Here is an 81,035-nt window from a genome sequence, read left to right on the forward strand (position 1 = left end):
GGCGGGTACTTCATCGGTGCAGCCATGGCAGAGGCTCCCTTCTCATGGCCCATCAGGCCATCTCCGGCAACCTTCCGCACGTCGGGGGAACCTCACTTCGTCTCGGCAGAGGCGTGAGCTGGCCTGGCGGTACCTGTCCGAAGCCACGCCTTGCGGCCTGAGGGCCGACCTTTGAATCCCACCTACGAGTTCCCCGGTGTGGCGAAAACCACAAAAGAATTCAGATGGGATCTAGTTCGACAGCGATTGATTGATCCGTCCTGGAATGACGATCATTCAGTTGATCAAGGAACGTTCGGCTTATGGTGACTGGTCGTCAAGTGCTCGAATCGATGGATGGTCTGGACCTTAGAGGGGGAGCGCTACAGATCGGTAACGTGACTCTGAGTTGTCGATGCGCGTAGCGTGGGCCGAAGTCTCAGGCCACCGTGACCCTGGACCGTCAAATTTGCACCTTCCGCGGGCTGGCAAGGTGAGGGGGTCGAGCAGCGGAAGGGCTGTGCGGCGGCACATAGCACGAAGGAGTTACCCCATGTCCTGCTCGGCCTGGAGCCGCGTATTCGACTCGGTTGTTGCTTTCGCCGGGAGCGAGGCCGCCGAATATCACCCAGTGAGTTTCGATTCCGGTGCCGTTGTGTTGCGTTGAATCGCCATTCGGATCCGTCCTGTGGCTTGCGATCGACAACCCGGCTCGATATGTGCTCCATGAAGCGTCCAGAAGTCAGGCAGGCCCCTGCCCCCCCTTGCCCTCACGAGGTCTCGGTGTCTACTCAAGAATTCCCGGTGCTTCAGCTGCCGGGTGTCGCAGCATCGCGCCTGCCTGGTGCGGGCGCCGGCCGCAACGATGGCGGCCGTCCTGCCGCACGGCGGACGCCATGCTGAGGATGCGCCGCTTGCGCCGGGCGTGCGAGCGGAAGCTGGTCGACCTGCCGATTCCGGATCCCTTCACGATCGACGGCCTGGTGGCCGCGATGGAGGAGGCGAGCGGCCGCACCATCCAGATGGTCCCGCTCGACGACCGCGGGGGTGACCTGCGAACAGCCTGCGGCCTGCGCGTGCGAACGGACGACTTGTCGCTGATCCTCTACCGGCCCCGACCGACGCAGCACCAGACCGACCACGTGAAGCTACACGAGCTGGTGCACGAGTGGTTCGACCACGGCACCAACCTCGGGGCGGACCAGCTGGGCCTGCTGCTGCCCGAGTACCTGAGCCAGAGCCTCGTGGAGCGGATGAGCGGTGGTGCGGTCGTGCAGGCCCGCGCGCGCTACGACACCCGCGAGGAGCAGGAGGCGGAGCTGAGTGCGTCGCTGATCAAGCGACTCGTCCAGCGCCAGATGCCCGTCGGAGGCGACATGGTCAGCCTCCTGGAATCCACCCTGTCCCACCCCGTCGCCGCTCCCCGGCGCGGCAAGAAGTAAGAAGGAAGACTCGTGCTCGCTCTCGCTGCGTACACCGCCGCGACCACGATGACCGCGGTGGCGGTCTGGCGGCTGCCGGCGGTCCTCTACGGGGACGCGCACCGGCGCGCCCTCTGGGGCTGCTACCTGGGGTTCGCACTGGCCCTGTGGCTCAAGAGCCCCGGCGTGATCAGCCTGATGAACAACCAGCCGATCATCGACCTCTCGGTCCTACTGAAGCATTACGTGTCGACGCTGGCCATCCTGGCGATCCTGACGTACGTGGTCGCCTCGTACGGCAAGACCGACGAGGCGGTGATCCCGCGCCACGTGGCCGTCGCCCGCTGGATCGAGCGAGTCGCCTGGAAAGCCGCGACCGGCATGCTGGCGCTGATGACCGTGCTCTTCTTCACCGTGGTCGACCGCAGCCGGCCGAGCACCGACTTCGTCCCCGACCACGCCGGCCAGTGGGGCGCCGTCCTCTACGAGACGATCTTCTACGTCTACCTGGGCACCGCCTCCGCGGTCACCTGCTACCAGTGGTCCAGCGCGCGCCGCCGCGCCGAGACCCGCCTCCTGCGCACCGGCCTGGGGCTGATGGCCATCGCCATGGCGATCGGAGTCGCGTACGTCGCGATCCGGACCAGCTTCATGTGGGTCACCCTGGCCACGGACCTCGACGCCGACTTCAACCACTCCCTGGGCGTCTACACCGAGTTCATGCAGATCGCACTCTTCATGATCTTCGCCGCCGGGGTGAGCGTCCCGACCACCACCGCCGCCGCCTCCCGGTGGCGGACCTGGCGCGCCCTGTGGAACCTCTACCCGCTGTGGCATGACCTGGTCACCGCCTTCCCGGCCGTCCCGTTCCAGAAGCCGGCCACCCGCTGGCGCGAGGTCCTCAGGACCGACCCGCCGATGGACGTCCGGCTGGACCGGTGGACCCAGGACATCGCGGACGTGGTCGAGCAACTGCGCCACCACGCCTCACCGGTGCTGCTGCCGGTGATCGAGGAGGCCGTGGACGGGGCCGGCGACCCGCAGGCGGCCAGCGAGGCGTTGTGGATCAGGGCCGCGCTGGCGAACGCCAAGGCGGGCCGCCGAAGCGATGTCCCGGCCCCGGCGCTGCCCAGCAAGCCGATCGCGTCCACGCACGCGGAGGTGACCTGGCTCCTGCGGGTCGAGGAGGCGTACAGCGCCGCGACCGACGTCCAGGTCCAGGAGCTGCTGGTGACCGCCGAGGCGGAGGAAATCGCCCTGGAGATGGAGGAGATGGCGCTGTGAGCACGACCGTCGCCCGTACCGTGACCGACGTCCTGCAGCCGCGCAACGTGATGCTGGCCGGGCTGACCGGCGTGGGCGCCGCGGCGGCCGGCAGCTGGAGGGGAATCGGCTGGGGACTCCTGGCCGCGCTGTGCGCCGGCATCATCCCGTGGGCCTACATCGAGTGGGAGCGCAGGAAGGGGACCTGGGGCGACCGGCACGTCGTCGACCGCACCAAGCGCGCGCCGATCTTCCTCGTGATCCTCGGCTCGATCGGCGCCGGCTCCCTGGTGATGGTGCTCGGCCATGCCCCACGCGACATCCTGGTCGCCATGATCGCCCTGTGGGTGATGACCGTGGGCCTGCTCAGCATCAACACGGCCTGGAAGGTTTCCGTGGACAGCGCGGTCGCCAGCTCGGTGGTCACCCTGCTCGCGGTGGTCCACGCACCCTGGTGGATCGCCGCGTATCCCCTCGTCGTCGCCGTGTGCTGGTCGAGGGTGGCGTTGAAGTACCACACCGTCGCGCAGACCGTGGCGGGCGCCGCACTCGGTGCCGCCACCGCTACCGCCTGGCTACTCTGACGGCCACACCGAAGCGGGCCCCCGCGTCAGCGGGGGTCCGCTTTCTGCTGCTGCGCCTCCGCCACGATCGCGCTGATCTTGGCGAGCATCGCCGGATCGAGTCCGCCCTGGCCGCCGCGGGCCGCCAGGGCGAAGTCCTCGCCGCTGCCGCGCAGGGTCAGGAGGCCGATGGCGTCGACGACCTGGCGCTCCAGTTCCTCGTCGCTCTGGAAGTAGAGCGGGGTGACTCCGAAGAAGTCGGCCAAGCCCTCCAGGACCACGCCGGCGGCGAGTCCGGCGAGCACCTCCGCAGGCGGAGGCGTACCCGTGCGCAGGGCCTCCACGGCGGAGGCGGAGACCACCTCGACGCCGGCGTACTTGTTGACGGCCTCCGCGATCTGGGCGTCCGTCGGTCGGCCGGCAGGGAAAGTCCTCTCCAGCAGGTAGGTGAGCTTCTGCGCGAGCGTCCGTGGGGCCGGCGAAGCGGCGGGTGCGACGCCGAAGCTCCGGTCCTGCGCTGCCAGGAGCTGTTCCTCGGTCACCCCGTAGGCCTCGGCGAGGCGCGGGACGAAGGCGGTGGCGAGCCGCCGCAAGCCGCGCTCGGCGTTGCTGACGGGGGTTGCTGATTTGGTTCCGATCAACGCCGCGGTCTGCCGCTGCGCGTAGCCGGCGTCACACCTCAGGTCGGCCAGGTCCGGAAGGCCCTCCCGCGGGAAGAGGGAGTCGAGCGGCTGCCCGAGCGCCCGCGCGATGGCGGGCAGCCGTTCGGGCGACGGGAACCCGCCCTTCTCCCAGCCCACGACCGCGGACTGGTCGACGTCTACGCCCTCCGAGCGCGCCAGCGCCTCCTGGGAGAGATCGAGAGCTCTACGGGCGGCGCGGAGCACCTGTCCGTCGAACCGGCGAGCGGGCATCCGAAGCAACTCCTGGGGGCGCTGGGTAGACATGAACTCACAGGGAACAGCCTAACGGACGTTCGATGCCAAAACTCATGTTGTATGATCAGCGACATCGAGACGCTGAGATCCCACAGGGCTGCGCCTCCCCTTCCGACAACCTCCGCCGGGCCCTCAGTCCCGGCTCCCATCCCGCCTGACCTGCAACAACCAGGTCAGGTGCTGCCTTTGGAGGCACAGGTGAGTGCGACACCGCTGGTCACCGACAGGCCGATTCGTTATGAGTACCGACACCGGAGTATTTCACAGGAGTCGATGACGCCACGCATATCGCCGGTGCAGACCGGCGCTGCGGCCCGCCCGGCCGCGGTGACGAGCCACGGCCGGGTCTTCGCCCTCCAGGAGGCCTTCACACGGCTCGGCGGCGGAGACCAGGGCATCGTCGACCTCGCGGCCGCCACCGGCATGCCGGACTCCACCGTGCACCGCATCCTCCAGTCGGGCGTGCCCGGCGGAGCCGTCGACCAGGTCCGCCGCGGCCGGTACAGGCCGGGGCCGACCATCATCAAGGCGGCCGTTCACGCCATGGCGCACGTACCCGGCGCCGCGACGACCCAGGGAATCCTGGCCGACCTCCACGAGCGTACCGGCGCAGCCGCCCTGCTCTTCGCGCTTGCCCCGTTCGGCGGTCTGCGGCGACTGTGCACCGACTACGCATGGGGCCGGATGGACCCGGGCGAACTCGGAGTTTTCGCCCGCCCCCTGGTCACGCACTCGCGATCCCTGCGCACCGGGGCGAGCGGGAGGGTCATCCTCGCCCACCTTCCCGCACCGCTGCAGCAGCTCGTCTTCGACGAGGAGCTGCCCGACGACGCCGCGCCCGGAGCGCTGCGGAGCGACCGGGCCCTCGCGGCCTCGCTCGCGGAGGTCCGGCGCACCGGGTACGCGATCGGGCGGGAGGAGGTGGTGCCCGGCTGGGAGGCCATTGCGGCACCGGTCATGTGGGGGGACGTGGCAGTCGGCTCCGTGGCGCTCGCCAGGCCGGCGGGCGGGCCAGCCGACCTGGGGCGGCTGGTCGAGCACACCTGCCGCACGGCTCGGACGCTGAGCGAGTACACCTCGCGCCCCGCCCCCGCGGCCTGAGGAGTGCCCGTGCGGCGGTGAACGTTGACGGGCCCGGGGCGAGTGGAGCCCCGGGCCCGCGGCCCGTCGAGTGCGAGCCGCGCAGGGGTTCGCCGGACCGGGGAACCGGTTCTATTCGCCGTCTCGTCAGAAGCCTGGGGATCGACATATGGGGGACTGAGGCAGAGAAAAGGTCGTCGGTTCGGGCAAATCGGTCAAGCATTTATTTCAGGCAAGGAGTCCAATCTCCTTGCCATTTGCATTTCAGGGCCCCTCCACTCCGGCCCCCTTGGGGAGGAGGCGAGGTCGGGAGGCGCTGATGACCTACTCGGCGGCCGGTCGGGCCGCGAAGAGGCGGCTCAGGAGAGCCCGTTCTCGATCATGCTCGCGCCATGTCTGGTCTGCGCATTTCCCGCCTGGAGGGAAATTGGCCCAATAGAGCCCATGGCCGTTTCCCGTGTGGCGGGAAAGCGGAGTTTCTATCCGCGTAGATAGATCGAATTCGTTGACGAATTCCCAGCAGTAAACATAGAGTCACTCCTGCGCCACGGAAATGTGTGCGGCCGAAAGCTGCCGCAGTGGCGATGGTGAAAACGCGACGTGGCGCCCGGGAGCGGGAACTCCTGGGCGCCACGATGTCAAAACCAGTGCACCGGCTTGCTGTAGGAGGCTCGGCCGGCGCCACTTGCGCAGGAGGAAGTGTTACATGTTCGCGACCCCACGTACAGCCCCACGCACAGAGGGGGCCGAGACGGGACTCGCAGCCGCCGCCCCGAGCCGGTCCACCCGGATCTCCGAGGGCACTGCCCAAGCGATCGAGAGAAGCGTCCGCGCCGTCGCGCCGGACGCGAAGGTCGTGCGCGTCAGCGTGTCCGAGCCCGACCACCTCTGGCTGGCCCGGGCCTACGACGCCCACGGCGCCGGCGTCCCGCTGCCGCAGCAGCACGAGGAAGCCGTGGCGCGGTGGGTCGCCGTCGACCAGCCTCAGTGCGACTGGCGGCTCCAGCACGATCTCGACCTCGCCACCGGCCACCTCACCGTTGCCGGCGCACTTGCCAAGGCCGGGTGCTGAACGGTGGCCACGCACGACGGGCGCATCCGCACCCACAAGCCCGAGATGAGCCGAGACCCGAAGCTCGCCGAGGTCTCCCTGTCCGCCGAGCGGACCTTCATCTACCTGCTCAACTACGTGGACGACAAGGGCCGCCACCTCGACGACGCGGGGATCGTCCGCGGCCTGATCTGGAAGCGCAAGAAGTCCTGGGACGGAGGCGTCCACACCTCCGACCGTGTCGAGGACGACCTGCGGCAGCTCGCCGAAGCCGACCTGGTGTGCCGGTACCTCAACCCGGCCGACCAAGGCGAGGAACTGCTGCACGTCATCAACTTCAACAAGCACCAGCGAATCGACAGGCCCAGCGCGAGCCGCCTGGCGCCGTGCCCGCTGCACCAGACCCAGGAAGCCGACATCGACGCTCCGGCCCCGGCCAAGCGGAGCCGGAAGAAGCCTCAGGAGCAGCCCGAACCGCGTCCCACGGACACCGCCGAGACCGCCGGATGGAGCAGCTCCGAGACCGGAGAGCTGGGCCACCAGGACCCCGGTGTTGCGGACTCCACGACACCCTCCATGAACGGATCCAGGATCACGGATCCTGGATCTACCCCTCCGGGGGGCGGCTGCGCCGCGCCCGCCCAGTCCGACACGGTGCAGGAGCCTTCGGTCGAGCAGGTCGCCGCGATGCACCCGCACGCCACCGGAGCCAACGCCCTGCTGGCCGAGTACGTCCGCTCCTGCCCGCAGCAGCCCAGCGAGCGGTTCCGCGGTCACCTCGGCCGGGAGATCAAGCAGCTGCTCGGTGTCTATGGGCCGGAACAGGTGCGTGCCGGCCTGCGGCTGTTCGCGGCGAACCCCAAGGGCCCCAGCGCCCTGGAGTCCTTCGTGCAGGAGGCGCTGACCTCCCGCGGTACCCGTCTGGGAAGCACGTACCGGGCGTGGACCAACCCGGCCGCCGGGGCCGCCGCCTACGCCGGGGACCTGTGATGGCCGGCCGCGACCGAGACCCGCGCCGTGCGGGCACCGGGCTGCAGGGCCTCGTCGAGCGCTTCAGCCGACTGGGCGTGGACCCCGCGGTGATCGGCCAGCCCGAGCAGCACCCAGTGCCGCAACCGAACCGGGACGCGCTGGAACTGGCGGCCAGCCGCATCCCGCCGCTGTACCAGGACGCGGTGGCCGACGACCCCCAGGTCCTCGCCTGGGTCGAGCACGTCAAGCAGGCCGCCCGCCGAGGCCCGGAGGGCCAACTCGGCATCGCCCGCGCCCGCTCCCTGCTCCTGCTCGGCGAGACCGGCACGGGCAAGACCCACCAGGCCTACGGAGCCATCCGGGCGCTGCTGGGCGCCGGCGTCCGGCTGCGCTGGCAGGCGGTCACCGCGGTGAGCCTGGCCGCCATGATGCGACCGCGTCCCGGAGCCGACCCGGAGCGCGAGATGCGCGCACTGGAGCGCACGCCCCTGCTGCTGGTGGACGACCTCGGCGCCGGCCGCGCGAGCGAGTTCACCGAGGAGACCACCTACCGGTTGATCAACCACCGGTATGAGCAGCAGCTCCCGACCCTCCTCACCAGCAACATCACCCCCGGCGAACTCTCCGGCCTCCTCGGCGACCGCACCGCCAGCCGCCTGCGCCAGATGTGTCACAAGGCCGTCCTCGCCGGCCCCGACCGACGCCGCGCCCCCTCCTTCTGACCTTTCCCGCGATCCCGCGCGGGGCCGGCCGAGCCGCCCCCGGGAGACGCCCTGCCCACGCGCCCGCCACCACGGCGCGACGGAGACACCCCCGAATGACCACCATCACCGAACTCGAAGCCGCCCACACCCAGTTGGACCGCGGCTGCCCCCGCTGGCGCCTCCAGGCCGCCTGCGCCGGGATCGAGGACCCCGACATCTTCTTCGCCGACCGCCGCACCACCGCCCACCGCGAAGCCCTCACGCTTTGCCTGCGGTGCCCGGTGCGCCGCGAGTGCCTGACCGACGCCATCGAATGCGGGGTTCAGGACGGCATCCGTGGCGGCCGGACCGAAGAACAGCTCCGCCAGATCGTCGCCTTCAGGGAAGGCCGGCAGGTCGACCTCGACCGGGTGCGCGCCACCCTGTTCGGCACCCACCGGCCTCGGCTGACCGAGGCCGAGAAGAAAGCCGTGGTCCGCGTCGCCACCGACGCCGGGATTCCACGCGACACCTGGGCCGCCCTGCTGGGAATCGGCTACAAGGCGGCCACCGCGCGGCGACGCCAGGCCCGTACGCAGCTCGACGTCATCCCGGCGTCCATGCGACGCGAGGAGATCGCCCTCGCCGAAGAACTGCGGGACACCACGGTGCTCACCCTGGCGGTGGCCGCGTGACCCAAGGCCGCCCGAAGGTCTCCCGATGGGACATGGCCGCCATCGCGGCACTCGGCGCGACCGGCTTCGGCCTCTCCTACGACGCACTCCAGCAGATGGCCCAGGCCATCCACGTCCGAGGAAACCTCAGCTACGCGTGGCCGGTGGTCGTCGACGGATTCATCGCCTACGGAGTGCGCGCTCTCGTCCTGCTGCGCGAAGCGCCCTGGACCGCCCGGGCCTACGCCTGGTCCCTCTTCGCCGGCGCCACCGGAACCAGCGTCTGGGCCAACGCCCTGCACGCGATCCGCCTCAACGAGCAGACGGCCGGCGCCCTCGGAGAACTGCACCTCGGAGACCTCGCCGTCGGGTCCTTGAGCACGATCGCCCCGATCGCGCTCGCCGGGGCGGTCCACCTCGGCATCATCGTCACCCGCCACGAGACAGCCCAGGACAACCTGGGCGACGGCCTCCAAACCGCCGACCAGGCCCCGGGCACCGTCCTACTGAGCCGAGACGAGGTGCCCGACCGCGGGCCCTCGCTCGGCAAACGGACGGTGGCCGACCGAGAAGCCCGCGCGTTCACCACGTCTCGTACGAGCAGAGCGGAACTCACGGTCGCCAACCGGGCGGAAGATCGGAGGAGCGTTGACGAGAAGTTGGCCACCTACCGTCGGGGCTCGCGCTGGCGAGCCAGATTTGCTGCACGGATTCTGCGCCGGAGCCAGGACAGCTCGGGTGGTCCGGACGGTGGTCGGTCGGTCCGTCCGGGTGGTCCGGACGGTGGTCCGGGTGGTGCTGGTCCGGACGCGGGTCCGGACGGTGGTCGGTCGGTCCGTCCGGGTGGTCCGGACGGTGGTCCGGGTGGCGGTCCGGGTGGTGCTGGTCCGGACGCTGGTCCGGACGGTGGTCGGTCGGTCCGTCCCGGTGGTCCGGGCAGCGACCTGGACCCGGCACTTCTGAAGGCTGGCCGCCGGGCTGCTGCAGAGGCCGGGCGGATCACCCGCAAGGTTGTTGGCGATGGAATCCGCAGCCAGGGGCTCAGCGTGTCGAACGACCGGATCCCGGAGATCCTGGCCGCTCTGCGGACCGACAAGCCACCGCCACCGCACCGGTGACCGCGCACTCTCTTCTTCGTCTCTCAACTCACCCAACGGAGCTTCTACATGAGCACCACCGTGCTGGCGGACCGCGATCTGGTTGCCGACTTCATGGCCGTTCTGGTCCGACACCACCACATCCACCGCGCTCGGTTGCTGGGCGACGGCCGGTGGGAGGTCCGACGGTCCGCCGGCGGACCGGTCGAGACCCTCAGCGGCGAGCAGGCGGAGAAGCTTCTGACCGCCCGTACTCCCGACCCGCGGCGTCGACCGAGCCTTGCCTCCGTCCGCCGCCAACCGCCCTGGAGCCCAGGCGCGTTGCCACCTACGGCGGAGCGAGCTATCTCCCTGGACCGTCCTATCGGACGGTCCAGGGGCTCCTTCCCCGGCCAGGGGTCGGGGAAGGCCGTGTTCGTCGAGCGGGGGCGCTCGCAGCGACGGGCAGGACAACCGACAGGAACAGATGATCACCGCCGAGTCCGCCGACGAACCGACCGTTGCGCGACGTCCTCGCCGCCGCTACCACGAGCCGCAGCAGCGTCAGCGCAAGCTGACGATCCGCGTCAGCTCCGACGAAGAAGCGCAGATCCAGCACGCCGCCGACGCGCGTTCCCTGACCGTCGCGCGCTTCATCGCCACCGCCGCGCTCAGCGCCGCAGCACGACATGACGCTGCGCTCGACGCCGACGACCGACTCGACCGTGCGCTCGACGAACTCGCCGCAGCGCGCCGGCAGACCGCCCGCGTCGGCAACAACATCAACCAGATCGCTCGGGAGCTGAACTCCGGCGGTCTCCCGCACCCGGCGGACCTGGCCGAGGCGCTGAGCGCGGTCCGCCATGCCATCGCCACCGTCGACTCCACGGCGGCCGGTCTCCTCAAGCAGCGGAAGAAGCACTGAACCCGAACATCTCCCGTGGGGACCGGACGTACGGTCTGCTGGCGTACCTCTACGGCCCCGGGCGCAGGGACGAGCACACCGACCCGCACCTCGTTGCCTCCTGGGACGGCTTCGCCCCGGACCCGGGGCGTGACCCGGGCGCCACGATCAAGCAGCTCCAGACGGCCCTCGACCTGCGGGTGGACCAGCGCGGTCCCCGGCGCCGGTTGAAGAAGCCCGTATGGCACTGCTCGGTCCGTACGGCTCCCGAAGACCGGCTGCTCAGCGACGAGGAGTGGGCGGTGGTGGCGCGCCGGGTGGTCGCGGCCACCGGCATCGCGGAGGAGGGCGACCCGGACGGCTGCCGGTGGGTCGCCGTGCGACACGCCGAGGACCACATCCACATCGCCGCCACCATCGTGCGAGGCGACCTGCGGAAGGCGGACATCGAGTACGACTTCCGCCGGGCCCAGGCCGAATGCCGAAAGATCGAACGGGAGTGGGGGCTGCGCGAGCTCAACGCTGGTGACGGCACGGCCGCGAAGGAGCCCACCAACCGGGAGAAGCACAAGGCCCAGCGTCTCGGCGAGGCGGACACGAGCCGGCAGCAGCTGCGCGACGCGGTCCGCCAGGCCCTCGCCGGTGCCGGCAGCGAGGCCGAGTTCTTCGCCCGGCTGGAGACCGCCGGTGTGCTGGTCAACCGCAAGGTGGGCCCGTCCGGCGACACCCTCGGCTACAGCGTTGCCGTCGTCGGCGAGCGGGACGCCAGCGGCGAGCCGGTGTGGTTCGGCGGGTACAAACTCGCCCCCGACCTGACCCTGCCCAAGATCCGCCACCGCCTCGGCGCTCCGGTCCCGGAACGCAGGGAGAAGCCCGGTGGGACGACACGGGACGGTGGCGGCCGAAGGCCGACTGGCCGCCGCTCTCCGGCAGCCACCGCGCGGCTGCGGGCCGCGGACACGGCCCTGGAGGCCATCGGCCTCCTGGACGGCGGGCCCGAGGCCGCAGCCGGGGTGGTCGAGGCGACCGGGGAGGTGCTCGACGCCCTGGCGGCCACGGCCCTGCCCGCACACAAGGCCGAGCTGCTGGCCGCGGCCCGCGCCTACGAGCGGGCCTCGCGCTCGCACGTGCGGGCCGCGAACGCCGACTCCCGCTCCGTACGGGCCGCTGCCCGCGAGGTGCTGTCCGGTGGCTATACCACCAACCGGGGCCCGGACGCCGCCGCCGCCGCGGGCGCGCTGGCGGCGCTGATCCTGCTCGTCATCGCGGCCGGTCGCTGGCACGCCAAGCAGGGCCACCTGCAGCAGGCCGCCGCCGCCCGCACGGCGGCCGACAACCTGCGGGCGGCCTACCGGCAGGCTGCCCGCCAGCCGCTGGCCGCCCTGCGCGAGCGCGGCCGGCAGCTCCCCGCCGCGGTGCGCGAACGCCACGAGCAGGCCGTGCGGCGGGCAGTACCGGGCGAGGGCGGTCGGCGGATGCTCGCCGAGCCGGAGTTCGACGCCCTGGCCGCCGCCCTCGCCGAGGCGGAAGCCGCCGGGCACGACCCCGACACCCTGCTGGAGCGCGCCCGCTCGTGGCGGGAGCTGGACACCGCCGGGTCGGTCACCGCGGTGCTGACGTGGCGTGTGCGGCACCTCGCGAAGCTGTCCCACCCGGCCGCCGGCAGACCGTACCGGAGCGCCGACACGGTGACCCCGCCCACTCCCGCCGTACCCGCTGCCCCCTCGCGGCAGCGCCGCTGACCCGGCCGCCGACGGACGCCACCAGGGCTCCGTCGGCGGCCGAACCAACCCCACTTCGCAGCCCCCACGCAGGAGACCGCCCTTGCCCCGCCCGCCCACCGGCCACCAGCGGCACCGACCCCGTCGCCGGCCACCCGCTGGCCCACCTCGCCACCGGCCTGGGCACCCTGAGTCGAACTCCCGCGCTGGCCGGGCGTCACCCGGACCTGCACCACCGCTGTCGGCACCGTGTGGACCATCGCCGCCGCCTTCTCACTGGCCGTCGCCGCCGCCCGCCGAGCCATCGACCGCTTCGGCCTGTCCACCGTCGGCATCGCCGCGGCCGCCGTCGTGTGCGTTGCCACCCTCGCCAGCGTCCTGGCGCCCAACCTCCCCCTCTACGCCGCCGCCGTCGGACTGCTGACGGCCGGCGAGGGCGCGGTGACCGTCGTCCTGCGCACCGCCCGCGCCCGCCTCATCCCCGCCAGAGCCTTCGGCGCCACCCTCGCCACCACCGTGCTGCTCGTCCTCGACCCGCTCCCGCTCGCCGGGCTCCTGGTCGCCCTGTGCCCACCGGCCACCTGGACCTGCTGGTCGCAGCGGCCGGAGTCCTCGTCTCGGCCGGCACCTTCGCCTGCTTTCGCGGACTACGAACCCACCGCACCTCCTGGGAACACCCCCACGGCACCGACCAGCCCCTGATGGCCGCCTGATCCGGAGAACACCGTGCCCCACGACCCGACCGCCTACATCGACCACGCCGACCTGACTCCCGAGGACTTCGCGACCTTCGAGGACCCGCGCGCCCATCACCCCGATACCCACCGGCGCTGGGAACTGGTCTACGGCATCAGATCCGGTACCCCCGAAGGCCGGTGGGCGAGTACCGAAGCCCATTTCGAGCTGACCGGCTCGCACCCCGAGGCCGGACGGCTCGTGCGTGTGTACTTCGACGAGCACGGCAACGCCCTCCCGGACCGACCGGCAGACCCCGTCACCTCGCCGCTCGCCGAGAGCCTGGCCAACCAGCTGCCCGGCTGGTCGGTCCGGCACCTGCCCCTCCACCCCGGCCGGGACCTCGCCGACCTGAACGACCGGGCCTGGTCCTGGTCCTGGCCCGGCTTCACCAGCACCACCCCTCCGCACACCGCCCTCGCCCTCACCGGCCCCGCCGGTGAGCACCTGCTCGCGATCCGGCCGGGCGCGGACACCCCGCTCCTCGTCGGCGCGGCCCGCCCCGACGACGCCCACCACCTCATGGGCGAACCGAAGACCACGCCGGTCAGCTTCGCGAAGGAGACGGACACGGCCACCATGGCGACCGAGATCATCGGCACCATCGCCCCGCCCTACCGGCAGGCGCTCTGGAAAGCCCGCTCGCAGGCCGCGACCGAAGCCGTGCTCGGCCTCCAGGACCTGAGCGACGCCCTGGTCGGGGACCACCCATGGTCCGACGATCGCGACCGAAGCGTTCAGGACTTCGAATCCGAGCACGACCGCAACCGCAGGGCCTGGTGGCACATCGAGGTGCTCCTCGACACCGGGCCGTACGTCGCTGGTGGCATCCGATCCGCCACCCGCATCGAAGACCACCTCGACCCGCTCGTCGGGCCCGACCTGCGACGCCTCCACACCGTCGAGGAAGCGCTCGCCTACCTCCAGGAGATCCAGGACGGCTCGCTCGCCGCGCAAGCCGTCCTCACCGGACCTCCCGAAGAACTCGGGCCCGCACTGCGCCGCGCCGAGAACCTGCGCAACCAGGAGGCCTGGCCCTTCGCCCAGTGGCTCGCGCACGGCCCGCTTCCCGCACTGATCAAGCACTTCACGCGCAGGATCGGCACCCCCGCCTCCGACCGGGACCAGCAGATGAAGGCCGCCCTCGCCCGCGCGAGCAACCTCCCCGCCCAGCCGCCACCCGCAGCTCCGGCCACGACCGCAGCACCGCCACCCGTCCGGCACCGGCCCACCCGCTGACCGCCCACCCGGCCTGTTGCCCACCGCGCCCTCACCGGGCCGGGCCGCCCACCGACCGACCCACGGAGAGACCCTGACCAGCACCACCCCGACCATCCTGCTCGTCTCTTCGGGCACCGAGCAGCACCGCCGCCACGCGCTGGAGTAGATCGCCGAGCACCACCGCGTCATCCTCTTCGCCCAGGACGAGCCGGCCTGGCAACTGCCCTACATCGCCGACCACGAGGTCACCGACACCCGCGACCCGGACCAGGCCCTGGCCGCCGCCGAGCACCTCGCCACCCGCCACCGCATCACCAGAGCGCTCACCTGGGACGACGACGCCCAGCACAGCACCGCCCGCCTCGCCGCCGCCTTCAGCACCTTTGGCAACTCCGAGGCCACCGCTGCCACATGCAGGAACAGCGCCGCCAGGAGCACGGCCTTCGCCGCCGCCGGCGTCCCCTCCGCAGCCGGCACCCGCGTCGACTCCCTCGACCAGGCCCTCGCCGCCGCCAAGCGCATCGGGTACCCCGTCGTCGTCAAGCCGGCCGCCGGGGCGGGCGGCATCGGGATGCGCCGGGTCGGCGACTCCACCGACCTCGCCGACGCCTACACCCGGGCCGCCCACGCCGACGACGGCTTCCGTGTCCTCGTCGAGGAGTACCTGGACGGGCCGGAGATCTCGGTCGAGTGCGTCACCGACCTCGGCGTGACCACGCCCGTCGCCGTGCCCGCAAGCACCTCGGGCCCGCGCCGTACTTCGAGGAGACCGGCCACAGCGTCGAAGCCGGAGACCCGCTCCTCGCCCTGGTCGGTTCCGTCGCGGTGCAGGCCCTGGACGCCGAGCGCTGCCTCCAGCACCTCGCCGACGCCACCCACCACCTCGACATCGCCGTCGACTGACCCAACCCGAAGGCCGGGTCCGGCGCGCACCGGACCCGGCCTTCGTCGTAGCGGGGGTGAGCCCTCAGGGCAGCGCAAGTCGACTGCGCTGGTACCGGCCAGCTCCACGTCGGCGCGCGCCGGAACGTGACCGAGCCAACATGTGCAAATCGGACAAAGTGGAACAAAGTTCTCAATGTTGGATGTTCTATCCCATACATCACGAGAGCGAGGGGGGCTCCATGAGCCTGTTCGACCGCGGCGACGACAACCGGCCCAACTTCACCAACTTCCGCTACGGCCAAGAGCCGCAGCCGGCTGACCCCGTCCCGAGCACGCTCGCCGTCCCGCACCCCAACCCCCTGAGCCCGCGCGGCATGCTCATCTCCTGCGCCCAGTGCCAGGCGACCCGCGACTGGCTCCTGATCCACGTGCACCCGAACCTGGTCTTCGTGCGCTGCCGGTGCGCCCACGAATGGCGCGAGACCGACCTGGAGGCGAGCGACGTCGTCGAGGCCCGCGACGACTTCGAGGAGCGCACGTGGGACTCCTTCGAGGAGATGTACCAAGGCCTGGGCTTCGACGGCCTGTTCCGCGGCACGTACCTGTCCTAGGTCGCGCGGCGACCGACCCGGATCGGCGGATGTCCTTGTAGGGCGTACGCAGGCCGACAGCACGCTGCCCCCTTCCCCGGCGCGGGGAAGGGGGCAGTGGCGTTCTCGGACGGGGCGGACAGGTGCTCAGCGGGCGCGGTAGTGGACCGTTGTGCCCGCAGCGTCGATGGCGACGATCCGCCCCTCCCGCTCCAGCCGGGCCAGGCTGAGCTGCACGGGGCCGGGCCGGCGGCCCAGGTCACGGGCCACGGACTCCGGGCTGCACGGCAGCGGGGCGGCGCGCAGCACGGTCAGGACGTCGGCGTCGGTGAGGTCGTCCAAGGACCGGGCGACTCCGAGCGTGAAGATGGTGAAGGAGCCGCAGAGGATGAGGGAACCACTGTCGACGGCGTGGTGGGCGAGGGCGTTGTAGGCGCTGAGCGCGCCGAATCCGCCGGCGCTGACGATGCCGGTGGCCAGCAGGCCGCGGACGACCAGGCGTAGACGGTGGTCGCCCTGGGCTGGCGCGGGGGTCTTCATGGGCTGCCTCCTGGTGAAGGGTGGAGCGGGTGCGGTGATCAGCTGGACTTGTCGCGCTGGCGGGGAATGCGGCCGGTGGCGAAGGCCGTGACCGTGGCGCGGTGGAGGCGCTGAAGCTTCATCTGGAGAGCGATCTGCTGGAGGCAGGTCAGGAGCATCGCGAGGGCGACCAGTGGTTCGTGGAGACCCGCGCAGATCACGGCGGAGACGGCGGTGGAGACGGTTCCGGCGATGGCGAGGTACTGCGCGGACGTGAGGTGCCGGGTGATGTCGGATTCGCTGGTGTTGGTGCCGGTGGTGATGGCTAAGCCTTCCGGTTCAGCGGGTGGTGCGGGTGTACATTGCGGTCAGCAGGTCGAGGACCAGCTCGACCGGCGCATGGCGATCGAAGACGGCCTTCCAGCCGGGATCGCGGGTGGTGCCGGTGACCGCGATCGTCCAGGTGTCCACCGTCGGATCGTCGGGGGCATAGCCGAGGTAGACGCGCGTGTCGGGCGACGCGGCATGGATGCTGCCGCGCGGGTCGACGACCCAACTCCACTGATGGAGGGCCAGGAAGTCGCTGATCAGGTAGGCGCTGCCCTCGCCAGTCAGCCACTTCCGATGCTCGAAGGGACCGCCCTGCACGAGCCCGGGGACGGTGGGGGCGGTGACCGCGACGGTCATGAGGAACACCTTCCTGTCGAAGGCGTTCATGGTCGCTTGCCGATGGTCTGTTTGCGTAGTTTGCGGCCTCTGCCGGAGGCGAACAAGAGCGCTGGGCACGACAAGTGCCCCCAGGCCGGGCCGGAGCCGCCCTGTCTATGAACCCGGCGGAGGCTCGGGGAAGATTATGAACGGGAAAGTCGGAACCGCAGGTCGAGGCCCCTTCATCTGCTGCACAGTCATCCCATGACGACGCGTTACATCGAGGTGGCCTCCGCGGAGGGCGCTTGGACGCAACCGGTGCACCTGCCAACCGCAGTGTCGATCCAGTGGGTCCGGCACGTGCTCACCGACCTGGCTCGCACGTGGCCGGTCGCGGCCTTCCTGCCTGGGACCGCCGACGAGCCGGTGGACGAGGTGGTGTTGTACCGGGACCCGAGCCGTACGTACGGCACGCCGGACACGTCGGTGTGCGATGCCGCTGTGCACCGGCTGGTCGCGGCCACCGGATGGACCCGGGGTACCGGTCAAGGGAACGGCGAGGTAGTCGTCGGGCTCGGGTTGCGCGAGGGGTACGACACGGGTGCGCCGGAGCACTCACCCGGGGAGGTGGCCGATCACCTCCTCGCCACCAGCGCCACGGGATGGCAGTGCCGTGCGGCTCGGCTCGTTTCTGCCCGCCTCGCCGATCGCGACGTCCGCTGGTACGCGGAGGACGGCGTCGTCATCTATGCGGAGCGCCGACTGCTGCCCGCCGTCGAGGCCGCCGCCCGCAGCTGCGGCCAGCACCGATACGTCGTGACCGATCTGATCCGGCAGCGGACGTACGCGCTACAGCACAGCCCGGATGGTAGTTCTCCGATTTGACCTGGCCCTTCGCCATCTCCATCAAGACCGGACAGCTCGGGCTAGGGGCGCAACATGATGACGTGGGTGTGCGGGTGGGGAGCTATCGGGAGAACGTCCGGCGTTCCGTGCCGGGGGAGGCCGTCGGCACCGGAGAGGCGGTGTTGGCGGGTTGGGCGGAGCGGATGAGGGCGCTTGCCGCGTGTGCGGCCAGGGCACGGGAGTTGCCGCGGACCGGGGCTACCGGCTTGACGGTGGCCTGTCCGGGCAGGGTGCGCAGGTCGGCGCCGTAACGGCGGACGGGGGCCGGGTTGACGACGGCGGCGTACAGGGAGGACACCAGGCGGGTCGGTGTTCCTGAGGACGCGGTGATCCACCAGCGTTCGGCGTCGGTGCCTCCGTTGATCACCCAGCGGGCCTTGGTGCCGGCGAGTTCGTCCTTCGGGTCCAGGTCCCCTGGGAGGTGGTGGACCTCGGCGTAGCCGTCGGGCGACTGCCACAGCAGGTGGGTGAGGCGTTCGTCCTCGACGGTGCGCCAGCCCGCCGCGGCGAGGGTCTCGTCGAGGTCGGTCGGGTAGGTGTCGGCCAGGTAGTGCTTGGGGCCCTCGGCGTGGGCGGTGACGAGGTCGGTGGCGAAGTCGGCGATGATCTCGGCGGGGGTGTTGTCGTCCATGGTGACGATCCAGGCCGGTGCGCCGTGGAAGGGGTCGGGGGAGGCCGTGGCCTTCCACAGCGGGCCAGGAGTCTCGGGGAGGAAGCCGACCCGGATCCGAAGGTCCGGCGAGGCGAGGTACACGTTGGCCACGGGGTCGTCGCCCATGAGCCAGCGGGCGTTGGCGAGGCGGCCGATGGCGGTGTCGGGCATGCCAGCACCGGGGGTGAGGTAGCGAGGAGAGACGAAGTACTCGCGCCAGGTGTCCGGGTCGTTGGGCGCGTCGGTGCCGGGGAAGGACGAAGTCAGGGTGTTCTCCTAGGTGTTCGCGGGGTCCGGATGGCCTCGGGCCGGGCGGCTGGGGCTTGGGCCGGCGCGGGCAGGACGGTGGTGGTGCGCGTGGCGGCGGCGATCCTGCGGGCCGGTGCGGGGGCGGCGAGCGGGACGATCGTGGCGTGGGGCCAGTGGAACGGCGGGACCTCGACCGGGCGGCGCACCACGGGTGCGGGGTCGGCGACGGCGCGGTACATCGCGGCCACTACCGCGGGCGGGGAACCGGGTGAGAACTCGGCGCTCCAGTGGTGGGGGCTGTCCTCGGGGCCGCCGAAGAAGCTGTAGCCGGGCTCCTGTTGGCGCGGGAAGCTGCTCTCGCCCGGGCCGGGCCGGCGCAGGACGAAGCTGGCCAGGGTGTCGGGCGGGTCGTGCACCTGGTAGTCCTCGCCGGAGAAGGTGACCGTCCACCCCGGGGCGGGGGACCAGCGTTCGAAGTCGACTTCGGCGTCGCCGTTCGGCGGGCTGTGGGGTGCCTGGGGGGCCGCTTGGAGCGTGGTGGCGAGGACGGCGACAGCGGGCAGGACGAACTCGACCGGGGTGTGGCTGCTGATGGTCGCGTACCAGAGGAGGCTGCTGTCCGGAGCCTCCTCGCTCAGGATCAGCGCCGGCCCGTTGGTGGACCAGCGGGCCTCGTGGATCTTCACCCGGCCGCACGGGCTGAGGGCCCGCACGCCGTGGCCGTGGGTGGTGACGAACCAGCCGTGGTCGCGGCGCAGGAGGTGCAGCACCTCCTGGTAGTCGGCCGGGCCGCCAGCGAGGTAGGGCGGCGCGATGCCGACCAGCCGGGAGCGGGGGTCGGAGGTCACCGCAGGGCTCTCCGGTTCCCCGGGGCGATGCCGGTGCTCGTGACGCCGGGCTCCGGAGCGTGGCCGACGGGCGCGTGGTCCTGAGTGGGGCGTGCGGCCACCGCGCGGGCCGACAGGGCCTGGCCGGACCCGCCGACTGCTTCCTCCAGGCTGCGGGTGGCGAAGTCCATGCGGGCCACGGACAGGGTGTCGGCCTGGGTGATGGGCTCCAGCCGCACGACGTGGGCCATGTAGGAGGGGATCCGTTCGTCCAACGGGCCTGCGCCGATCGGCAGTTCGTTGCCGCGGGCGACGGCGTGGGCCACCTGGACGAGGTCGGAAAGCCGGCAGGCCTCGGCGCTGACGCCGTGCAGGGCTTCGGGAAGCGACATGGTGCCGGGCTTCCACCGGTCGTCACTCACCTCGGTTCCGGTGTACCGCATCTCCGCGAGTCGCAGGCCGGTGTGGACGGCGTAGACGAGTTGCTCGCGCAGGGCGTCGTCGGCCGGCCAGGAGAGGGCCGGGCCGGTCAGCGGGGCCGGCGAGCGCCCATTGGCGTGCGGCAGGGCGGGGACGTGGTCGGCCGCCCGCTTGGCCTTGGCGAAGACGCTGTCGCGCACCTGCGCGGGAGCGTGGTCCAGGTTCGCGAGGATGCGAGGGACACGCCATTCGAGCGCGTGCTCGATGCTGGGGTCCACGGCGTGCGCGAGCAGGTACGCCGCGTCCGAGAGGGCGGCGGCGGCCAGGTGCGGGGCGTGCTCGGTGCGGTGGGCGGCCGAGGCTGCGAGCTGGTCGAGGATGGGCACGCGCCCGGCCAGCACATGGGCGTCGTGAAGGGCCTCACGGGCCACGGCGCGCCCGTACGAGTAGATGTCGAGGCCGACACCGGTGCCGGGAGCCGGAGAAGAGGGGATGGTGGTCTCCCAGGGACGGGTCGAAGAGGCAGGAGCTCAGCGCGTCGGCGCGGCGCCGCGCAACACGATTGGTGGCGGGGGCGATGGCGCCAGCCGGACCGGGCCGGCCAGCGGAGGAGCGGCGGAGCGGACACGGGCAGCTGACGACCGTGGGGTGGCTGGCGGTTCGGCGAGGCGTACGGCGGTCTGCCGCAGCAGGCGGTGCTGTTCGGACAGGGGGCGGGCGGACAGGTTCCGAAGGTGCAGCGGAGTGTCGGGGTCGAGGAGGGAGGCTCTGCCAAGTCCCGCAGTGGAGAGCAGTGCCTGCACTGTCACGGCGTGGACCAGCGGTGCCCTGGCATAGCCGGAGACGTACTCGCTGGCCCCGGGGAGGACCTCTGCCAGACCGGCCGTGTCGTCCACGCTGAACTCGGCAACGGCGAGCACGTTGAGGACGGAGGCGCGCAGCACGGCCGGATCGCGGTCCGAGAGGGACAACGGGCCACCCCAGGGCTGCAGTTCGTTAGGCGAAGAGAAGTCCGGCAGGGCGCTGCGGAGCGCCCGGTCGTAGCGGGGAAGAAGCCGGCTGGTCACCGCCGCTGCGGCGCGGGCCGGATCGGGGGAGACGGTGATGCCGTGCGGGGAGAGGCGCTCGACGTCGTCCGTCGTGCGGCCGAACACTGTCGGCAGGAGCGGGGCGACGATGTACTGCCCGGTGCGGGGGAAGGGACGGGGCAGCACCAGTAGTTCGCGGCCCGCCGGACCGCGTAGGACCCCGGCGCTGGTGTACCTGATCTCGCCCAGCGCCCAGTCGGCGTGGGCGAGGTCCCAGAGCCGGCCGTGGAGCGCGGTGCGGGCGGCGGTGGTCGACAGATCCATGATATCGGCGGCCCACTCGCCGGGCAGGCGAGGCGCGAGGCCTTGGGCGAAGGCGACCAACGCTGGCTCGCGGTCTGCTTGTTGTGCTCCGGCTGCTCCGCTGGAGGTGGTGTCGTTCATCGGCGGCTCCTGGACGGGCTGGTGGTGCCCGGGACTGGGCCGGTCGTGGCGGCGGCCTGGCGCAGCCGTACGGGGTGGGCGAAACGCGGGCCGGCCGCCGAGCGCCGGTCTTCAGGAAGCTCGGCAGCCGTCGGTGTCGTCTGCTGCATCCAGCCGTGGTGGGGCATGGGCGTGGTGACGGAGGTGGCCAGGTAGACGGGCTGGACGTGGATGCGCGATGTCGCGGTCAAGGTGGCCCTGGGTGACGTGGTCGGGGAGGGAATCAACGGGAGCGGGGACGCCCGGGACCGGGCGGCGGCTGAGCTGACGTCGGGTTGAGGCGTGGCCTGCCGGTGGCCGGGACGGTGCTCTGGCGGGCGGCGGCGGCGCGGGCGCTCGGCGAGGTGACGGGCGGAAGCGGGGCGCTGGTGTCCCGGGTCCACGCGTACGCGGCATCGAGGTCGGCGAAGCCGCCCTCGCGCAGGGTGTACGTGTCGTCGCCGACCTGCCGCCGGTTGTGCCAGACCCGCACCGGAGCCTCAAGGGGGGAGGGGGCGGTGTCCTGCGCGATGACCCAGATCTCGTACGGCTCGCCCTCGTCCGTGTAGCTGCTGCGTACGGTGAACCGGTCACCGGAGGAACGCAGGAACTCCTCGATCTGCCGGGTGAGTGGGTCGGCGGGGCGGATGGGCATCGCGGTCTGGGCGAGTTGCTCGGGGTCTGCGCCCCGGGAGATGAGCCAGCGCTCAGCGAGCGGCACCAGCGCCTCGGTCTCCATGGCAGCCCGGATGGTGCCGGCGGTGTCGTCACGCTCCAGGTGGACGGCGACGATGTCGGGCTCACCGGGGACGCCGTAGATGGCGGACCTGTCGAAGGCGATCACATAGCTGGTGCGCAGCCCGGTGGACGGGTCGGCCCGGTGCTGCGCGGCGAGGACCATGAACGCACTCTGGCGGCTGACGAGGAGCGAAAGGACTTCCTCGCTCTCCTCGTCGGTGGGCTCCAGATCGTACGTGAAGCCGAGGGCGGATCTTGCGGTGAGGGCGATGGAGTCTCCTGGGTCAGTGGTGCCGAACTGCGGATCGGCCTGCGGGCGCGAAGGCGGCGGAGTCGGCGGCCGGGCCGGGGCCGGTTGGGGTGGTGCGGGTGCTGCGCGCGGTGGCGGCGGCGCGGCGGGCCGCAGTCGGTGTCGCGGAGGCGTTCGCCCGTGCCGCCTGGGCGGCCAGCCACGTGCGGGCGTCGGCACTGTCGCCGGTGTGGTGCAGGCGGACGGTGTAGGTGCCGGCGCGCTGGTTGCGGGTGATGACGGCGGCGATGTGGCGGCCGTCGACCGCGCCCAAGACAGCGCTGGTGCGCAGGCCCTGGGCGTGCTCCACCGCGTAGTTGGCACCGCTGTGGTGCAGGATGCGGGCGCCGACGGCGTCGTCGGCGGTGGCGGGGTCGAGGCCGGCGAGGCCGAAGTCGGCGTCGGTGGTGTCGGTCATCGGTGCGGCGTCCGGCGGACGGTGGGCTCCTGGGCCGCGGCGGAGGCGTGGCGGCGCAGTTCCTGGTCGGCGTCGTCGACCCGCTCCGCCTGCCGGGCCAGCAGCAGGGCGGGGCTTCGCAGCTCGCCCGCCTCGGTGTGCCGGTCGGCCAGGCCGTAGGTGTCCATGCCCAGGCGCTCCAGGACGAGCAGGTGCCCGGCGTTCGCCGGAGCACCGTCGACCAGCTTGGCGGGGGCTGGGCCCGTGGCCGACCTGACGGTGGTCATCGTGCCGCCTTCACCGTGCGGGGCAGGTGGATGCTGTCCGCCGGTGCCGGTGCCGGGGTCGGGTCCGGCGTCGCGGCGGTGGGGGATGCCGCCTCGGTGCCGGGGCTCCCGGCGAGGGAGGCGTGCACCCGGGCACCTGCGGGCGTCAGCCGAAGCTTTCGTCCCACAAACAGGGACCGGCTCATGTCGTGCCCGACCAGCTTGCGGTCGATCAGCCAGTTGACCGACACGGTGCTGACGCGCATACCCGGGCTGATGATCTGCTCGCCGTGCCGCATGCCGCTCGACCGTACGGTGACTTCGCCGTGGGCGACGGCGTCGAGGGCCAGGCGCTGGGAGGGACTCAGCTTCACCGGCCGGGGCGGCTCGGTCGCGCGTTGCCGCTGCGGCGCCCGCTCCGGCGTGGCGGGCCCGGCCGGCGTCTGGGCGGCCAGCAGCTTGTGCAGCCCGATGAGGCGATCGAGGCGCTGGTGGATTTCGGCGCGGCGGGCGCACAGGAGGTCGAGCGTGTGGGCGCTGGTGCCGAGCACGCCGGTGGTCAGCGGCATGTCGGTGTCGAGGCCGTCGATGACGCGCTGTACGTCGCCGCGGATGCTGCGGGCGCTGGCGACCATGTTCTGCTGGACGTGGTCGAGGCGGCGCGCTGCCCGGAGGACCTCGGAGGCCGAGCTGCCGAGCAGGTTTCCCTCGTCGTCGCGCCCACCGGGTATGTCCCTGGGGTGAGCGATGTCGAACTCCCGGAGCACCATCGCGGTGCCGATCGTCGTCGGATCGGTCGGTGCGGGCGTGTCGGAGGGCCGGTTCACAGCGTGGCCGACGCGCGGGCCGCGACGGCGGCGAGGCCGACCTCGACGGCTTCGGCCAGGGTGTCCACCAGGGGGGCGCCGTCGGTGGCCAGGCGCTGGGGGCAGTGCAGGCCGCCGGTGTGCAGCACGGGGATCGCGCCGACCGCGCGGGCGGCGACCGCGTCGTCGGCGCTGTCGCCGATCACGATGACGCTGGCCGGGTCGATGCCGGGGCCGAGGGCGGCGAGGTGGGAGGCGAGCGCCGGTGCCTTGGTGGAGACCGAGGGGCCGACGCGGCCGTCGATGCGGTCCATCAGCCCGGCGATGCCGACCTGCTCCACTTCGTGGAGCAGCCGCTCGTGCGGGGCGAGGGAGAGCAGGGACTGGCGGATGCCGCGGGCGCGCAGGCTCAGCATGACCTGCCTGACGCCCGCACGCAGCTGGACCGGGCGCTGGTGGAGCACGGCGAGGAAGGCGGCGTCGTTGCTGATCCACTCGGCGTCGGAGATCGGCCGGCCGAGGAGGTGGTCGTAGAAGCTGCGGATCGGCACCCGGTGCTGGGAGCGGTAGGTGTCGACGTCGATCGGACGGCCGCCGAGGGCGGGCAGCGTGGCGTTGAGCGCGGCGACGTGATCGCCGAGGTCGTCGCGGACGGTGCCGTTCCAGTCCCAGACGATGCGGATACGGGCGGCGGCGGTGGTGCTGGTGGTCACGTGCTGGTCTCCTGAGAGGTGGTGGGGCGGGGGTTGAGCAGGTCGGTGCGGGGAAGGAGGACGGCCGCGGCCAGGACGGCGGCGAACGCCGTCAGGGTGGCGACGGGGGTGGTGCCGTGTTCGGCGAGGCGGCCGGCGACGGCGGTGCCGAGGGCCTGGCCGACGCCGACGACCGCGACCAGCCAGGCCGCGGCCTCGGTGGCGGTGCCCCTGGGCGCCAGCCGGTCGCAGAGTGCGAAGGCGGTGGCGAGCAGCGGGGAGAGGTAGAGGCCGGGTGCGACGGCGAAGGCGAGGGCGGCGAGCGGAGCGGTGGCGAACAGCATCGGCGTGAACGACAGCGCGTACCCGCCGGCCGCGGCGAGCAGTTGGCGCTGAGGGGAGAGCGGCCAGGGGGAACAGGTGTAGGCGATCCCGCCCAGCAGGCTGCCGACGGACAGCGCGGCGGGCAGCAGCCCGGTCAGCCACCCGGTCCCGGTGCGGTCGGCGAGCGCGATGGCCAGGACGTTGAAGGCGCCGAGGTTGACGCCGAGGCAGAGCATCGCGGCGAGCAGGACCAGCAGGCCGCGCGAGCGCAGAGGTCCGCTCCAGTGGACCTCGCGCCGCTCGGCCGGCGGCCAGCCGGCGGGCGGGCGGGTGGCGACCACGGCGGCGCCGATGCCGCCGATGACTCCGCACGCCCACAACGCGGCGACAGGGGAGAGGAGTTCGCACAGGGCCGTGGCGGCCAGGGGCCCGGCGACGAACACCGCCTCCTGGCTGACGCTGTCCAGGGTGAAGGCCACCCGCTGCTCGGCCGGATCGGGCACGAGCCGCGGCCACAGCGCGCGAAGTCCGGCCTCCAGCGGCGGTGTTGCAGCACCGGCGAGGACGGCGAGGACTGCGGCGACGAGCGGCCGCGCGGCCGGGTCGGTCGCGGCGAGCAGGCTGAACGCCACGAACGCCACGCTCGCCCCAAGGGCCGAGACGATTCCCAGGCGCGAGCGGTCGACGAGCCTGCCGAGCAGGGGCTGCCCGATGGCGCCGGCCAGTGCGTAGAGGGCGGCGAGCACGCCCCCGAGCACGACCGGACCGCCGGCAGCCCGTACGGCGAGCAGCAGCGCGAGGGGCGCCATCGCGGTGGGCAGGCGGCCGACGAGGGTTCCGGCGAGCAGCGCGCGCACGTGCGGGCGGGCGAGGACGTCGCGCGTGGCGGGGCGGGGCCGGGAGGTGGAAGCGGGGTGCATGCGGGCGGCGGAGTCTCCTGGTGGTGCGGGTGGCGGGATCAGCCGGGCGGTGCGGCGCGCAGCGCGGCGGCGGCGGCCCCGAGGTGGGCGCTCGCGCTGGTGAGCAGCGCGCCGGCGCGCAGGCGTCCGGCCTGGGCGAGCCCGGCGGCGTCGGTGACGGTGCGGTCGGGGGAGGCCAGCTGGTCGAGGACGGTGGCCATCGAGCCGCCGGCGGACAGCAGGGCCTGCTGCGCCTGTTCGATCCGCGCGAGCGAGCGAAGGTGGGCGCCGGTGGGCGGGTCGGCGGCGTCCACGACGGCGGCGGCCGAGGCGCTGACGGTGGCGAGGTGGACCAGGATGCTCAGCAGGTTGCGGCTGAGCAGCCGCACCGGGTCCAGGGCGTGGTGGGGCAGGTTGAGGGCGCGGGCGAGCGCCTGGACCTGTTCCGACTCCTCCTTGAGGTCGGCGGTCAGCAGCGCGGTCGCCTCGTGGCGGTCGGTGGTCAACGGCTCCTCCGGGGGGCTGCGGTGGCGCTCTGGACAGGGGTGACGACGGTCGCGGCGGGACCTGCGGCCCGGGCGGACGGCGAGGTCTGGCGGGCCGCGTCGGAGCGGTACGGGTCCGGCCCGATATCCAGGTAGCGGTGCAGCGCGTTCGGCAGATCGGCGCTGCGGCGGCGGGCCGGGGACTCGGCGGCGAGGCAGCCGATGACGCTCTCGACGAGCGCCTCCGGGCAGTCGCCCACCAGCTCGGCCTCCCAGCCCTCGCCGTCCAAACCGACGGTGACCAGCCAGGCCTCCTGGTCGGGAGGACACAGGACCTCCGCGAGATGGTCGGGCGAGGTGACCCGCGTGACCCCGCGGCCGAGGGCGTCCGCGTCGTCCCACCCGGCATCGGACAGGCAGCGGAGCGCATCGTCGAGGTCGGAGCGGTCCGGTGCCCCTTCCTCGCTGACCATGGCGGCTTCGGCCAGCGCCTCGGCGGCCGAGGCCAGGACCTCGTCGGGGGTCTGCGAGCTGAACGACGCGTGCCAGCCGGGGCCTTGGGCGGTGAGCGCCTCGCGCTGGTACCGCTTGTCGGCGGGGTCGTGCAGCACCACTTCGACGCCGCCGCGGGAGAACATGTGGCCCTGGTCCCGCGCGGCGTCGGCCCAGGACGCTTCCTGGAGGACCCTGCGGGCGCGGGCGACGGAGGTGAGCGAGCCGAGAGCGAGGTAGGCGGGCCGGACGCCGACGGTCCGGCTGCTGCGGGAGGGGTCGGGAAGGTCGGGCCTGACCCGCGGCTTCGGCTTCGGGCCGGAGGCGGCCGTGCGGCGTGCCCGAGGGGCGGACGGGGTGGTGGTGGAATCCATGGGGGGCCTCAGCGCCGCTTGGCGGCAGTGGAGTTGGAGACGAGGGGGGCGGGCTGCGGCGGAGCCCCGTGGCTGAAGACGAGCGAGGCGGTCGCCGACCGGACGGAGGCGGCCTTGGCGCGCGTGGCGGCCAGTTGCGACGGCGACGGCGTCACGGCCGGGGCTGCGGCCTTGGCAGGGGGCACGGGCGAGGGCTTCGCGGGGGCCTGACGGGCGGGCGCGGCGGGAGCGGTGGTGCGCGCGCCGGCGCGGCGGACGGTCGTCTCGGAGCGGGGAGGCGCCGGGAGGTGGCGCTGGGCCCAGCGGCCGATGGCCTCCAGCGGATCGGCGAGGGCCTTTCCGGCGGTGGTCAGCCCGTACATGTAAGTGCGGCGTTCGCCGGTGCGCTCGACGATCCCGTCCGCCTCCAGCTGCTGCAGCCGCTGGTAGAGGCTGCTGGGGTCTATGCCGGCCGGCAGGGCGTCGTCGAGGATCTCGCTCGGGTAGGCGGGCTCCCCGTAGGCGGCCAGGGCCATCACGGTGGAGACTGTGTGTGCCCGATTGAGCGTGGCCAGGGCCTGCTCGGTGTAGGCGCCCGGGCCGGTCCCGAACTCCGGGACGCCCTGGTGGGCGGAGGCCCAGCGGGTGATGGGGATCTGGAGGTAGGAAACGGCCTCGCGCCCCGCCCGGGTGGAGGAGACGACGGTTGTGCCGGCCTCCTGTCGGCGGGTGATCAGCCCGTTCTCCTCCATCGTGTCGAGCCGCCGCTCCAGCTGGGCTTCGGTCATCCCGTGGGACTTCTCCGCCAGTTCGGACATCGGTCGGGTGCCGTCGGCGAGCTTGAGCAGGCGCAGGATCGAGATGGTGTCCTGCGGGCCGAGGACGGACACGGCGGCCTGGATGCGCTGGGCCTGGGCAAGGGAGGAGGAGGGCATGATGGTGGTCCTTCGCGTGGAGGAAGACGGGCGGCGGCGGCCGGGTCAGGCCGCAGAGGCGTCGGTGAGCAGCTGCAGGCGGCGGGCGGCCGTGTTGTAGACCTGGTGGCCGCTGCGGCGTCCGGCGGCGAGCAGGTAGATCTCGCCGCAGCCGGAGGCGGCCCGGGGCGGGCGCTCCTGGCAGACCAGGCGCCAGCAGTGGTCGTGGTCGAGGTAGATCCGGCGGCAGCCGGTCAGGTCCCATAGGCCGCGCCGGCCGAGGAGGGGCCCGCGCTGCTGGCAGCGGACCAGGCGGCGCAGGTGGTCGACGGCGGCGTCCTGCAGGTCCTGCGGGAGCTGGTCGAGGTCGGTGAGCGCCGCCGGGTGGGCATCGAAGTCGAGCAGGGCGGCGGTCACGGGCGGTCCTCGGCTAGACGGAGATGCGGGGCACCCCGGGCTGGGGCAGGGAGTCCGGGTCGGTGTGCGGCGGGTGCGGCAGAAGTCGGTGGTGCGGGTGGTCGGGGTTGGTGGTGCACGCGCCGAACGGCCCGTCCGGGGCACGGAGCTTGAGCAGCAGTGGCTCCAGGTGGTCGCGCTGCCACACGCTCGGTCCGGTGGCGCCGGAGCGGGAGTCGGTCAGTTCCTGCCAGGCCAGCCAGCAGTGGTAGATCCGGGCCAGCGCCTCGTCGTGCTCGGGCCACCGGGCGCACCAGGGCCTGCCGCTGGTGATCTCCTGCCCGTAGACGCTGAGCAGGATGTGGTCGACCCACGGCGCCATCGTGGCGACCTCGGCGGCCAGCGCGTCGTCGTCGAAGGCGAGGATGGTCAGCGACACCGCGTCGGACTCCTCCGGTGTGCCGTCCGCCTCCGCGGCCAGGGCGTCTTCGACCAGGACCTCGGACGCGGGATCGGCTTCGTCCTGCTCCTCGGCGAGGCGCTCGGCCACGATGGCGATCGAGTCGCGTTCGGCCTGGAGGCGGGCCAGGGTGGCACGCCACTCGGCCACGGTCTCCGGTGAGAACGCCGGACGGCCGGGCGGATCGGCGGGCGTAGGGGTGGACAAGGGCGGCTCCTGGGAAATCGGTCGTGCGTCGGTGGAAACGACTCTGCCCGTCGGCCAATCCCTTGCTCAGGAGCTATGCCATGGGGTATGGCCACCTGGAATTCACGGGAGAGGCGCCGGGTGGTTTCCGCAGAGAGGAATATCGGGTGTCAGCAACTCGGTTGCCAGTGCGGCCTGTTGGGGGACGACTCCGTTTCCCAGGGCGGTCAGCTGGGCGGATCGGGAAAGTGGCGTGACCTGCGTCACATGGCCTTTTTTGAGGCCCATTGCCCATTCGACGAATTCCGGGGAAAGACGCCCGCGGGAATCCACGGGATCGGGCGCCGGGCGGGTTATTCGCTCCCAACGGGTGATAGCGGCGGCGTACTCGCCCCAGCGGGCCGCGGCGGCGGCCACATCGGCAGCTCCGGCTGCGGCGGGGGCGAGGCGAGGCCCTTGCGGCCGGTCCTGGAAGGGCCCCCGGAGGCGCTCGCCTTCGAGGTCCGGTGCAGCCTCGCCGCCGCGCTCGGCAGGGTCAGATCGCCCCGACTCCCGCGCTGGTTGGGGCCTCCCTTGGTGCCGTCGCTCGCCCGCGGGGTCGGCAGCAGGTGCTCCACCAGATCGCTCAGGTTCGGGCCGTGGCCGCCGGCCCGCCGCAGCTCCGGGTGCTGGGAGCCGCCGATCGAGCCCAGATTCGAGGTCGGGGTGAGCAGCAGCGTGACCACGTGGCCGAGGTCCTCCCGCCCGGCGTCCGGGCCCCGGGAGTCCCTCGCCCTCGGGGTCGGCAGGCCAGGCGGCGATGAAGACCCGCTCGCGCCGATGGGGTGCTCCGACGTCGGATGCGCGTAGCACCTGCCAGCGCGCGTCGTACCCTGCGAAGGCCAGGTCTGCGAGTACGGCACCGAGTGCCCGCAGATGACGCTCATCTCCGGTGTCTCCCAGACACCACGGGCACGGTTCCACGTCGCCATCGGTATGCGAGCGAGCGGGGGTCGAGAGCAGGCCTCGGACATTCTCCAGAATCACCAGACAGGGCTTGAGAGTTGATATGGCGCGGGCGATGGTGTGCCACAGCCCGGAACGGGTGCCCTCGGCGAGCCCGGCCCGGCCCCCGGCGACGGAGACGTCGGTGCACGGGAACCCGGCGACGAGGACACAGACCGGCTCGACATCGGTGAAGTCGACCTCGGTGATGTCGCCCAGGTTCGGGACGTCGGGCCAGTGGTGGGCGAGGATGGCGGCGGCGCCGGGCGCCGGGTCGGCGTGCCAGGCCACGGTGCCGCCGAGGACGGACTGGACACCGAGGTCGAGGCCGCCGTAGCCCGAGCACAGCGAGCCGATGCGAAGACCGGTCATCGCGACGCCTTGACCCGGGCGCCCGTCGGCAGGGCCCTGGTGTGCGGTGCGGCGGCGACCGAAACGCCTGCGGGAGCCGCCCGCCGGGCGAAGGCGGAACGCACCCGCGCGGCGCCGGCCCGCAGGCCGCTTCGGGCGGGGGTGGCGGCGCGCTCGGCGGTCAACTGCAGGCCGGTGGCGGCGCGGTCCAGGACCAGCTCGGACCGCCGCAGCGCCAGGTGGTATCCACTCGGATCGGCGGTCCAGGTGGAGCCGGTGGCATGGTCGCGCCAGATGTTGCGGCTGGCGGCGGCGAGGTGCTGGTCCACCTCGGCGAGCCCCAGGGCGGCGTCCCGCAGGGCCAGTCCGGCGCGATGGGGCGCCGTGCCGGGAGAGCGGGACGCGGTGAGGTCCGCCGCGAGCGCGACGACGGACAGGTGGATCCGGCGCAGCGCCTCGATGTGGGTGGGCACCAGGTGCAGGGCGTCCGCTCGGCGCAGGGAGTCGAGGCCGGTCCGGGCGACGCGTATGCGTTCGGCGGCACCGGACAGGGAAGCGGGCAGGTGGGTTTCGGGGGAAGGCAGGGACGGACTCCAGGAATGGGGGATCAGAGCCGCTTGGTCATGGAGGGGCCGGCCGCGGGCTGGTGGCCGGGGCGCGCGGCGTCGGGACCGGTGCGGAACGTGCGGGCGAAGGCGGAGCGCAGGCGGGCGGCCGCTCCGCGGGAGGGGCGGTCGGCCTCGGACACGGGGCGGGTGGACTTGGCGGCCGATCGGGGCGCCGGGCCGTTGTCGCGCAGGTGGCGGGCGGCCAGAGCGAGCGTCTGGGCGGCGTCCCGGTACAGCCACTGGGCGTGCTGGCAGGCGAGGCGCGTCGGTGTGAGCTGGTGTGTGTCGGCGAGTTCGAGGACTTCGCTGATCCGCTGCAGCGCCACCGCCGACATCGAGACCGCCCGGGTGGTGGCCCGCCGTTCGCGGCGGGCGGCGGCGGCCTTCTCGGGCGCGGCGAACGCGTCGCCCGGCGCCAGGGCGGCGTCGGCCAGTCGGCCGTGGAGCAGACGCAGGTGGACCAGCTGCACGCCGACGGTGTCCGGGGCGGGCAGCGGGCCGTGCGCGGGTACGGCGGGCCAGGAGGCGGCGACCTCGTCGAGCATCGCCGCGAGTTCCCACGCGGTGGGGTGCGCGGTGGACAGAGCAGGGCTCCTGAGGGTCAGTGGCCCCGGCGCAGCGGGATGACCGGTGCCGTGGGGCCGGCGGGTGCGGGGTGGGCGCTGCTCGCGGGCTGGGCGCTGACGATCCGGGACCGGGCGGCGGCGGCCGAGGCCTGAGCTGTGCGGCGCCGGTGCAGTTCGTCGGCGTGCAGCGGGACCACCGGTGCCGGGGCCGAGTCGGTGAGCAGATCGGCCACGGCGCTCAGTTCGAGGGTGGCCGTGGCGGCCAGGGCATCGGCGTCGGCGAGCGCCTGCTGGACTCCGCGCGCGCCGCCCGGGTCGAGGAGCCGGGTCGCGGCACCGGCCACGGCGGCCAGGGCCTCACCGGTGCGCGAAGCGGCGGCGGCGAACGCGGCGAGGGCAAGGCGGTCGGCCTTGGGGTCGGCGACCCGGAAGAGGTACTCGTCCGACGCCTCGGCGGCGATTGCCACCAGGTGGGTCATCGGCCACGCGGCCTGGGAGGGGTGGTCGGTGATCCCGGGAAGCGTGCGGCGTACGGCCTCCAGCCGGTCGGCCAGCGACCGCATCACGGCCGTGGGGTCGGTGTCGTTCAGGGCACTCCGATCGTCAGGGGGGACACGGCGTCAGTTACCGGCGAGGAGCGGTCGAGGTTGGTGGTGCGGCGGGCCGGGAGGCCCGGGACTGCCGGGCCGCCGTACCGGCCGCCTCCTGGTCGGGGCCCGGGGTGAGCGCGTCAAGGGGCGCCAGGCCCCTGGCCTTTGCCCGGGCGGCGCCTGCCCGGGGCGTGGGCCCGGTGGGGTCCGCCACAGCCTGCTGTTGCTGCTCCAGCTCACGCGCGCGGACCTTGCCGAGCCCGGTGCGGAAGCGGCGGATCGTGGCGATCACCTGGGTGAGATCCGCGTCGGCCGAGGCAAACTGGGCCGAGACGCGCAAGTCCAGACCGGCGGATTGGAAGCGCGAACGGTACTGGCTGCGAGGCCTGCTCTGGTCGGCCAGGTCGCAGGCGTCGTCCAGCAGTTCGGTGAGCTTGTGCAGGACGGGGCTGGTGCGGGTGGCGGCGAACGCGGGCCCCCAGTCCTCGCCGTAGTTCGCCGGCGCCGGCCCCGCGCGGTGCGCCAGCTCGGCGCGCAGCCGGGACGCGAAGACGACGTAGTCCGCCAGGGCGCCGATGTCCCGGGCCAGGAGGTCCGGCCGTTCGGCCCGCGGCCGTCTCGCGGTCTGGCGAAGGCCGCGACGGATGACGGCGAGGCGGTCGGCGAGGTCGGCCAGACGCTGGACGTCCTCCTCGCGGATCTCGGTCATCGGCGGCGGCCCGCGGCTGCGCCCGGCTGGCCGACGGCGGCCGCAGGCGCCGTGGCGGAGGCGGTAGGGGTGTGCTGGGGGCGGGCGGTCGCAGGCGCGGCAGTGGCCGACAGCCGTCCGCTCAGCGCCACCAGCTCGCTCCCCGCGGCACCAGCGGTGCTCCACCCCTCGTTGACGGCGCACAGCATCTGGTACTTGAGGCGCTGCTCCCGCTCCCGACCCTCGGCGTCGTCTTCTCGGGCCGAAGGTGTGTCGTCGACGAGGATGGCCAGGGCCTGGGCGAGGTGGAGGTGGACGGTGGCGGCTCGCGCCCGCCCGGTGCGGAAGGCCGACGCCGCCGCTGCCAGGCGCACCGGGTCCTCGGTCGCTGGGAGGGCTCCGAGGAGGTCGTGCATCCGGGCCGAGCAGTGCCGCATCACGGTCCTGGCGTTGTCGCACTCCTCGGAGATGGCCTTGATCATGTGGGAGCGGCCGGCTACGCGGGTCGCCTGGCCGAGGTTCTCCGTGATGAGCGTGAAAACGGCGGCCAACTGCGCCAACTCTGCTTCACAATCGATGGGTTGGTGCTTCGTTCGGGAAATGGGTGGCTCCTGGGGTGAGGCTAGCGGTGGTGTGCCGCGGCCGGGGCGGGGGCCGCGGCGGAGCCGGCCGACGGGGTGGTGGGCGAGGTGGGGGCAGGCGCCCCGGCCGTGCGGGCGAGGGCGGCCCGGTTGCGTACCGGGGGCAGGGCGGCGGAGCCGCGGCCCGAGCGGGCCTGCCGGCGCAGGGTGTCGCCGGCGTCGCTGAGCGCGAGCCGGGTATGGGACAGGGCGAGGTTCAGTTCGCGTCCGGCGCGCTCGCGGACGGCTTCGGCGTTCGGGCTGTTCAGGCCCGCGACCTCGTGGAGACGGGCGGACAAGGCGACGGCACGGCTGAGGGTGGACATCGCCCGCCCGACCTCGGCGCCGGCGTCGGCCAGGGCGCGGGCCGTGGCCCGCCGGGTGCTGTCGGCACCCGGTGACGACGCCAGCACGGCGGCGGTGGCGACCAGGTGGGTATGCCGGTCGCCGATGTTGCCGACGTGCTGGGCCAACTCGCGGACACCCGGAGGGCCTTCCTCCCGGTAGGCGCCGGGCAGAGCGTCGGCGACGGCATCGATGGCGTCCGCGGCGGCCCGCAGGCGGGTGGCTTCGGGGCTCGGAGGTCGGGGAGAACTCGTGGAGGGCAGGGCTGGACTCCTTCGGAGGGGCTAGCGGGAGCGGGTTGGGGTGGGCCGGGTGGGAGGATCGGCCAGCCGGGCCGGGCGCGGGAGGGCACCGGCGGTGGAGCGGCTGATGATCCCGCGAGCGGTGGCGGCCGCCGCGCGGTCGGAGGCGGTCGGGCCGGCACTGGCACGGCGTACGGTGAGCAGCTGTTGCGTTTCGGCGTCGGGTTGGGCTGCCTCGACGACCAGGTCGCCCGGGCGAAGGTCCGCGGCGCTGACCCGGATGACTGCGGCGCTGCGGCCGTGCCAGTCGGGCAGCCAGCCGAGGGACTGGAGGGCGTCCTCCAGGGTCATGGCGTGGTGGTCCGTCAGGTTGCGTAGCGCCTGTTCGGGAATCTGGCTGAGCCGGGCCCAGTCCGGTAGGCCCATCCGGCGGCCGAACGCCGCCCATGGGGCGCCGCTACCGAGGCCGTTGCGGTGGACGGGCTCCTCGGTGATCGCCTGGCGGGCGGACCAGCCGGCGTCGATGCGCCTGTGGATCGTGGTCGCGGTCGCGTTGGCACGCGGGTCGACCGCCCACATGTGGACCGGCTTGGTCTCGCCGAACGCGGTCAGCGGCTGGTCGTCCCTGGCGGATCCGGGGCCGAGGGCGAGGGCGTCCTCGATGCTCAAGTCCTGCATGGCGACCCGGCGGTAGAGCGTGTGGTAGGTGGTGCCGATCTGCTCCGCCCAGCCGCGCAGGGTCATCGTCCGGCCGTTGTACGTGTACTCGGGAAGCGTCTGGTCGTGCTTGTCGGTGCCGATGGCGCGCTCCGGATCCCAGCCGAGGGCCAGCCGGGTGCGCAGCGCCTCCTTCTTGACCATGCAGCGGGGGTCGGCGGCCCAGGCGCGCAGGCTCTTGGTCTCGCCGAAGGCCTCGATCTGGCCGCGGGCGAGTTCCCAGTTGTAGCGGCCGCGGCGGGTGTCGGGCGGGATCACGGGTCGTGTGGGCTGTTCGGGGTCGGTCAGCGGGTGCTCCTGACAGGGGATCCGGGCGGTGCCGCGGCTTCGGCCGGCGAAGCGGGCGCGGTGCCGCGAGGGACGATGGCGGGTATTCGGGTGCGTGCGGCCTCGCGCCGTTCGGCGCTGCCGGGCGGCGGGTCGGCTCGGGCCGGGAGGCCGTTGGCGGTGCGCCAGCGATCCTGGACGGCCTCGGCGAGGCCGAGGGTGTGCAGCGCGCAGCCGAGTAGACGGGCGGCCGGCAGGGAGGCGTCCCGGGTGAGGAGTCGTACGACGCCCGCCGACGCGGCGCTCTGGCGCAGGACCGAGGCACGCAGGACCCGCTCGCCCCAGTACCGCGGATCACCGGTGAATCCGCCGCGGGTGGCCGCGCGCACGCCGTCGGCCGTGATGGCACCGGAAGCGATGGCACCCTGGTGCTGCGCTTCCCAGAGCACGGTCAGGGGGTCGATCGGCTCGTCTCGGCGGCCGAGGGCGGCCAGGGCCTGGAAGACGGCGCCGTGGCCGCGGTGGAGGAAGTCGCCCGGGCGCAGCCACCGGGTGATCTCGTCCAGTGCTGCGGGGGCGGCGGTGGCGGAGGCGAGCAGCGCGGTCTCGTCGGTCGCGGTCGTCTCGCGGACGGCGTCGGTCAGTTCGTGTGGCCACGGGCCGGGCAGCGGTCGGGGCCGTTCGTCCAGGGCGCCCCAGAGGTCGGCCAGGTCGTGGAGGGCCTGGCGCAGTTCGCCGGTCAGATTCAGTACGGCGTCCGGGGCGTCGGTTCGCGCGGCGTGTTGGAGCCGGTGCGCGCGTTCGTGGACCTGGCGGCGGATCGATGCCTCCAGCACCATCCTGGCGTAGGCGCGGGCGTGCCGCGGGTGCGGGCAGGCGGCGACCAGGCTCGCGCCGTAGCCCGGGCCCAGCCCCCGGCTGGCCGTTCCCGCCGTGGCCAGAGCCCCCAGTGCGAAGTCTCGGAGCTGGCCGTCGTCGGCGCCGCTTTCCGCGCCGGGGTGGCCGGCAGTCCGTTGAGCGAGCAGGACCTCGTACAGGGCGGCGTGGGCGGGACGGCGGAAGTGGGCCGGCTTCAACCACGGGGCGACCGAGGCGAGTTCCGTGGGTGCCAGGAGGAGTGCGCCGAGCAGGGCCTGTTCCGCCTCCATGCTGGGGGCGAGTCCGGCGGCGGTCACCGTCACCGTGTCCGTCGCGCGGAGGAGGCGGCAATCTGGAGCGGTGCGGCGCGGTCGCGCACGGGAGCGGGAGGACCGAGCGGGGCGAGCCCGGCGACCAGGTCGGTGGCGGAAAGGGGTGGGGTGGTGCCCGCGCGTGCGTCGATCCGGTCGAGCCTCTCGCCGTTGAAGAAGGACGGGTAGGCGATGTTGGATTTCAGGAGGCGGTAGCGGTTGCCGCAGCGTCGGATGGGGTCCTCGATCAGCCGGGCGGTCCTGGAGCCGGGGCGGGCGAAGCCGTAGTCCCTTCTGGAGATCAGCCCTTCGACCCGGTCACCGGGGCCGACGTTGTACGGGTCGTCCGGGACGGACCGGTAGTCGGCGACGGCGCGTGGATCGGCCCCTTGCCCGACCAGCCAGCGCCCTGCCCACCCGAAGGTCGGCGACCTGCGGGCGCGGACGCGGCAGCGCTGGGTGTCCGGGACGACCCCGACGTGGACGGCGAGCGCCCGGTGCATTCCGGGAGGACCGCCGAGCGTGTCCCAGTCGAAGGCCACCAGGAAGTGCTGGTTGCCCGCCTGGTGGGAGCTGACGACCTCGAACAGCTCGGACTCCAGGGCCAGGTACACGAGGGCGGCCTCCGACGTCGGGTCGTCGGGCGTCCAGCCGCGCAGGGCCTGGGCGATGTCTTTCACGAGCCTCCTGCTCGGATCGGGGGTGTCGGGATGCTTCCTGGCGGATCGAGCGTCGTCAGCGGGAAGGCTTCGCCGGGCGCGCGGGCACTGCAGCCTCCGTGGGCGCGGCGAAGGCGTCGAGCCCCGGCAGCACCGGTGTTGCGGAGACGATCGCGGCGCCCCGCCGGGCGTGGCTGGCTGCCACGGACCTGGCGGCGGCGGCCTGGCTGCGCGGGCCGTAGAGGGTCGCGAGGTAGCGGCGCACCGGGTCGTGCGACGGGCGGCGGACGAGCGGCCCCAGGACCCGGGCCGCCTCGATGGGGGACACGACGTCGCCCGCCTGCTGGAACTGGGCCGAGGGAGATCCGACCCACGGGTGGTCCGCCGGCATCCCGACCAGCAGCGCGACCTCTGCCAGCCCGAGCCGTCGCTGCGGATCGTGCGCCCAGTACGCGCTGCGGGAGCGGCCGGTGACGGCCGGAGCGGGCCGGTCCGCCGACCACTCGTTGCCGCCCGGGGTGGAACGGTTGCCCCGGGTGTTGACCCGCACACCCGCCGGCCAGCCCAGGGCCTTTGCCGCGGTGCGGGCCGGAACCGGATCGACGGGGTCAACGGGGTTGAACATCACGTAGCGGTGGCGGGCGGCGACGAGGTAGGTGCGGCGGCGGTGGGAGGCGAGGCCGACGTCCGCCGCGTCCAGCGTCCAGTGGGCGGAGTCGCACCAGTCGGCCATCTCCAGCACCTCGCCGATCGCGTCCGCGACGATCGCCGGCAGCGCGCTGGACTGCTCCATCGCGAGCCATTGCAGGTTGTCGTAGCAGGCGGACAGGCTCAGCGCCCAGAGCGCGGACTCGGCCACGAGCCCGATGCCCGGGTCGGTCATCCTGGAGATGGGCTCGCGGGCGTCGTTGCGGGTGATCAGCGGGCCTGTCCACCCGCAGTTGCCGTCCCAGACCGGATCGGTGCAGACCAGGCAGCTGTCCGTCTCGTCGCACTCGCCGTCGTCGTGCCAGTGCCCGAACGTCGCCTCCAGCGCCAGGGGCAGCATGTCGAGCAGCAACTCACGGTTCTCGTAGGCATGGCCCTGCCGGAGCCCCGCAGGGCTCCAGGTGATGCAGGGCGCGCTGACGATCAGGCCCTCGACGTACCGAAGTGCCGGGTGGGTGGGGTCGAGGTGGCGGACATCGGCGACGACGCGCCGGAAGCCGGCGGCCCTCGCGGTGGCCGCCGCGTTCTCGTCCAGCTCGACGCCGACGACATCGAAGGGCGTGCCGCCGTCGGCGAGGATCTGGAGACCGACCTCCCAACCACCCGGCCCCGCGAAGAGGTTGACGATCCTCGGCGGGTCGCCGCGTCGCGGCGGGTACAGCCAGGAGACCGGCCAGGGGTGCGCGAGGGCGACCAGCTCCCGGTGGGACCAGGGGCCCGTCTGCCGCAGCTGGGGGAACCACGCCGGATCCCCGGCCGTGGAGAGGTTGGGCCACCGGCGGGGCGGCAGGGACGTGTACGCCTGGCGCGTCACCGCGTCCGGCCTGGTACGGACGGCGTCGGTGCGGCGGGCGATTTGCTGCAGGCCGGTGGTGGTGCCGTCCGGCAGCGGATGGATGAGACGCAGGGCCTTCGCCTGGTCGACGGCGGTGTACGAGGACGTCAGTAATGGTCTCCAGGTAGGGCGGGTGTGGTGGTGGCACCGACCGCGTCGAGGTCAGAGGCCGTGTCGCCGTGGGGGTGGGCTGGGCGTGGACCCGGTTCGGCTCGGGAGGAGGGGGTCCACGGCGGCCGGTGGGGCGAGCAGGTGGCTGGAGTGGGCGAGCGCGGGATGGTGTCGGCCGGGTGGCGGTGCGAGCATCTCGGCTGCGAGTTCGGTGAGTTCGGCGCCGATCGCCTCCAGCCGCTTCCTGGCCTCGGCGAACTTCCTGGCCCGGCCGTTGTCGTGCCGCTCCCACAGCCGGTCCTCGGCGAACTCGAGGAAGCGGTGCAGCTGGGCGAACGCGCCGTCGTCGTGGTCGACGACGTGCGCGACGACGCCGGCGAACTCGACCGGTCCCTCCGTCGATGCCACCAGGTCGGCCCAGTGCGTGATGCTCGATCCGGGCGGTGTGGTCGGCGGCCGGTGGCTGCGGGCCAGCGCCGAGGCGAGACCTGCGCCGAGCAGATCGTCCTCGCCCCGGGGGCGTGGCCGGCCGTCGTGGCCGTTCTGTTCGATGTCGGGTTGTCGGAAGACGATGGCTGGCTCCAGAGGGGAGGGTTGATCAGGACACGGGGTCGCCGGAGCGGCAGGAGTACGGCGAACACCCGTCGGCGGGGCCGAACTCGGCCTCGTCAGCGGCGAGCTGCTCCTCCAGGGCGAGCTGCTCGCGGCGAGTGAGCCGGTCGATGGGTGCCTCGTCCAGCGGCGTCCGGGACCGGTGCAGGTAGGCCTGGCCGAGCAGCGGTCGGCCGTCGGCGTTGGCGCGGGCGTTGCCGGCGCGGATCTCGCGGTCGAAGGCGACCACGTCCTCCCACTCCGCCGGGTCGCCGTCGCGGATCGCCCTCCACTGTGCGTTGCCGTGGTACGGGCATCCCAGGCAGCTGCTCTTCGGGGTGCTCTCCAGGCCGTGCTCGGCGAGCAGGCCCAGGCAGTCGCCGCGACTCAGACCCAGCTCGATCAGGGGGAATCGGTTGCGCGTGTATTTGACGTCGGCGTCCTTCGCGCGATGGAACTCATCGGTGCTGATGCCGATCCACTGTTCGGCGAAGACATCGGCCGGTATTCGTGCCGGATAGGGGTATCCGAGGATTTCCCGAACCTGCCGCTTAATGGGCTTTATTTTATATTCGCCGGTGCATTGGCGGCGCGTCATCCCAGGTGAGCCGTCCCGGTTCAGGATGTAGAGCGGCATGCTGGCGAAGCGGTGGGACGGGTCCAGGGCGTCGGCCCTGATGTTACCCGAGGAAACCCGGAGGATGGGTATTCCGGCGGGTTTCGCTATTTCCCGTTCGACGCGGTCGAGGTGTTCGTAGACCTTCTTCGGCTCCCAGCCGGTGTCCGCGAATATCGCGTAGTCGAGGCGGGGCAGCTCGCCGAGGGCGGACAGCAGCAGCAGGGTGGTGGACTGGACGCCGGCTCCCAGCGACAGGGTGCGCACGGTCGGGGTGCTCGTGGTGGCGGTGCTCACGCGGCGGCCTCCGCCTTGGCCTTGGCCCGCGCGGTGATCGCCGCGGTCTGCCGGGAGGAGGCCTTGCCGATCACGTCGGCACCGGGCTCCTTGTACCAGGGCCGAAGCTGGAGCAGGGCGGGCTTGATGCCGGTGGCGAAGAGCAGGGCGCTGCCCTTGCGTAGGGCGCGGATCTGGTCGGCGGGCAGGATCCGCTCCTGCCGCATCGAGATCGAGGTGGAGCGCCCGGACTCGGACGTGGAGTGCGAGACGGTCTCGACGTCGTGGTCACCGACGAGGCGGCTCAGCTTGTCGGCGAAATCCGCATCATCGATGCCGCTGCCGACCAGCTTGATCGTGGCCGCGGACCACATGGCGTCCATACCGACCTCGCCCCAGACCCGCTGGCCCTGCCGATAGGACTGGAGGATCGTGATCGGGATGACCCCGCGGGAGCCCAAGTGCGAGTAGAGGTCCGGGAGATCGCCGATTTTGCAGACATTCGCCGCCTCGTCGAGGACGCACAGCAGCGGCGGGTCGAGGCGGCCGCCGTCGCGCTCCGCCTGGATGACCGCGGTGCGCATCACGCTGTCCGCGGCGGCCGCGATCAGTGCCGAGGCGCTGCCGCCTCCGTCCTTCGACAGCAGGTACAGGGTGTCCTTGTGGCAGACGAAGTCGGCGGGCTTGAACTCCGGCAGGGTGTCGCTCGGGGTGACCCAGGCGGAGATCTTCGGGTCCAGCAGGCAGGCCGCGTACTGGCGTGCGGTCTCGAAGATGCCGTCCCGTGTCTCGACCGCACCGCTGACGGTGCCCTGCAACTGGGCTGCAATGGCGGTGAGTTGGTGTTCCTTGAGGATGTCGATCGGGGTGCGGTCGGCGGGCTGCGCGAGCCAGCCGAGCACGTCGGTGATCGGGCGCCCGTCCGCACCGGCCGCCAGGAAGAGGGCGGTCAGGGTGTTGGCGGCGGCGGTGGACCAGAAGTCGCCCTGCTCGTTCTCGTCGACGGACGCGGTGACGAAGTGCTGGGCGAGGCGCCTGGCGCCGGGGAGGTCCTTGGCGTCGGCCAGCGGATCCCACCACATGGCCTGCTCGGTGTGGGCGATCTGCTGCGGGTCCATCGTCCACACCCGGCCGGCTGCGGACCGGGCGTCGAGCGTCACCGTGAACGCGTCGCCGGCCGCCTTGTTCGAGGTGAGCAGGACGGGGCCGGGGGCGCGCAGGATTGACGGGACCGCCAGCGAGGTGGTCTTGCCGCTTCGGGGGGCCATGATCGCGACCGCGACGTCCTCCCAGGACGTGCGGACCTCGGGTCCGCCGTCGCCGAGGTTGCCGAGGAGGATGCCGGTGTCGTCGGCCTTGATGGACCCCGGCTTGGCGTCGGCGAGGCTGGGCCGCAGGCTTCTCGCCTTGGCCGAGACCTCCTTGGGCAGCAGGACGGCCAGGTCGCGGCTGGTGGCAAGCCCGGCGGTCTTCTTGGAGCGCCGGTGCTTGAGGATCAGGGCCGTGCCGACGGCGGCCAGGGCGGCGAAGAGCGCGCCGGGGACGATCCGGGCGCCGATCAGGACCTGGAGCGGGCTGAGTGCCGGCCACAGGCGGTCGGGGTGCAGGGCGGCGGCGACCGGCTGGTACGGCTGCCAGGGGCCGCTGCCGAAGCAGTAGTTGGTGAAGTTGCCGCCGACCCAGGCGAGGGAGCCATAGGTGGCGAGGGCGAGGCCGGCGCCTATGAGGGTGTAGAGGACGGCGTCGGTGCCGGGGCTGGAGGAGGGGGCTTTGGGGGAAGGGGAGGGCAGAAGGGGGTCCTTGCGGGAAGCCCGGGCGCGGGGGCGGGGCGCGCGGGCGTGGGGAAGGCCGCAGTCGTAGTGCGGGCCTGGGGACGGGCTGGCGGCGGCGCGGTGTGGTCACGCCCTTGCGACCGGAGCCGGGGAAAGCCGCTGGTCAGCGGGAGGGGGACACCGGCCGGTGCTCCGGGGCCCACAGCCGGGAGGCGGTGGCCGGCGTGACGGAGGTGACGGGCCGGTGCCCGGTGCGCGCGGCTGCGGCGCGGCGTCGGCCGCGGTCGAGGTCCGCGAGCTGGCAGGCGGCGAGCGCCAGGGCGTGGTCGCGGTGAAGATCCGGAACGGTGGCGTCGGCGCGCATCAGCGGGGCGATGATCCGAACCTCGTGGCTGCCGGTCCGCAGCGCGATCCACCGGCACCCGGCCGACGGGTCGCCGGCCGGGACGATGCCGGTGGCGGCCAGGACCCGGCGGGCGGTGGCCGACCACTGGGCGTCGGTCAGGCGAGGAGCATCGGGGTGGTCACGGATGGTGCAGTGCCACACGTCGCGGCTACGGCCCGGGCGCGAACCCGCCTCCGGGCGGTGCTCCCGGAGAAGGGCATTCAACTCGTCGGCGAGCACATCGAGTTCGCGACTCCCCGGAGGTGGGATTTCGGTGATCTCGCGCCAGGCGCCGATGACGCTCAGCGGAGGTCCGCCGCCCGGCCGGCGCAGGGCATGGTGCCGCGCGGAGGCGAGCAGGTCGCGGGTGCTGGCGTACCGGGTGATGGAAGGGATCAAGGAGGAACGTTTCGTCACCGCCCTCGGGAGCGGTGTGGTGCGGGGGTGAGCGGTGGCGCGGCGGGGGTGGGCGGCGTCTGTACTCGGTCGGCGCCGGGGGCCTGGGTGGTGGTGCGTGCGGCGGCGGAGCGGATGCGGGCCGGGACGGCGGTGAGGTCGCGGATCTGGGCGGGCAGGTCGGTGAGGTCGGCGCCGGCTTCCCAGATCTCGTCCGCGGCCCGGCTCAGCGGCTGCCAGAGGAATTCGCCGCCGGGTCGGGCCTTGGCCCATCGGCTCGCGGTCGCGACCACGTCGGACACCGCTTCGAGGGTGCCGCCGTCGCGGGTGATCTCCTGGAGCAGGCCGGCGACTTCGACGGGATCGGCGGAGTCACGGATCCGTGCGGCGACCTCGCGCAGGCCCGCAGTGAGAAGGGAGGCGAGAGAGCCCGAGGCCGTTTCTTCCTGCGGCAGCCGGTTCACCGTGTCCTGCCGGAGGTGGCGGTCGGCGCGGCGGGCACCGCGGCGGTCGGTTGGACGGAGCGAGGGGCAGGCAGGCTCTGCGGTGCGGCGCGCTGGGCCGCAGCGGCCCGGGGTGAGCGGTCTGCGGCATCGGAGGGGAAGTCGAGGCCGAAGCCCCGCAGCCGGGCGGCTATCTGCTCCAGGTGCAGCCTCAGCAGGACGGTGGTGGCGCCGGCCTGGCCGAACTGCTCGGCGGCGGCGCGGGCGGAAGGTGCGGGGCTCGCGCCGCCGCTGGCCTCGGCTGCGCGCAGCAGGGCCTCCTCGATCTCGTGGAGCAGGGGTTCGAGCAGTTCGATGGGGCGGGCGATGTCCGATGGAAGGGCGCTGTCGGCGAGGGAGTCGCCCAGGCGGCGCACCGCCCAGGCGGCGACGCGGGCGGCTTCTGCGTCGTCGGGCCGGCTGTGGGAGAGCGCGGTGGTCAGGCTCACATCACTCCCTGGCTAGAACGGGTTCTCGACGACGCGGTCGGCATCGGTGGCGGCGGTGAGCAGTTCCGGCAGGTCTGCGGGGGAGGATTCGCGCTGGTCCACCCACCAGCCGGCGCGGTCGATCGTGCGGGCCAGGTCCTCGACCTCCTGCCACCGTTCCTCGGTGAACTCGCCCTCGGTGACGAGGGTTTGGTAGGCGCCGGTCACGAGCTGGTGGCGGCAGCGCTCGCCCCAGGGCAGGATCGCCGCCGGGCCGGACAGCGGCGGCATCCGGTACTGCTCGGCCCAGTCGGCGGCGGCCTGCTGCTCCTGGGCGCGGCGGGCGGCGATCCAGGCCGTGCGCTCCTCGTCGCGGTCGCCTTCGCGCTGGGCACGCCAGCAGTCGGTGCAGTCGCGTCCGGCGAGCCAGCGGGCGTATCCGGCCCGCCGGTCGGCCGGCCTGGTGCCGAGGTCGTGCTCGTGTTCGTGTCCGCAGGCGTGGGTGACAACCCACCGGGTCTTGACGGCCATATTGTCTGGTCTCCTTGGCAGTTGGATGGATCAGGGGGGTTACGGGTGCGTGGTCGGCGCGGAGCTGCGGGCCAGGACGGCGGAGACGGGTTCCGGTTGGACGGCGACGGTGTACCGGCCGCGTCGGAGGCGGGCGGTTGCCCGGCCGACGGCAGGGAGGTTGTCGTCCTCGGGGCGGCCGGTGACCGGGGCCCGGTAGAGGCCGAGGGCCGGCAGGTGCTGCCAGCCGGTCCGGGTGAGCAGCGGGGCCGGGTCGATCGGCAGGCCGTGGTGACGGCGGCGACGATGTGAGCAGGAGGGGTGTTGGTCAGCGGGCGTGGATGCTGTAGGCCCGGCGCGGGTCGACGGGCTGCGCGGCGGCCTCGACCGGCTGCTTCCCGGTGACACGGCCCAGCCGCAGGCTGGTGGCGGTGGCCGCCTGGGCGCGGGCACCGAGTTCGGGCGCGACGGTCGGACGGGCGGCCTGGGCGGTGCGGGCCGGGGCGGCGGCGGAGATCGTGGCGAGATCGCGGCGGACGCCGCCGAGGGTGGTCTGCGCATCGCTCAGGACGGCGGACACCTGCGCGGGGTCCAGGGCCTGCGGGTCGTCGCGCAGCTGCTGGCCGAGAGCGGCCAGGATCTCCTCGATCGCGGCGAGCGTCTGCTGCCGGTTGGCCAGCAGCGCGCCCATCCGGCTGTCCCTGCCGGCCCGGTCGGAGGCCGGACGCAGCTGGGTGGCGAACGGATCGAGGCCTGCCACCGGCGTCGGGGGACTGGCCTCCTGCTTCGGTGCCGGGAAGACCCGGGTGGCGAACGGGTCCTGCGCGGAGTCGTACGTCTCGGCCGTGTCGGCGATCTTGATCAGGTGGGTGCGGAAGGCCTCGCCGGGGTCGCCGGGAGCGTGATCGGGGTCGAACTCCGCGTCCGAGGAGACGGTCAGCCCTGCAGCCCGAAGCCGGGCAACGACGTCCGTGGCCCGGTCGATTCCGCCCGCCTCGGGCCGGGTCAGGGAGTACAGGTGCGGATGCGTCGCCACCCGGTAGAAGCCGGCCTTCGCCAGGAGCCGTGCTGCGTCCGGGCTGTTGGTGGCGTTGGTGGCGGCGATCCCGTGCTCCGGGTGGCGGCCGACGGTGACGTCCGGCTGCTGCCCGGCGGCCGGCGGCGGGGGCTGGGGCAGGACGCGGCCGGGGGTGACGACCGGGGAACCCGGGGCGGCGGCGAGGGAGGACGGCGAAGGGTGGCCGGGGTGCGTGCCGGGGGTGTAGTCGAAGGAGGGATCAGGGCGGACCTCGGCGCCGGTAGCGCGCAGGGCCGCCACGGTCTGCCGGGCGTGGAGGATCAGGCTGTCCGTCCGGCCGGTGAACGCCATGTTCGTGCTGCCGGGGACCGGGGTGAACCCGTAGTCGGCCAGCAGGCGGCGCTGGCGGTAGGTGGCGTGCTCCAGACCGGAGGCGGCGACGCCATGGTCGGGGTGGCTGAAGATGCGGATGGCGGGGCTGTCGCTGATGCGTGCTCTCCTAGAGCGTGGCGGCGGGGGAGGGGGCGGCGGTCAACGCCCGGGCGGCGGGGGCGGCCTGGATGATCGGGCCCGCCGGCAGCCCGAGCGCGGAGACGGCGCTCGCCGCGGTCGCGCGGGCGCTGCGCGTGGTGATGATCGGCGCCTCGATGACGGTGCCGTTGCCGGCCAGCGCGGCCTGGACGGTGGACAGGCTCTCGGCCAGCGCGGTCGTCTGGTGGTGGGCGATGCTCACCTGCGCGCCGAGCACCTCGCTCTGCTCCGGAGGGAGCCGGTCGACGAACGCCCGTGTGGAATCGAGCAGTTCCAGGAGGTTGGGCAGTGCCCCGACCCTTGGATCGAGGGCGGTGTCGAGCACGTCGGCCACGTCCCGGCTGTCGGTGAGGCTGCGGAGGTTGACGGTTTCGACGGCGAGGTCCTCGGCGGCCTCGGCGAGCCGGTCGGCGCCGACCGGCGCAGCCGCGAGACCGACCGTGGCGACCTGCAGGCCCAGGCCCTGCAGGACCAGGCTCGCCCGCGCCGCCGTTGTCAGGGCCTGGCGCTCGTCCGCGTCCGCGGGCGGCAGGTAGATGTCACGGTCGGGCGCGCTGCCGTCGTAGCGCCAGCCGAAGGTCCGCAGCACCTCGGGCACCAGGCCCTCGGTGGAGTCCGTCGCGGTCGCCACGACGATCCCGTCCTCCGGGTGGCGTGCGAAGACCACGTCCACTCCGGCCAGCGGCATCGTGGGGGAAGTCTGGGAGGCAGGTGCGTTCACCGAGTCGGCCCGGTGGAGCCAGGCCGCCTGGGCCGCGCGGGCGACGGCGTCCGGGCCGCCGAAGACGTACTCACCGTCCTGTGGGCCGGGAGCGGCGCCGTTCTGCATCAGGAGTCGGTGGGCGCTTGCGGGAGCGTCGGGCCCGAGCCGGGCGGTGATGGCACCGTCCGGGCCCGGACCGAAGGAGATGTCGGACAAGGAGGTCCTCAGCTGTCGAAGTGGGGGGTGGACCGGCGTCGGCGGCTCGCCTCGGCGGACGGGAGCGCAGCGGTGCCGGGGGTCGGGTGCCGACCGGGCGCGACACGCAGGGAGGCTGCAGCGGCGCTGGTCCGGACAGCTGTCGGCGGGCGGGTGTCGCAGGTGGCGGCTTCGGATCGCCGGGCGGCGCTCACCGGTGCCGGGTGCAGCCGGTCGTGCTCGGGAGCGGTTGCGTGGCGGGCAGCGGACGGTGCCGCAGTTCCTCGATGCGGGCCAGCAGGTCTGACTCGGCCTGGTCGCGGGCGGTGGCGGCGTCCTCCAGGATCTCCAGCTGGTCGGACAGGTCGGCGAGCAGTCGGTCGTCGACCCGGCGCTGTCGGTCGGCGCAGATCACGAGCCGTACGCGCTCGAACGCGACGCGGGTCTCGGCTTTCACCAGTACGCGGTGGGCGTCCAGCACGCGGGCGACGCCAGCCTCCAGACGGGCTTCCTCGGCGTGCAGTACAGCGATGCTGGTGCCGAGGGCCGCCTCCACGCGGTGGTCCAGACGAGTGAGGCAAGCAGGCAAGACAACTCCAGAAAAACGGGGAACGGGTGAAGCGACGGGCGCCCGGTAGATGAGCCGGCCGGGAATCACCGGGGAAAGGCGCGGGGCGGGCGAAGGCCTAGGTTCGTCAGCGGGCCCGACCGGCGGCCGGGCGGGGCAACCCGGCCGGGTCGTGTGCGCCGGTCGGCTCCGCGGCCCCCACGGGGCCGGCCGAGCGGACGCGGCCGGAGAAAGCCCGTGCTGCTGCCGCGGCCGGGGACGGCGGGGCCGTGATGGGCGCCCGGCGTCCCGGCGACCAGAGCTCGGAGTAGTCGCTGACGAAGGAGGTCGGATCGGTGGACCAGGGAACCACCGGGCCCTGCTCGTAGGTGCTCAGGCCGATCACCTCGATGCCGTCCGGGCGCAGGACGTAGGCCCAGCTCAGGTAGGCGGCGGTGTCCTGGGTGACGACTTGCCTTCCCGGGGGCGGGCTGTCCGGGAAAGGGCGGTCGTCGGCGCTGTACTGCGAGCTGGGGATGGAGTGCGGGCCGATCAGCTCGGCCCGCACCGCCTCGGGGGCGCCGTCGAGCAGGTCGATCCCGATGTCCCTCCAGCCGATGGCAGGGGTGTCGATCAGGTGGTGGGACAGGGCCTCCACGTCACCGCCGAAACGGTACTGACGGGCGCTCAGCAGCAGGGGCAGCATGTGGCTGGGGTCGCCGTCATACTGGCAGTCGATGCCCTCCCAGCCGGTATCGGTCGGACGAGCGAAGGCAGAACGGGTAGACAGGAAACACTCCTCGGGGTTCGCGGATCGGAGGAGGCTCCGAGCGGGCGGCCGGACGCCACTGCCGGGCGTCGCCACCCACTCGGGGACCTCACGGGCGAAGTCCGGGGACTGCCCTCGGCGGTACCATGGACGAAGACGCTGCCGGCTTCCGGGGAGCGGCATCGTCGGCGCCCTCGGCGTGCCGGATCGAGCGAGATACGGAGACTGCGGCTCGAAGCGGTTCCGGCCGGGCGGCTGGGACGGTCAGAGGGTGGCCCCAGGCGGCCACCGCCGAGTCCAGGTCGGGATACTCCGTGGCACCGAAGAAGCCGGTACCGCCGTCGGTGGTGAAGACCGCCGCCGCACCGTCGGCCGGAAAACTGGCCAGCAGATGCCGGGAACCGTCCGCCGCGCTGAGCTGGGCATGGACCACGAGGCGACCCGCGATCAGGTCCGAGGCCAGGTGATGGGCCCAGATCGTCCCGGGCGCACGGACCATCGTGGGCTCCTTAGGAGCCGGCTGCGTGACGGACTGCTGCTGCTCCGCCTCGGAGTACAGCCGAAGGACGTCGTAGCCGGCCGCGGCCAGCAGGCGGGTCGCCTCGGCGACGAGCCGACGGGTTACCGACGTCGCGGTAGTGCGCGGGGTCCGGTGCAGGCCGGTCGCGTCGTCGCGGACGAGCCCGGCGTGCTCCAGCCACTGCCTGCTGGAGCGGTCGACGGACCGAGCGGCGACCGTGTCGAGGGCGGGGTGGACAGCGAAGGTGACGGGTGGGGGCATGTGCGGCTACTCCTCGTCGGTGTCCAGGTCCGGGCTGGTGCTCGGGTCGTGGACGTAGCCGAAGACGATCCGCTCCAGCTGGCCGAGCAGGAGGCCGTCGTGCAGTCGGAACGCGTCCAGGCGTTCGGCGACGTAGTCCTGCCGGTTGGCCTCGGCGTGTGCGACCCGGGACAGGTTGCGTGTGGACAGGCGGCCCCACTCCAGCAGGTCGGTTGGAGTCGCGAGTTCCATCCACACCCAGATCCCGTCGCCGAGCTTGAGGATTCCCTGCGGGTGGAACATGCCGGACTTACGACGGGGGTTGGGGCTGCGGCGCTCACCCCAGCCGCGCACCAGCCCGTGCACCAGCTTGTCGAGTGCGGCGGACCGGACGGGGGCTTCGAGACCGGCGTCGGAGATCCGCTTGTGGACCTCCACCTCGAGGTCGCCCTTGCGGAAGCGACCGGTCTCGTCGGTCACGGCGCGGGCGGAGGCCTCGACGATCTCCCACAGCCTCAGTTCGGCGGAGGTGTTCATGCGGCCTCACGCTCCTGCCAGGCCTGGGCCATCTCGGCCAGCGCTTCCATCGCCTGCTCGATCACCTCTGCGGTGACCGCCCGGCCGACCAGCATGAACTGCTCGTCGTAGAGCGAGACCGTGTCGGTTCCGCGAGCCTGGGCGAGCGGCGGAACCACCTCGCACAGGAAGGTGGTGGCGACCCGGCGTCGGCGCACCTCCTCCTCGGCTCGCTCCTTGCGCTCCGTCCACGCCGCCGCCAGGCCCAGCTCGCCCTCGACGACCTTGTCGGCCAGCTCCGGGTCCTCCGCCCGAAGCCGAGCCAGCTGGTTCTCCACGGAGTCCGCCTGTGCCTTGGCCTCGCGCGCGGTCTTGTAGGCCTCCGTGAGCCCGAGTGCGCCGCTGATCACCAGCTCCACGAGGTCGGGTGCGTGACGGAGGACGGTGTTGGCCTGACCGATGCGCCCGAGGGAGACGCCTGCCTGTTCACTGAGTGAACGGGCAGGGCGTTCACTGAGTGAACGGTCGCCCTGTTCACTGAGTGAACAGGCCTTTGCGGCGATCATCGCCGTCTGTCCCTTGGTCAGGTTGCGACGCCGGAGGTTGACCGAGAGGGCGAACATCGCGGGGTCGTCACCGCTGTAGGTGGCGAACTCTGGTGCCACGCCGACGATCTCGCAGGCCTTGAGGCGGTTGCGGCCGTCGAGGACGCGGCCGGAGTCGTCGAGCATGATCGGGTGGAACTGGCCGTTGGCCTTGATGTCCTCGGCGAGGGCGAGCAGCTCCTCGTCGTCGAGCATGGGGAAGGCGTTGGCGGTGGAGTGGAACTCGATGATGATGTCCTTGAGTTGGTGAGGGGAGGGCCGCCGGTTCGGCGGCGACTGCTAGGCAGCGGCGAGCTGGTCCCGCGGATCGGCCTTCATACGACTGTCGGTGTCGTAGAGACTCCGCTCGGTGGGGTGGAGGAGGTGTTGCACCACGAAGCTCCGGCCGGCGATCTTGTAGAGGCCGCGCCCGCGGGTGAGCGCGGCGATGGCCTGGGTTTCGACGCCGGTCAGTCCCAGCAGGCTTGCGGTCGCGGCGAGCTGGTCCGGTTCCTGCCGGTAGATGATCCGGGTCGCGCAGTCCGTGAGCAGGCCCTCGGCCAGGGCCCGGCCGCGGGAGCCGGCGTCGCCGGCCGACAGGAGGTCCGACAGGCGGTGGATCACCAGGAGGTTCGCGATGCCGAGACCGCGCGACAACTTCCACTGCTGCTGCATGCGTTCGAGCAGCGGCAGGTGGCGCATGAGCCGCCACGCCTCGTCGTACACCACCCACCGCCTCCCCCCGGCGGGATCGGACAGGGCGGCCTCCATCCAGGCGGAGGCGCAGGTCATCGCCAGGATGAGCGCGGTGTCGTCGCCGGAGGATCCGAGCTGGGAGAGGTCGATGCTCAGCATCGGCGCCCGGACGTCGAACTCGACGGTGCTCGGCGCGTCGAACAATCCAGCAAGATCGCCCTGGACGAGGCGCCGCAGCGCGTGGGCCAGGTCTTCGGCGGCGGCGCCCAGGCGGCGGGCGGGGTCGCCGAGGGCGTCGTCGAGGCGGCGGGTGTCGCCGAGCATGGCGGCGATGTCACCCAGCAGCGGCACCCGGCCGGTGCGGTCGGCGTCGGCGACGACCTCGTCGAGCGCGATGTCGAGGGCGGTGTGCTCCATCGGGACCAGGTCGCGGTGCAGCACCGTGCGGGCGAGCGCGCCGAGCAGCAGAAGCCTGCGCTTGCGGACCTCGGCCACCCAGTCCGCCGGGTTCGCTCCCGGCGGGGCGGCGGGGGCGTCCAAGGGGTTCAGCCGCCCGCTCATCCCCGGGCCGAGGGCGATGGTCCGCCCGCCGAGCGCCTCGGCGACAGCGCTCCACTCTCCCTTGGGGTCGCAGGGGATGTAGACCTTGTAGCCGTGCGCGATGCTGCGCAGCGCAAGGGACTTGGCGAGGGCTGACTTGCCCATGCCGATCACGCCGGCGAGCAGCACGTTCGGATTCGTATAGCCTTCGATTCTCCCGTACAAGCTGAACGGGTCGAAAGAGAACCCGGCCTCGGCGTGGACGTCGCGGCCGATGTAGACGCCGCCCGCGCCGAGCCCGCCTTCGGCGAGGAAGGGGAAGGCGCCGGACGCGATGGCGGTGGTCATCCGGTGCGCCGGCAGCTTGAGCTTGCCGCCGCGGGCGGAGGCCGGGCCGGGGCGGCCGGCGGCCGGGTAGGTGGGGCGGGCGTCGAGTTCGTCGACGGCGGTGTCGGTGTGTCGGTGCGGCCGGTCGGCGAGGTGGGCTTCTCGCTGGGCGGCGAGGAGGTCGCGGCGGGCCTGGCGGCGTTCGTCGCGGTCGCGGCGGGTGGGGGTGAACAGCGCGCTGGCGCTGGTGGTGCGTATTCGCAAGGGGGAACGTTTCTTCCGGCCGGGCTGGTCAGCGGCGGATCATGCCGGTGGCGGGGGTGTGCAGGTCGGTGGGCGTGGTGAAGTACCTCACCCTCTTGGCGGCCTTGAGGTGGCGTTGGCAGACGGTCAGGTCCGGGGCGCCTTCCGGGAGGCGGAGCGCGCAGGCCTCGCGGCTGGGCGGCCGGCCGTCGGCGCGCGGGGCGGCGTGGTAGGCGTCGTGCAGGTGCTCCGCCGTCTGCCAGATCCGAATCCGGGCGTTGTGCAGGTGGTCGCCTTCCACGGGGACGTGGGCACGGGTGCGCACGGTGGCGTGGTCGATCACGAGCTGGAGCGCGACGACGTGCTCGTGCAGGGCGTCGAGTTCCGTGCGGGTCATGGGCTGGTCGTTCATCAGCTCGGTGGTCTGGTAGCAGGCGAGAGAGGTGGTGGCGAAGGCGATCAGGTTCGGCTCGTCACGGTGCATGGGGAGCCCTTCGGCGGTCAGAGGCGCGCCAGCGGGAGGGCGGCGGCGGTGAAGGCCTCGGCCTGCTGGAGGCTGAGGCGGCGCAGGTCGATCAGGGCGGCGACCGCGGCGGTCTCGACCTGGGCGCACGCGGCGCTGAGCTGGTCGGCGTCGTCGGCGGAGACCACGAGCAGGCCGGTCATCGCGACATCGGCGTGGCCGGCGATCAGCTGCAGCTCGCGGGCCTTGACGTCCTGGTACTCGACAGTGTCGGCCTCGGAGTCGACCTGCCCTCGGCGTACGCGCTCGGCCGCGTCCGCGATGATCGTCGCCTTCCGACGCTGCACGTCCTTGAGCGCGGCGTCCAGGCCCTGGGGGGTGTAGAGGAGCGAGAGGGTGCGCCGGACGCCGGAGGAGTAGAGGAGCTGGTGGAGGAAGCCCGCGCTGGTCTCGGTGCGGGGCCACTGCTCGATCCAGTACGTCGCGTGGTGGGCGGAGTCGGTACGGACCTTGTCCGGTTCCTCGACCAGGACGATTGGGCCGGCGGCGGCGACGTCGGCCTCGGGGCGGCCGGAGTCGGACCAGCGCTCCAGCGCGCCGAGAACGGCGGGGTCGTAGGCGGTGCGGACGGTGGCGGCGATCTCGCCGGCGGTCAGCCAGCCTCCCGGCGTCAGCCCGGCGCCGCGCACGGACGCGTCGAGGCTGGAGGTGAGCTGGGCCAGGACGGCGAACGCGCCGCCGAGCCCGCCACCGGCCTGGTTGATCAGACGGCGGGCCGCGCGCAGATCCAGGGCGATGGCGATGTACGCCTCGTGGGGGGCGGCGGACGGCCCGGCGGCGGCGAGCAGGTCCTCGTAGATCGGACCGGCGACCGGCGTCGAGGGTCGGCCGTGCTCCAGCCAGTACCGTTGGAGGGCGTCGCCCGAGTCCGGGACCGTGCGCTCCATCACCTGGATCCGGGCGATCTGGCCCGAGCGCGACAGCGCGGCCAGCGCCCGGCCCCAGCCGGCGACGTTGCCGGCCTGGGTGGACGGGTCGAGGAGGGCGAACGCCCGGGAGGAGACGCGGGTGACGGCGGTGAGGGTGGCCTGCTGCTGGTCGTGGACGGCGCCGAGGCGCCCGTCGGGGGAGGTGACGGCGCGCAGCGAGGCGGCGGTGCCGGGCAGGTGGAGCAGGCCCTCGACGCGGGGGCGGGTCGAGGGGCGGGCCAGCCAGACCAGCTGGCCGCGGGTGCGGCGCAGCCAGTAGCGGGCGGCGATCGGCGCCCACTCGGCGAGCGAGCGCCCGCGTATTCGGAAGACGACGGCGACGGCCATCAGCACCCACAGCGGGGTGAGGGCGAAGGCGCCGATGATGCCGAGCGTCATCAGGACGGCGAGCAGGACGGCGGCGCCGATCGCGGTGAGGACCAGCTGCGGGAGGGTCAGGCCGAGGAGGATGCCCCGGCGCGAGCGGGTGGGGAACTTGACGGTGGCGGGGGTCTCGCTGGGCGTGCTCAGGAAGGGGGTGCTCTCTGGTACGGGGGAGGAGGGCGGCCCCGTTCCCTCCGGGCTTGGGCGGCCGGAGGGAACAGGACCGTTCTACACGTGGGGCGGGGTGATCTGGCTCCCTCCTCGCGGGGGCGGCAGGGAGAGAGGGAGGGGGATCGTTTCTGCTGGGGCCGTCAGGCGGAGGGCGGGCCCGAGGGGAAGGTGAACCGCTGACGGGAGCCGGTGCTCGCCCTCGCCGGGCCGGGCGGTGGGGTGATCACCGGATCGAAGGCCGGGGCACCTGTGCTGCCTGCCGGCGCGGGTGAGGCCACCGGCGACGGTGCCGAGGGGGCACGGGTTGGAGCGGGTGCGGATCCCGGGCTCGCGGGTGCTCCGGCCGGCGCCGGCGCGGAGCCCGGAGTCGACACGGCGGTGGAGCCCGCCGCGGCGTGGGCCGCCGCTGCGGGGCTCGACCCGGCGGACGCGGCAGGGCCGGAGGAGCCGCCCGAGCCCGAGCCCGGGGATGTGCCGGAGCCGGTCGGACGGGTGACCAGTGCGCGGCCCTGGTCCCCGTCGTTGCGGTCGGTGTTGGGCCGCTTGACGAGCGGGACGCCTCCGTCGCCGCTGCCGGAGCGCTGCTGGCCGTACTGGAAGGACGCGGGCGTCGCCTTGGCGAGCGTGTCGGTGCTTGGACCCTCGGGGCCGCCACCACCTGCGCCACCCTGGCCGGCGCCGATGGACTGCATGCCGGGGACCTGCGAGGGGCCTGCGGGGCTGCTTCCGGCCATCGCGGCGCCGCCCGCTGCTCCGCCGGAGGCTGCGGTCATCGCCATCCGGCCGCCCTTCTTGGCGGTGGCGCTGGCGGTCTGCAGGCCTGCGGCTGCGGACTGGTGGAGCCCGGCGGACTGGCCGTCGCCTGCCCAGTGGACGAACTTGTAGATCATGAACGGACACAGGAGCACGAGCGCCATCACGACGAGGCCGGCGATGATGTCGCTCATGGCCTGAATGCCGTCCTTGGTATCGGAGTTGCCGATCGCGGAGACGCCCACCAGCATGATGATCGTCATCACGAGTTTGGAGAAGACCACGGTGGCGGTGGCCTCAATCCATCGCTTGCGCCAGTCGCGGGTCGGCTCCCACGGGCCTCCGGCGGCGGCGAACGGGGCCAGGATCACCAGGATGAGGATCGACACCTTGCGGAAGATCATCATGCCCCAGTAGAGGATCGCGCCGACGGCGCAGCCGAGCGCGGCCAGGGCGGCAACGGCCCAGCCCAGTGGTGAGACGACCGAGATCATGGACACCCGGACGATGCGGCGCACCGCGTCGTCCATCGAGCTGTTGGCGATGGTGAACAGGCCGCGGGACAGCGCGTCGACGACCGCCAGGGCGACGCCGGTGAAGCTCACCGCCGTGACGGCGAAGAGGGCGCTGCTGATGGTGGCGGTGACGGCCTGGCCGAGTGCTTGTCCGTCCCGGCGCCACGCCGACCGGACCAGCTGGAACATGAAGGTCATCACCAGCAGCGTCAGCGCGATGGGCAGGATCAGGGCGTAGTTGTCACGGAACCAACCGGCGCTGAGGTCGACGCCGGTGGTCTTGTCGACGGCGCGGCTGGCCAGGTCTACGGCGCTCTTCGCCAGCTCACCGCACGACTTGGCGATCCACTTGCCGATCGAGTCCGTGATGCTGTTGGACACTCCGCCGGCGACGTCGCAGATCAACCCCGCGCCCGGAAGATCACAAAAACCCATGGTCTTCTCCTCAAATAAGAGACGGGAAAGGGGAGTTAGGGGTAGACGGTGGGGGCGACGGCGGCGAGCGCGCAGTCGCCGCCGGGGCGGCACTGGATGGCGAGGGTGACGGCGCGGTCCTCAGCGCCCTGGCCGCCGCCGTCCCAGGCGACGGTCACCTTCGCGGTGACGGTGACGGCGTAGATGTAGGCCTCGCCGAACTCGGTCGGGTTCTGCTGGATCGCCTTGGTGTAGGAGTCCGGCACGTGGGCGGAGACCTGGCCGGCGGTGGAGGTCTGGCCGTTGTCGCGCAGCCGTGACCACAGAACCGGGTCGGGGACCTGCCCGGCGACGGAGTCGCCGTCGGCGTACTGGCTCTCCGGGGTGAGCCACTGGCGCAGGCCGGACACGAACTCGGGCTGGGCGACCTTGCGGGAGTCGTAGGTCCACAGGGCCTGGGCGAACGCCTCGCCGAACTCGGTCGGGCTGCTCGTGCGCGGGGGGCGGGCGACGGCTGCACCCGCCTCGGCGGGAGGAGCGCTGGGGTGGGGTCCGGCCGGGAGACCGGCCGACGAGCTGGGGCGCGGCGGGGAGGCGGGCTGCGGGTCCGTGCGAGTGGCGTGGCCGCCGCCCGCCAGCCGGGCGAGGAGCCCGGCCAGCAGACCGGCGACCAGCAGCACGCCCAGCCCGATCAGCAGCCTGCGACGAAGCGTCGAATCACCGCCGTGGAGAGGGGACTTGGGCTTGGGCACTTACTTGACCTGCGTCCCCAGCGCACTGAAGAACGCGACCAGGCCGTTGGCCGCACCGAGGAGCAGAGCGACGCCCGCGGCCACCATGGCGCCCTGCTTGCCCTTCTGCTCGGCGCCGTGCGAACCACTGTGGTGGCCCCACGCCCAGACCACACCGGCCACGCAGAGCGCGCCGACGGTCGCGACGACCGCGAAGAGGTTGATGCTGCTCACGACCTGCTTGAGGACGCTCAGGCCGGGAAGGCCGCCCTCGGCGGGGGTGACGCCGGGGTCGAAGGCGAGGTCGGTGACCGCCTGGGCGGCAAGGATCAAGGACAAACGTTTCTCCAGAGGGGGGGGAGGGCATGCCGGGGCGCACAACGGCGCCGCGCCGGCACGGAGAAGAGGGGAGAGGCAGCGCTCAGGGAGCGACTCGGCGGACCGCGATCACGCCGGATTTCCAGGAGCTGAAACTCGCGATGCGCACGACGTCCCCGGTGTGCGGGGCGTGCACGACGAGCCCGTTGCCGATGTACATGCCCACGTGCTCGGGCCCCTGGGAGCCCCGCTCGGTGAACAGCAGGTCGCCGGCGCGCACTTGGTCCACCGCGACGGCGGTGCCCTGTTTCACCTGGTCGTAGGTGGTGCGGTCCAGTGTGATCCCGGCGGTCTTGTACGCCTGCTGCATCAGGGAGCTGCAGTCGCAGCGGCCCATCGGGTCGGGCCCGTGCGGGTTCGTGCAGGAACCGCCCCACTGGTAGGGGGTGTTGAGCTGGCCGAGGGCCCAGCGGATCGCCGACTGCACTGCGGGGGAGGCGTCGTTGGGGATGGTGTAGCCCTCCGGCAGGACGCCCGGCGGGATGATGCCCCAGTCGGTGTTGGCGCCCGGGGGCGTGCACGAACTCGGCGAGGTGCCGGCCGCCGGGGGAGCGCCGACGGTCGGGGCCTTGAGAGCCGAGCCGATCGCCTGCTGCAGGGCGCTGGCCAGCGGCTCCCACTGCGCATACGCGTCGGGGTAGCCGCTCTTCTGCACCTTCTGCGCGGCGACGGTGACCGGGAGGTCCTGCCATCCGGGCACCTTGAGCAGCTCCTTGTAGAAGGCGGTGGACGCGTACACCGGATCCTGCAGCTGGGCCGGAGTGCCCCAACCCATCGACGGCCGCTGCTGGAACAGACCCAACGAGTCGCGGTCACCGCTGGACAGGTTCCGCAGCCGGGACTCCTGCATCGCGGTGGCGAGCGCGACCACCTGGCCACGCGGCGGTACCTGAAGGGCGATGCCAGTGGCGACGATGGCCTGCGCCATCGGGATCTGCACGGTCGGCAACTCCAGCCCGGCAACCGGCGCGGTCGGCCCGGCAGCGCCGGAGAGGATGAGCGCGACAGCGGCCTGGATCGCGACGGTATCCACAGCCTGCGGATCGCCGGTTCCCACGCACGACCCGCCGCCCAGCTCGCCTTCCTCTTGGGCGGCCATGGCCACCGGCAGAATCAGTGCGAACGGCGTCAGAAGAACGGCGGCGCCGAGCCCGGCGACGGCCTTCTTCACACCGCCTGCCGCTGCTGCGCGCCCTTCCGGCTCGGTCCCGGCGGGCCATCGGAAGGCATGAAGAGGTGAAGTCCCGGCAAGGGGAATCTCCGATCGTGGGGGTGTGCAACCGGGGCGCGAAAAGGCGTTCCGGTGCACTTGCGAAAGAGGGGAAGTCGCGGCCGGCCAAGGAATCCAGATGGGGGTTCATCCGCCCATCCAGCCTGGTCACAGCGCTTGGCGACGTCTTCGAAGGTAGGAGCCGGAATAGCTATCGTGCAAGGAGATCGGAAAAATTCGCGGAAATTTCCGAACTCCTTGCAAAAAAGCCATTCCGACTCCTACCTTCGAAGGAGACCCGGTAGCCGCCTGCGCTTCGGTCTCTTTCTATGCGCCGACCGCAGCCGGAATAGATCCGGCGGCGGATCCGCACACCCCCTGATCCCCAAGAGGACATTTGACCGACTACACCCTTCTCCGGGGCGATGCCCTGACCCTCCTGAGCGGCCTGCCGACCGGAGCGGCCGACTGCGTCATCTGCGACCCCCCGTACAACAGCGGCGGGCGCACGACCCAGGAGCGCGTCGGCCGCAGCGCGAAGGCGAAGTACACCACCGCCGGCTCGAAGAACCAGCTCCCCGACTTCCCCGGCGAGAACAAGGACCAGCGGTCGTACGGGTTCTGGCTCTCGCAGCTGCTCGCCGAGGCCTACCGGCTGACCGTCGACGGCGGCACCGCGGCGGTGTTCACCGACTGGAGGCAACTGCCCGTCACCACGGACGCGCTCCAGGCCGGCGGCTGGACCTGGCGCGGCATCGTGCCCTGGTACAAGCCGGCCGCCCGCCCGCAGAAGGGCCGCTTCACGCAGAACACGGAGTTCGTGGTCTGGGGCTCCAAGGGCGCGATGGACGGCGACCGCAACCCCGTCTACCTCAAGGGCCTGCTCGAAGGCAGCCAGCCCTCGGGCAGCAAGCGCCGGCACATCACGCAGAAGCCCGTCGGCATGATGCGCGACCTGGTCAAGATCTGCCCGCCGGGCGGTACGGTCCTCGACTTCACCGCAGGATCCGGATCGACCGGCGTGGCGGCGCTCCTCGAAGGCCGGAGCTTCCTCGGCATCGAACTGACCGAGCACTACGCGGACATCGCCGAGGAACGCCTCGCCGAGGCCAAGCGCGCCGCCGACAGCGCCGACCAGGACCCGGCGTAGCCGCCGGAGGCACTTGACGGCCTCCGCGGCCACCCCGGCCGATCCGGCAGAACCCCGGCCCAGCGGCCCCGGACCACCCCGGGGCCGCCCCACCACCCGATGGAGCCACCACCCGATGACGCACACCACCCCGTCCCACGACATGCCGATGACGGTCTTCCCGGGCTACCTCGCCGGCCCCGGCGAGGACCTCGACACGCTCTTTGCCTTCACCACGGGACGAGACGACTGGCTGCTGACCGTGGAGGACAACAACCTGGTCGCCTTCCACGAGAGCGGGACCGGAATCGTGATCCTCGACCCGACCGAGGGCAGCACCTCCCCCCGGTGGACCGTTGCCTCCGGCCTCGCCTGGCACGCCACGTTCGACGCGGCCACACCGGCCGAAGTGGTCATGGCCGCGGCCCGCCGCCTCGCTCACGGTACGGGCCAGCCCACCCGCGCCGAACGCGAGCAGCACCTGTGGAGCCGCACCTCCCACGCCGACACCTTCGACGCTCTCCACATGGAGGCAGCCTGTGCCGGCTGGAGCGCCGGCACCCGGTGCTGCAGCCCCACCCTCGACGCGCCCGACGGCACCGCCGCCCTGCGGATCCATCGCGCCGCCGCCGAGGGCCACGGCGACGCCCGCGACCTCGCCTACACCCTCACCGCCGGCGCCCGCGGCCACGAAGCCACCTGGTGGACGGCCGAGTTCAGCCGCAACGTGCCGACCAGCGTCATCATGGCCACCCTGCGCACCGTCACCGACCCCGGCCGCTACACCCGCCGGGCTTCCCGGATCCCGATGCTCCACCGCGCAGCCCTGCGCACCCACCCGGTGGCCCGACGTCGACCGGAGCCCGCCTGTGGCCGATGACCAGCTCGACCCCAGCACCGCCCAGGGCGAGCGGCACGTCGTGGTGAGCCCCGGCTACCTCGCGGGGCCCGGCCACCCGGACACCGTCACCGAGGCGTTCGAGGCCTTCCTCGCCGAGCACCAGGGCTGGTCCCGGTACTCCTGCGACGGCGGAGACACCAGCGTCGCCGTGAGCGACTGCCTCACCGGTCGGATCCGGCTCGACCACGAGCCCGGCGGCCGCTACTCCAGCTGGACGCTCGCCGGATACGAATCCCCAGTGGGCGAGCGCGCCTGGCACGCCACCTTCGACCTGGACGCCCCGCACGAGATCGCCCTCGCTGTCGCCAGCACCTTCTCCCACGCCCTCTCCTACAGCAGCCCCGCCGTGAAGGACGAAGCGTTCTGGGGCAGGAGCAACACCCGCGATACCCTGCTGGCCCAGATGTGCGAGTCCGACTGGCTGGACGTCAGCACCCCCTCGGAAATGGCGTTCCGGTCGCTCGATGCCACCACCGGGCTGATCCGCTGGGACGGAGGAGCGTTCCACGACGCGTCCTGGAGCCGCGACCATCCGGCTGGGGTCACCCTCTGGGCCCGCAGGACCGGCGACGACACCATCCGAACGGCGTGGCAGGCGCACTTCTCCAAGAACACGCCCACCCGCCTGATCACCGCGGCCCTGGATCACCTCACCGACCCGCAGCCCAGCCTACGGCGCCTCGCGGAAGTCCCCACCGCTCACCTCGGCGTGGTGGACGTCCGGCCCCACAAGGGCTCACCGCGATCCGCGGCCGCCACCGCCACCGGGCGCACCGCCCTGGCCGACATCCCCGTCGAACGGTGGAACGCCGCAGCCGCCGCAGCAGTGCAGGCCGCCGCCACCCGACCGGCAGGAAGGACGACCTGAGCACCACTCCGCACCCCCGACATCGGACGGACGTCGACGGCGACGTCCACGTCCACCCGGTCTACCTGGCCGGAAGCCTGCCCATCGGAGACCCCGCGCTCCAGCCCATCCTCGACCTGCCGAACACCGAACGGCACCACGACGACCTCGGCAACTTCTACGCCGCCACCACGGACGGGCGCATCCGCACCGGGTTCATCCCCGAACAGGACTGGAACACCCTGTGGAAGATCGCCGTCGCCCCGGCCCCCTTCTCGCCACCCCGCTGGGTCGCCAACTTCTCCGACGGCACCCCCATCGAGATCGTCAAGGCCGTCACCACCGAACTCGCCGCCATGTACAGCGCGGACAACGACACCTGGCTCGACGAGCGCCCCGCTGGCCCCCTGGAGTGGATCGCCCCCTACGCCGCAGCCGGATGGACCCCCCAAGGCGTCGACCGTGATCGCCTCACCATGAGATCCCCGGACCGCCTGGCGAGCATCACCTACCGGCGAGCAGGACTCCTGCGCGCCGACGACGCCGAACAAGCCGGCCAGGACGGCAAGTTCACCATCGGCACCGTCAAGTCCGCAGGCTGGTACGGGAGATTCAGCGGGGCAACGCCCGCCCGCATCCTTCACGCCGCTTCCACGGCACTGCTCGACCCCGCACCCGTCCTGCGCTACCGGGACGCGCTCGACCCCTACGCCAAGCAGACAGCCACGATCACACCAGTCACCCCGCCCGCGCCCAGCCCACTGGACATCCAGCGCACAGCCGCCCGGCTGCGCTCGGCCGCCGCCCGGCCCCAGAGGGCGCCGTTGCCCATGCCGTCGACCGTCGTGTGGACCTCCACCACTTCCGCTGCCCGCCACCGCTGACCCACCGCAGCCGCTGACCGCCGGCCTGGCCGGCGACACCGCGGACTCCACCGAACCCGGACACCTGCCGACGCCAACGAGGTCGCCCCGTAGTGCAACCAGGCACCGCTGAAGACGCCAACCGCGCCGTCGGCCTCGTCGACAACGGGGGCTGGAGCCGCCCAATCGCCGTACCCGGCAGACCCGCCGGCTGCCGGACGACCCGCAAGGACACCACCATCGCCTACTCGATCCCCACCTACACGTTCACCCGCTCGTCGGAGGGGCGTGCCGTCGTCACCGGCCCCGGCTCCAGCCATGCGCTGACGGTGCTGCAGAAGCACGCGTTCACCGAACTGAAGACCGACGGCGACAGCATGGAACTACGCCTCCCCTCCTACTTCGATGAGGAGCGGCAGAGCGCCACCACGGTCGACGCGGCGAACGCCCTGCACGAGTTCGGGTTCGCTGTCGACCTCGACGCCAGGTTCGGCGCCCCGGCGCCACCCGCCGCCGTCTTCGTCACGACCCGCTCGCCAGACCCCGGCCGCGAACTCGCCGAGCTGACCGGCCGCCTCACCGAGCCCGGCCAGGACCATGACGCCGTGGCCCGGCACGCCGACGCCGTCTTCGGTGACAACGGTGCCCTGGCCCGCCTCGCCTCCTTCACCGGCGCCCTCGGTGGCTGGGCCGCCAGACTCGGTCACGTACCCGGCGACGACCTGTCCGACATCCTCGCCGAGCACGCCCGCGCCCTCGACCACACCCACAGGCAGCTGATCGACACCGCGGTGCGCATCAAGGCCCTCGGAGCCCTGGACGAGGACGGCCGCGCCCCGCACCCGAGGCGCCACGCGGCAGTCGCCACCACCCAGGCACGCCCCGCCGCACCGACCCCGGTGGAGCGCCCCGCACCAGTCGTACCCGGAAAGCCGGACCCGCGCCGGGCACGCTGATGGCAGACATCACCTTCGGCACCTTCGGCACCATCGTCGTCGCCATCGCCGGAAGCCCGCACCGGCACCCCGACGCAGCCCGCCCCCTGGAGCAAGCCGGCTTCACCTACCTCCCCGACCTCGGCATGCACGAACTCCCCGCCGACACCCACCCCGAGGATGCCCTCCTGCGGATCGAGTACGCAGCGGACCTCCTGGCAGCGGCCGGCCACACCAACCTCGGCATCGACCCCGACCTGACCTGGTGGCTGGAACGCCAGGCGAGGCAGACCGCCGCACGCGCCCACAGCACACAGTGCACACCACCGCCCAACCCCACGGCCGCCATCCCCAGAACCCCAGGAGTACCGACATCCCCGAAGACCCGGACTCGCTGATCGACGTCGCCCCCGCCTACCTGGCCGGCCGCGAGCTCAGCAACGCGCCCTTCGAGCGGCTCGTCGAGCAGTGGGGCTGGGGCCACAGCAACGTGCCGTCGCTGAGCCAGTCGTTCGCGTGGAGCCCGGACCACCGCTTCCGGCTCGCCGACGGGCAGCTCGACCCAGGCGCCTGGTGGCACATCGCGGCCTCTCGGGAGCCACTTGCCCCGCCCCAGTGGCAGCTCGCCTTCTCCAAGCAGACCCCGTCCGAGTTCGTCGCGGCCGTCGCCGAGGAACTCGCCCGCACCGGCTCCGGCATCGACTGGACCGGCGAGAGCCACCCCGCCCTCAAGGCCCCCACGGACCGCCGGACCATGATCCGTACGCTCCAGGACGCCGGCTGGCGCAGCACCTACCGCGACGGCCTCCTCGACCTGGAGGCCCCCGACCGCCTCGCCCGAGCCCAGATCCGTATCGACCCGCCCGGCGACGCGCTCGACCTGATGGCCAGACCCCACCTGTACGTCGAGATCGGGCCTCGCGGCAACGGCGGAGAGCCGCCGTTCTGGCAGGCCATGGCGACGACCGGCACACCCACCGTCGTAGTCGACGCGCTCGCCCGCGCCCTCACCGACCCCACGCCGCTCAAGCGCAACCGCGACTGGCTGCACGAGGAACTGCTGGAGCACCTCGGCGAACAGGCCACGAACGGCAGCCCCGAGAACACGGCGACCGACCAACCCTCGACCAGACCCGAGGCCCCGCCGTACACCGACGAAGACCTGCTCGCCATCGCCATCGACCTGTCGGCGGAGGCGATGGAGTCCATCGAGGACTTCCAGGACGCCGACATGATCAGCAATCAGGTCATCCCCAGCAGCTCGGTGACCACGGGCCGCACATGGAACGACCTGCCCGACGACCAGAAGCACCTCGCGTACACCCTGGTCACCGACATGGTCGTCGATGCCGCCCGCCGCGCACCCGTCCTGTTCGGCCGAGAGCCCGAGGCCGGCTCGGCCCCCCGTCGGACCAGCAGGCTCCCGACGCCGCGGGTCGAAACCCCGCTCCGGGACCTGTGGTTCACCAACGATGACCTCCGGGCAGCCGCGGCGTGGGTGAGCGAGCGCAGGATGTCCTGGGACTCCTCGGCGCTCAGCGACGCCATGTGGGACCAGATCATCCCCGGCACAGCAGATCACGCCGAACCCCGAACGTGGGGAACTCTGCCGTACCAACAACGGGAGGAAGCGAACAGCCGCACGGAGAAGCTGATCAACGATGCGGCCAAACGCGCCGCACTGCTCTTCGAGCGGCCGAGCGGACCCGAGCCCCTGGCCCTCGTCAGCCCCCTCTACCTCGCAGGACCCGGCCACCACAGCCGCGACCTCGCCGCAGCGCCGCTTCGCGACCGAGGCTGGACGGTGACCCAGGAACCCGGCGGCGCAACGGTGTACACCAGCCCGTGCACGCAGGTGAGCGCGAGAGCCAGGACCGACAGCACCGGAACCTCCTGGACAACAGCCCACCACCAAGCCGGAGCCAGCGGAGAACGGTGGTGGTCCACAGCGGACAACCACACGCCACCAGAGGTGGTCGCCGCCTTCCACGAAGCCCTCGCCGCCACCCTCGCATCCAAGCCGGACAGCCTGCTGCGCCCGACCTTCCCCAACGTGGAGGCCCTCGACCACGTGATCGCCGCCGGGTGGGACAACAGCGTCAGCAGCCGCCGCCTGCTCCGCTGGACAGCACCGGATGGCGAGATGGCCAGCATCACCCGCTGGATCAAGCCGGACCACCAGAGCACCGACTGGGTGGTCAGCGGCGGCAGCCTGGGTCCTGGCCAGAAGGAAGGCTGGTACCTGAAGATGCCGGCGGACGTGCCCGTGGAACTGCTGGCCGGCGTTACCAAGGCCTTGGTTGATCCCACGCCCGTGGCTCGCCTCGGGCGAGACCTCACCTCCGAGCACCTCGTCTACCTCGACGTCCGCCCGCTCGAAACCCGGCACCGAGCCACGTCGCCGACGCGGATGGCCGCCGCCCGGGCCCGATCCGTCACGACCGCGCACGGAGAGCCCAAGCCCCACCCGAACACCGCGGCCACCGGGGACAACAAGGCGCAACAGCACACGCGTTGACCTTGGGGCCACATGGACCGGCCAGAGAGGCACCCCACCCGACTCCCGTGTCCACTGCTGGCGCGGGTCCGAAGCGACCGTCTGATCGGCCCAGGCCAACGCTGCCCACCCGCCGCTCGTCGTACCGGCTGAGGACCGGTCCGCCACCACCCCGCGGTTCCGTGCCGCCCCGTCGGCAGGGGCCGGAACAGCCCGGGTCCTCCCACCGAGACAGGGGAACCCGGGCTGCTGGGTGCGCTTACGCGACCGCCTCGTACGAAGCGCGAAGCAGCGGCATCGCTCGGTCGAGGTCGTCCACGGACCCGATCCGCACCTCCAGGTCGCCGGTCCCGTGGTGGCCGATGCCCGAGACGTCGCGCGTGAACCCGGGCTCCAGCTCCACGGACGCCGGAGCCAGACGGAGGAACAGCCGCAGCCCATTGGAGAGCACCTTCACCGTCACGAAGTTCCCACCCCGACGGTAGGCGATGTAGTGCCGCAGCTCGACGCTGTGCACGTCCCCGAGATCCAGCAGTCGTCCGTCCAGATCGGCGTACAGCTCCCGTACCGCCGCCACCGCGCCGGCCAGCCGCTGGGAGACCGTCGAGCGCGCCGCGGGTGCGACGGCGGCGCCCGTACGTGCCGCCCGAGCACCGGAGCCGGCGGTCGAGACCACCAGGTCGAGCGACAGCAAGCCGTCACCGAAGCACCGGTACCGGACGAGGTCGATGCGGCGATCGATCTCGCGGACGGCGTGCTGGTCGTACCGGCTGAACTCCGAGGCCACGCAGATGATCCGCGGGCTCGTCCAGTCAACCGATTCTGCGGATTCCCGGCCGAGCTTCTGCGCTACCAGGGACTCGAAGCCGTGCCGGTGGTCGCGCAACCAGGACAGGTAGAACAACCCCTGGTTGATCACGTTCTCGTCCCGGGACCGCTTGTACTCGATCACCACTGGGGAGCCGTCCTCGTCCAGACCGAGCGAATCGATCCGCCCACCGTGTACCGGACCGGTCGACACCTCGGTGTCCAGGAAGCGCACACCGAGCATGGCCGCCATGTTCCGCTCGATGTACGACTGCAGGTGTCGCTCCAAGGCGATGGTGGACCCCACGATCTCCTCCGCGCGGTCACCATCGGTGCGAAAGACCCTCAACGTCATGGTCCCCCCTTGGCCCACCCCTGCAGGACCAATCCAGCAGGGCGAAAAGCAACCTATCCACTCAAAGTGTCGATAACTAGTGCATATTGCACATCTCTCAATGCTTGACGGCAGGGAATAGAACCTGACCGTCTCCTCGCCGTCTGGGCCTGCGAGACTCGGAGTTGTTCGAACTCTCCAAGGTGAGTTCTTGATCCGGGATGACCGTGTTGATGTGTCGGCGGGGAAGGGGAGTGTGGCTCGGCAACGCTCGGCATGGCATCGACGGTGTGTCCCAGGTGTGACCGGACGCCTTCGGACGATCTGGCACACGGCGTCACATCGCGAGGCATGTCCATGGCGAAATGATGAAGGTGTGGCGCGCATCGAGGACTCGCATGCAATCTGATCTGCGCAAATGCTGGATTCGGCGGCACGGGGCGGCACCATCCGGCATGCTCTGGCCTCCGCGGGCCACTAGCTCAATTGGCAGAGCTGCGGACGTTTAATCCGTAGGTTCAGGGTTCGAGCCCCTGGTGGCCCATTCCTAAGGCCCAGGTCAGGAGCTTTGGGTTCTTATGGTTGTTGCAACGACCCCGGGTTCTCCCGCCTCGGCGGGAGAACCCGGGGTCGTTGGGTGTGCCTATGTAACCGCCTCGTAGGAGGCGCGAAGCAGTGGCATCGGCCGGTCGAGGTCGTCCACCGACCTGATCCACACCTCCAGGCAGCGTGCTCGCAGCTGGGGCTGGCGATCAGATGAGCGGTTCGTGGTGGGCAGCGGTTTCGCGGACGAGGTGGGCGAAGCGCTCACGGCTGCGCTGCTGGTGCTGTTCGGCCTGTTCGTCGGTCCAGTCTTCTGCGCTGGTGTCGTCGTCCTCGTCGTCGAGGTCGTCGTACTCGCTGTGGAGGAGCCAGCAGGCGTGGATACCGGTGAGGAGGTCTTCGAGGAGGTCGCGGGCCGGACGCCTGGGGTCGAGGGGGGTCAGGCGCAGTTCGACGTCGGCGAGGTCGGGTGCGTCGTCGCCGTAGTCGGCGAGGGTCTCCTCCAGGTCGTCGAGCTGCTCGCGCAGGGCGTCGGGGTCGGGCAGCAGGCCGTCGGTGATGCGCAGGGCGTGGCGCACGAGGCCGGTGACAGCTTCGTGCGGGGTGGCGCCGGCGTCGATGAGGCCGAGGACGAGGGTGGGGGTCTCGTGGGGGAGGGCCTCGATGTTGTCGGCTTCCTGGACGACCTGGTCAAGGTCGTGGCCGGAGATATCGGCGGTGACCTCGGCTGCGGCGGCGAGCCAGTGGGCGGCGGCGACGGCGGCTGCGGTGGGGTCGACCTGGGAGAACAGCTCGGATGACCCGAAGGGGTCCTGTTCGAGGAGTCGGTTCGCGGCGGCGACCTGGACGGGGGAGGCGTCCTCGCGGCTGAGCAGGACGGCCTGCTGGGCGCGGCCGGTCAGGTCGCCGAGTTCGGCGTTCTCCACGGCGGCGAGCTCGGTGGCGGCCTCGGCGAGGACGGCCTCCGTCAGCGCCGGGTCGCCGAGTTCGTGGAGGGCGAGGCCGGTCTGGTGGGCGGATTCGAGCAGGCGGCTGTAGGAGACGATCATCGAGCCGCCGCTGGGCAGGTTCGGCTTGGTGATCGCGTCCGCGACCTCGCCGAAGCGTCCGCGTTCCTGCTCGCGGCGCCAGCCCTCGGTGTTGGGCTCCAGGGAGCCGGCGGCGCTGGCGGGGTGGGTGTAGGTGCGCCAGGCGGCCTCGGACAGGTGGCTGAGCGCGCGGGCCAGTCCCAGGAGAACGGAGTCAGCGGTCCCGGCGGGGAGGGAGGCGACCCGGGTGGCGAGGTCGCCCTCGCCTGTTCCCCAGGCGGCGATCAGCTCACGGCGGTCGGGGTCGATGCTGTAGCGGGTCATGACGTCCTGTCTTCGTTCTGCCGGCACACTGCCGGGCCACACGGCATTCTGACGTGCTGGCAGGTGCCGGTGTTCCCAAGGAGGCCTGGTGGGCCAACCGGCGCATCCGGGGTGCTGTGTCCGTGGACAGCCCAGATGGGCGTCGGCCGGCTTGAGGGCGATCCCGGCGCCGCCGGGGACGGCGCCCGATGGCTCGCTGTCGACCGCGGCGGCTACGACGTCGGTGCTGGACGGAGCGGCCCCCACCCTCCACATCATGTGACATGCATCACAATTATGTGGACTGCCATCGTCCGGTTGGTTGCATCTGCAATTCGACGGATATCGGAATCCGCCTCGCCCGTTTACAGGCCTGTAGTCGCCCCATGGCGCTCCAGTCCGGGAGTTGACTCTTTAAGGTCGATGGCAAATGAAAGGTGTCCGAAAATGCTCGTTCCTGATTGAATTCGATGCCGAGGTAGGACCGGGACCGGTACCGATGCAAGATCTGCAAACGAGATGGAATCGCGCCGGGAATGTCATTCCCATCCGCACGTGCAGCGCAGGCGCTGGGTATCCGTGGTGCAATCTGGTTCTGCGGGGGAGTACCTTTTGAAGCGTCAGTTACGAGAGCCCCGGCCTGCGGTGTCGCCACACCATGGCCGGGGCCCGAGCGGAGGAGTGCCATGCACCGCCACGCCCTCACGGGGCGGTCTATTCGCCCCGTGATCACCACCGAACGTACCAGTGTCCCGCTGCCGGCCCGAAAGCGGTCCGGCTTTGATTACTGGGGAGTTTCGGTCTCCCTCGCTTCCCTCGCCTCGGCCGCTGCTGTGCCGCTGGCATGTGCCAACGGGCTGTCGGGGTGGCAGTTCGCCGGAGTCGGCTTTCTGGTCACCGCCGCCGGTCAGGCGCGATGCCAGTTCCGGCGGTTGCGGCTGCACCCGTAGCAGGGGTGGCCGGGGTGTGCCCACCGCGGTGAGCGCACCCCGGCCACCGGCTCGGGGGGTTCCGCGTGCCGCGGTCCGTCCCCGGGGGTGGAAATGCCGCTGAGGGAGAGAGAAACGAGCGGGTGAAGATGGCGGATTCGGTGATGGTGGAGTGCGCGCTGCCGTCCTGCGGGGAGGTGTTCCAGCGGCCGGTCAAGGCCGGACGGCCCCGGGAGTACCACGCGGTGGCGTGCCAGAGGCAGGCGCAGCGCCAGCGGGACGCGGCCAAGGCCGCGGCACGCCGCCCGGCCCGGGCGGCCGGGGGCATGGGGCAGCTGGTGGCGGAGGACATGCACATGGTCGCGGGCCGGCTGCTGGAGGCTCAGGCGCGCCGGGCGCCGCTGACGGTGAGGCTGGCGTGTGTGCGGGACCTGCGGGTTGACACCGACCACTACGTGGCGGCGGCCGTCAACGACGCACGGGCTGCGGGGGCCGGGTGGGTGGAGATCGCGGCCGCGCTGGGCGTCCAGCCGGACTCGGCCCGGCGCCGGTGGGCCCCGCGGCGGGTGGAACAGCAGCTGAGCCGGCGTTCGAACCGTCAGGCGCAGCCCGTCCCGGGTGGGGCGCCGGTCGTACAGGCGCAGGCCTGGCGCAGGGAGGCGGAGGCGGAGCCGGGGCCCCGTGCACGGCTGCTCGCCGCGGCGCTGACAGCGCTGCAGGAGCGCAGCGGGGTGAGTTTGCAGGACGCGGCGGAGATGGCGGAGTGCTCGCCGTCGTACGTCTCGCGGATCCTCGCCGGGGACCGGGTGCCGACGTGGCCGGTCCTGCTGATGCTGGCGGAGGCGTTCGGCGGGGTGCCGGAGGAACTGCGGCTGTTGTGGGAGGTGGCCCAGGGGGTCGCGAGGGCGGGGCGGGTGTCGGTGGCGGGCGCCGCCGACCAGCTGGTCCAGGCGATCCGGGGGCTGCACCTGGCCGCAGGGCAGCCCGATGCGCAGGCCGTGTGCGCCCTCGCCCGGGGGGTGTCGGCAGAAGTGGTGCGCTCGCTGCTGGCGGGCGAGACGGTGCCCGACTGGTCGGTGGTCAGCGAGGTGGCCGCGGCGCTGGGAGGGCACCCCGGCGACCTGCGCCCGTACTGGGAGCGTGTGCACTACGCGGCGCTCGCGTCCGTCTACTCGGATGAGTTCGGGCCGTCCGGCTGCTTCGCCCGCGCGGCCGTGCCGGAAGGGGGAGATCGTGACGGGGGCTGAGGCGGCGGGCCTGGGCGCGTTCGTCGAGCGCCGCCGGGGCCCGTACCGGAGGTATGCGGTGGCCCGGCTGGGCCGCACGCCCGCCGCCGGCGGGGCGGTCGACCAGGTGGTGGAGGCGTTGGCGGCGTGCTGGCCCCGTCTGGTGTGTGAGCGCAGTCCCGCAGCCGGTGCGTGGGTGCTGCTGCGTGAGGCGGTGTCTTTGCGCGGCCGGGAGACGTGCGACCAAGGCGAGGTGGACGTGCTGCACCGCCTGCTGCCCGTCGCGGTGGCCGATGCGGCGGTCCTGCACTACCGGCTGGGGATGCGGCTGACCGAGGCCGCGGACCTGATGGGTGTGGAGCCGTCGGCGGCGGCCGGGCTGGTGCTCGCCGCCGAGCGGGGGCTGCCGCGCGCCCTGGTCGGCGAACTCGCCTTCGGCCCCACGAGGGTGTGAGCGCCGCGGCTGCTGCGGCGGGCGTGGCGCGAAGGGGTGGCGCGGGATTTCGTACCTGCGCCACCCCTTCGCTCACGTGCGCCAAAACATCCGCCCGAGGTTAAGCCTTACGGGTTCCGGAGTTGCTTAACAATCTGGTGCAGCGTCATATACCGCCCTAGCATGGGCACGTCGATCGGTGGGGCCGAGCCAGGGGTGGTCGCTTTGGAGCCGGATGCGGAAATCGTTTCTCCCCTCACGTACGATCCGGCTGTCCCGAGCGTCGCACGCATGTACGACCTCTTGTTGGGCGGGCATTACCACTTCCAGTCGGACCGCGACGGGGTACGCGATCTGCTGAAGGTCGCGCCGAGCAGCGTGGAGGTCGCGGCGATCAACCGGGCGTTCCTCGTGCGCACGGTGCAGACGTTGGTGCGGGACTACGGGGTGCGGCAGTTCATCGACCACGGCTCGGGCCTGCCGACCCAGCACAACGTGCACCAGATAGCGCAGGAGATCCACGAGGACTGCCGGGTGGTGTACGTCGACAACGACCCGATGGTGATGCACACCGGGCGGACCGTGCTGGCCGGGAACCCGAATGCGGCCGTCGTCCACGCCGATATGCGCGACACCGAGAAGATCTTCGCCAGCAAGGCCGTGCGGGATCTGATCCTGCCCGGCGAGCCGACGGCGGCGCTGTTCGTCTCCGTGCTGCACTGCATCCCGGACCAGGGGTACGTCCCGCCCGCGCGGCTCGTGCGCCAGGTCCGCGAGCGGCTGCCCGCCGGCGCCCCCGCCTACATGGCAATCTCCCAGCTCGTCAGCCCCCGGCCCGAGGTCCGCCGGCGGATCACGGACCTGATGGCCGATCTTACCCACGGCCACTGGGGGGAGGTCCGCACCGAGGAGGACGTCGAAAGTTACTTCGAGGACATGGAGATCCTCGCCCCCGGCGTGGTGGAGGTGTCGCAGTGGCGCCCGGATGCGGCCGGAGCCCGGCCGGCGCAGACGAGCGACGAGTGGACGGAGTTCGGCGGCGTGGCCAGGGCTCACTGACCGGGGGCACGCATCCTGTCGTGGTGGACCCCGATGGCCTTGTCGATCAGGGCGAGGCCGACCTCGTAGTCGGCCACGTGGAACATCAGGGTGTTCAGCAGGTCCGCGTAGCGCTCGACGTCGGGGTCCTTGCTCAGGTAGGTGGCCCCGATGCCGGGGCCCTCGACGTAGACGACATCGCTCGGCCCGCCGTACTCGAAGGCGAGGTGGGTGAAGGCGCCGGCCGGCGGGGTGACGTCGGCGGTGAACGGCAGGATCGCGACACTCACGTTCGGCCGCAGGCCGAGTTCCTTGAGGTGCTCCAGCTGCCCGATCATGACCTCGGGGCCGCCGGTGTTGCGGTACAGCACGCTCTCGTCGAGCAGGGCCATGACCGTGCGCTCGGTGTCGTCCAGCAGCCGGGTGCGGTCCATGCGCTGGTTCACCCGGCGCTCGATCTCCTCCTCGGGGGCCCGTGGCAGGCCGGCCCTGATCATCCGATGCGCATAGTCGAATGTCTGCAGCGGTCCGGGCACCACGCCGCCCTCCCAGTACTTGATGCTGGCGGACTCGACCTCCAAGCCGATCATGCGTTTGAACCAGCCGGGCGTGATGTCGGCGTACTCGGCGGCGAAAGGTCCCGCCATGACGCGTTCCAGCAGCACGCCGACGTGCGCGCGGAGGTCGGGGCCGACACCGTAGAACGCGATCAGGTCGTCGACGTCGCGCTTGGAGGGGGTGTTCTCCCCCCGCTCCATCCGGCTCAGCTTCGACGCCGACGCCCGGATCCGGGGAGCGACGTCCGACAGGCGCAGCCGCCGTTCCTCGCGCAGCGTGCGCAGCACCTTGCCCAGGACCTTCGCCGCGCCCACCGGTCCGCTCCAGTGGAGCGTGCGCACCTCGTCGTCATCCGGGTCGTTCGGTGCGGGACGGTCCGGGTGGGCGGGCATACGGCACTCCTGAGGGCGCGGTTTCGGGAAAGTACTATCCCACGCCGCCCATCCCGTATACCCGCCGTTCTATAGATCCCGTGAACCCGGGCCTATCAGGGGTGGAACACGTGGTCGAAAGCCCTGTTCTCCATGCCCCAGGCGAACGCTGCGGCCTCGTCGCGGTTGAAGATAAGGGCGGGTCCGTCCTTGTGGCGGGAGTTGCGGAAGGCGACGGAGCCGTCCGGCAGCGGGCCGACTTCGATGCAGTTCCCCACGGCGCGGCTGCTCGGGCTCTTCACCCACTCCACGTCCAGCGAATCGGCGCGGACCCCGTTCTCCGGAATTTCGACATTCATTCGATTCTTCCCCTTCCCTTATCGCACGGACATGCGGACCTTCAGGCCGTCTGCAATCCCATGTGCAATTGCAAATGCCTGGCCCGGGAATGCTAGCGGCCGCCGATTCGAACGTGATGTCCTCCGAACGGGTGCCTTCCTGCCTCCTCCGCTTGACCGCCCTGGGGCGGTTGCGGCCCGTGACGGATGGGAAACGTTGCGCCGACACCCGCCGACACCCGCAGCACCGGAGGACACCTTTGACCGGGCCCCAGGACCGCGCCCACCCGCGCTTCAACCGTGACCTGGCCCTGGGCCTGGGGGTGCCCAGAGCGGCGGCCCGGCACCTGCCCGGCACCCCGGACGCCGTCGAGACCGCACGCGACTTCGCCCGGGCAACCACCGGCCAGTGGCGCACACCCGTCACCACGACAGCCCTCGACGAAGCCGTCGACGCCCTGCTGCGCGATCCCGAACCCGAAGGTGACTGGTTCAGCCTCCTCGAAACCCCCGACGCCCTCCTGCTCGTCCTCACCGGGAGCTATGCCCCGCCCGCCGAAGCGACCGCCTGCGTGCTGCCAGCCCCGCGGGACAGCGCCTGCAGCTGCCCGCCCGCCCGCCGCTGGGTCAGGATCCCCTTCCCCGACAGCCCCCGTAGCCACTACGCCCCGCCGACGATCGAGCCCAGGTGACCGCGGCGCCTGGCGGAAGTGCGGGGCCGTGCAGTCCCGCATCGGCGTCACACTGCTGCTTGAGCCATACCGATCAGACTCCCCACGACCGGACCGTGCGGCCGTCGGACGATGGGCACCATTCGAAGCGACCCTGGAATGGGCGCAGGGCCAGGCCGCGGATGCGATCCGGCAGTGGGGTGAAGGCTTCCGGCATTGCAGCGTCCCTCCCTTCCCGAAACCGCTGCCGCCCTTCCCCATGTGGCCGGCTTTCCCGGCCTCGGAGTACTACGGCGGCTCCGCCCCGTCCCGGACCGATCGGCGGTCGACGCGCCCAGCCCTACCCTCGCCACTGGAGGCGACGTGGAAGGCGAGACCCGGGACGGTTCCCGTGTTCACTGTGGTTCGCTCGACGAAGCAGGAGCCCGACTATGCCCTGCGGCCTCGCCACGAGTACGCCGCAGACCTTCCTCGTGGCCGCTCGGACGGCTCGTGCCCACCGTCCTGGGAGTTACCCGCCCCCCCGCTCGACGGGATACGCACCGCTCCCGGCCTAGATCCGCCAGGTTCGAGCCGGTGCCTAATCAAGGGGGTGTCACACGCCGGTTCCTCGCGTACTCCTCTCCATCCCGCTCGCCGAACCCGAACCGTCTGGCAGTGCCGGCCCGTCCCGGCTTTATCAGGGCTGCTTCCCACCCTCCCCGGCGTCACCCGGATCAGGCTGCCCCCAGCTCCACCGCCCTGCTGCGACAGGGTCAGCGGCGAAGGCCTCTCACCTCCACTCGAACCACAGCGCCTCACGGCGCACCCACGACCTCAGGCACACCGCCGCGGCGCTGCCCCTCGAACAGGAGGTCGAGCTTCGAGCTCGTGGCGATCAAGGACTCCCACATCGGCGTCACTGCCGCGGTGCACGCCCATGTCCGGCTCCGGCTCCAGCCCCAAGCCATCGGCACCCTCGGCGACGCCCTCCGAGCCACCGAGAGCCCTAACGACCCGCCAAGTGCAGAACCCGGTTTGCTGACGTTGCCGTCAGCGTTGCCGCCAAGACGTCGCGAGGCCTCACCGAATCGAAGTTCGGTGAGGCCTCGCGGCATTGGCTCAGGAAATCTCAGCCAGCCATTCCCAATCGCCAGGACGGGTGCGCAGCCGGTCTAGCGCTTGCTCGAGGCAATCGTTGAGACTGGAGGATTCGGCCCGGATAAATCCTTGCTCCCCCACGCCCTTTCCTGACATGACAACTGTCCACGGTTCGCCGTCTTCCGCTATCCTTTCGTCATCCACCTTGAGGATCACGGTGACGCCGGAGCGGCCAAGGTTCTCCATTAGTAGCTCGATATCCATCGTCTCAATTCCCGTCAGTAACCCCTCAATGCTGAAGCAATTTCACCAATATCGTGTAGTTGGCCCTTGCCGACCTTGTCAATGACGCTGCGCAGATCTGCGGACGTGGGGCCACTCGTGACCCCGTTGCGCTCCATCAACTGCTCGACGACTGCTTGTGCAGTCCGCTTATTGCCGTTGTTGAACATGTGACCTCCCGCAATGTCCCGGATTACAACCGCGGACTTCTCCCAGAAGCTGTTATATCGACTTGCGTTAACAAACATGTTCTCAGGGGAGCCGCTCAAAAGCGTTTCGCCACCGAACGCGCGGTTGATTTCGGTGATTTCGTCAGGGGTTACGCCAACCTTGAAACCGCCAAGGCCGAAGCACTCAGGGCCAGAGTTATGTACAAGAACCGGCGTATTCCCTGCCAGCACATAGTACGTGTGGAGTCCCTGGACGGTCAGGTTGTAAGCCGCGCCGAGTCCGGTGCGGTTCCTGGCCTCGGTGACGTCTGCGGTTCCGTCCAGGGTGCGTAGCGTGTCACCCCGGTTGAGGTTGCCAGCGTCGACCCACTTCCGGTCCTGCTCCACCCAGAAGGGGTGGTGCTCGGTGGCGGTGAGCGTTCCGCTCAGGCCGTCTGTTGATGCGATGGTGAGGTCGGTGAATTGCCGGTCGTCGGGTGTGTAGATGGTGGCATCCACACGGCGTCCACCAGCCTCGCCGGATTGGGGGTCGGTTGCCCACACCTGGTCGCCGACGTGGATCTGCTCGATCGGGAGGGTGGTTCCGTCTGCCATCAGGACGCGGGTGCCTGCGGGGAAGCTGTTCGGCTTCAGGCAGTCTGTCCTGATTCTCCGGAGCCGTGCTGCCCGTGCGGCATCCTCGACGTCTTTGGCCTTCTTCGCGAGTTGGGCGAGCTTTGCTGCCCGTTCATAGGGGATGAGGCCGGCTGCTGTTTCCAGGCATGCGGCGACACTCTTCTGTTTGATGCATTCCTCGGCGGTGTCGAAGCCGAGGATGGCCTTCGTAGCCCTTTTGAGGAGTTGGGCCATGTCGATGACGCCGTCGAAGAAGAACGACAGGTCTCCGAGGAGGTTCGTGAGGGGGCTCGGCTGGAAGATCGGGACCCGGTTCCTGTGCATCATGCACGCCCAGATGCCTGCCGCATCGTACGGTCCGTCGACGGAGCAGGGCGGGTTCAGGGCGAGCAGGTACCTGTGGACTTCCGCCTGGATCTGCGCTTCCAGTTCCTTCTTCGTCTCCTCCTCGAGCTGTGCGGCGTCGGCTTGGATTTCCTTCTCTTCGGCGGCCATTTCGGCCTGGCGTTCCTGGATCTCCTTTTCTACAGCGATGTCCCATGCCTGGTCGGCTGCCTGCTGCGCGGCGTTGGCGTCCTGGCCTGCCGCCCGTGCGGAGGCGTAGGCGTCGTTCGCGGCGTTGCGGGCGGTTGTGGCTGACCAGCGTGCGTAGGCGGCAGAGGCGGAGGCGCGGCCTGCGGAGGCGGTGGCCTTGCCGGCGTCGCGGGCGGCGCCTTGGGCGGCGTTGCGGGCGGTGGCGGCGGACTGGCCGGCGCGGGTGGCGGAGGCTTCGGCGTTCTGGGCGAAGGTCTTGGCATCCGCGGCGTAGCGGCCGGCCTGGGCCGCGTAGGAGCCGGCTTGTTTGCGGGCGGTCTCGGCTTCTCCGGCAGCGTTGCTCGCGTCGGCCGCGGCTGCGGTTGCTTCCCAGGCGTCCTGCTGGGCCGTGGCTGCGGTCTGGGCGGCCTCGGCGATCAGGTGGCGCATCTGTTCGGCGTGGGTGGCGGCGAGCTGGTCCTTGCGGTCGGCCATGTAGCGGTCGGTCTGCAGGAACGAGGTGACGAGACTTGGTGGGCCGGCGAGGGCGACTTTGGCCAGCGCCTGGGCCTCGGGGCCGCCGGCGGCGAGGAGTTGGGTGGCCTGGACGCGTTCGTCGATCTGGCGGGCGGTGTACTGGCCGGTCATCAGGAAGGCGGCGACGGCCTTCGGCGAGCCGTCCCGCAGGGCCTTCTCGCCGGCTTCCTTGACGCTGGTGCCGCCGGCGGCGATCAGCTGGTAGGCGCGGATGCGGTTGTCGGCGATCGCGGCCTCGTGCTGGCCGGTGGTGAAGAAGGCCTCGATCTGTTGGGCACTGCCCTTCAGTGCCTCGGTGGCGGCGGTGCGTACGGCCTCATCGGAGCTGTCTTGAGCGATCTCCTGCACGTTCTGGCGCGTGTCGTCCAGTTCGGCCTTGTGCCGTCTGGTGCGCACCCAGTCCACGACGGTCTCGTCGGGGCCGGACAGGGCGAGCTTGGCGGCTTCCTGGCTCCAGGGGCCGCCGGTCTTCGCCGTCTGGAGTGCGACCTTGCGGCCCTTGGCCGCGAGAACCTTGGGGTCGGCGTCGGGGTGGGCGGCCTCGGCGGCCAGGTCGGCGGCCTCTTGGTCGTGGGCTTTCCAGTCGGCGAGGAAGGTGCCGATGTTGCCGGTGGCCTCGTCCTCCTCTGTCTTCAGGGCCTGGGCTTCCACGATGGCTGCGGCGGTGCGGGCGGTGAGGTCCTCGGTCTCGGTCTTGCGGGCGAGTTCGTAGACGTTGCCTGCGGTGGTCACCGCTGTGCTCGCCGTTTCGGCGGCGGTGCGGGCCGCCTCGGCCTGGCGGGTGGCCTCGGCGGCCGACGTCGCGGATTCGCCGGCGTGTTCGGCCGCCCGGTCGGCGGCCGTGGCGGCGTTCTGGGCGTGGGTGGCGGCGGAGCGGGCGGCGTCGCGGGCCTGGTAGGAGGCCTGGGCAGCCTGGCGTGCCAGGGCACCGGAGGCGGTGGCGGCCCGGTCGGCCTCTTTGGCCTGGCGGCGGGCCTGGTTGGCTGCGGCCTCGGCGCGCTGGGAGCTGGCGCCTGCGGCGTTCGCCAGGCGGCCGGCCTTGTCGGCGGACCCGGCGGCCGCGTTGGCGTTGGCGCTGGCGCTCTTGGCCGCGTCCGATGCTTCGCCCGCCGCGTCGGAGGCGGCGCCCGCATGCTCTGCGGCATCTGCGGCGCGCTGGGCGTCCCTGGCGGCGTTGCGGGACTCTTCGGCGCGCTGACGGGCCTCGGCGGCCCGGCTCTGGTCGGCGGCGGCTGCGTTGGCTGCCTTGCGGGCGTTGGCCGAGGCGAGGGCCGCTCCGCTGGCGGCGCTGGCGGCCTGGGCGGCCGCGCCGGCGGCGGTGCGGGAGGCCTGGTTGGCGGCACCTGCGGCCGCGACCGCCTGGCTGGCGGCGGCCGCGGCGCCCTGGGCCGCGTCGGCGGCCCGGGCGGCTGCTGCTGAGGCGCGGGCCCGGTCCTGGCCGGCCGCCTCGGTCTCCTTGGCCGCGGTCTCCGCGGACTCCTTGGCCAGCCGGGAGGCCTCGACCGCGCGGGCGGAGGCCGCCTTGGCGGCGTCCTTGGCGATCTGGGCCTGCCGACCGGCCTCCTCGGCCTGGTCAGCCAACTGGGAGATCGTGGCGCGTTCCTGATCCCTGGCCAGGGCGGTGAACTGGCCGACCGACAGGAACTCGGCGATGTCGGCGGGCGTGCCCCGCAAGGCGACCTTGGCGGCCTCCTTCATTGCCGGGCCGCCGGCCGCGAGAAGTTGCATCACGCGGGCGCGGTCGTCGACCGCGGCGGCATCGAGGCGGCCTTGCTCGAGGAACTTTTTCAGGTCCTCGGGAGTGCCTTGCAGTGCGGTGGTGGCCTGTTCCTTGACGCTCACTCCGCCGGTGGCGATGAGCTGGAACGCGTCGATCCGGCGGTCCGCCTCCAGCGGCGCCTGCCAGCCGTCCTTGAGGAAGGTGCGCAGCTCTTCCTGCGTGCCTTTCAGGGCCTTGGTGGTGGCTTCGCGCACCCCGGGGCCGCCGAGGCTGAAGATCTGGTACGCGGAGACGCGTTCGTCGTGGTACTCTGCGAGGTCCGCCTCGGCGTCGAGGAAACGTTTGACGTCCTCGTCGGTACCGGTGAGTGCCGTCTCGGCGGCGGCCTTCACACCGGGACCACCATGCAGCCAGAGGCTTACGACGCGGCTGCGGTCTGTTGGTGCGGGAGTGCTCGGGTCGGGCCCGGGGTCCGTGGCGAACGCGGGAGCCGTGCCGAGCAGGGCGGCGGCGAGGGCCAGCGGCAGCAGGCCCGCGCATATGCGGCCAGGGACTGATAGCCGGACTCTGCGATACCGCTTCCTCCCCCTGGCTGCGGGGGCTCCCAAGGGCCGGATGGGATGGTTCACAATCAATACCTCCCAAATGGTGCATCTGTATTTCGGAGAAAGCTTGCCGAGTATCAGAAGCGGAATGGGCTGTACGAATTCGTGAGGCGTGACCAGAAGTCGCCGAATGGCGGAGCTCTTGGCCGATTCCGCGAACCTCATGGTGGCGGAGATTGCTGGTACTTTACGCTGGCTCCGCCGCCGTCCAACACCCCTTCCGGCATTGCGGAATCAACTTGGTCCCGCCAGGATCGAAGGAACTGCCTTGATCAAATCCCGCACTCGCACGGCTCTCGTGGTCGGCGCCACCGGAGCTCTGCTGGCATGCATCGGGCTAGCGTCCCTGTCGGCCGCGCAGGCCACGACCGGCACGGCATCGGCGGACACGGACATGCCCACCGCTGTCGAGGACTTCCAGTACCCGGAGGCCGAACGCATCCTGACGGAACGCAAGATCACGTTGAAGCGGGGCGACGGGCACATCCTGCTCAAGGAGGGACCCGGCCACACGGTTCCGACCAGTTGCCAGGCGGGGAACGAGATCTTCGTCGAATCGCGTCTCGACAAGCTCGGATACTGCTTCGTCGTTTCCGGTACGACCGGCTACCTCACCATGGAACTGCCGGACGCCTACGGCATCTGGACCGAGGACCGCTCCGTCAGTGCCAAGCTGGTCGCGGCCGGCCAGGAAAAGCAGGTGAACATCGGCCCGAACTCGGTCGAACCGGTCGGCGAAAGCCTGCCCGGTGGAAAGCGTTCCGTCCTGATCGAACTCCGCATCACCGGATGATCCGGGCACGCAAGGCCACTGCCACGCAAAACCGACACCGCGCAGATCAATTCGACCTGGCCGAAACGGCAACGAAAGGACAGCGCTCCATGTTTCGCACGCGATCACATTCGGCCTGGACGACCGGGGCGGTCACGGTCGCCGTGCTGACCGGTGCCCTGCTGACAGGCGGACCCGCTCCGGCCGTCAGCGGTGACACCTCACCCGCGGGCTCCTACGCGTACGCGGCCAAGCTGGACATCGGCAGCGGCGGGCGTGCCTGCACCGGGGCCCTGGTCGACCCGTACTGGGTCGTCACCGCCGCCGCCTGCTTCGCCGACAACCCCGCCCAGCCGACGACCGTCCCCACCGGCCCGCCCGCTCTCAAGGCCACCGCCACCATCGGCCGCACCGACCTCACCACCACGACCGGCCAGGTCCGGGACGTCGCCGAACTCGTTCCCCGTACCGACCGCGACCTTGTCCTGGCCCGCCTCGCCACCCCCGTCACCGACATCACCCCGGTGGCTGTGGCCACCACCGCACCCGCCACCGGCGATGAGCTGACGGTGGCGGGCTTCGGCCGCACCAGGACCGAGTGGGTTCCCGGCAGGCTCCACAGCGCCGCCTTCACCGTCGGTACCGTCGCCCCGACCGGAATCGGCATCGCCGCCAAGGCCCCCGCGGACGCCGTCGTCTGCAAGGGCGACACCGGCGGCCCCGCCCTGCGCAAGGTCGGCGACCACGACGAACTCGCCGCGCTCACCAGCCGTTCCTGGCAGAACGGCTGCCTCGGCAGCGCCGAGACCACCCGCACCGGCGCCTACGAGACCCGCACCGACGACCTCGGCGACTGGATCCAGCAGACCGTCTCCACCTGGGCCGCGACGGCCACCTCCCGCACCGGGGGCCGCAACACCGTCTACAACCCCGACACAAAAACGGCCGAGGTCTTCGCCCTGCGCACCGACGGCGCATTGATCCACGCCTACAACACCAACGGCGAGGGCTGGTCCGGCTGGCACGTCCTCGGCGACGGCGCCCGGTTCGCCAGCTCCCCGGCCGTCGTCCACAACCCGGTCACCAGCACCCTCGACGTGTTCGCCATCGGCACCGACGGCTCCATGTACCGGGCGACGTGGAGCCGCACCACCGGCTGGACGTCCTGGATCATGGCCGGCGACTGGAAGTACAGCGGCACCCCCACCACGGTCTACAACCCGGACACCAGGACGGCCGAGGTCTTCGCCCTGCGCACCGACGGCGTCATGGCCCACCTCTACAACACCGACGGCGCCGGCTGGCACGGCCCGTTCACCCTCAACCCCTCAGGCCAGTTCACCGGCTCCCCGGCCGTCGTCCACAACCCGGTCACCAACACCCTCGACGTGTTCGCCACCGGCACCGACGGCTCCATGTACCGGGCGACGTGGAGCCGCACCACCGGCTGGACGTCCTGGATCATGGCCGGCGACTGGAAGTACAGCGGCACCC

88 protein-coding genes, 1 tRNA gene and 1 pseudogene are annotated in these 81,035 nt (G+C 72.0%); 32 read left to right on the top strand and 58 right to left on the bottom strand.

Features of this window, described 5'->3' with window-relative positions; translation table 11 throughout:
• The first annotated feature begins 884 nt into the window (after window positions 1–884).
• Genes ACZ55U_RS14945 through ACZ55U_RS14955 form a run of 3 tightly spaced genes read left to right on the top strand, consistent with a single transcriptional unit; the run spans window position 885 to window position 3,247 of the window.
• Window positions 885–1,421: a hypothetical protein gene (locus ACZ55U_RS14945; protein WP_465526274.1), complete on the top strand. Its 537-nt coding sequence runs from the start codon at window positions 885–887 to the stop codon at window positions 1,419–1,421.
• A 12-nt stretch (window positions 1,422–1,433) separates the two neighbouring features.
• Complete coding sequence (locus tag ACZ55U_RS14950) at window positions 1,434–2,684, top strand: MAB_1171c family putative transporter (RefSeq protein WP_465526276.1); 1,251 nt, start codon at window positions 1,434–1,436, stop codon at window positions 2,682–2,684.
• A gap of 50 nt (window positions 2,685–2,734) precedes the next feature.
• A complete protein-coding gene (locus ACZ55U_RS14955) occupies window positions 2,735–3,247 on the top strand; it encodes a hypothetical protein (protein WP_465526513.1) in 513 nt (170 codons plus the stop codon).
• Window positions 3,248–3,273: 26 nt separating this feature from the next.
• Here ACZ55U_RS14955 and ACZ55U_RS14960 read toward each other — a convergent pair whose 3' ends face one another.
• Window positions 3,274–4,140 carry a helix-turn-helix domain-containing protein gene (locus ACZ55U_RS14960; RefSeq protein WP_465526278.1) on the bottom strand — a complete coding sequence of 289 codons (867 nt, stop codon included), beginning with the start codon at window positions 4,138–4,140 and terminating at the stop codon, window positions 3,274–3,276.
• A 297-nt stretch (window positions 4,141–4,437) separates the two neighbouring features.
• On the opposite strand from ACZ55U_RS14960, the gene ACZ55U_RS14965 reads away from it, so the two are divergent.
• The 13 genes and pseudogenes from ACZ55U_RS14965 to ACZ55U_RS15025 all read left to right on the top strand — a co-directional run bounded on the left by ACZ55U_RS14965 (window position 4,438) and on the right by ACZ55U_RS15025 (window position 15,777).
• A complete protein-coding gene (locus tag ACZ55U_RS14965; protein ID WP_465526280.1) occupies window positions 4,438–5,265 on the top strand; it encodes an IclR family transcriptional regulator in 828 nt (275 codons plus the stop codon).
• Window positions 5,266–6,112: 847 nt separating this feature from the next.
• A complete protein-coding gene (locus ACZ55U_RS14970) occupies window positions 6,113–6,316 on the top strand; it encodes a hypothetical protein (RefSeq protein WP_465526282.1) in 204 nt (67 codons plus the stop codon).
• A gap of 3 nt (window positions 6,317–6,319) precedes the next feature.
• Window positions 6,320–7,285, top strand: a complete 966-nt coding sequence (locus tag ACZ55U_RS14975; protein ID WP_465526284.1) for a hypothetical protein — start codon at window positions 6,320–6,322, stop codon at window positions 7,283–7,285.
• On the top strand, window positions 7,285–7,989 hold the full coding sequence (locus tag ACZ55U_RS14980; RefSeq protein ID WP_465526286.1) for an ATP-binding protein: 705 nt from the start codon (window positions 7,285–7,287) through the stop codon (window positions 7,987–7,989). The genes ACZ55U_RS14975 and ACZ55U_RS14980 overlap by 1 nt, the downstream gene beginning before the upstream one ends.
• Before the next feature lie 95 nt (window positions 7,990–8,084).
• Entirely contained in the window at window positions 8,085–8,645 is a 561-nt protein-coding gene (locus ACZ55U_RS14985) for a WhiB family transcriptional regulator (RefSeq protein ID WP_465526288.1), read from the top strand.
• The gene (locus ACZ55U_RS14990; RefSeq protein WP_465526290.1) at window positions 8,642–9,742 is read left to right on the top strand and encodes a DUF2637 domain-containing protein; all 1,101 of its coding nucleotides are present in this window, start codon (window positions 8,642–8,644) and stop codon (window positions 9,740–9,742) included. The genes ACZ55U_RS14985 and ACZ55U_RS14990 overlap by 4 nt, the downstream gene beginning before the upstream one ends.
• A 445-nt stretch (window positions 9,743–10,187) precedes the next feature.
• On the top strand, window positions 10,188–10,625 hold the full coding sequence (locus ACZ55U_RS14995; protein WP_465526292.1) for a MobC family plasmid mobilization relaxosome protein: 438 nt from the start codon (window positions 10,188–10,190) through the stop codon (window positions 10,623–10,625).
• A 206-nt stretch (window positions 10,626–10,831) separates the two neighbouring features.
• Window positions 10,832–12,346 (top strand): relaxase/mobilization nuclease domain-containing protein, encoded by a 1,515-nt coding sequence (locus tag ACZ55U_RS15000; RefSeq protein ID WP_465526294.1) that lies wholly within the window; start codon window positions 10,832–10,834, stop codon window positions 12,344–12,346.
• 228 nt (window positions 12,347–12,574) lie between these two features.
• Window positions 12,575–13,027 (top strand): hypothetical protein, encoded by a 453-nt coding sequence (locus tag ACZ55U_RS15005; protein WP_465526296.1) that lies wholly within the window; start codon window positions 12,575–12,577, stop codon window positions 13,025–13,027.
• Window positions 13,028–13,051: 24 nt separating this feature from the next.
• Window positions 13,052–14,299 carry a hypothetical protein gene (locus ACZ55U_RS15010; RefSeq protein ID WP_465526298.1) on the top strand — a complete coding sequence of 416 codons (1,248 nt, stop codon included), beginning with the start codon at window positions 13,052–13,054 and terminating at the stop codon, window positions 14,297–14,299.
• Window positions 14,300–14,591: 292 nt separating this feature from the next.
• Window positions 14,592–14,957, top strand: a pseudogene (locus tag ACZ55U_RS15015) (ATP-grasp domain-containing protein); the annotation flags it as partial.
• 14 nt (window positions 14,958–14,971) lie between these two features.
• Complete coding sequence (locus ACZ55U_RS15020) at window positions 14,972–15,184, top strand: hypothetical protein (protein WP_465526300.1); 213 nt, start codon at window positions 14,972–14,974, stop codon at window positions 15,182–15,184.
• A 221-nt stretch (window positions 15,185–15,405) separates the two neighbouring features.
• Entirely contained in the window at window positions 15,406–15,777 is a 372-nt protein-coding gene (locus ACZ55U_RS15025) for a hypothetical protein (protein WP_465526302.1), read from the top strand.
• Window positions 15,778–15,903: 126 nt separating this feature from the next.
• On the opposite strand, the gene ACZ55U_RS15030 is transcribed toward ACZ55U_RS15025, so the two are convergent.
• From ACZ55U_RS15030 to ACZ55U_RS15040, 3 genes are all read right to left on the bottom strand, one after another.
• Window positions 15,904–16,296, bottom strand: coding sequence for a hypothetical protein (locus ACZ55U_RS15030; RefSeq protein ID WP_465526304.1), 393 nt, complete (start codon window positions 16,294–16,296; stop codon window positions 15,904–15,906).
• Window positions 16,297–16,334: 38 nt separating this feature from the next.
• Window positions 16,335–16,496, bottom strand: a complete 162-nt coding sequence (locus ACZ55U_RS15035; RefSeq protein WP_465526306.1) for a hypothetical protein — start codon at window positions 16,494–16,496, stop codon at window positions 16,335–16,337.
• 118 nt (window positions 16,497–16,614) lie between these two features.
• Window positions 16,615–16,992 (bottom strand): SPDY domain-containing protein, encoded by a 378-nt coding sequence (locus ACZ55U_RS15040; protein WP_465526308.1) that lies wholly within the window; start codon window positions 16,990–16,992, stop codon window positions 16,615–16,617.
• 195 nt (window positions 16,993–17,187) lie between these two features.
• Between ACZ55U_RS15040 and ACZ55U_RS15045 the strand changes: the two genes are divergently transcribed.
• Window positions 17,188–17,808, top strand: a complete 621-nt coding sequence (locus tag ACZ55U_RS15045) for a hypothetical protein (RefSeq protein ID WP_465526310.1) — start codon at window positions 17,188–17,190, stop codon at window positions 17,806–17,808.
• Window positions 17,809–17,890: 82 nt separating this feature from the next.
• On the opposite strand, the gene ACZ55U_RS15050 is transcribed toward ACZ55U_RS15045, so the two are convergent.
• The 48 genes from ACZ55U_RS15050 to ACZ55U_RS15285 all read right to left on the bottom strand — a co-directional run bounded on the left by ACZ55U_RS15050 (window position 17,891) and on the right by ACZ55U_RS15285 (window position 57,457).
• Complete coding sequence (locus tag ACZ55U_RS15050) at window positions 17,891–18,652, bottom strand: SPDY domain-containing protein (protein ID WP_465526312.1); 762 nt, start codon at window positions 18,650–18,652, stop codon at window positions 17,891–17,893.
• 92 nt (window positions 18,653–18,744) lie between these two features.
• Window positions 18,745–19,578, bottom strand: coding sequence for a hypothetical protein (locus ACZ55U_RS15055; RefSeq protein ID WP_465526314.1), 834 nt, complete (start codon window positions 19,576–19,578; stop codon window positions 18,745–18,747).
• Window positions 19,575–20,363, bottom strand: a complete 789-nt coding sequence (locus ACZ55U_RS15060) for a hypothetical protein (protein ID WP_465526316.1) — start codon at window positions 20,361–20,363, stop codon at window positions 19,575–19,577. The genes ACZ55U_RS15055 and ACZ55U_RS15060 overlap by 4 nt, the downstream gene beginning before the upstream one ends.
• A gap of 144 nt (window positions 20,364–20,507) precedes the next feature.
• Window positions 20,508–21,449: a hypothetical protein gene (locus ACZ55U_RS15065; RefSeq protein ID WP_465526317.1), complete on the bottom strand. Its 942-nt coding sequence runs from the start codon at window positions 21,447–21,449 to the stop codon at window positions 20,508–20,510.
• Window positions 21,446–21,679 carry a hypothetical protein gene (locus tag ACZ55U_RS15070; protein WP_465526319.1) on the bottom strand — a complete coding sequence of 78 codons (234 nt, stop codon included), beginning with the start codon at window positions 21,677–21,679 and terminating at the stop codon, window positions 21,446–21,448. The genes ACZ55U_RS15065 and ACZ55U_RS15070 overlap by 4 nt, the downstream gene beginning before the upstream one ends.
• 32 nt (window positions 21,680–21,711) lie before the next feature.
• Window positions 21,712–22,368 (bottom strand): glycosyl hydrolase, encoded by a 657-nt coding sequence (locus ACZ55U_RS15075; RefSeq protein ID WP_465526321.1) that lies wholly within the window; start codon window positions 22,366–22,368, stop codon window positions 21,712–21,714.
• 121 nt (window positions 22,369–22,489) lie between these two features.
• A complete protein-coding gene (locus tag ACZ55U_RS15080; protein WP_465526323.1) occupies window positions 22,490–22,912 on the bottom strand; it encodes a hypothetical protein in 423 nt (140 codons plus the stop codon).
• Window positions 22,909–23,178 carry a hypothetical protein gene (locus ACZ55U_RS15085; RefSeq protein WP_465526325.1) on the bottom strand — a complete coding sequence of 90 codons (270 nt, stop codon included), beginning with the start codon at window positions 23,176–23,178 and terminating at the stop codon, window positions 22,909–22,911. Before ACZ55U_RS15085 ends, ACZ55U_RS15080 begins: the two co-directional genes overlap by 4 nt.
• Window positions 23,175–23,984 carry a hypothetical protein gene (locus tag ACZ55U_RS15090; RefSeq protein WP_465526327.1) on the bottom strand — a complete coding sequence of 270 codons (810 nt, stop codon included), beginning with the start codon at window positions 23,982–23,984 and terminating at the stop codon, window positions 23,175–23,177. Before ACZ55U_RS15090 ends, ACZ55U_RS15085 begins: the two co-directional genes overlap by 4 nt.
• Entirely contained in the window at window positions 23,981–24,676 is a 696-nt protein-coding gene (locus tag ACZ55U_RS15095; protein WP_465526329.1) for an HAD family hydrolase, read from the bottom strand. Before ACZ55U_RS15095 ends, ACZ55U_RS15090 begins: the two co-directional genes overlap by 4 nt.
• Window positions 24,673–25,899: an MFS transporter gene (locus ACZ55U_RS15100; protein ID WP_465526331.1), complete on the bottom strand. Its 1,227-nt coding sequence runs from the start codon at window positions 25,897–25,899 to the stop codon at window positions 24,673–24,675. The genes ACZ55U_RS15095 and ACZ55U_RS15100 overlap by 4 nt, the downstream gene beginning before the upstream one ends.
• Before the next feature lie 38 nt (window positions 25,900–25,937).
• On the bottom strand, window positions 25,938–26,384 hold the full coding sequence (locus ACZ55U_RS15105; RefSeq protein WP_465526333.1) for a hypothetical protein: 447 nt from the start codon (window positions 26,382–26,384) through the stop codon (window positions 25,938–25,940).
• Entirely contained in the window at window positions 26,381–27,229 is an 849-nt protein-coding gene (locus ACZ55U_RS15110) for a DUF317 domain-containing protein (protein ID WP_465526335.1), read from the bottom strand. Before ACZ55U_RS15110 ends, ACZ55U_RS15105 begins: the two co-directional genes overlap by 4 nt.
• Before the next feature lie 8 nt (window positions 27,230–27,237).
• The gene (locus tag ACZ55U_RS15115) at window positions 27,238–28,143 is read right to left on the bottom strand and encodes a winged helix-turn-helix transcriptional regulator (protein ID WP_465526337.1); all 906 of its coding nucleotides are present in this window, start codon (window positions 28,141–28,143) and stop codon (window positions 27,238–27,240) included.
• 45 nt (window positions 28,144–28,188) lie between these two features.
• Entirely contained in the window at window positions 28,189–28,539 is a 351-nt protein-coding gene (locus ACZ55U_RS15120) for a hypothetical protein (RefSeq protein WP_465526339.1), read from the bottom strand.
• A 13-nt stretch (window positions 28,540–28,552) separates the two neighbouring features.
• Window positions 28,553–29,185 carry a DUF4913 domain-containing protein gene (locus tag ACZ55U_RS15125; protein WP_465526341.1) on the bottom strand — a complete coding sequence of 211 codons (633 nt, stop codon included), beginning with the start codon at window positions 29,183–29,185 and terminating at the stop codon, window positions 28,553–28,555.
• Between the two features lie 102 nt (window positions 29,186–29,287).
• Window positions 29,288–30,520: a DNA cytosine methyltransferase gene (locus tag ACZ55U_RS15130; RefSeq protein ID WP_465526343.1), complete on the bottom strand. Its 1,233-nt coding sequence runs from the start codon at window positions 30,518–30,520 to the stop codon at window positions 29,288–29,290.
• Complete coding sequence (locus ACZ55U_RS15135; protein ID WP_465526344.1) at window positions 30,517–30,972, bottom strand: hypothetical protein; 456 nt, start codon at window positions 30,970–30,972, stop codon at window positions 30,517–30,519. Before ACZ55U_RS15135 ends, ACZ55U_RS15130 begins: the two co-directional genes overlap by 4 nt.
• A 134-nt stretch (window positions 30,973–31,106) precedes the next feature.
• Window positions 31,107–31,652: a hypothetical protein gene (locus tag ACZ55U_RS15140; protein WP_465526346.1), complete on the bottom strand. Its 546-nt coding sequence runs from the start codon at window positions 31,650–31,652 to the stop codon at window positions 31,107–31,109.
• 56 nt (window positions 31,653–31,708) lie between these two features.
• Window positions 31,709–32,239 (bottom strand): hypothetical protein, encoded by a 531-nt coding sequence (locus ACZ55U_RS15145; protein WP_465526348.1) that lies wholly within the window; start codon window positions 32,237–32,239, stop codon window positions 31,709–31,711.
• Window positions 32,240–32,297: 58 nt separating this feature from the next.
• Entirely contained in the window at window positions 32,298–32,972 is a 675-nt protein-coding gene (locus tag ACZ55U_RS15150; RefSeq protein ID WP_465526350.1) for a hypothetical protein, read from the bottom strand.
• Window positions 32,969–33,502 (bottom strand): hypothetical protein, encoded by a 534-nt coding sequence (locus tag ACZ55U_RS15155; protein WP_465526352.1) that lies wholly within the window; start codon window positions 33,500–33,502, stop codon window positions 32,969–32,971. The genes ACZ55U_RS15150 and ACZ55U_RS15155 overlap by 4 nt, the downstream gene beginning before the upstream one ends.
• 71 nt (window positions 33,503–33,573) lie before the next feature.
• Entirely contained in the window at window positions 33,574–34,044 is a 471-nt protein-coding gene (locus ACZ55U_RS15160; protein WP_465526354.1) for a hypothetical protein, read from the bottom strand.
• 156 nt (window positions 34,045–34,200) lie between these two features.
• A complete protein-coding gene (locus tag ACZ55U_RS15165) occupies window positions 34,201–35,133 on the bottom strand; it encodes a hypothetical protein (RefSeq protein WP_465526356.1) in 933 nt (310 codons plus the stop codon).
• Window positions 35,134–35,159: 26 nt separating this feature from the next.
• On the bottom strand, window positions 35,160–36,317 hold the full coding sequence (locus ACZ55U_RS15170; protein WP_465526358.1) for a DnaB-like helicase N-terminal domain-containing protein: 1,158 nt from the start codon (window positions 36,315–36,317) through the stop codon (window positions 35,160–35,162).
• A 2-nt stretch (window positions 36,318–36,319) separates the two neighbouring features.
• Window positions 36,320–36,991 (bottom strand): hypothetical protein, encoded by a 672-nt coding sequence (locus tag ACZ55U_RS15175; protein ID WP_465526360.1) that lies wholly within the window; start codon window positions 36,989–36,991, stop codon window positions 36,320–36,322.
• Between the two features lie 55 nt (window positions 36,992–37,046).
• Window positions 37,047–38,492 (bottom strand): DNA cytosine methyltransferase, encoded by a 1,446-nt coding sequence (locus ACZ55U_RS15180; RefSeq protein WP_465526362.1) that lies wholly within the window; start codon window positions 38,490–38,492, stop codon window positions 37,047–37,049.
• 183 nt (window positions 38,493–38,675) lie between these two features.
• A complete protein-coding gene (locus tag ACZ55U_RS15185; RefSeq protein WP_465526364.1) occupies window positions 38,676–39,032 on the bottom strand; it encodes a hypothetical protein in 357 nt (118 codons plus the stop codon).
• 190 nt (window positions 39,033–39,222) lie between these two features.
• Window positions 39,223–40,056 (bottom strand): adenine nucleotide alpha hydrolase family protein, encoded by an 834-nt coding sequence (locus ACZ55U_RS15190; protein WP_465526515.1) that lies wholly within the window; start codon window positions 40,054–40,056, stop codon window positions 39,223–39,225.
• A gap of 68 nt (window positions 40,057–40,124) precedes the next feature.
• Window positions 40,125–41,897, bottom strand: a complete 1,773-nt coding sequence (locus ACZ55U_RS15195) for a type IV secretory system conjugative DNA transfer family protein (protein ID WP_465526517.1) — start codon at window positions 41,895–41,897, stop codon at window positions 40,125–40,127.
• A gap of 145 nt (window positions 41,898–42,042) precedes the next feature.
• A complete protein-coding gene (locus ACZ55U_RS15200; protein WP_465526366.1) occupies window positions 42,043–42,663 on the bottom strand; it encodes a hypothetical protein in 621 nt (206 codons plus the stop codon).
• A gap of 14 nt (window positions 42,664–42,677) precedes the next feature.
• On the bottom strand, window positions 42,678–43,124 hold the full coding sequence (locus tag ACZ55U_RS15205; protein ID WP_465526368.1) for a hypothetical protein: 447 nt from the start codon (window positions 43,122–43,124) through the stop codon (window positions 42,678–42,680).
• Window positions 43,121–43,591 carry a hypothetical protein gene (locus ACZ55U_RS15210; protein WP_465526370.1) on the bottom strand — a complete coding sequence of 157 codons (471 nt, stop codon included), beginning with the start codon at window positions 43,589–43,591 and terminating at the stop codon, window positions 43,121–43,123. The genes ACZ55U_RS15205 and ACZ55U_RS15210 overlap by 4 nt, the downstream gene beginning before the upstream one ends.
• A 12-nt stretch (window positions 43,592–43,603) precedes the next feature.
• The gene (locus ACZ55U_RS15215; protein ID WP_465526372.1) at window positions 43,604–44,101 is read right to left on the bottom strand and encodes a hypothetical protein; all 498 of its coding nucleotides are present in this window, start codon (window positions 44,099–44,101) and stop codon (window positions 43,604–43,606) included.
• A gap of 307 nt (window positions 44,102–44,408) precedes the next feature.
• Window positions 44,409–45,449 carry a hypothetical protein gene (locus tag ACZ55U_RS15220; RefSeq protein WP_465526374.1) on the bottom strand — a complete coding sequence of 347 codons (1,041 nt, stop codon included), beginning with the start codon at window positions 45,447–45,449 and terminating at the stop codon, window positions 44,409–44,411.
• A gap of 148 nt (window positions 45,450–45,597) precedes the next feature.
• Complete coding sequence (locus tag ACZ55U_RS15225; RefSeq protein WP_465526376.1) at window positions 45,598–46,548, bottom strand: hypothetical protein; 951 nt, start codon at window positions 46,546–46,548, stop codon at window positions 45,598–45,600.
• Between the two features lie 190 nt (window positions 46,549–46,738).
• Window positions 46,739–47,116 (bottom strand): hypothetical protein, encoded by a 378-nt coding sequence (locus tag ACZ55U_RS15230; protein ID WP_465526378.1) that lies wholly within the window; start codon window positions 47,114–47,116, stop codon window positions 46,739–46,741.
• 106 nt (window positions 47,117–47,222) lie between these two features.
• Window positions 47,223–47,780, bottom strand: coding sequence for a hypothetical protein (locus tag ACZ55U_RS15235; RefSeq protein WP_465526380.1), 558 nt, complete (start codon window positions 47,778–47,780; stop codon window positions 47,223–47,225).
• A 172-nt stretch (window positions 47,781–47,952) separates the two neighbouring features.
• Window positions 47,953–48,624 carry a hypothetical protein gene (locus ACZ55U_RS15240; protein ID WP_465526382.1) on the bottom strand — a complete coding sequence of 224 codons (672 nt, stop codon included), beginning with the start codon at window positions 48,622–48,624 and terminating at the stop codon, window positions 47,953–47,955.
• Between the two features lie 6 nt (window positions 48,625–48,630).
• On the bottom strand, window positions 48,631–49,140 hold the full coding sequence (locus tag ACZ55U_RS15245) for a hypothetical protein (protein WP_465526384.1): 510 nt from the start codon (window positions 49,138–49,140) through the stop codon (window positions 48,631–48,633).
• Window positions 49,137–49,919: a plasmid replication/partition related protein gene (locus ACZ55U_RS15250; RefSeq protein ID WP_465526386.1), complete on the bottom strand. Its 783-nt coding sequence runs from the start codon at window positions 49,917–49,919 to the stop codon at window positions 49,137–49,139. Before ACZ55U_RS15250 ends, ACZ55U_RS15245 begins: the two co-directional genes overlap by 4 nt.
• Window positions 49,920–50,003: 84 nt before the next feature.
• Window positions 50,004–51,530, bottom strand: coding sequence for an ATP-binding protein (locus ACZ55U_RS15255; protein ID WP_465526388.1), 1,527 nt, complete (start codon window positions 51,528–51,530; stop codon window positions 50,004–50,006).
• Between the two features lie 28 nt (window positions 51,531–51,558).
• Entirely contained in the window at window positions 51,559–51,993 is a 435-nt protein-coding gene (locus ACZ55U_RS15260) for a DUF6238 family protein (RefSeq protein ID WP_465526390.1), read from the bottom strand.
• A 17-nt stretch (window positions 51,994–52,010) separates the two neighbouring features.
• Window positions 52,011–53,471, bottom strand: coding sequence for a PrgI family protein (locus ACZ55U_RS15265; protein WP_465526519.1), 1,461 nt, complete (start codon window positions 53,469–53,471; stop codon window positions 52,011–52,013).
• 164 nt (window positions 53,472–53,635) lie between these two features.
• On the bottom strand, window positions 53,636–55,198 hold the full coding sequence (locus tag ACZ55U_RS15270) for an SCO6881 family protein (protein WP_465526392.1): 1,563 nt from the start codon (window positions 55,196–55,198) through the stop codon (window positions 53,636–53,638).
• Window positions 55,199–55,233: 35 nt separating this feature from the next.
• The gene (locus ACZ55U_RS15275) at window positions 55,234–55,929 is read right to left on the bottom strand and encodes a hypothetical protein (protein WP_465526394.1); all 696 of its coding nucleotides are present in this window, start codon (window positions 55,927–55,929) and stop codon (window positions 55,234–55,236) included.
• The gene (locus ACZ55U_RS15280; protein ID WP_387688766.1) at window positions 55,930–56,238 is read right to left on the bottom strand and encodes a DUF6112 family protein; all 309 of its coding nucleotides are present in this window, start codon (window positions 56,236–56,238) and stop codon (window positions 55,930–55,932) included.
• Window positions 56,239–56,329: 91 nt separating this feature from the next.
• Window positions 56,330–57,457 carry a C40 family peptidase gene (locus ACZ55U_RS15285; RefSeq protein WP_465526396.1) on the bottom strand — a complete coding sequence of 376 codons (1,128 nt, stop codon included), beginning with the start codon at window positions 57,455–57,457 and terminating at the stop codon, window positions 56,330–56,332.
• A gap of 436 nt (window positions 57,458–57,893) precedes the next feature.
• On the opposite strand from ACZ55U_RS15285, the gene ACZ55U_RS15290 reads away from it, so the two are divergent.
• From ACZ55U_RS15290 to ACZ55U_RS15320, 7 genes are all read left to right on the top strand, one after another.
• A complete protein-coding gene (locus ACZ55U_RS15290) occupies window positions 57,894–58,646 on the top strand; it encodes a DNA-methyltransferase (protein WP_465526398.1) in 753 nt (250 codons plus the stop codon).
• Window positions 58,647–58,761: 115 nt separating this feature from the next.
• Window positions 58,762–59,505, top strand: a complete 744-nt coding sequence (locus ACZ55U_RS15295; RefSeq protein WP_465526400.1) for an SPDY domain-containing protein — start codon at window positions 58,762–58,764, stop codon at window positions 59,503–59,505.
• Entirely contained in the window at window positions 59,495–60,394 is a 900-nt protein-coding gene (locus ACZ55U_RS15300) for an SPDY domain-containing protein (protein ID WP_465526402.1), read from the top strand. Before ACZ55U_RS15295 ends, ACZ55U_RS15300 begins: the two co-directional genes overlap by 11 nt.
• Window positions 60,328–61,257 (top strand): SPDY domain-containing protein, encoded by a 930-nt coding sequence (locus ACZ55U_RS15305; RefSeq protein ID WP_465526404.1) that lies wholly within the window; start codon window positions 60,328–60,330, stop codon window positions 61,255–61,257. The genes ACZ55U_RS15300 and ACZ55U_RS15305 overlap by 67 nt, the downstream gene beginning before the upstream one ends.
• Window positions 61,258–61,349: 92 nt before the next feature.
• Entirely contained in the window at window positions 61,350–62,192 is an 843-nt protein-coding gene (locus ACZ55U_RS15310) for a hypothetical protein (protein ID WP_465526406.1), read from the top strand.
• Complete coding sequence (locus tag ACZ55U_RS15315; RefSeq protein ID WP_465526408.1) at window positions 62,192–62,569, top strand: hypothetical protein; 378 nt, start codon at window positions 62,192–62,194, stop codon at window positions 62,567–62,569. Before ACZ55U_RS15310 ends, ACZ55U_RS15315 begins: the two co-directional genes overlap by 1 nt.
• Complete coding sequence (locus tag ACZ55U_RS15320; protein WP_465526410.1) at window positions 62,488–64,689, top strand: SPDY domain-containing protein; 2,202 nt, start codon at window positions 62,488–62,490, stop codon at window positions 64,687–64,689. Before ACZ55U_RS15315 ends, ACZ55U_RS15320 begins: the two co-directional genes overlap by 82 nt.
• A 238-nt stretch (window positions 64,690–64,927) precedes the next feature.
• Here ACZ55U_RS15320 and ACZ55U_RS15325 read toward each other — a convergent pair whose 3' ends face one another.
• Window positions 64,928–65,830, bottom strand: a complete 903-nt coding sequence (locus ACZ55U_RS15325) for a DUF5655 domain-containing protein (protein ID WP_465526412.1) — start codon at window positions 65,828–65,830, stop codon at window positions 64,928–64,930.
• A 450-nt stretch (window positions 65,831–66,280) separates the two neighbouring features.
• Here ACZ55U_RS15325 and ACZ55U_RS15330 point away from each other — a divergent pair.
• A tRNA-Lys gene (locus tag ACZ55U_RS15330) sits at window positions 66,281–66,353 on the top strand.
• Window positions 66,354–66,561: 208 nt separating this feature from the next.
• On the opposite strand, the gene ACZ55U_RS15335 is transcribed toward ACZ55U_RS15330, so the two are convergent.
• Entirely contained in the window at window positions 66,562–67,704 is a 1,143-nt protein-coding gene (locus tag ACZ55U_RS15335) for a hypothetical protein (protein ID WP_465526414.1), read from the bottom strand.
• A 704-nt stretch (window positions 67,705–68,408) separates the two neighbouring features.
• Here ACZ55U_RS15335 and ACZ55U_RS15340 point away from each other — a divergent pair.
• The 4 genes from ACZ55U_RS15340 to ACZ55U_RS15355 all read left to right on the top strand — a co-directional run bounded on the left by ACZ55U_RS15340 (window position 68,409) and on the right by ACZ55U_RS15355 (window position 71,330).
• Window positions 68,409–68,633 (top strand): hypothetical protein, encoded by a 225-nt coding sequence (locus tag ACZ55U_RS15340; RefSeq protein WP_465526416.1) that lies wholly within the window; start codon window positions 68,409–68,411, stop codon window positions 68,631–68,633.
• Window positions 68,634–68,761: 128 nt separating this feature from the next.
• Window positions 68,762–69,859 (top strand): helix-turn-helix domain-containing protein, encoded by a 1,098-nt coding sequence (locus tag ACZ55U_RS15345; protein ID WP_465526521.1) that lies wholly within the window; start codon window positions 68,762–68,764, stop codon window positions 69,857–69,859.
• A complete protein-coding gene (locus tag ACZ55U_RS15350; RefSeq protein ID WP_465526418.1) occupies window positions 69,846–70,292 on the top strand; it encodes a hypothetical protein in 447 nt (148 codons plus the stop codon). Before ACZ55U_RS15345 ends, ACZ55U_RS15350 begins: the two co-directional genes overlap by 14 nt.
• A 204-nt stretch (window positions 70,293–70,496) precedes the next feature.
• On the top strand, window positions 70,497–71,330 hold the full coding sequence (locus ACZ55U_RS15355) for an SAM-dependent methyltransferase (RefSeq protein WP_465526523.1): 834 nt from the start codon (window positions 70,497–70,499) through the stop codon (window positions 71,328–71,330).
• Here ACZ55U_RS15355 and ACZ55U_RS15360 read toward each other — a convergent pair.
• Together ACZ55U_RS15360 and ACZ55U_RS15365 are read right to left on the bottom strand one after the other, a co-directional pair.
• Complete coding sequence (locus tag ACZ55U_RS15360) at window positions 71,324–72,259, bottom strand: helix-turn-helix domain-containing protein (protein ID WP_465526420.1); 936 nt, start codon at window positions 72,257–72,259, stop codon at window positions 71,324–71,326. The genes ACZ55U_RS15355 and ACZ55U_RS15360 overlap by 7 nt on opposite strands.
• 95 nt (window positions 72,260–72,354) lie before the next feature.
• Complete coding sequence (locus ACZ55U_RS15365; RefSeq protein WP_465526422.1) at window positions 72,355–72,597, bottom strand: DUF397 domain-containing protein; 243 nt, start codon at window positions 72,595–72,597, stop codon at window positions 72,355–72,357.
• A gap of 239 nt (window positions 72,598–72,836) precedes the next feature.
• On the opposite strand from ACZ55U_RS15365, the gene ACZ55U_RS15370 reads away from it, so the two are divergent.
• Window positions 72,837–73,268, top strand: a complete 432-nt coding sequence (locus ACZ55U_RS15370) for a hypothetical protein (protein WP_465526424.1) — start codon at window positions 72,837–72,839, stop codon at window positions 73,266–73,268.
• A gap of 1,080 nt (window positions 73,269–74,348) precedes the next feature.
• Here ACZ55U_RS15370 and ACZ55U_RS15375 read toward each other — a convergent pair.
• A complete protein-coding gene (locus ACZ55U_RS15375; protein ID WP_465526426.1) occupies window positions 74,349–74,591 on the bottom strand; it encodes a hypothetical protein in 243 nt (80 codons plus the stop codon).
• Window positions 74,592–74,605: 14 nt separating this feature from the next.
• A complete protein-coding gene (locus ACZ55U_RS15380) occupies window positions 74,606–78,934 on the bottom strand; it encodes a polymorphic toxin-type HINT domain-containing protein (RefSeq protein WP_465526427.1) in 4,329 nt (1,442 codons plus the stop codon).
• Between ACZ55U_RS15380 and ACZ55U_RS15385 the strand changes: the two genes are divergently transcribed.
• A complete protein-coding gene (locus ACZ55U_RS15385; protein WP_465526529.1) occupies window positions 78,900–79,562 on the top strand; it encodes a hypothetical protein in 663 nt (220 codons plus the stop codon). The genes ACZ55U_RS15380 and ACZ55U_RS15385 overlap by 35 nt on opposite strands.
• An 89-nt stretch (window positions 79,563–79,651) precedes the next feature.
• Window positions 79,652–81,035, top strand: a 1,384-nt coding sequence (locus tag ACZ55U_RS15390; RefSeq protein ID WP_465526429.1) for a trypsin-like serine protease, incomplete at its 3' end; no start/stop codon positions are given.

Source organism: Kitasatospora sp. NPDC034533 (assembly GCF_055575155.1).

Bases quoted from the DNA above. Each gene is read 5' to 3' on its own strand.
- ACZ55U_RS15045 (WP_465526310.1), top strand. From the start codon at position 17,188: ATGACGACGCGTTACATCGAGGTGGCCTCCGCGGAGGGCGCTTGGACG.
- ACZ55U_RS15110 (WP_465526335.1), bottom strand. From the start codon at position 27,229: ATGGATTCCACCACCACCCCGTCCGCCCCTCGGGCACGCCGCACGGCC.
- ACZ55U_RS14995 (WP_465526292.1), top strand. From the start codon at position 10,188: ATGATCACCGCCGAGTCCGCCGACGAACCGACCGTTGCGCGACGTCCT.
- ACZ55U_RS15335 (WP_465526414.1), bottom strand. From the start codon at position 67,704: ATGACCCGCTACAGCATCGACCCCGACCGCCGTGAGCTGATCGCCGCC.
- ACZ55U_RS15315 (WP_465526408.1), top strand. From the start codon at position 62,192: ATGGCAGACATCACCTTCGGCACCTTCGGCACCATCGTCGTCGCCATC.
- ACZ55U_RS14960 (WP_465526278.1), bottom strand. From the start codon at position 4,140: ATGCCCGCTCGCCGGTTCGACGGACAGGTGCTCCGCGCCGCCCGTAGA.
- ACZ55U_RS15115 (WP_465526337.1), bottom strand. From the start codon at position 28,143: ATGCCCTCCTCCTCCCTTGCCCAGGCCCAGCGCATCCAGGCCGCCGTG.
- ACZ55U_RS15270 (WP_465526392.1), bottom strand. From the start codon at position 55,198: ATGGGTTTTTGTGATCTTCCGGGCGCGGGGTTGATCTGCGACGTCGCC.
- ACZ55U_RS14955 (WP_465526513.1), top strand. From the start codon at position 2,735: ATGCTGGCCGGGCTGACCGGCGTGGGCGCCGCGGCGGCCGGCAGCTGG.
- ACZ55U_RS15080 (WP_465526323.1), bottom strand. From the start codon at position 22,912: ATGACCGACACCACCGACGCCGACTTCGGCCTCGCCGGCCTCGACCCC.
- ACZ55U_RS15040 (WP_465526308.1), bottom strand. From the start codon at position 16,992: ATGAACGCCTTCGACAGGAAGGTGTTCCTCATGACCGTCGCGGTCACC.
- ACZ55U_RS15215 (WP_465526372.1), bottom strand. From the start codon at position 44,101: ATGGCCGTCAAGACCCGGTGGGTTGTCACCCACGCCTGCGGACACGAA.
- ACZ55U_RS15030 (WP_465526304.1), bottom strand. From the start codon at position 16,296: ATGAAGACCCCCGCGCCAGCCCAGGGCGACCACCGTCTACGCCTGGTC.
- ACZ55U_RS14965 (WP_465526280.1), top strand. From the start codon at position 4,438: ATGACGCCACGCATATCGCCGGTGCAGACCGGCGCTGCGGCCCGCCCG.
- ACZ55U_RS15380 (WP_465526427.1), bottom strand. From the start codon at position 78,934: ATGAGGTTCGCGGAATCGGCCAAGAGCTCCGCCATTCGGCGACTTCTG.
- ACZ55U_RS15375 (WP_465526426.1), bottom strand. From the start codon at position 74,591: ATGGATATCGAGCTACTAATGGAGAACCTTGGCCGCTCCGGCGTCACC.
- ACZ55U_RS15360 (WP_465526420.1), bottom strand. From the start codon at position 72,259: ATGCCCGCCCACCCGGACCGTCCCGCACCGAACGACCCGGATGACGAC.
- ACZ55U_RS15365 (WP_465526422.1), bottom strand. From the start codon at position 72,597: ATGAATGTCGAAATTCCGGAGAACGGGGTCCGCGCCGATTCGCTGGAC.
- ACZ55U_RS15240 (WP_465526382.1), bottom strand. From the start codon at position 48,624: ATGCCCCCACCCGTCACCTTCGCTGTCCACCCCGCCCTCGACACGGTC.
- ACZ55U_RS15085 (WP_465526325.1), bottom strand. From the start codon at position 23,178: ATGACCACCGTCAGGTCGGCCACGGGCCCAGCCCCCGCCAAGCTGGTC.
- ACZ55U_RS15025 (WP_465526302.1), top strand. From the start codon at position 15,406: ATGAGCCTGTTCGACCGCGGCGACGACAACCGGCCCAACTTCACCAAC.
- ACZ55U_RS15345 (WP_465526521.1), top strand. From the start codon at position 68,762: ATGGCGGATTCGGTGATGGTGGAGTGCGCGCTGCCGTCCTGCGGGGAG.
- ACZ55U_RS15100 (WP_465526331.1), bottom strand. From the start codon at position 25,899: ATGCACCCCGCTTCCACCTCCCGGCCCCGCCCCGCCACGCGCGACGTC.
- ACZ55U_RS15130 (WP_465526343.1), bottom strand. From the start codon at position 30,520: ATGACCGGTCTTCGCATCGGCTCGCTGTGCTCGGGCTACGGCGGCCTC.
- ACZ55U_RS15150 (WP_465526350.1), bottom strand. From the start codon at position 32,972: ATGACCGAGATCCGCGAGGAGGACGTCCAGCGTCTGGCCGACCTCGCC.
- ACZ55U_RS15140 (WP_465526346.1), bottom strand. From the start codon at position 31,652: ATGCTCGACGAGGTCGCCGCCTCCTGGCCCGCCGTACCCGCGCACGGC.
- ACZ55U_RS15065 (WP_465526317.1), bottom strand. From the start codon at position 21,449: ATGAACGACACCACCTCCAGCGGAGCAGCCGGAGCACAACAAGCAGAC.
- ACZ55U_RS15075 (WP_465526321.1), bottom strand. From the start codon at position 22,368: ATGGTCCTCGCCGCGCAGCACCGGGCCGACCCGTCCACCGGGCTGCGC.
- ACZ55U_RS15260 (WP_465526390.1), bottom strand. From the start codon at position 51,993: ATGCACCGTGACGAGCCGAACCTGATCGCCTTCGCCACCACCTCTCTC.
- ACZ55U_RS15250 (WP_465526386.1), bottom strand. From the start codon at position 49,919: ATGCTCGACGACGAGGAGCTGCTCGCCCTCGCCGAGGACATCAAGGCC.
- ACZ55U_RS15385 (WP_465526529.1), top strand. From the start codon at position 78,900: ATGGCGGAGCTCTTGGCCGATTCCGCGAACCTCATGGTGGCGGAGATT.
- ACZ55U_RS14945 (WP_465526274.1), top strand. From the start codon at position 885: ATGCGCCGCTTGCGCCGGGCGTGCGAGCGGAAGCTGGTCGACCTGCCG.
- ACZ55U_RS15325 (WP_465526412.1), bottom strand. From the start codon at position 65,830: ATGACGTTGAGGGTCTTTCGCACCGATGGTGACCGCGCGGAGGAGATC.
- ACZ55U_RS15245 (WP_465526384.1), bottom strand. From the start codon at position 49,140: ATGAACACCTCCGCCGAACTGAGGCTGTGGGAGATCGTCGAGGCCTCC.
- ACZ55U_RS15220 (WP_465526374.1), bottom strand. From the start codon at position 45,449: ATGGCGTTCACCGGCCGGACGGACAGCCTGATCCTCCACGCCCGGCAG.
- ACZ55U_RS15295 (WP_465526400.1), top strand. From the start codon at position 58,762: ATGACGCACACCACCCCGTCCCACGACATGCCGATGACGGTCTTCCCG.
- ACZ55U_RS14980 (WP_465526286.1), top strand. From the start codon at position 7,285: ATGGCCGGCCGCGACCGAGACCCGCGCCGTGCGGGCACCGGGCTGCAG.
- ACZ55U_RS14985 (WP_465526288.1), top strand. From the start codon at position 8,085: ATGACCACCATCACCGAACTCGAAGCCGCCCACACCCAGTTGGACCGC.
- ACZ55U_RS15050 (WP_465526312.1), bottom strand. From the start codon at position 18,652: ATGCCCGACACCGCCATCGGCCGCCTCGCCAACGCCCGCTGGCTCATG.
- ACZ55U_RS15235 (WP_465526380.1), bottom strand. From the start codon at position 47,780: ATGCTGCCCCTGCTGCTGAGCGCCCGTCAGTACCGTTTCGGCGGTGAC.